96 protein-coding genes, 2 tRNA genes and 1 pseudogene are annotated in these 107,735 nt (G+C 64.9%); 37 read left to right on the top strand and 62 right to left on the bottom strand.

Annotated features, from left to right (window positions below):
* Positions 1-438 precede the first annotated feature (438 nt).
* Complete coding sequence (locus R4P47_RS20350) at positions 439-732, bottom strand: hypothetical protein (RefSeq protein ID WP_317785572.1); 294 nt, start codon at positions 730-732, stop codon at positions 439-441.
* 237 nt (positions 733-969) lie between these two features.
* On the opposite strand from R4P47_RS20350, the gene R4P47_RS20345 reads away from it, so the two are divergent.
* Positions 970-1,539 carry a type II toxin-antitoxin system PemK/MazF family toxin gene (locus R4P47_RS20345; protein ID WP_269593796.1) on the top strand — a complete coding sequence of 190 codons (570 nt, stop codon included), beginning with the start codon at positions 970-972 and terminating at the stop codon, positions 1,537-1,539.
* A 48-nt stretch (positions 1,540-1,587) separates the two neighbouring features.
* Here R4P47_RS20345 and R4P47_RS20340 read toward each other — a convergent pair whose 3' ends face one another.
* The 3 genes from R4P47_RS20340 to R4P47_RS20330 are packed head-to-tail and all read right to left on the bottom strand — an operon-like array spanning position 1,588 to position 4,961.
* Positions 1,588-2,418, bottom strand: coding sequence for a transglutaminase domain-containing protein (locus tag R4P47_RS20340; protein ID WP_094671346.1), 831 nt, complete (start codon positions 2,416-2,418; stop codon positions 1,588-1,590).
* A gap of 8 nt (positions 2,419-2,426) precedes the next feature.
* The gene (locus R4P47_RS20335) at positions 2,427-3,401 is read right to left on the bottom strand and encodes an alpha-E domain-containing protein (RefSeq protein ID WP_068052387.1); all 975 of its coding nucleotides are present in this window, start codon (positions 3,399-3,401) and stop codon (positions 2,427-2,429) included.
* Positions 3,402-4,961 (bottom strand): circularly permuted type 2 ATP-grasp protein, encoded by a 1,560-nt coding sequence (locus R4P47_RS20330; RefSeq protein WP_255183248.1) that lies wholly within the window; start codon positions 4,959-4,961, stop codon positions 3,402-3,404.
* Positions 4,962-5,316: 355 nt separating this feature from the next.
* On the opposite strand from R4P47_RS20330, the gene rpsT reads away from it, so the two are divergent.
* Positions 5,317-5,577, top strand: a complete 261-nt coding sequence (gene rpsT / locus R4P47_RS20325; protein WP_027497522.1) for a 30S ribosomal protein S20 — start codon at positions 5,317-5,319, stop codon at positions 5,575-5,577.
* Positions 5,578-5,658: 81 nt separating this feature from the next.
* Here the strand turns inward: rpsT and holA are convergent, their stop codons facing one another.
* The 11 genes from holA to R4P47_RS20270 all read right to left on the bottom strand — a co-directional run bounded on the left by holA (position 5,659) and on the right by R4P47_RS20270 (position 16,328).
* On the bottom strand, positions 5,659-6,633 hold the full coding sequence (gene holA / locus R4P47_RS20320; protein ID WP_317785571.1) for a DNA polymerase III subunit delta: 975 nt from the start codon (positions 6,631-6,633) through the stop codon (positions 5,659-5,661).
* Positions 6,634-6,683: 50 nt separating this feature from the next.
* Positions 6,684-8,276 (bottom strand): ComEC/Rec2 family competence protein, encoded by a 1,593-nt coding sequence (locus R4P47_RS20315; protein ID WP_317785570.1) that lies wholly within the window; start codon positions 8,274-8,276, stop codon positions 6,684-6,686.
* Entirely contained in the window at positions 8,273-9,157 is an 885-nt protein-coding gene (locus R4P47_RS20310; RefSeq protein ID WP_317785569.1) for a ComEA family DNA-binding protein, read from the bottom strand. The genes R4P47_RS20315 and R4P47_RS20310 overlap by 4 nt, the downstream gene beginning before the upstream one ends.
* 108 nt (positions 9,158-9,265) lie before the next feature.
* Positions 9,266-10,114, bottom strand: coding sequence for a DegV family protein (locus R4P47_RS20305; protein WP_317785568.1), 849 nt, complete (start codon positions 10,112-10,114; stop codon positions 9,266-9,268).
* Positions 10,111-10,863 carry a diglucosylglycerate octanoyltransferase gene (gene octT / locus R4P47_RS20300; RefSeq protein ID WP_317785567.1) on the bottom strand — a complete coding sequence of 251 codons (753 nt, stop codon included), beginning with the start codon at positions 10,861-10,863 and terminating at the stop codon, positions 10,111-10,113. The genes R4P47_RS20305 and octT overlap by 4 nt, the downstream gene beginning before the upstream one ends.
* Positions 10,850-11,503 (bottom strand): histidine phosphatase family protein, encoded by a 654-nt coding sequence (locus R4P47_RS20295; protein WP_149406220.1) that lies wholly within the window; start codon positions 11,501-11,503, stop codon positions 10,850-10,852. Before R4P47_RS20295 ends, octT begins: the two co-directional genes overlap by 14 nt.
* Positions 11,500-11,889: a ribosome silencing factor gene (gene rsfS, locus R4P47_RS20290; protein WP_032394567.1), complete on the bottom strand. Its 390-nt coding sequence runs from the start codon at positions 11,887-11,889 to the stop codon at positions 11,500-11,502. Before rsfS ends, R4P47_RS20295 begins: the two co-directional genes overlap by 4 nt.
* On the bottom strand, positions 11,886-12,599 hold the full coding sequence (gene nadD, locus R4P47_RS20285) for a nicotinate-nucleotide adenylyltransferase (protein WP_394855272.1): 714 nt from the start codon (positions 12,597-12,599) through the stop codon (positions 11,886-11,888). The genes rsfS and nadD overlap by 4 nt, the downstream gene beginning before the upstream one ends.
* A gap of 107 nt (positions 12,600-12,706) precedes the next feature.
* Complete coding sequence (locus R4P47_RS20280) at positions 12,707-14,122, bottom strand: vWA domain-containing protein (RefSeq protein WP_068052413.1); 1,416 nt, start codon at positions 14,120-14,122, stop codon at positions 12,707-12,709.
* A gap of 1 nt (position 14,123) precedes the next feature.
* Complete coding sequence (locus tag R4P47_RS20275) at positions 14,124-15,005, bottom strand: AAA family ATPase (RefSeq protein WP_269593789.1); 882 nt, start codon at positions 15,003-15,005, stop codon at positions 14,124-14,126.
* A gap of 45 nt (positions 15,006-15,050) precedes the next feature.
* The gene (locus tag R4P47_RS20270; RefSeq protein WP_317785566.1) at positions 15,051-16,328 is read right to left on the bottom strand and encodes a glutamate-5-semialdehyde dehydrogenase; all 1,278 of its coding nucleotides are present in this window, start codon (positions 16,326-16,328) and stop codon (positions 15,051-15,053) included.
* A gap of 113 nt (positions 16,329-16,441) precedes the next feature.
* Here R4P47_RS20270 and R4P47_RS20265 point away from each other — a divergent pair, with 113 nt between their 5' ends.
* Complete coding sequence (locus R4P47_RS20265) at positions 16,442-17,560, top strand: NADH:flavin oxidoreductase/NADH oxidase (RefSeq protein WP_317785565.1); 1,119 nt, start codon at positions 16,442-16,444, stop codon at positions 17,558-17,560.
* 4 nt (positions 17,561-17,564) lie between these two features.
* On the opposite strand, the gene R4P47_RS20260 is transcribed toward R4P47_RS20265, so the two are convergent.
* The 9 genes from R4P47_RS20260 to R4P47_RS20220 all read right to left on the bottom strand — a co-directional run bounded on the left by R4P47_RS20260 (position 17,565) and on the right by R4P47_RS20220 (position 30,361).
* Positions 17,565-18,521 (bottom strand): D-2-hydroxyacid dehydrogenase, encoded by a 957-nt coding sequence (locus R4P47_RS20260; protein ID WP_394855426.1) that lies wholly within the window; start codon positions 18,519-18,521, stop codon positions 17,565-17,567.
* Positions 18,521-19,951: an MFS transporter gene (locus R4P47_RS20255; protein WP_231911481.1), complete on the bottom strand. Its 1,431-nt coding sequence runs from the start codon at positions 19,949-19,951 to the stop codon at positions 18,521-18,523. The genes R4P47_RS20260 and R4P47_RS20255 overlap by 1 nt, the downstream gene beginning before the upstream one ends.
* Positions 19,952-20,065: 114 nt before the next feature.
* Positions 20,066-21,262: a M20 family metallopeptidase gene (locus R4P47_RS20250; RefSeq protein WP_317548659.1), complete on the bottom strand. Its 1,197-nt coding sequence runs from the start codon at positions 21,260-21,262 to the stop codon at positions 20,066-20,068.
* Entirely contained in the window at positions 21,259-22,584 is a 1,326-nt protein-coding gene (locus R4P47_RS20245; protein WP_317785564.1) for a PLP-dependent aminotransferase family protein, read from the bottom strand. Before R4P47_RS20245 ends, R4P47_RS20250 begins: the two co-directional genes overlap by 4 nt.
* 2 nt (positions 22,585-22,586) lie before the next feature.
* On the bottom strand, positions 22,587-23,765 hold the full coding sequence (locus tag R4P47_RS20240) for a Xaa-Pro peptidase family protein (RefSeq protein WP_317785574.1): 1,179 nt from the start codon (positions 23,763-23,765) through the stop codon (positions 22,587-22,589).
* A 223-nt stretch (positions 23,766-23,988) separates the two neighbouring features.
* Positions 23,989-24,702, bottom strand: coding sequence for a GntR family transcriptional regulator (locus tag R4P47_RS20235; protein ID WP_230596661.1), 714 nt, complete (start codon positions 24,700-24,702; stop codon positions 23,989-23,991).
* Between the two features lie 15 nt (positions 24,703-24,717).
* Entirely contained in the window at positions 24,718-26,190 is a 1,473-nt protein-coding gene (locus R4P47_RS20230; protein ID WP_317532780.1) for an NAD-dependent succinate-semialdehyde dehydrogenase, read from the bottom strand.
* Positions 26,187-29,042 (bottom strand): FAD-binding and (Fe-S)-binding domain-containing protein, encoded by a 2,856-nt coding sequence (locus tag R4P47_RS20225; protein WP_317785573.1) that lies wholly within the window; start codon positions 29,040-29,042, stop codon positions 26,187-26,189. The genes R4P47_RS20230 and R4P47_RS20225 overlap by 4 nt, the downstream gene beginning before the upstream one ends.
* A 53-nt stretch (positions 29,043-29,095) precedes the next feature.
* Positions 29,096-30,361: an aspartate aminotransferase family protein gene (locus tag R4P47_RS20220; protein ID WP_317785563.1), complete on the bottom strand. Its 1,266-nt coding sequence runs from the start codon at positions 30,359-30,361 to the stop codon at positions 29,096-29,098.
* Between the two features lie 94 nt (positions 30,362-30,455).
* Between R4P47_RS20220 and R4P47_RS20215 the strand changes: the two genes are divergently transcribed.
* Genes R4P47_RS20215 through R4P47_RS20205 form a run of 3 tightly spaced genes read left to right on the top strand, consistent with a single transcriptional unit; the run spans position 30,456 to position 32,197 of the window.
* Positions 30,456-31,328, top strand: a complete 873-nt coding sequence (locus R4P47_RS20215; RefSeq protein ID WP_317785562.1) for a ribokinase — start codon at positions 30,456-30,458, stop codon at positions 31,326-31,328.
* A complete protein-coding gene (locus R4P47_RS20210; RefSeq protein ID WP_317785561.1) occupies positions 31,325-31,783 on the top strand; it encodes a helix-turn-helix transcriptional regulator in 459 nt (152 codons plus the stop codon). Before R4P47_RS20215 ends, R4P47_RS20210 begins: the two co-directional genes overlap by 4 nt.
* A gap of 9 nt (positions 31,784-31,792) precedes the next feature.
* On the top strand, positions 31,793-32,197 hold the full coding sequence (locus R4P47_RS20205) for a VOC family protein (protein ID WP_068052456.1): 405 nt from the start codon (positions 31,793-31,795) through the stop codon (positions 32,195-32,197).
* 22 nt (positions 32,198-32,219) lie between these two features.
* Here the strand turns inward: R4P47_RS20205 and crcB (R4P47_RS20200) are convergent, their stop codons facing one another.
* Together crcB (R4P47_RS20200) and crcB (R4P47_RS20195) are read right to left on the bottom strand one after the other, a co-directional pair.
* Positions 32,220-32,594, bottom strand: coding sequence for a fluoride efflux transporter CrcB (gene crcB / locus R4P47_RS20200; protein WP_317785560.1), 375 nt, complete (start codon positions 32,592-32,594; stop codon positions 32,220-32,222).
* The gene (gene crcB / locus R4P47_RS20195; RefSeq protein ID WP_411567362.1) at positions 32,591-33,010 is read right to left on the bottom strand and encodes a fluoride efflux transporter CrcB; all 420 of its coding nucleotides are present in this window, start codon (positions 33,008-33,010) and stop codon (positions 32,591-32,593) included. The genes crcB (R4P47_RS20200) and crcB (R4P47_RS20195) overlap by 4 nt, the downstream gene beginning before the upstream one ends.
* A gap of 107 nt (positions 33,011-33,117) precedes the next feature.
* On the opposite strand from crcB (R4P47_RS20195), the gene R4P47_RS20190 reads away from it, so the two are divergent.
* The 5 genes and pseudogenes from R4P47_RS20190 to R4P47_RS20170 all read left to right on the top strand — a co-directional run bounded on the left by R4P47_RS20190 (position 33,118) and on the right by R4P47_RS20170 (position 38,648).
* Positions 33,118-35,235, top strand: coding sequence for a RecQ family ATP-dependent DNA helicase (locus tag R4P47_RS20190; RefSeq protein WP_317785558.1), 2,118 nt, complete (start codon positions 33,118-33,120; stop codon positions 35,233-35,235).
* A gap of 104 nt (positions 35,236-35,339) precedes the next feature.
* Positions 35,340-35,912: pseudogene (ectA, locus tag R4P47_RS20185) on the top strand (diaminobutyrate acetyltransferase); the annotation flags it as partial.
* Positions 35,913-35,960: 48 nt separating this feature from the next.
* On the top strand, positions 35,961-37,238 hold the full coding sequence (gene ectB, locus R4P47_RS20180) for a diaminobutyrate--2-oxoglutarate transaminase (protein ID WP_317532873.1): 1,278 nt from the start codon (positions 35,961-35,963) through the stop codon (positions 37,236-37,238).
* Positions 37,239-37,279: 41 nt separating this feature from the next.
* Positions 37,280-37,678 (top strand): ectoine synthase, encoded by a 399-nt coding sequence (locus tag R4P47_RS20175; protein ID WP_032379201.1) that lies wholly within the window; start codon positions 37,280-37,282, stop codon positions 37,676-37,678.
* Between the two features lie 118 nt (positions 37,679-37,796).
* Complete coding sequence (locus R4P47_RS20170) at positions 37,797-38,648, top strand: Sir2 family NAD-dependent protein deacetylase (RefSeq protein WP_094640217.1); 852 nt, start codon at positions 37,797-37,799, stop codon at positions 38,646-38,648.
* Here the strand turns inward: R4P47_RS20170 and proB are convergent.
* The 12 genes from proB to R4P47_RS20110 all read right to left on the bottom strand — a co-directional run bounded on the left by proB (position 38,621) and on the right by R4P47_RS20110 (position 54,508).
* Positions 38,621-39,760 carry a glutamate 5-kinase gene (gene proB / locus R4P47_RS20165; RefSeq protein ID WP_317785557.1) on the bottom strand — a complete coding sequence of 380 codons (1,140 nt, stop codon included), beginning with the start codon at positions 39,758-39,760 and terminating at the stop codon, positions 38,621-38,623. The two genes, R4P47_RS20170 and proB, sit on opposite strands and share 28 nt — an antisense overlap.
* A gap of 2 nt (positions 39,761-39,762) precedes the next feature.
* Positions 39,763-41,214 carry a GTPase ObgE gene (obgE, locus tag R4P47_RS20160; RefSeq protein ID WP_037193128.1) on the bottom strand — a complete coding sequence of 484 codons (1,452 nt, stop codon included), beginning with the start codon at positions 41,212-41,214 and terminating at the stop codon, positions 39,763-39,765.
* 175 nt (positions 41,215-41,389) lie between these two features.
* Entirely contained in the window at positions 41,390-41,653 is a 264-nt protein-coding gene (gene rpmA / locus R4P47_RS20155) for a 50S ribosomal protein L27 (RefSeq protein ID WP_032379202.1), read from the bottom strand.
* A gap of 60 nt (positions 41,654-41,713) precedes the next feature.
* Entirely contained in the window at positions 41,714-42,025 is a 312-nt protein-coding gene (gene rplU, locus R4P47_RS20150; protein WP_032394581.1) for a 50S ribosomal protein L21, read from the bottom strand.
* Between the two features lie 235 nt (positions 42,026-42,260).
* Positions 42,261-45,614, bottom strand: a complete 3,354-nt coding sequence (locus R4P47_RS20145; protein WP_317785556.1) for a translation initiation factor IF-2 N-terminal domain-containing protein — start codon at positions 45,612-45,614, stop codon at positions 42,261-42,263.
* Positions 45,615-46,187: 573 nt separating this feature from the next.
* Positions 46,188-46,601 carry a nucleoside-diphosphate kinase gene (gene ndk / locus R4P47_RS20140; protein ID WP_032394582.1) on the bottom strand — a complete coding sequence of 138 codons (414 nt, stop codon included), beginning with the start codon at positions 46,599-46,601 and terminating at the stop codon, positions 46,188-46,190.
* A gap of 69 nt (positions 46,602-46,670) precedes the next feature.
* Entirely contained in the window at positions 46,671-47,060 is a 390-nt protein-coding gene (locus tag R4P47_RS20135) for a DUF4233 domain-containing protein (protein WP_094670662.1), read from the bottom strand.
* The gene (folC, locus tag R4P47_RS20130; protein WP_149406234.1) at positions 47,057-48,487 is read right to left on the bottom strand and encodes a bifunctional tetrahydrofolate synthase/dihydrofolate synthase; all 1,431 of its coding nucleotides are present in this window, start codon (positions 48,485-48,487) and stop codon (positions 47,057-47,059) included. Before folC ends, R4P47_RS20135 begins: the two co-directional genes overlap by 4 nt.
* On the bottom strand, positions 48,488-51,163 hold the full coding sequence (locus R4P47_RS20125) for a valine--tRNA ligase (protein WP_317785555.1): 2,676 nt from the start codon (positions 51,161-51,163) through the stop codon (positions 48,488-48,490). It lies immediately after the preceding gene.
* A gap of 9 nt (positions 51,164-51,172) precedes the next feature.
* Positions 51,173-53,164 carry a prolyl oligopeptidase family serine peptidase gene (locus R4P47_RS20120; protein ID WP_317785554.1) on the bottom strand — a complete coding sequence of 664 codons (1,992 nt, stop codon included), beginning with the start codon at positions 53,162-53,164 and terminating at the stop codon, positions 51,173-51,175.
* A 127-nt stretch (positions 53,165-53,291) separates the two neighbouring features.
* On the bottom strand, positions 53,292-54,077 hold the full coding sequence (locus R4P47_RS20115) for a SigB/SigF/SigG family RNA polymerase sigma factor (protein ID WP_037193137.1): 786 nt from the start codon (positions 54,075-54,077) through the stop codon (positions 53,292-53,294).
* Positions 54,077-54,508, bottom strand: a complete 432-nt coding sequence (locus R4P47_RS20110; protein ID WP_149406237.1) for an ATP-binding protein — start codon at positions 54,506-54,508, stop codon at positions 54,077-54,079. The genes R4P47_RS20115 and R4P47_RS20110 overlap by 1 nt, the downstream gene beginning before the upstream one ends.
* 149 nt (positions 54,509-54,657) lie before the next feature.
* Between R4P47_RS20110 and malQ the strand changes: the two genes are divergently transcribed.
* A complete protein-coding gene (malQ, locus tag R4P47_RS20105) occupies positions 54,658-56,865 on the top strand; it encodes a 4-alpha-glucanotransferase (RefSeq protein WP_188078680.1) in 2,208 nt (735 codons plus the stop codon).
* A 34-nt stretch (positions 56,866-56,899) separates the two neighbouring features.
* On the top strand, positions 56,900-57,739 hold the full coding sequence (gene fdhD / locus R4P47_RS20100; RefSeq protein WP_149406238.1) for a formate dehydrogenase accessory sulfurtransferase FdhD: 840 nt from the start codon (positions 56,900-56,902) through the stop codon (positions 57,737-57,739).
* Here the strand turns inward: fdhD and R4P47_RS20095 are convergent.
* Both R4P47_RS20095 and R4P47_RS20090 read right to left on the bottom strand, forming a co-directional pair.
* Positions 57,722-58,405 carry a CoA transferase subunit B gene (locus R4P47_RS20095; RefSeq protein WP_317532792.1) on the bottom strand — a complete coding sequence of 228 codons (684 nt, stop codon included), beginning with the start codon at positions 58,403-58,405 and terminating at the stop codon, positions 57,722-57,724. The genes fdhD and R4P47_RS20095 overlap by 18 nt on opposite strands.
* Entirely contained in the window at positions 58,402-59,151 is a 750-nt protein-coding gene (locus R4P47_RS20090) for a CoA transferase subunit A (protein ID WP_179272194.1), read from the bottom strand. The genes R4P47_RS20095 and R4P47_RS20090 overlap by 4 nt, the downstream gene beginning before the upstream one ends.
* Before the next feature lie 109 nt (positions 59,152-59,260).
* Between R4P47_RS20090 and pcaH the strand changes: the two genes are divergently transcribed.
* From pcaH to R4P47_RS20060, 6 genes are read left to right on the top strand one after another with little or no spacing between them, the layout of a single operon-like run.
* The gene (gene pcaH / locus R4P47_RS20085) at positions 59,261-59,977 is read left to right on the top strand and encodes a protocatechuate 3,4-dioxygenase subunit beta (protein ID WP_317785553.1); all 717 of its coding nucleotides are present in this window, start codon (positions 59,261-59,263) and stop codon (positions 59,975-59,977) included.
* Positions 59,970-60,608: a protocatechuate 3,4-dioxygenase subunit alpha gene (pcaG, locus tag R4P47_RS20080; RefSeq protein ID WP_317532794.1), complete on the top strand. Its 639-nt coding sequence runs from the start codon at positions 59,970-59,972 to the stop codon at positions 60,606-60,608. Before pcaH ends, pcaG begins: the two co-directional genes overlap by 8 nt.
* Before the next feature lie 23 nt (positions 60,609-60,631).
* On the top strand, positions 60,632-61,981 hold the full coding sequence (gene pcaB, locus R4P47_RS20075; protein ID WP_317785552.1) for a 3-carboxy-cis,cis-muconate cycloisomerase: 1,350 nt from the start codon (positions 60,632-60,634) through the stop codon (positions 61,979-61,981).
* Positions 61,978-63,159, top strand: a complete 1,182-nt coding sequence (gene pcaD, locus R4P47_RS20070) for a 3-oxoadipate enol-lactonase (protein WP_317785551.1) — start codon at positions 61,978-61,980, stop codon at positions 63,157-63,159. The genes pcaB and pcaD overlap by 4 nt, the downstream gene beginning before the upstream one ends.
* Positions 63,156-63,977 (top strand): IclR family transcriptional regulator, encoded by an 822-nt coding sequence (locus R4P47_RS20065; RefSeq protein ID WP_317785550.1) that lies wholly within the window; start codon positions 63,156-63,158, stop codon positions 63,975-63,977. Before pcaD ends, R4P47_RS20065 begins: the two co-directional genes overlap by 4 nt.
* Positions 63,970-65,181: an acetyl-CoA C-acetyltransferase gene (locus tag R4P47_RS20060; protein WP_317785548.1), complete on the top strand. Its 1,212-nt coding sequence runs from the start codon at positions 63,970-63,972 to the stop codon at positions 65,179-65,181. Before R4P47_RS20065 ends, R4P47_RS20060 begins: the two co-directional genes overlap by 8 nt.
* A gap of 7 nt (positions 65,182-65,188) precedes the next feature.
* On the opposite strand, the gene R4P47_RS20055 is transcribed toward R4P47_RS20060, so the two are convergent.
* Positions 65,189-67,078 (bottom strand): sugar phosphate isomerase/epimerase and 4-hydroxyphenylpyruvate domain-containing protein, encoded by a 1,890-nt coding sequence (locus R4P47_RS20055; protein WP_317785547.1) that lies wholly within the window; start codon positions 67,076-67,078, stop codon positions 65,189-65,191.
* Complete coding sequence (locus tag R4P47_RS20050) at positions 67,075-67,962, bottom strand: shikimate dehydrogenase (protein WP_317785546.1); 888 nt, start codon at positions 67,960-67,962, stop codon at positions 67,075-67,077. Before R4P47_RS20050 ends, R4P47_RS20055 begins: the two co-directional genes overlap by 4 nt.
* A gap of 109 nt (positions 67,963-68,071) precedes the next feature.
* Between R4P47_RS20050 and R4P47_RS20045 the strand changes: the two genes are divergently transcribed.
* From R4P47_RS20045 to R4P47_RS20035, 3 genes are all read left to right on the top strand, one after another.
* Positions 68,072-68,749 carry a TetR/AcrR family transcriptional regulator gene (locus tag R4P47_RS20045; RefSeq protein WP_317785545.1) on the top strand — a complete coding sequence of 226 codons (678 nt, stop codon included), beginning with the start codon at positions 68,072-68,074 and terminating at the stop codon, positions 68,747-68,749.
* A 178-nt stretch (positions 68,750-68,927) separates the two neighbouring features.
* Positions 68,928-70,286, top strand: coding sequence for an MFS transporter (locus tag R4P47_RS20040; RefSeq protein ID WP_149406248.1), 1,359 nt, complete (start codon positions 68,928-68,930; stop codon positions 70,284-70,286).
* A gap of 8 nt (positions 70,287-70,294) precedes the next feature.
* Entirely contained in the window at positions 70,295-71,107 is an 813-nt protein-coding gene (locus R4P47_RS20035; protein WP_317532800.1) for an N-acyl homoserine lactonase family protein, read from the top strand.
* A 79-nt stretch (positions 71,108-71,186) separates the two neighbouring features.
* Here R4P47_RS20035 and clpX read toward each other — a convergent pair whose 3' ends face one another.
* From clpX to R4P47_RS20010, 5 genes are all read right to left on the bottom strand, one after another.
* On the bottom strand, positions 71,187-72,467 hold the full coding sequence (gene clpX / locus R4P47_RS20030) for an ATP-dependent Clp protease ATP-binding subunit ClpX (protein WP_032394600.1): 1,281 nt from the start codon (positions 72,465-72,467) through the stop codon (positions 71,187-71,189).
* A 297-nt stretch (positions 72,468-72,764) separates the two neighbouring features.
* Complete coding sequence (locus R4P47_RS20025) at positions 72,765-73,406, bottom strand: ATP-dependent Clp protease proteolytic subunit (RefSeq protein ID WP_008715342.1); 642 nt, start codon at positions 73,404-73,406, stop codon at positions 72,765-72,767.
* 47 nt (positions 73,407-73,453) lie between these two features.
* Complete coding sequence (locus R4P47_RS20020) at positions 73,454-74,104, bottom strand: ATP-dependent Clp protease proteolytic subunit (protein WP_082898933.1); 651 nt, start codon at positions 74,102-74,104, stop codon at positions 73,454-73,456.
* A gap of 83 nt (positions 74,105-74,187) precedes the next feature.
* Positions 74,188-75,567 (bottom strand): trigger factor, encoded by a 1,380-nt coding sequence (gene tig / locus R4P47_RS20015; protein ID WP_094640229.1) that lies wholly within the window; start codon positions 75,565-75,567, stop codon positions 74,188-74,190.
* A gap of 112 nt (positions 75,568-75,679) precedes the next feature.
* Positions 75,680-75,753 (bottom strand) — tRNA-Pro (locus R4P47_RS20010).
* Positions 75,754-75,923: 170 nt separating this feature from the next.
* On the opposite strand from R4P47_RS20010, the gene R4P47_RS20005 reads away from it, so the two are divergent.
* Together R4P47_RS20005 and R4P47_RS20000 are read left to right on the top strand one after the other, a co-directional pair.
* Positions 75,924-75,997, top strand: a tRNA-Gly gene (locus R4P47_RS20005).
* Between the two features lie 108 nt (positions 75,998-76,105).
* Positions 76,106-76,852, top strand: coding sequence for a hypothetical protein (locus R4P47_RS20000; RefSeq protein WP_094648545.1), 747 nt, complete (start codon positions 76,106-76,108; stop codon positions 76,850-76,852).
* A gap of 5 nt (positions 76,853-76,857) precedes the next feature.
* On the opposite strand, the gene R4P47_RS19995 is transcribed toward R4P47_RS20000, so the two are convergent.
* Together R4P47_RS19995 and R4P47_RS19990 are read right to left on the bottom strand one after the other, a co-directional pair.
* Positions 76,858-77,652, bottom strand: a complete 795-nt coding sequence (locus R4P47_RS19995) for an Fpg/Nei family DNA glycosylase (protein ID WP_094640231.1) — start codon at positions 77,650-77,652, stop codon at positions 76,858-76,860.
* Positions 77,653-78,132: a ribose-5-phosphate isomerase gene (locus tag R4P47_RS19990; protein ID WP_283347289.1), complete on the bottom strand. Its 480-nt coding sequence runs from the start codon at positions 78,130-78,132 to the stop codon at positions 77,653-77,655.
* Between the two features lie 16 nt (positions 78,133-78,148).
* Here R4P47_RS19990 and R4P47_RS19985 point away from each other — a divergent pair, with 16 nt between their 5' ends.
* Entirely contained in the window at positions 78,149-78,811 is a 663-nt protein-coding gene (locus tag R4P47_RS19985; RefSeq protein ID WP_317785544.1) for a DUF429 domain-containing protein, read from the top strand.
* 63 nt (positions 78,812-78,874) lie between these two features.
* On the opposite strand, the gene R4P47_RS19980 is transcribed toward R4P47_RS19985, so the two are convergent.
* Positions 78,875-79,492 carry a DsbA family protein gene (locus tag R4P47_RS19980; RefSeq protein WP_068052542.1) on the bottom strand — a complete coding sequence of 206 codons (618 nt, stop codon included), beginning with the start codon at positions 79,490-79,492 and terminating at the stop codon, positions 78,875-78,877.
* Between the two features lie 158 nt (positions 79,493-79,650).
* Here R4P47_RS19980 and pepN point away from each other — a divergent pair, with 158 nt between their 5' ends.
* Positions 79,651-82,224 carry an aminopeptidase N gene (gene pepN / locus R4P47_RS19975; protein ID WP_317785543.1) on the top strand — a complete coding sequence of 858 codons (2,574 nt, stop codon included), beginning with the start codon at positions 79,651-79,653 and terminating at the stop codon, positions 82,222-82,224.
* Between the two features lie 89 nt (positions 82,225-82,313).
* On the opposite strand, the gene R4P47_RS19970 is transcribed toward pepN, so the two are convergent.
* The 3 genes from R4P47_RS19970 to R4P47_RS19960 all read right to left on the bottom strand — a co-directional run bounded on the left by R4P47_RS19970 (position 82,314) and on the right by R4P47_RS19960 (position 83,772).
* Complete coding sequence (locus R4P47_RS19970; RefSeq protein WP_317785542.1) at positions 82,314-82,790, bottom strand: DUF5130 family protein; 477 nt, start codon at positions 82,788-82,790, stop codon at positions 82,314-82,316.
* Complete coding sequence (locus R4P47_RS19965) at positions 82,777-83,028, bottom strand: hypothetical protein (protein ID WP_068052560.1); 252 nt, start codon at positions 83,026-83,028, stop codon at positions 82,777-82,779. The genes R4P47_RS19970 and R4P47_RS19965 overlap by 14 nt, the downstream gene beginning before the upstream one ends.
* Positions 83,029-83,109: 81 nt before the next feature.
* Positions 83,110-83,772 (bottom strand): HNH endonuclease, encoded by a 663-nt coding sequence (locus R4P47_RS19960; protein ID WP_176460278.1) that lies wholly within the window; start codon positions 83,770-83,772, stop codon positions 83,110-83,112.
* 231 nt (positions 83,773-84,003) lie between these two features.
* On the opposite strand from R4P47_RS19960, the gene R4P47_RS19955 reads away from it, so the two are divergent.
* Both R4P47_RS19955 and R4P47_RS19950 read left to right on the top strand, forming a co-directional pair.
* Positions 84,004-84,963 (top strand): mechanosensitive ion channel family protein, encoded by a 960-nt coding sequence (locus R4P47_RS19955; RefSeq protein ID WP_068052588.1) that lies wholly within the window; start codon positions 84,004-84,006, stop codon positions 84,961-84,963.
* Between the two features lie 50 nt (positions 84,964-85,013).
* The gene (locus R4P47_RS19950; RefSeq protein WP_094640235.1) at positions 85,014-85,409 is read left to right on the top strand and encodes a globin; all 396 of its coding nucleotides are present in this window, start codon (positions 85,014-85,016) and stop codon (positions 85,407-85,409) included.
* Between the two features lie 21 nt (positions 85,410-85,430).
* Here the strand turns inward: R4P47_RS19950 and R4P47_RS19945 are convergent, their stop codons facing one another.
* Entirely contained in the window at positions 85,431-85,898 is a 468-nt protein-coding gene (locus R4P47_RS19945) for a cupin domain-containing protein (RefSeq protein WP_149406255.1), read from the bottom strand.
* Positions 85,899-86,109: 211 nt separating this feature from the next.
* Here R4P47_RS19945 and R4P47_RS19940 point away from each other — a divergent pair, with 211 nt between their 5' ends.
* Entirely contained in the window at positions 86,110-87,693 is a 1,584-nt protein-coding gene (locus tag R4P47_RS19940) for a glycoside hydrolase family 13 protein (protein ID WP_317785541.1), read from the top strand.
* Here the strand turns inward: R4P47_RS19940 and R4P47_RS19935 are convergent.
* From R4P47_RS19935 to R4P47_RS19900, 8 genes are all read right to left on the bottom strand, one after another.
* Positions 87,690-88,379, bottom strand: coding sequence for a hypothetical protein (locus R4P47_RS19935; protein WP_068052569.1), 690 nt, complete (start codon positions 88,377-88,379; stop codon positions 87,690-87,692). The genes R4P47_RS19940 and R4P47_RS19935 overlap by 4 nt on opposite strands.
* Positions 88,372-88,836: an acyl-CoA thioesterase gene (locus R4P47_RS19930; RefSeq protein ID WP_068052572.1), complete on the bottom strand. Its 465-nt coding sequence runs from the start codon at positions 88,834-88,836 to the stop codon at positions 88,372-88,374. The genes R4P47_RS19935 and R4P47_RS19930 overlap by 8 nt, the downstream gene beginning before the upstream one ends.
* 64 nt (positions 88,837-88,900) lie before the next feature.
* Positions 88,901-93,739, bottom strand: coding sequence for an NAD-glutamate dehydrogenase (locus R4P47_RS19925; protein ID WP_317785540.1), 4,839 nt, complete (start codon positions 93,737-93,739; stop codon positions 88,901-88,903).
* Positions 93,740-93,866: 127 nt separating this feature from the next.
* Positions 93,867-94,277, bottom strand: a complete 411-nt coding sequence (locus tag R4P47_RS19920; RefSeq protein ID WP_317785539.1) for an acyl-CoA thioesterase — start codon at positions 94,275-94,277, stop codon at positions 93,867-93,869.
* A 1-nt stretch (position 94,278) separates the two neighbouring features.
* Positions 94,279-95,958 (bottom strand): energy-dependent translational throttle protein EttA, encoded by a 1,680-nt coding sequence (gene ettA / locus R4P47_RS19915; RefSeq protein WP_032402531.1) that lies wholly within the window; start codon positions 95,956-95,958, stop codon positions 94,279-94,281.
* 115 nt (positions 95,959-96,073) lie between these two features.
* Positions 96,074-96,547, bottom strand: a complete 474-nt coding sequence (locus R4P47_RS19910) for a single-stranded DNA-binding protein (protein ID WP_269593755.1) — start codon at positions 96,545-96,547, stop codon at positions 96,074-96,076.
* Positions 96,548-96,713: 166 nt separating this feature from the next.
* Complete coding sequence (locus R4P47_RS19905) at positions 96,714-97,346, bottom strand: IMPACT family protein (RefSeq protein ID WP_317548702.1); 633 nt, start codon at positions 97,344-97,346, stop codon at positions 96,714-96,716.
* A gap of 10 nt (positions 97,347-97,356) precedes the next feature.
* Positions 97,357-98,766, bottom strand: a complete 1,410-nt coding sequence (locus tag R4P47_RS19900) for an ABC transporter ATP-binding protein (RefSeq protein ID WP_317785538.1) — start codon at positions 98,764-98,766, stop codon at positions 97,357-97,359.
* Positions 98,767-98,827: 61 nt separating this feature from the next.
* On the opposite strand from R4P47_RS19900, the gene R4P47_RS19895 reads away from it, so the two are divergent.
* From R4P47_RS19895 to R4P47_RS19865, 8 genes are all read left to right on the top strand, one after another.
* Positions 98,828-100,324: a recombinase family protein gene (locus R4P47_RS19895; RefSeq protein ID WP_317785537.1), complete on the top strand. Its 1,497-nt coding sequence runs from the start codon at positions 98,828-98,830 to the stop codon at positions 100,322-100,324.
* 797 nt (positions 100,325-101,121) lie between these two features.
* Entirely contained in the window at positions 101,122-101,304 is a 183-nt protein-coding gene (locus tag R4P47_RS19890) for a helix-turn-helix domain-containing protein (RefSeq protein ID WP_317785536.1), read from the top strand.
* Between the two features lie 769 nt (positions 101,305-102,073).
* A complete protein-coding gene (locus R4P47_RS19885) occupies positions 102,074-102,727 on the top strand; it encodes a hypothetical protein (RefSeq protein ID WP_317785535.1) in 654 nt (217 codons plus the stop codon).
* 393 nt (positions 102,728-103,120) lie between these two features.
* Positions 103,121-103,342 (top strand): hypothetical protein, encoded by a 222-nt coding sequence (locus R4P47_RS19880; protein WP_317785534.1) that lies wholly within the window; start codon positions 103,121-103,123, stop codon positions 103,340-103,342.
* 526 nt (positions 103,343-103,868) lie between these two features.
* Complete coding sequence (locus R4P47_RS19875) at positions 103,869-104,126, top strand: hypothetical protein (RefSeq protein ID WP_317785533.1); 258 nt, start codon at positions 103,869-103,871, stop codon at positions 104,124-104,126.
* A 16-nt stretch (positions 104,127-104,142) separates the two neighbouring features.
* Entirely contained in the window at positions 104,143-104,895 is a 753-nt protein-coding gene (locus R4P47_RS25145) for an HNH endonuclease (protein ID WP_411567361.1), read from the top strand.
* Positions 104,896-105,071: 176 nt separating this feature from the next.
* The gene (locus R4P47_RS19870; protein ID WP_317785532.1) at positions 105,072-105,665 is read left to right on the top strand and encodes an HK97 family phage prohead protease; all 594 of its coding nucleotides are present in this window, start codon (positions 105,072-105,074) and stop codon (positions 105,663-105,665) included.
* A 23-nt stretch (positions 105,666-105,688) separates the two neighbouring features.
* Positions 105,689-107,122: a phage major capsid protein gene (locus R4P47_RS19865; protein WP_317785531.1), complete on the top strand. Its 1,434-nt coding sequence runs from the start codon at positions 105,689-105,691 to the stop codon at positions 107,120-107,122.
* Positions 107,123-107,735: the final 613 nt, after the last annotated feature.

The raw sequence follows: 107,735 nt of genomic DNA, 5'->3' as shown, positions 1-107,735 counted from the left end.
GAGTTACGACAGGACTCGCCGAGCACCTACATATGAGGTTGTACGGGGACCATCACGTGAGGGTGTACACCGATACCAGCGCTCAAGAATCGCGGCCCGATCGACGGGAGGGGCCACAACGACCTATTTCAGCGTTGTTCCTGGCCGAGCGTGGTTTGAGAGCCTGCGGCCGCACCTGGACACGAGCGTCGAAGATGTCGACTACCTGGCCAAACAAATCGAAGTGGCAATGATTCCAGAATTCGCGCGAACGCTGTTCGACGAGATCGCTCGAATCGAGCTCAACTGGGGTCTGCGCTGACCCGCTCGTGCCGCGCAGAACGGCCCCGCCTCAACCGGGAAGTCAAGGGCGGGGCCGTTCCTCAAACATCGCGTCGCTGCAGCCGCACTGTTGGCTACATCGTGCCCGACGTCGCGGGCTGACGCGAAAACATCGGACTAGCCGAACACCACAGCAGACAGACCACCCAACGCGAACGGATCGGTAGGTTCCGGATCCGCTGGGGGCAAAGCACTACCGAATTTCGCGTCGAGCTGTCGGTCGAGTTCGGCGGTCCGTTCGAGGTATTCGGCGTACCCGGTACGGGTCGCGAAGGTCAGTAGGTCGAACTCGTCGCGGCCCATATTGACCGCGAGCGTCGACGTGAACTCGATCGATACGTCGAAGTCGTCGAACGTGACGACCGGCTCGAAGTCAGTTGCGTTCTCGGTGGTGGTGGTGTGTGCGAACATGCCTGGCCCTCTCCTGTGTGGGGGATTACCTCAGAATCAGGAGTGTCTTATGGCCAACCTTGCATCGGCGAAGCTGGGCACTCGTATCCTTCGGCTGGCGTGTTCGAAATGAGCGAACGGGTTTCCCTATCGTCCCACGCCGAGAACGGTCCGCCGTCCCCGGCTGTCCGACTCGGGTGTTCTCGTCGCCGCGGTTCGGGCGATGAGCAGCAGAGTCTGCATCGCTACACTCGCCGCATGGCTGGCAACTGGAGCAGATTCGGCAAGGAACTGAGCAAGATCGCAATGCGCGAGGGTCCCCGACTGCTGCGTCAATTACAGAAGTCCGGAGCCCTGCAGAAGGGCAAGGACGCGATCAGCGGGACGGCCACACGCACGTCTGCTCCGACTCCTCGTCCTGGCCGACCGGTGGCGTCGCAGACCAGGCCCACGGCGCAACGCGCCCGCACCATCGAGTACTCCCCCGACCTGGACGGCAAGGCCGACCCCGGCGAAATCGTCTGGACCTGGGTCACCTACGAGGAGGACGCAAGCCAGGGCAAGGACCGCCCGGTCCTGGTCATCGGCCGCGAGGGCAACGATCTGCTCGGCCTGATGTTGTCGAGTCAGAGCAGCCGCGACGGAGACCGTGACTGGCAGTCGATCGGGTCCGGTCCGTGGGACGCCGAAGGCCGACCGAGCTGGATTCGTCTGGATCGAGTGCTCGACGTGCCCGAGGACGGCATCCGACGCGAGGGTGCGATTCTGAGCAAGCCCCAATTCGATTCCGTCGCACAGAGATTGCGCCGCGACTTCGGCTGGAACTGATGGGTGCGCGTTGTGCGCCCATGAACGGGCGCACAACGCGTACCAGGCTCACGCCAACCGGGTGATCTCCACGACCACGTCGAGAGCCGTCGAACCGCCGCCGGAGAAGATGCCCTTGAGCGGCGGCACGTCGGCGTAGTCGCGGCCGAGTCCGACCGACACGTGCTGCTCGTTGACGGCGATGGCGTTGGTCGGGTCGTAACCCCACCACGCACCGGTCCAGGCCTCGATCCACGCGTGGCTCTGACCCTCCACCGTCGCACCGATCGCGGCCTGTTTCTTGGGATGCAGGTAACCCGAGACGTACCGGCTGGGGATGCCGATGCTGCGCAGCATCAGCAGCGTCAGGTGGGCGTAGTCCTGGCAGACGCCCTTCTTTTCCGACCACGCTTCCACGGCCGAGGTGTGCACGCCGGTGGTTCCCGGCACGTAGGACATCTCCTGGTTGACCCAGTTGGAGATCTCCACCACCGATTCCTGTGGCGGTAGGCCCTTCGACAACTTCTTCGCCACCGACGCGAGTTGCCTGTTCTTCGGCACGTATTCGGTGTTGTCGAGGACCTCGTTGAAGCGGTCGATGACCGGCTCGCTCGCGAGTTCCTCCCAGGAGGCGTTCTCGTCCGGGTAGACGAAGGGATCGGTCTCGACCACCGACGATCCGGTGACCTCCAGCTCGGTGTGCGGTGCGTGCAGATCGAACGCCGTCACCGCTGTGCCCCAGTAGTCGGTGTAGCGGTAGGAACGCGTCACCGGGTTGGTCTCGACTCGGTTCAGAATCACGTTCTGCCGATTGTCACTTCGCGGCGTCAACCGAGCCTCGTTGTACGACGACGTGACCGGTGCGTCGTACTGATAGCCCGTGGTGTGCACGACACGCATACGCCAGCTCACAGTTCACCTTCCAATTGATCTTCGAATGTTCCGGAGCCGGCATCGGTCCACGCGACCCACGGAGCGGCGTGGAAATACTGCTTGGAGATCGCGTCACCGAGTTCACGGCAGGTTTCCTGCAGCGAGAGCAAGCGCTCCTGCAGATCGTCGAGAATTTCACCGGGACGGAGGAATTCGAGTTCGCTACGAGCGCGACCGAGTAGGCGCTGAGCCTCGGCGCGCGCACCGACTCGACTGTTGGGCTGATGGTCGAGCTGATCGAGCGAACGTTCTGCCTCGTTGAGTGCGTAGAACACCGATCGCGGAAAGAGCCTGTCCAACAACATGAATTCGAGAACTCGCTGCGCGTCGAGCGCGCCGCGGTAGGTGCGCAGGTAGGTGTCGTGTGCACCGGCGGAGCGAAGCACGGTGACCCACGCCGGCGACGACGGCCGGTCACCGGCTCGCGAGAGCAACAACCGAACGATCATGTCGATGCGCTCGACCGAGCGACCGAGCAGGAGGAAGCGGTAGCCGTCGTCGTGACTGAGGGTGGAGTCCGCGAGACCGGCGAACATCGCGGCGCGCTCCTCGATGTAGCTGAAGAACTCGGCCGGGCCGGTGCGCTTGGACGCCTTGATGCGCTCGTTCAGCCCGTTGTACGTGGTGTTCAAGCATTCCCACATCTCACTGGACGTCACTTCACGAGCACCACGGGCGTTCTCACGGGCACTCGACAGCGAGTCCACGATCGAACCCAGTCCGTCGCGGCTGAAGGCGACGACCTCGGTCAGAGACCACACGTCGAGCGAGACATCGGGCTCGTGCTTGAACCCGAGTACTCGCAACAGCACTCGCGAAGTGTGGTCGGGATCGACCGTGGCGTCTTCGAGTAGCTGGTGGACGGTGACATCGAGAATGCGGGCAGTGTCGTCCGCTCTCTCGACGTACCGTCCGATCCAGTAGAGCGACTCTGCGTTGCGCGCGAGCATTTACTGTCCACCGCCGTTCGAGTCCGAGTTCGTTGCCTGCTGTTGTTGCTGCTGTTGCTGTTGCTGCTGATTCATCTGCTGGTCCATCGTCAGCTCCGGGCCCTGTTCGGCCATCGGTGACTCCGGCGGAACGCTGACGATCTCCTCGCCGGCAAGTTCCTGCTCCTCCTGAGAGGTTCGGGTGGCGAGCACCCAGGTGTCCTTGCTGCCACCGCCCTGGCTGGAGTTGACCACCAGGGATCCCTCCGGCAGCGCCACGCGGGTCAGGCCGCCCGGCAACACCCAGACGTCGTCGCCGTCGTTGACGGCGAACGGACGCAGGTCGACGTGGCGGGGTACCAATCGGTCACCGATCTTGGTCGGCACCGTCGAGAGCTGCACGACGGGTTGGGCGATCCAACCGCGCGGATCTGCGCGGACCTTCTTGCTGATGGTGGCGAGTTCCTTCGGCGAGGCGTCGGGTCCGAAGACGATGCCGTAGCCGCCCGAACCTTCCACCGGCTTGATGACCAGTTCGTCGATGCGGTCGAGGACTTCCTCGCACTCGTCGTCGAGCCAGCACCGGAACGTGTCGACGTTGGCCAGCAGCGGCTTCTCGCCCATGTAGTAATCGATGATCGTCGGAACATAGGTGTAGACGAGCTTGTCGTCGCCGACGCCGTTTCCGACGGCACTCGAGATGACGACGTTGCCAGCGCGGGCGGCGTTGACCAGACCTGCCACTCCCAGCACCGAGTCGGGCCGGAACTGCATGGGGTCGAGGTAGTCGTCGTCGATACGCCGGTAGATGACGTCGACCTGACGCTCGCCCTCGGTGGTGCGCATGTAGACGATGTTGTCTCGGCAGAACAGGTCTCGTCCCTCGACGAGCTCGACGCCCATCAGTCGCGCGAGCAGCGAATGCTCGAAGTACGCCGAGTTGGCCACGCCGGGAGTGAGAACCACCACGGTCGGATCGGCCTCGTTGAGGGCGGCCGATGCGCGCAGTGCTCGCAGCAGGTGCGAGGCGTAATCGCCGACGGCGCGGACGCGATGGCTGGCGAACAGGTCGGGGAACACCCGGGCCATCGTGCGCCGGTTCTCCATGACGTAGGACACGCCAGACGGAGACCGCAAGTTGTCCTCGAGCACTCGGAAGGTGCCCTGGGCGTCACGAACCAGGTCGATGCCGGCGACGTGGATGCGCACACCGTTGGGCGGTGTGATGCCGACCGCTTCGCGGTGGAAGTGCTCGCAGGAGGTCACCAGCCGCTTCGGTACGACGCCGTCGCGCAGGATTTCCTGGTCGCCGTAGATGTCGGCCAGGAACATCTCGAGGGCTTTGACGCGCTGCTTGATGCCGCGCTCGAGTCGTGACCATTCACCTGCGGCGATGACGCGGGGAACCTGGTCGAGCGGGAACGGGCGTTCCTGGCCCGACAGGGAGAACGTGATGCCCTGGTCGATGAAGGCGCGTCCCAGCGCGTCGGATCTCGCGTCCAGGTCCACTGCGTTCGCCGGCGCGAGCGCGGTGTGGATGCCCTTGTACGGAGTTCGGGTGCGCCCGTCCGCGTCGAACATCTCGTCGAAGGCGAGACTGTACTTGCCGACGTCGGAGTATCCCCCGAACACCCCGTCGAGCTCGGGTTCGACGCGATCCGCTGTCTTGGTTCTGGTCGCTTTGGCCTTGGTGGCGGCATGCGTTGCCGATCGCGGACTCATTCTGGCCATGTTGCTACAGAGACAGGAGTTAGGCGCGGTGGAAGCGTTAATTTCTTGAAACGGTGTTCGAGGAGAGTCCGAATTGGGTTCTGCCCAGCGGTACTGGTATTCTCGATCTTCGGCGCAGGGCTCCAACGCTCAGCAGCAGACTTCGGGCATTCCAGCATGGATCGCCCTGACCGGAATACCGACGAAGACGACAAGGATTTTACGCGTGGCCAATATCAAGTCCCAGAAGAAGCGGATTCTCACCAACGAGCGTGCACGCCTGCGCAACCAGTCGGTGAAGTCCTCGCTTCGTACCGTCATCCGCTCGTTCCGCGAGGCACAGGCTGCGGGCGACAAGGACAAGGCTTCCGAGATTCTTCTCGATGCAGGCCGCAAGCTCGACAAGGCCGCCAGCAAGGGCGTCATCCACAAGAACCAGGCCGCCAACAAGAAGTCGGCACTGGCTCTCGCAGTCAACAAGCTCTGATCCATCACTGAGCTCGATCGAGCCCGCCGCATCCGATCAGGATGCAGCGGGCTTTTTCGTGCTCTCTGCACTCTGCCGACGCTACCTACCCAGTGATGCGACCTCGGCCACTGCTTTCTCCACCGCATAGTCCGCGTCCGCTGCTTGACCTTTGACGTCTGCATTGAGCTGCGCCACCACGCGCAGCGCCTGGGCTATGGATCGCCCGTTCCAGCCGCGCGCCTGGCCCTGCGCCTTCTTGATCTTCCACGGCGGCATCCCCAGCTCCCCTGCCATTCGGAACGGGTCGCCGCGGCCCGCCGAACCCACCAACGCAATGGTGCGGACGGCATCGGCCAACGCGTCGGCGAGCAGCACGTGCGCCACGCCCCGGTGCATCGCCCAGCGCAGAGCCTCCAGAGCGCCGGCTCGGTCTCCGATCACCGCTTTGTCCGCGACGTCGAATCCGGAGACCTCGGCCTTGCCGGAGTAGTACCGACGCACCGCGGCGAGGTCGACCTTGCCCCCGGTATCGGAGACCAACTGCGAACAGGCCGAAGCCAATTCGCGAAGTTCGTTGCCGACGGACTCGACGACCGCCTCGATCACGTCGCCGCTCACCCGGACATCTGCGGTACGGAACTCTCCGCGCACGAAGTCGATGCGTTCGGCGGGCTTGGTGAGCTTGGCGCACTCGTGCACCTGTGCGCCGCATTTCTGCAGCGCTCCGACCATCGCCTTGGCCCGGCCGCCGCCGGAGTGCATGACCACCACCACAGCACCCTCGGGCGGATCGGTAGCCGCGTCGAGCACCAGCGCTGCGGCGTCCTTACCTGCCTCGGCGGCGGCCTCGAGCACGAGAACACGGTCCTCGGCGAACAGCGAGGGACTGAGCAGTTCGGCGAGCTCCGGAGCGCTGACATCGCCGGTGCGCAACCGCGTGACCGGCAGGTCCTCCCCTGGAATCGCAGCATTCGCACGCACCTGAGCCACGATCGCGGCTACCGCGCGATCCATCAGAAGTTCCTCGTCGCCGAGAACCAGATGCAGAGGAGCCACACTCGAAGTCACGACCATGATCGTGCCATGCGCGGCCGACACACTCGGCATCCGCTTCGTCCGAGCGGTCACCACAGAACGTGTGCCGTCCACATCGCGAGTGCCGCTATCGCCACCGCCGCGGCCAGCCAACGAAACACGGTGAAACGTAACGCCGTCAGCAGCGCGACCGTCGAGAACGCCGCGAGTGCTGCGCCTCCGACGCCGTCGGGGACGACGATGCCCGCGCCCGGCACCGACGCGGCCCTCTCCGCCACCGTGATCAACCACCACAGCGGAGCGGACGCCAGCTGCGCGACCAGTTCCGCCAGCGAGCCGCTGACGGCAGCGATCACTGCCGTGACGATCCCCACCACCGTGATCGGAGCGACGACAGGTGCAACCAACACATTCGCCGCCACCCCCACCACGCTGAACGTTCCGGCCATGGCCGCAACCACCGGTGCCGTCACCGCGTGCGCCGCCGCGGCTACGGCCACCACCTCCGCTGCCGCTCTGGGCCAGCCGCGCGCTCTAAGCCAGTCGACCCAGATCGGCGCGACGAGCACGAGCCCTGCGGTGGCGAACACCGACAGCACGAATCCGACATCCACCGCCAACCTCGGCCACCACGCGAGCAAACCCAACACCGCTCCGCACAGCGCCGGTACCGCCTGCCGCCGTCTGCCGGTGACGAGGGCGAGCAGGCCGATCGACCCCATGATTGCGGCACGCAACACACTCGGCGACGGCCTGGCCACGATCACGAACGCAACGAGCACGACGAATGCCACCGCAACCGTCGCGCGGGGCCCGATTCCGATACCTCGCAACACCAACAGAACCGCGCCGATCACGATGGAAAAATTTGCTCCGGACACAGCCGTCAAATGCGTCAGGCCTGCCGCCCGGAAGTTCTCGGCCACCGTCTCGTCCAGCCGCGAGACGTCTCCGACCACGAGCCCGGGTAACAGACCTGCACGATCCGGTGGCATCGAATTCTGCGCTACCGCTGCCAGATTCGACCGGAACGTGCCGGCGGTAGCGGAGATCGCCCCGGGCTCGGTCACGGTGACGGGCGGACCCGAAGCGCGGATGACGGCCACACTCATGTCGGGTCTGATCGGCGCACCGAGCCTGCCCCGCACGGTGACCTCCTGGCCCGGCAGCAGTGCCGACCAACTCGACTCCGGAGCAACGATCGACACCCGACCACCGACGTGCAGTGCCTTGCCGCTCACATCGACGCGCGTCATCTCGGCCTTCACCATCACCGTCGACGGTCCGGCGGACGACAACCGGCGTGGGTCCTCCTCCAACAGCACCGACGCGGTGATCCACGCTCGGTTCTCCGCGGCCGCTGCGACGGGATGTTCGGCCAACGAACTCATCTGAAGCCAGATCGCTCCCCCGAAGCACAGCGCCAGCCCGATCACCGCGGCCGCACCGGACCGACTCGAACCAGGCAAGGCGCGCCGAGTCGACAACCGGTGCAGGGATACTGCGATGAGCAGCACCACCGCAACCGCAGACGCGGTAGCAGCGAGAGCAGCACCCGGGCCTCCGAGAATTCCGATCGCGGTGATCGACCAGCACACCGCAGCGGCCGGGACCAGTCGCACATCGAAGGGCTGACGATCCTCGGTCTGCGCTGCATCGGTCGACGCGGCCTCGGTGTTCATCCGACGTGCACCAGGTCTCGGATCTTCGCCAGTCGGCCGGGCCCGATCCCGTCCACCTCGGACAGCTGATCCACGGTTGCGAAGCGGCCGTTGGTCTCTCGCCAACCGACGATCGAGGTCGCGGTGACCGGCCCGACCCCGGGCAACGCGTCCAGTTCTGCGACGGTCGCGGCGTTGAGGTCCACAGTCCCATCGGGTGTGGACCCTCCGACACCGACCGGTGCGCCGCTACTACCGTCTGTCGGTGTGCCGATCCCGGATGTCGTACTGCTGACCGGTGGAGGGGCATCCGGCGGCACTGCTCCGACGACGATCTGATCACCGTCGGCGACTCGCGCGGCCATGTTCAGCGCCAGCAGGTCGGTGCCCTCCACTGCGCCGCCTGCCGCAGCCAGCGCGTCGGCGACTCGCGAACCCGGTTGCACCCGAACCAATCCGGGGCTCGTCACGAGCCCGACGACGCTCACCACGAGTTCGGCGTCGGCGCTGGGCACCGGATCGACCACGTCGTCGGCATCCACCGTGTCGTCGGCATCAGCCGTGCCGGTCGCGACCACGGCGAGCGGCGGCGCAGGTGCCGGAGTCGGTGCGTCTCGAAGCACCGCGAATCCCGCCACCAGCACGACGAACACCCCGGCCGCCGCCATCGCCACTGCCCCCGGTTTCCCGGGGTCGACGCGGGCGGATCGCCATCGCGACGGCAGCAAGGCCGACCACGGGGTGCCTGATCGTTCCGCTTGCGGCAGCAGCCAATCCGGGTCGGTGGATCCGGCGTCAGGTCCCGGCTCCTCGGGCACGACGCGATCGCGGTCGGAATCGTGTTGTCTGCGCACGGATTTCAATCGCGCCACCGTGTGTGCCCGATCGTCGTTGCCGCCCATGCTCGAGGACGCTAGTGCCCGCGATCGGTTCACTCCCCGGTGATTACAGGTCGCCGATTGCCCTGTGTACAACCCGGAGGCTGTGGATGAACCGAGGGCTGGGCCCGGTTATCGGCGTCCCGGAGCCACGACGACACCGACCGCGCCGGGGCCGACGTGAGCGCCGAGAACGGCACCGAAGGGGTAGACGTCGATGCTGGTCGAGTGCGGAATTCGGGAGGCCAGCATCGCGGCTACGTCCTCGGCTCGCTCCGGGCACTGCATGTGGTGCACCGCGAGCGCAACCCCCGATTCGTCACCGACCTCGGTCGCGGCAGCGACGGCTGCGTCGACCAGCTTGTTCAAAGCCTTCGACGAGGTCCGCGCCTTCTCCTTCAACACGAGTTTGCCGTCGCTGATGTGCAGTACTGGCTTCATGGCCAGCGCAGTGCCGAGCAACGCCGCGGCGGCGCCGATTCGGCCTCCACGTCGCAGGTGGTCGAGTCGATCGACGACGATGAAGCATCGCGAGGTCGTCGACGCGGCGACGGCGTCGCGGTACACCTCGTCCAGTTCTGCTCCCCCGGCGGCCGTCGCGGCCGCAGCGAGCACCGCGAAGCCCAGTCCCATGCCGGCCGAGGCGGAATCGACGACTCGGACGGCCGAGCCCACGTGATCTGCGGCCTGGCGTGCTGCCTCCCACGTGCTCGACAGTCCCCGGGAAATGTGCAGGGCCACCACACCGGCACCTCGACTGCGTTCGAGAGCCGCGGCATAGACCTCGGTCAGCTCGCCCGGGGAAGCCCCCGCTGTGGTCACGGGCTTGCCCGAGGTGGTCTGCTCGGGAATGTCGTCGACGCCTTCGCGATGGTCGATTCCGTCGACCAGCACGTGCAGTGGCACCAACGCGATGCCGCGTTCGGCGGCGAGTGTGGCCGGCAGACAGGACGAGGAGTCGGTGACGACGGCGACGGTCATGGCGATCGGGTCACCGATCCGGCGGCGACGGGTCGCAGCACCTCCAGCATCGCCTCGGCGACCGCGACATGAGCGTCCCATCCCCAGTGGATGCCGTCGGGGTTCGCGTTCTCGGACTCGATGTTCGGTCGGACGGCGTCGGCGAGGTCGACCATGGGGACGTTCTTGTCCGCACTCCACGCCCGCAAGGCACGAACGGCGGGCTCGCGACCCGAGTGCACCCGCCCGTAGGCATCGCAGCGGTGCACCGACGGATAGGTGCCGATGACCGGAAGCTCGGGACGTACGTAGGCCAATGCGGCGCGGGCCTGCTCCAGGTAGTCGACGCTGAGCCGCGGCGGCAGTGCAACGGGCCAACCCAGATGCGACAGAACTGGTTGCACCGCTTGATATCCCGCGCGAACGACGCGTCGTAGAGCCGGCGGTCTGATGTACCGGATCTGCTCCCGCAGCGCGGTAGGCAACGGCGACGGAAGCGAATCCATGCCGCCGATGGCGAACACGACGGCACCGGCACGGGGAATCGCGGCCCACACTCGCGGATCCTGAGTCAGAGCCCACCACGCGTCACGACTCGTCCACCCGATGCGCGCAACCAAGTCCACTGTCCAACCGAGCTCGGCTGCAACCAGATTGGGCCAGAGCCGCGGATCGTCCACCGGCAGCCCGCCCTCGGGTCCGTAGTAACTCAGCGAGTCCGCGAGCACGAGCAGCGTGGGGCGCACCGCCGTCTCGTCAGAGGACGTCACTGGCCACTCGCGCCGAGGCGTTCCACACGTCCAGTCGCCAGGACGGGTTCTCCCCGGGCCCGTGCGCACCGAGTTGCACCCAGCTGGTGTTCGCGAGGCCACCGAGCACCGGCCAGCGATCGGTCGGCAGATCGAGCAGCGCGGCGGTCAGGGCCGCGATCAGACCTCCGTGCGCGACGAGGACGAGCGGTCGCTCGTTGCCGTCGGCACCCCACTCGGGCACGCTTGCGGCGAGTTCACGAACCAGCGGCACGCTGCGTCGGGCGACGTCGATGCGGCTCTCCCCACCGGGCGGGGCGACGGTGGCGTCGGCGCGCCAGGCCGGTCGCGCACCGGGGGCGATGTCGTCGACCTCGGTGTGGGTGAGTCCCTGCCACTGACCGAGGTGGGTTTCGCGCAGACGCTCGTCCACCGAGACCGCCACCCCGGCTGCTTCTCCGAGCGCGTTCGCGGTGTCGAGAGCTCGCCGCAGGTCCGAGGAGACGATCTTGATCGGCTCACGCGTCGCGAGCTCGGCGGCGGCCGTCTTCGCCTGGCTGCGGCCGAGTTCGGACAGATCGGTGTCGAGCTGACCCTGCATGCGGTCGGTGGCGTTGTATTCCGTCTGACCGTGCCGAAGCAGGATGAGCCGTCTGATCATTGCTCCGATTCCGGAGCCGGATGCTGTCCGAGACCGGGAACCTCGATGGTCGGGCAGTCCTTCCACAACCGCTCGAGCGCGTAGAAGTTGCGCTCTTCGTTGTGCTGGACGTGCACGACGATGTCGGAGTAGTCCAGCAGTGCCCAACGGCCTTCCCTGGTGCCCTCGCGACGAACCGGCTTGTGTCCGGCCTCACGCAGCTGATCCTCGATGTTCTCCACAATCGCGTTGACCTGACGCTCGTTCGGTGCCGAGGCGATGACGAAGCAATCGGTGATGTAGAGCTGATCGGAGACGTCGAGAATCACCACGTCGCCGGCCAGTTTGTCGTCGGCTGCGAGCGCGGCGATACGCGCCATCTCGGCGGCTTCGGCTGTTGCAGTCACTTCGGTGTACTCCCACTCGTATGGCTCGGGTTCGCGGTCATTGCGCTGGTGACCGACCCTGCCGGTTGCTTCTTCTGGGGCGCTGGTTCCGACATGGTGACGGATCCGTCGAGACGCTGAGCGCCTCGTGGTCTGTAGAGATTCCTCTTCGAGATGTATTGCACGACGCCGTCCGGTACCAGGTACCAGACCGGCCGATTCTCACCGGCTCGGAGTCGACAGTCCGTCGACGATATCGCGAGTGCAGGGATTTCCATCAATGTGAGAGTGTCCGCGGGCAACGACCGAAGGTGGTTGGCGAGATGTTCGACGCCGAGCTCGAACCCGGGACGCGAGACACCGACGAACTTGGCGAGCTCGAACAACTCCTCCCAGTTCTGCCACGTGAGGATCGACTCGAGCGCATCCGCCCCGGTGATGAAGTACAGCTCGGCGTTGGGATGCTGGGTCCGCAGATCGCGCAGGGTGTCGACGGTGTAGGTCGACTTCTCCCGGTCGACGTCCACCCGACTGACCGAGAAACGCGGATTGGACGCGGTCGCGATGACCGTCATCAGGTAGCGATCCTCTGCCGGGCTGACCGTCTTGCCTTCCTTCTGCCACGGGTTTCCGGTGGGGACGAAGATGACCTCGTCCAGGCGGAACTTGTTCGCCACTTCGCTGGCCGCGACGAGGTGCCCGTGGTGAATCGGGTCGAAGGTGCCGCCCATCACGCCCAAACGGCGGACGGACTGCCTACCGGTGTCGTCGCCGGGGTCGGATTCGCGCTGCACAACCGCCGATTCTACGGCCGGCGTGCCGCCGGCCGTCACACGCCTCACACCGGCAGCAAACGCGAGACCACGGTGGCGAGCTGCTGAGCCGATCGGCACTCGTGCATCGCGATCACGTCGGAGTACACCTTGGCAGCCGAATCGCCGGAACCCCACTGCGATTTCGGTTCGGGATTGAGCCAGTACGCATGTTTGGCCACCGACACGATGTGCGCCAACGCCGGCAGCTTCGGCTCGCGGTAGTTGGTGCGGGCGTCCCCGAGAATCAGCACCGAGCTGCGACTGGTGACCGCGTGCGCGTACTTCTCGTCGAACGTCGTCAGTGCATGGCCGTAGTCCGAGTGGCCGTCGTACGTCACCAGATCGGACTCGCGAACGATGCGACTCATCGCCGCTCCGAGGTCGGCACCGGAATCGAAGAATCGCGTCACCTCGTCGGTGGAGTCGATGAACGCGAAGATGCGCACGCGCGAGAACTGCTCTCGCAGTGCATGCACCAACAGCAGAGTGAAATTACTGAATCCTGCCACCGAGCCCGAGACATCGCACAGTACAACCAATTCGGGGCGCGCTCGCCGCGGCTTGCGCTCGACCAGGTCGATCGGAATACCGCCGGTGGACATCGACTTGCGCAGCGTACGCCGCAGATCGATCGAGCCGTGTCTGCTTCGGCTGCGCCGCACCGCAAGTCGCGATGCCAACAACCGGGCGAGAGGGGTGACGTTGCGTCGCAGCGCCGCCATCTCCGTGTCCGAGGCCCGCAGGAAATCGACTTCCTCCGCGAGCTTGGGTACCCCGTAGCTCGCCACTCGCTCACGGCCAAGCTTTTCTGCCGACCGACGCCTCGTCTCGCTCTCGATCATCTTGCGCAGATCTGCGATGCGTTGCGCTGCAGTGCGTTTGGCAACCTCGGACTCGTAGTCGTCGGTGGGGCGATCGGGTGCGTCGTCGCTGCGCCCGAGCAATCCGTCGAGAATCTTGCGCAGCAACGTTTCGGGCGCTACGTCGCGCAGCGCCTGATATGCCGAGAACGAGGGCCCGTTCGAGGACTTGTATTGTCCGAGTTCCTCGACCATCTGCGCCGCCAGCATCTGGGTCAACTCGGCGGCCTCGGCCGAATCGTCCGAGAGCAGATCGACCAACAGCTCGCGGAGAGCATCGATGTCGACGTCGCCGGCATCGGTGCGGGGCAGGGCGGTATCGATCTGCCCCGAGTCCCTGGTACCCGATGCCACCGGGAACCACAGGTCGAACAGGGCGTCGAACACTCCGCGGTGCGTCGGACGGCGCAGCAGTGCACAGGCCAGACCCTCGCGCACGGCCTCCCGATCGAGCAGATCGAGAACCGACAGGACGCGTCCGGCATCGACCGTCTCCGACGGCCCGACCGAAATTCCACGCCGACGCAGTGCGTCGACGAAACCGACGAGGTGACCGGGAATTCCGTGTGGGGCCTGCATGTCAGTTGAGCCGGAGTTCGGCTGCCGCACGAACCTGGTCCGACTGATGCTTGAGCACCACACCGAGTGTGGAGCGAACCGCTTCGTCGTCGAGGGTGTCCATACCGAGCGCCAACAGAGTGCGTCCCCAGTCGATGGTCTCGGCCACCGAGGGCAACTTCTTGAGCTGCATCGCGCGCAGTACCCGCACGGTCTTGATCATCTGCTCGGCGATCGCCTCGGGTAGGTCGGGAACCCTGCTGGCCAGAATCCGACGCTCGAGGTCGGCGTCCGGAAAGTCGAGGTGCAGGAACAAGCACCGACGCTTGAGGGCCTCGGACAGTTCACGGGTGGCGTTCGAGGTGAGCACCACGAACGGCGTCCGCTCGGCCACGATCGTGCCGAGTTCGGGAATGGTGATCGCGAAGTCGCTCAGTACCTCGAGCAGCAGTCCTTCGATCTCGACGTCGGCCTTGTCGGTCTCGTCGATGAGCAGAACCGTGGGATCGGTCCGGCGAATGGCCTGCAGAAGCGGGCGCGCAAGCAGGAACTCCTCGGAGAACACGTCCAGCTTGGTCGAGTCCCAGTCGGCAGCGGTACCAGACTGGATGCGCAGAATCTGCTTGGCGTGGTTCCACTCGTACAGCGCGCGAGCCTCGTCGACACCCTCGTAGCACTGCAGCCGCACCAGTTCGGCCCCGGTCGTCTGCGCGACGGCACGGGCCAGCTCGGTCTTGCCGACTCCCGCCGGACCTTCGATCAGCAGCGGTTTGCCGAGGCGATCGGCGAGAAACACCGAGGTGGCAGTGGCCTTGTCGGCCAGATAGCCCGTCTCGGCCAGGCGCCTCTGGACGTCGTCCACGCTGGCGAACAGCGGGGGTGTCGTCGGTAGGGCACGATCCATGTCACAGCTCCTGATGATCGGGTCTGGCCGGTAGTTCGAGGGTTGTCAGTCTCGGACGTGTCCGTCGCCCCACACGGTCCACTTGGTCGAGGTCAATTCGGGCAATCCCATGGGTCCACGCGCGTGCAGCTTCTGCGTCGAGATGCCGATCTCGGCCCCGAACCCGAACTGCTCGCCGTCGGTGAACGCCGTGGAGGCGTTGACCATCACCGCCGCCGCGTCGACCCGCTGGGTGAACTCGCGCGCGGCACCGATGTCGGCGGCGACGATCGCCTCGGTGTGGCCGGTGCCGTATCGGTCGATGTGCTCGATCGCTTCGTCGATACCGCCCACCACCTTCAGCGCGATGTCGAGTGAGAGGTACTCCTGCGACCAGTCCTCGTCGTGCGCGGGCACAAGCCCGGGCAGATCCCCGTGCACCGTGACGCTGTGCATCTGGAAGGCCTGGAGCAAGCGCGGAACCATGGTCTCGGCGATCGCGGCATCGATCAATACTGTCTCGGCGGCGTTGCAGACACTGACTCGCCGGGTCTTGGCGTTGAGCACGATCTTCTCGGCCGTCTCCGGATCGGCAGAGGCATGGATGTACACGTGGCAGTTTCCGACGCCGGTCTCGATGGTCGGAACCGTGGCATCGCGCACGACCGCAGCGATCAGACCGGCTCCACCACGCGGAATCACCACGTCGACCAAACCGCGAGCCTGAATGAGGTGCGTGACCGTGGCACGATCGGCGCTTCCCAGAAGTTGCACCGCTGCCTCGGGCAGACCGTGATCGCGCAACGCTCCCTGCAGTGCCTCGACCAACGCCGCATTGGACTGCGCCGCCGACGACGAACCGCGGAGCAGCACCGCGTTGCCGGATCTGAACGCGAGGCCGAACGCGTCGACGGTGACGTTGGGCCGGGCCTCGTAGACCATCCCCACCACACCGAGGGGAACTCTCAGCTGACGAATCTCCAGCCCGTTGGGCAGCGTCGAACCGCGGATGATCTCACCGATCGGATCCGGCAACCCGGCCACCTGACGCAGTCCCGCCGCGATGCCGTCGATGCGCGACGCGGTCAGCCGCAGCCGGTCGAGCAGACCCTCGTCGGTACCGGCCGCTCGCGCGTTCTCGATGTCGACTGCGTTCGCGGCGAGTACCGACTCCGAGGCAGCTACGACGGCATCTGCCGCAGCGTGCAGCACCGCGTCCTTCTCTGCGGTCGTCAGCAGCGCGAGCGCCCGCGATGCGGAGCGCGCTCGGCGTGCTGCGGCGTGCACGTTCTCTCGCTCGTCGGCAGTGCTGGTCACCGGTTCGGCCGAGACGGAAGCTGTCATGAACTACACACTAATAGGGGCCGGGAATGAAGCTGCATCGCCGCGTCGTTGCAGCACAGCGTGAAGATCGTCGACCGAACGTCGGCGCAGCCCGAAGACCGGAGGAACCCCTCGTGAGTGTGCTGTTCGAGCCCCTGACCCTGCGCAACGTCACCTTCCCGAACCGGGTGTGGATGGCACCGATGTGCCAGTACTCGGCCGACGAGGCGGGTGACAACGTCGGCGTCGCGGGCGACTGGCACCGCACCCACCTGGTGAGCCGGGCGATCGGCGGTGCCGGTCTGATCATCACCGAAGCCGCCGCCGTGAGCCCCGAGGGGCGCATCAGCCCGTCGGACCTGGGCATCTGGAACGACACCCAGGCCGATGCATTGGCAAAAATCGTCACCGAGATCTCGTCCTTCGGAACCGTCCCGGGCATTCAGCTGGCACACGCGGGGCGCAAGGCGTCGACCGCTGCTCCCTGGGTGGGTGGCAAGTCCTTGCCGGCCGAGGACCCCCGAAGTTGGGAGACCGTCGGCCCCAGCGAGGTTGCGTTCGGTGACTACGCGAGCCCGCGGGAGGCGACGACCGAGGACATCACGAAGATCGTCGACGACTTCCGCACTGCCGCCCAGCGTGCGCTGAAGGCGGGTTTCCAGGTGGCCGAGGTGCACGGGGCGCACGGATACCTGCTGCACCAGTTCCTGTCTCCCGTCAGCAACACCCGTACCGACTCGTACGGCGGAGATTTCGCGGGCCGCACGCGCCTGCTGATCGAGGTCGTCGACGCCGTGCGTGAGGTGTGGCCCGAGGAGCTGCCGCTGTTCGTTCGCCTGTCGGCCACGGACTGGCTCGACGAGCCCGAGAACAGTGAGCATTCAGCCGAATTGGAGGCTGCGAGCTGGACGTCGGATCAGACCGTCGCGTTGTCGCAGATACTCACCGAGCACGGGGTGGATCTGGTCGACACCTCCACCGGAGGCAACGTGCACGCCAAGATTCCGGTCGGTCCCGGCTACCAGGTTCCGTTCGCCCGGCGAATCCAGAACGAGACCACGATGCCGGCCGCTGCGGTCGGCATGATCACCGAATCCAAGCAGGCCGAGGACATCGTCTCGCTGGGAGAGGCAACGGCTGTCCTGCTGGCGCGCGAACTGCTGCGTGATCCGTACTGGCCGCGGCGCGCCGCCCGCGAACTCGGCGTCGAGATGCTCCCGGCCGTGGCACCGCAGTACGAGCGGGCCTACTGAGCGCTCACACCACGAACCCGAGCTTCTTGTCCACGACGTTGCGCAGGGGTTCGCCCTTAAAATGCCGAAGTGCGTTGTCCACGAACAACTCCGCGAGCCGCTGCTTCCACCCCGAGGCATCACCGCTCATGTGCGGGGTGACGATGACGTTCTCGGCCGTCCACAACGGGTGGTCGGCCGAGAGCGGCTCGGTGTCGAACACATCGAGTGCGGCCCCCGCGATGTGCCCGGTGGCAAGGTGTGCCAGCAGTGCATCGGTATCGAGCAACTCCCCACGGCCGACGTTGATCACCCGGGATCCGGGCTTCATCGCGGCCAACACCGCGTCGTCGACAAGTCCCCTCGTCTGTTCGGTGAGTGGCGCGACGAGCACCAGATAGTCGGCTCGGGCTACCACGGCACCCAGGTCGCCGCTGGCGTACACGGTTCCGAAATCGCGATCACCCTCTCGCTGTGTTCGCCCCACGCCCGAGACCGACATCCCCACTGCAGTGAGCATGGTGGCGATGGCCCGACCGATCGCTCCTGTTCCCACGATCATCGCGTGGGCACCGTCGATTCGTTCGGTCTCGCGATGCTGCCAGACCTTCGATTGCTGCAGTGCGCGAGAACGTTCGGAGTCCTTGGCGAACGCGAGGATCTGCGCCAGCACGAACTCCGCGATCGGCCGATCGAATACGCCCCGCGAATTGGTCACGATCACATCGGAATCGACCAACTCGTCGAACATCAACGAGTCGACGCCTGCCGCGGCGATGTGTATCCATTTCAGCGAGCCGCAGCGGGGCCACGCGGATCGGACTGCGGGAGAGAAGAAGTCCCACAACAGCAGCGCGTCGGCCCCGTCGACCGCATCACCGAGGGTGTCGGCGGTGGCGTACCGGACGTCGGCGACCTCCTCGACGGAGTCGAGACCGTCGGGAAGGTCGCCGGCGTGCAGAACGACGAGAACAGGTGCCACTACTTCTTCTTGTATCCGACGAGTTCGACGCCGGACGCGGCCACCTCGTCGTCGTTGTCGCCGGGGCACTGGGTTCCGCGCAACGAGCGGCCGGCGGTTTCCGGCATCAGCAGAATCGGCACGAAGGCGATGGCAGCCGCGATCATCATGTACCAACCCGGGACCAGGTTCGATCCGGTTCGGTCGATCAGGAACGTCAGGATCAGCGGAGCCGTACCGCCGAAGAGCGCCGTCGAGACGTTGTACCCGATGGCGAACGCCCCGTAACGCACCTGAGTCGGGAACAGTGCTGGCAGGGTCGACGAAACACAGGAGCACATGATCACCAGCAACACTCCGAGACCGAGCAGGCCGACGCTCTGGCCGATCAGTCCGGTGTTGATGATCAGCAGGAACAGCGGAACGCTGAACACGAAGTACCCGATGCAGGCCGCCAGCAGCAACGGCTTTCGGCCCACTCGGTCGGACAGCGCACCGATGGGGTTGATGATCGCCATCATGATGATCATGATCGCCACGAGGGTGAAGTTGGACTGAGTCGTACTGTGCCCCAACGTGTCGCTGAGATACGAGGGCAAGAACGTCAGCACCGTGTAGTAGGCGATGTTGAGCAGCAGCACGAATCCCATCAGGATCAGGATCCGCTGCCAGTACGTCATCGTGGTCTTGAGCGAGGCCATGGCCCCACCTGCGCCTTCCTCGACCGTACCGCCGTCTTCCTTGGCCTCGGCGAACACGGGAGAATCCTCGAGCCGGGTCCGCAACCACAGTGCGACGATGCCGAGCGGCAGAGTCACCAGGAACGGGATTCGCCAGCCCCACGCCTCCATCGTCTCGTCGCCGAGCGCGACGTTGAGCAGGGTGCACAGGGTGGCACCGCCCACGGTTCCTGCGAGAGTGCCGAATTCGAGGAACGATCCGAAGAATCCGCGGCGCTTGTCCGGCGCGTATTCGGCCATGAACACAGCTGCGCCGCCGTATTCACCACCGGTGGAGAAGCCCTGCACCAAACGGCAGACGAGCAGCAGAAGCGGTGCGGCGATGCCGATGGTGTCGAACGTCGGCAGCACGCCGATGGTCGCCGTGGCCAACGTCATCATCGAGACGGTCAGAACCAAGACCTTCTGGCGGCCGATGCGGTCTCCGAGTGGGCCGAGCACGATGCCGCCGATGGGGCGAATGATGAACGACGCGGCCAGCACGGCGAACGTGGAGAGCAGGCTTGCTCCCCCGTCCTCGGACGGGAAGAAGTTGGCGGCGATGTACACGGCCAGGTAGCCGTACACCGCGTAGTCGAACCACTCGACGGCGTTACCGAGCGCGGATCCGCCGATGGCGCGATGGAGAACCTTGGTCTCGTCCGGGCTCAGAGTGTCGGTGCTCGGGGGATATCCGGTCGGCGATGCTGCCGACCCTGATTTTTCGGTCACGGTCGAAATACCTCTCGCTTTTGTGGTCAAAGTGGAGCGTCGGTGTGGTACTTCGCAGCGTTCGACATTACGACGATGCGGAACATACGGTTCGGCCCACCCCCTCATGCAACGCTAAAGCGCTGGTAGCGCAGCAATTCTGGTGGCGATCAACGCGTACGCCCTTGCGCTGTCGGTCAATTGCTGCACGGCGACGGACTCGTCCGGCCGATGTGCTTGGCTTTCGATCTCCCCCGGACCGAGCACGACGGTCTTGATACCCATCTGCTGTGCCACGAAACCACCATCGCACGATGCGGTCCAGATGTCAGTCGAACGTGCAGATCCGGTGTCGAGGACCGATTGCACTGCGGTGGTGACCAATCCATCGTTCACGCTGGTCAGAAAGCCCGGCATCTCCATCGCGATTCCGATGCGAACGTCGATGTCGCCGCCGGTCACCCCGGCCGATTCGATGCGCGATCGCAGGTCGCCGACGACACCGGCAGCGCTCTCTCCCGGTACCAGACGGCGGTCGACGGTGAGCACGCAGCGATCGGCGACCATCGATGTGCCGGTGCCTCCCGTTATCGTCCCCACGTTCCACGTGGCCGGACCCAGATCGGTGTCGGGGTTGGCATCCAGCTCGGCCTGGGAGCCCTCGATGATCCCGATGATGCGCGCTGCCGCGGAAATTGCGTTGGCCCCGTTGCGCGGCTGCCCCGCATGCGCGGAACGGCCACGCACCTCGATCTCCAGGTTCGCCGCCCCTCGACATCCGACGATGGTGACCAGGTCCGTCGGCTCTGCCACCACGCAGCAGCTGTAGTTCCGGTGCGGAAGCGCGGCGACGAATGCTCGGATACCGAGACCGGTGTCCTCCTCGTCGACCAGACACGCCAAGGTCATCGGATACTCGTCCGCGAGACCGGCGCGATGCACTGCGGTCATCGCCGCGACCACCGCTGCCAGGCCGCCTTTCATGTCGCAGGCCCCGCGGCCGACAATTCGGCCGTCTCGAACGACCGCGGAGAACGGATCGGTGGTCCAGCCCGTACCCGCCGGAACCACGTCCGAATGGCCGACGAACAGCACTCCCGGCCGCTCGTCGGATCCGATGGACACGATGACGTTGGGTCGCCCCGGAGCCACCTCGACGGTCCGAACGTCGAATCCCAGTGCGCGACAGTGCTCGGCGAGCACCTTCGCAGTCTTCTCCTCGGTATCGCCGGGGTTCTCGCCACCGGCATCGATCAATGCCGCAGTCAGAGAGACGATCTCGTGCTCGTCGATCGAACGGAGAAGAGCGCCTTCGGAAGTCGAAACGGTCATCGGGTGGGATCGGAGGCGAGCAGGTGCTTCGACTTGTCCACCGCTGCCGCCAGCCGTCTGATTCCCTCGTCGATGCGTTCGGGCGTCGACGAGGCGAAGCACAGCCGCAGCGAATCGTGGAATTTCCCACCCACCGACAACGCCGGCCCGGGTATGTAGGCCACACCCTCTGCCAGCGCCGTCTCGAACAGGTCCTGCGTCGAGAAGTCGACGTCGTTGCCGCGCAACGTCGCCCAGAGAAAGAACCCACCCTCGGGATCCGTCGTGGACATCGACTCGCCGAAGTACTTGTCGATGCTGTTCTGCATCGCGACCTTGCGGGGCAGGTACACCGAGGCCAACGATCGAAGATGCTCGTCGAGCAGGCCGCGCCGGATGTACTCGGCCACCATCCGCTGACCGGGCAGGTTGGTGCACGTGTCCATGGCCTGCTTGGCGTTGACGATCAACTGCCGTGCCTCCGGGGCCGCGTCCACCCACCCCACGCGCAGGCCTGGGGCGATCATCTTGGAGAAGGTCCGCACCGAGAAGATCAACGGGTCGTTGGGACTGAGCGTGCCGAAACTGGGAATCGGATCACCCGAGAAGCGGAGCAGGCCGTACGGATCGTCGTCGAGAATCACCGATCCCCACCGGTGCGCCAGCTCGATCAGCAGCTGTCGGCGCTCGAGCGACAGGGTGACGCCGGACGGGTTCTGGAAGTTGGGGATCACGTAGATCATCTTCGGCACTCGACCAGCACGCTCGACGAGCTCCGGCAATGCCTCGACGATGAGGCCGTCACTGTCCATCGGGGCCTCGAGGATGTCGCCTCCGTAGCTGAGCACGGTGGCGGTTCCGTTGGTGTACGTGGGACTTTCGACGATCACCAGGTCGCCCGGATCGACGAACAGTTTGCACGCGATGTCGAGCCCCTGCATTCCGCCCGAGGTGATCACTACTCGCTCCTCGGACGTGGGTTCGCCGACCGAATCGAGGTACGAGAGCAACGCGTCGAGCAAGCCGGGATCGCCCTCGGTGGCACCGTAGTCGAACGCGTCGGCAGTCAGTACGCTGCCGGCGATCTCGGTGAACGCAGCGGCCGGAACGGTCTCGGCTGCAGGAGATCCCATGGCAAATCTGACGATGTCGTGCTTCTGTGCAGCGAGGAGCGATGTCGAGGAATCGATCACCGATCCCACCAGTTTGTCGGTCCGCAGGGCCCAGGGAATGGCAGGAGTGGAGCCTGCGGAACGACCAGGTACGGCAGGAGTGGAGCCTGCGGAACGACCGGTTGGGGCAGGAGTGGAGACTGCGGAACGACCCTTCGTTGATGCGGTCATGCTCACTCCTTCGTCAGTAGTTCTCGGGGGTATGCGGTGAAGGTTTCGAGGCCGGTTTCGGTGACGCGAACGGCCTCGGATACCTCGTATCCGTAGTCGTCCATCCACATTCCGCCGATGATGTGGAAGGTCATGTTCTCTGCGAGCACCGTGTCGTCGTCGGTTCGCAGGCTCACGGTGCGCTCACCCCAGTCGGGTGCGTAGGCGATGCCGATCGAGTAGCCGATGCGCGACGGTTTGTGCAGTCCGTGCTTGGCCAGGCTCGTGTTCCATACCTGGGCCAGTTCGGTCGCGGTGACGCCTGCCTGCACGGTCGCGAGCACGTCGTTCAGTGCTTCTCCGGTGGACTTGGCGAGGTAATCCATACGCGGACTCGGCTTTCCGAGCACGATCGTGCGGGCCATCGGGATGTGGTAGCGCCGAAACACTCCGGCCAGTTCGACGACGGTGGTCTCGCCGCGCACGAAGGGTAGATGCGACCAGGTCAGATGTGGGGTGTCGGCTCCGGCACCGGTGGGCAGCATCGGGACGATGGCCGGATGGTCGCCGCCGAACTCCTCGGTGCCGCGTACCTGTGCGTTCATGATGGCCGCGGCCGCGTCGCACTGCCGTTCACCGACCGAGATCGATTGGTATGCAGCCGACATCGCCGATTCGCAGACTTTCGCGGCGCCGCGCATCAGGGCGATCTCCGCGGGCGATTTGACCACGCGCACCCAGTTGATGAGCTCGTAGGAGTCGGTGAAGCGATATTCGGGCAGCGACTTCACCAGTGCCTCGAAAGCCTTGGGACTGAAGTAGTACGAGTCCATCTCCAGCCCCACCTGGCCGTGCTCGAAGTTGTTCACCAACCCCAGTTCGCGCAGTTTCGCGGCGACCCAGACGAACGGGTGCGTGTCCTTGCGCTGCACGAACGTTTCGGGATAGCCGAACGTCCGATCCTGCGGCAGCCACGACGTGCGGAACGCGCCGTTGGCGTCCATCTCGCGGGCGAAGAAGTACATCTCTCCCTCGAGGGGCACGTACAGCATCTGCGGGGTGTAGAACGAGAGCGCGTTGTATCCGAGCAGGTAGTAGAGGTTCGCGGGATCGGTGACGATGAGCGCGGTGAGGTTCTGCGCTGCCATCCGCTCGCGGACGGCAGCGAGCCGGAAGGCGTACTCCTCGTCGGTGAACGTGATCGGCGTGCTGTTCGGAACATCGGGGTACCGAGCGAGGCCGGGAGCGGCCCGTCCTGTGGTCTCGTCGGGTCCGAGTGCGGTGACGTAGGCGGCGTCGGGTGAGTCGTTCACGGGCACCCCCTTCAATGAGATCGGTTTAGTAGATTGTTGACAATCAGGCTAGGCGCTGGCGTGAGAGGTTCGCAAGACTTCGGATGTAAATGCTGTGTTGCCGGACCGGCGACTATCCAGGAGTGGCCAGTGCCGAGTGTTCGGCCTGCTCTTCGACCATGGCACGGGTCAGGTCGTGGATGGCGGTGTCCATGTGCTCGTGCACGCCCTTTTCCAGTGCGTCCCAATCCGATCCGAGCAACAGGTCGACGATCAGCTGGTGTTCCTCCACCAACGCCTCGGGCCGGTAGTACGCAGTTTCCAGGTTGGCCATGCAGATACGTGCCTCAGCAGCGAGCGTGGCGTACATGCGCGACATTCGGCTGTTGCGCGTCGCCGCGACCAGTGCGGTGTGAAACGCCAGATCACGTTCGGCAAGACCTCGCCAATCCGCCCGATCGATGAACGGCTGCATCTGCATCACGATGGCCGAGAGCTCGTCGGCAGCCGACACCAGGCGCGCACGATCCCCGTGCACCAGAGTCCACGCGGCACCGACCTCGATGGCCGCCCGGGATTCGTAGATCTCGGTGACATCCTCACTGCTCAGCTCGACGACGAACACGCCGCGATTTCGGTAGCTGACGAGCAGCCCCTCCTGATTGAGGCGCTGCAGCGCCTCCCGCACCGGTCCCCGCGAGATCTCGAGTTCCGCGGCGACGTTGGCCTCGTTGATCTGCTCCCCGGGGGCGTAGGACCCGTCGATGATGCGGTCGCGAATCTGGTCGGCAATGACCATCGACGTGTTGCGTGCGTCGATGGGCGTCAATCGTCTCGAACTGGGCATGATCGAAAGCCTCTCTCAGCCTCGGGGAATGGCGAAGTATTTGTACTCCAGAAACTCGTCTATTCCGACTTTTCCGCCCTCGCGGCCGAGTCCGGACTGTTTGACGCCACCGAACGGCGCAGCCGGATTGGACACCAGACCCGTGTTGAGGCCGACCATTCCCACCTCGAGGCGCTCCCCCATTCGCAGAGCCCGGTCGATGTCCTGGGTGAAGACGTACCCGACGAGTCCCCATTCGGTGTCGTTCGCGAGGGCGATCACTTCGTCCTCGGTGTCGAACGGGACGATTGCAGCCACCGGTCCGAAGATTTCCTGGGACATCAGATCCGACGCCGCATCGACGTCGGTGAGGACCGTCGGCGGGTAGAAGTAGCCGGGTCCGTCCGGGGCCACTCCCCCGACGATCGCACGGGCGCCACGCCGAAGTGCGTCGTCGACGAGTGTCTGTACCTTGGCGCGGCCCGCCTCGTCGATCAGCGGGCCCACCTCGGTTCCGTGCGCACTACCGGCCCCCACCGACAGCGCACCCATGCGCTCGGCGAGCTTGTCCGCGAACTGCGCTGTGACACTGCGATGTACGAAGAACCGGTTGGCGGCGGTGCACGCCTCACCCATGTTGCGCATCTTGGCGACCATGGCACCGTCCACGGCGCGTGCGAGGTCAGCGTCGTCCATGACGATGAAGGGTGCGTTGCCGCCGAGCTCCATCGAGGTGCGCATCACCGTCGACGCAGCTTGCTCGAGCAGAATCTTGCCCACCGCAGTCGATCCGGTGAAGCTGATCTTGCGGGCCGCACCGCTGCTCATCCACGAGCCCACCACGCCCGACGCGTCGGTGGTGGTCACGACGTTGACCACTCCCGCCGGAACACCCGCGTCGTGCAGAATCTCCGCCAGAGCCAATGCGGTCAGCGGCGTCTGCTCGGCCGGCTTGAACACCACGGTGCATCCCGCAGCCAACGCCGGTCCGATCTTGCGAGTTCCCATTGCCAACGGGAAGTTCCACGGAGTGACGAGAATGCACGGACCCACCGGTGCCCGGGTGACCACGATGCGGTTCTTGCCGTCTCCGGTGAGGGTGTGATCGCCCGAGATGCGCACCGCTTCCTCGGAGAACCAGCGGAAGAACTCGGCACCGTAAGCCACCTCACCGCGAGCGTCGGCCAGTGGCTTTCCCATTTCCGCGGTGATGATCTCAGCGAGCTCCTCCTGCCGCGCCATGATCAATTCGTATGCTGTGCGCAGGATTTCGCTGCGTGCCCGCGGCGCAGTCGCGGCCCAGTCGGCGGCGGCGTCGACCGCTGCGGCCATGGCGTTCTCGGCATCGACTATGCCGCCGTCGGCGACCCTGGCGATGACCTCGCCGCTGGCGGGATCGACGACATCGAATCGGACATCGGATGCTGCGGCAGTCCACGCGCCCCCGACGAACAGTTCGGTCGGAGCAGTGATCGTGGGACGCGTGAGGCTGGTCGAACTGGCGGTCATGGCCGCGGTCCTTTCGTCGAACGTGGATCGAGTACTTGCGCCAGGTGTACGGACGCATCGCTGGTCAGGTCACCGGTGAGTTGTCGCACCTGCATGTGGCAGGAGAATCCGTCGGTCAGAATCGGGGTGTCGGGCTCGGCGGCGCGAACCGCCGGGGCGAGGGCCTGCTCGGCCACGGCCATGCTGAGCTCGTAGTGGCGAGACTCGAAGCCGAAGTTTCCTGCGACCCCGCAGCATCCGGTGGCCTCGCGCACCGCCTCGATACCGACGGCAGCCAACGCCGTGCGCTGGGTGGCGTTTCCGAACACCGCGTATTCGTGGCAATGGGTCTGCACCGTCACCGATTCGGGAACCTCGGCCGAGGGCACCCACCCGGCGGCGGCCTGGTCGATCACCGCGCCGGCGAAACTCTGCACCCGCGCCGCGACCCGTCTCGCGGCCGCGGTGGGAACCAGCTCCGGCATGTCCTTGCGGAACGCCGCAGCGCAGCTCGGTTCGGTGACGACGATGGGTCGGTCGGTGCCGTCGTCCAGTGCAGCAACGGCTTTCGTGAGGTGCTTGCGGGCGGCCTTCAGCTGGCCCGTCGAAATCCAGGTCAGGCCACAGCACACGTCGGTCCGGCATTCGGTGCTGCGGCCGGAATCCTCGAGCACGCGCTGCGCCGCGCCCGCGACCTCGGGCCGAAAACCCTGGGTGAACGTGTCGACGACCAACACCACGTCGGCGGCGCGGCCTCCGCCGATCCGTATCTCGTCAGCAAGTTCCTTCGCCGACGCGAAGCGCGGCAACGGCCGCTCGGTGGTCAGCCCACCGAGTCGAGCCGCCAGCGCGGCGATGCGCGGAGTGAGCAGACGGTTGAGCAGCGGTGCCGTTCGCTGTGTCACCTTCAGCCAGCGAGGCAACCAGCCCAGCGAATAGTGCGAGAGCGGCCGCAGTCGTCCCGCATAGTGATGATCGAGGAACTCGGACTTGTACGTCGCCATGTCCACGCCGACCGGACAATCCGACGAACAGGCCTTGCAGGACAGACACAGGTCGAGCGATTCGGCTACGTCCTTCGATGCCCATCCGTCGGCAACGGTCGGCGAACTGCGCACCATCTCCTGCAGCACTCGGGCCCGGCCGCGCGTCGAGTCCTTTTCGTCGCCGGTCGCCCGGAAACTGGGGCACATGACGCCTCCCGACGTCGTACGACACTTGCCGACGCCGACACACGACTGAGTGGCGTGCACGAACGGATCCAGATCTGCCCGCGTTCCGATCTGGTGCAGATCGAAGGTCGTCTTCCATTCCCGCTGCGGGATGCCCTGCAGCATGAGGTTGTCCATCATCGGTTCCGGATCGGTGATCGAACCCGGGTTCAGAATCCCGCGGGGATCCCAGATGCGCTTGAACCGCGCGAAGGCGTCGAGCATGCGCGGTGAGTACATCACCGGGAGCAGTTCCGACCGGGCCCTGCCGTCACCGTGCTCGCCCGAGAGGCTGCCCCCGTGCTTGACCACCACCCGCGCGGCGGCGCGCAGGAAGTCGTACATCACCCGTCGCCCGGCGTCGGTGCGCTGATCGAACGTGATGCGTACGTGCATGCAGCCGGCACCGAAGTGTCCGTACATCACGCCGGTCAGATCGTGTTCGGCCAGAAGCGAGTTCAGGTCGGCGAGGTAGGCGGACAGGTTCTCGGGTGCGACGGCGGCGTCCTCCCAGCCACCCCAGGACTCGACTCCGCTGGCGAGTCGAGTCGCCAGACCTGCGCCGTCCTCACGTACTCGCCACAGCGCTGTTCGATCGGCCGGGTCGGTGACGATGCGACCTTCCTTGACGCGGCCGAGACGACCGAGCGCCTCGAGCAGACGGGCCGCTTTGTCCTCGACCTCGGCCGCATCGGCCCCGTCGAGATCGACGTAGAGCCACGCGTTTCCCGCAGGCAGACCGCGGATGGAATCCGGTCCGCGCCGGTACTCCATCGTCTGGGCGATGTTGTCGTCGATACCCTCCACAGCGGCAGGCGAGAACTCGAGAATGGCCGTCACGTCGGCGGCAGCAGCCACCACGTTCTCGTATCCGAGGCAGAGCAACAACGCCGCCGGAGGCACGGGAACGACGGCGACGGTGACCGAAACGATCACCGCGCACGTGCCCTCGCTCCCGACGAGTGCACGAGCAACGTCGAATCCGTTCTCGGGCAGTAGATGCGAGAGGTGAAATCCGGACACCTGTCGCGGTATGCGGCCCAACTCGACTCTGAAGAGCGCGAGGTTGTCGGCCGCGAGCGACTGCAACTCGCGCGAGATACGTTCGGCTGCATCGGTCGCCGCCGCATCCTCCGAATGCACTGCCTCCACACCACTACGGGTCACCCGGAGTAGGTGCCCGTCGGCGGTGACCACATCCATGGCCACCGTGTGGTCGGCTGTTCGTCCGTAGCGCACCGAGTGATTGCCGCACGCGTCGTTGCCGACTGCCCCGCCCACCGTCGCGCGTGTCTTGCTGGACGGGTCGGGTGCGAAGGTGAACGTCCCCGAGGTGCGCGCCACCAGTTCACGCTGCAACTCCGAGATCACGATTCCCGGCTCCACCACCGCGGTCCGCGCGTCGGTGTCGACGGAGATCACGCGGTTCATGTGGCGGGAGAAGTCGATCACGATTCCGCGGCCGATCGCGTTGCCAGCCATGGACGTTCCGCCGCCGCGGCCGATCACTGAGACTCCCGCGGCCCCGCACAGCACCATCACGGAGGCAACCTCCTCGGCGCTCCGGGGGAAGACCACAGCCGCAGGCGGAATTCGGTAGTTCGAGGCGTCGTAGGAGTACTCGGCGAGCCGTCGAGACGAATCGTCGATCTCGATACCCATCTCCAGCACTCGCTGCACGAGTGCCGGCACCGGGGACCGCACCGGAGCAGACGTCACAGCACGTTCTTCAGCGTGCGCGACAACGCGTCCAGGCCCTGCCGCATCTCGTCGTCGCTCACGATCAGCGCCGGGATGATCCGGACCACGTTGCCGAGCGCGCCGCAGGTCAGCAGCAACAACCCCTCGTCGATCGCACCCTGTTGCACGCGCAGGGCGGCCGCAGCATCGGGATTGCCTGCGCTGTCGACGAATTCGAGTGCCTGCATCAGGCCGAGTCCACGTGCATCACCGATGGCGGAGTGCTCGGACTTCAGTGCCAGCAGGCCGTCGAGCAGAACTCGGCCCTGCGCGGCAGCGTTGTCGACCAGACCTTCCTCACGCACGACGTCGAGCGTGGCGACACCCGCGGCAGCGGCGACGGCATTGCCGCCGTACGTGCCGCCCTGCGATCCGGGCCACGCCTTGCCCATCAACTCCGTCGATGCCGCGATGGCCGAGATCGGGAATCCGCTGGCCAGACCTTTCGCGGTGATGACGATGTCGGGTGTGATGGTCGAATGCTGGTGGCCCCAGAACTTTCCGGTGCGCCCGACTCCTGCTTGGACCTCGTCGACGATGAGGACGATCCCGTGGGTGTCCGCCCGTTCGCGAAGTCCCTCGAGAAACTCGGGAGGCGTGGGCAGGTAACCGCCGTCACCGAGTACCGGTTCGATGATGAACGCAGCGGTGTCCGCGGGGCTGGACATCGTCATCAGCAGGTAGTCGAGTTCCTTGAGCGCGAAGGCGACCGCGGTGTCCATGTCCCAGCCGTACCGGAAGGCGTAGGGGAACGGTGCGATGTGCACTCCGCCCATGATCGGCGAGAATCCGGAACGGAACTTGGTGCCCGCGGTGGTCAACGACGCGGCCGCCACCGTGCGTCCGTGGAACCCCCCGTGAAAGGCGATGATGTTGGGCCGTCCGGTTGCCATGCGCGCCAACCGAATCGATGCCTCGACGGCCTCGGACCCGGAGTTCGCGTAGAACACGCTGTCCAGCCCTCCGGGCAACACCTCGCCGAGCTTGTCGGTCAGCGCCAGAAGCGGCTGATGCATGACGGTCGTGTACTGCGCGTGGATTATCTTGCCCACCTGCTCGCGCGCGGCCTCGACCACGCGGGGATGGCAGTGCCCGGTACTGGTGACGCCGATACCGGTGGTGAAGTCGAGGTACTTGCGCCCGTCCGTGCCGATGATCCAGCTGCCCTTTCCGTGATCGACGACGATCGGGGTCGCCTGCTTGAGTGCCGGGCTGAGGTGGGTGCGAGTCGACGCTGTCATGCGTGCCATCGTCACTCACCGAATTCAGATTGTCAACAATCTGCAATTGGCAGTTCGGAGTCAGGGCCGGCTGCCGGAGCGATACAGTTCGTCGGTGTCCGCTTCGAACCCCCGCATCGTCGTTCTCGGCAGCATCAACATGGATCTGATCACCCGGACCCCCTCCCTGCCCGACCCCGGCGAAACAGTGCTGGGCACATCGTTCACCACCTCACCGGGCGGCAAAGGCTCGAACCAGGCCATCGCCGCCGCCAAGGCCGGCGCTCCCGTGTCGTTCATCGGAGCGGTCGGAGACGACGAATTCGGTGAGACACTGCGCCGAACACTGTCCAGCGCGGGCGTGGACGACCGAGCGCTGCGTACGGCACCGGGTTCGAGCGGAATTGCCGCCATTTCCGTCGACGATCACGCCGAGAACAGCATCGTCGTCGTCCCCGGGGCGAACGAACACGTTCGGGACCTCACCGACGACGACCTCGCCATCATCTCCGATGCCGCTATCCTGTTGTGTCAGTTGGAAATTCCGCTCGATACCGTGGTGACCGCATTCGAGTACGCCCGATCTCGCGGCGTGGTGACGATGCTGAACCCGTCACCGGTTCAGGATTTGCCCGACGCACTGGTGGCGGCCACCGACGTGCTCGTGGTAAACGAAGCCGAGGAAGCCCGTCTCGGAAACCGAGTGAACGAAGTGGCGCACGTGATCACCACCCTCGGTGCCAGAGGCGCTCGATACCGCGGCTCGGAATCGTTCGAGGTCGCCGCTCCGCGCGTCGACGCCGTCGACACCACCGGTGCCGGCGATGCATTTGCCGGAGCACTGGCCGCGTCCTGGTTCGACGGACCGCGAACGGCAGTCGAATGGGCCTGCGCTGCCGGGTCTTTCGCCGCGACGAGGCCTGGTGCGAGTACGTCCTCGGGTACTCGCGCAGACATCGACGCACTGCGAGATGCGGCCGCAGGATGAATGGCCCCGACCTCGACGAGCTTCGACTTCTACGTCGCGCGCGAGACCGGATGGATCGCGAATTCGCCGAGCCACTCGACGTCCCCATGCTGGCCCGCACGGCACTGATGTCCACCGCGCACTTCGGTCGCCGCTTCCGCGAGGCCTACGGCGAGACGCCCTACGCGCATCTGATGACTCGACGGATCGAACGCGCCAAGGCCTTGCTGCGCCGCGGCGATGTGACCGTCACCGAGGCGTGCTTCGCGGTGGGCTGTACCAGTCTCGGATCGTTCAGTTCGCGGTTCACCGAGATCGTCGGCGAGACGCCGAGCGCATACCGCGCCCGCGACCATCGTGACAGCCGGGCGGTGCCGACGTGCACGGCCATGATTCTGGGTCGGCCGATGCACCGCACTGTGGCTGCCACCGAACCGAGCAGAATCGAAGAAGCATCGACGGCCGGAGCGTCCTAGCCTTTCCCCATGTCACTTTCACTGAGCCACGTACACGTCTACACCGACGACCCCGATGCCTCGTTGGCGTTCTATCGCGACGCTCTGGGACTCGAGGTCAAGAGCGAGGTTGCCAACGACGGCTACCGCTGGATCACTCTGTCCACCGACGACCAACCCGAGATCGAGATCGTCCTGTCGCAGCCCCACGCGGGCCGGTCGCAGGAACTCGGCGATCAGATCGCGGCCCTGCTCGCCAAGGGCGAGCTTCCGGGCCTGCTGTTTCGTGCCGACGACCTCGACGCGGCCTTCGAGCGAATTCGCGCGGCGGGCACCGCGGAGATTCTGCAGGAGCCGACGAGTCAGCCGTGGGGTGCGCGCGACGCGGCATTCCGTGACCCCGCCGGCAACATGGTGCGCGTCAGCCAGGCGTGAATTCGTCCTCGCGTCGACCGTCCTACATCGACGACGCGAGCGCCAGGCCGCCTGCGCACGCGACTACGGACGCGAGCACGGTGACTGTCACGTTGACGGCGGCATCGCGTCGACGCCCCTGCTGGAGCAACCGCACGGTTTCGACACTCGCCGTGCTGAACGTGGTGTACCCGCCGCAGAACCCGGTACCGATGACGGCTTGAACGTCGGTGGAGCCGGCTCGGAACATCACCCATCCGGCCAGCACACCCAGCAGAAACGATCCGGACACGTTGATGCCGACCGTCGCCCAGGGAAAGCTCGTCCGCGCCGCGAGACGTGATTTCACTTCAGCGTCGACGACGAAGCGAAAGACTGCCCCCAAACCGCCGGCCGCCGCGATCCACAGCGCGATCATCGAATAACCCTGCCTGCCAACGCGATTCCAGCCCAGGCTGCAAGTATTCCGAGAATCGCGCTGACCACTGCGTATGCCATTGCCAGTCCGGTGAACCCACCTCGAATCCCGTCCACCGTCTCGAGGGCGAAGGTGCTGTACGTGGTGAACGCGCCGCAGAAACCGGTACCGAGCAGCAGCCGTAACCTGCGCCGAACTCCTGCATCGGGCCCGCCGCGAACCAGCGACTCGAGCAGAAGTCCGAGCACGAACGCACCGGCGATGTTGATTCCGAAGGTGGCCGTCGGCCATTGCGACGCCGAGTGCGGAAGCTGCTCCTCGATCACGTAGCGGACAGCCGTGCCCGCCGCACCGCCGACGAACACCACGGCCAGTGCCCAGAGGTGACGGTGCACGGGGCCCTGGTCGGCCGGCATCGAATCGGAATCGGGATCGATCACCGCTGGTCCTCTCGGGCTGCACGGTCCGACCGTTTCCGACCGGCCCGCGTTGGATGTCGGATGCTTGCTGCACGATGGAGCCTATGACAACGACCACGGAGCCCACGACCGGGAACTTGCGCGCGAGCGCCGAAGAGTTGTTGCGCGAACTCGCCGGCCCGGCTGCGGTGCTGCGGGAAGACCAGTGGACGGCCATCGAGGCCCTCGTCGTGCACCGGCGGCGGGCGTTGGTGGTGCAGCGGACCGGTTGGGGCAAGTCGGCGGTCTACTTCATCGCGGCGAAACTGCTTCGCGCACAGGGACTCGGTCCGACGGTGATCGTCTCTCCACTGTTGGCGTTGATGCGCAACCAGGTTGCCTCCGCCGAGCGGGCGGGCGTCCGTGCTGCCACCATCAACTCGGGCAACATGACCGAGTGGGACGACATCCATCAGCAGGTCGCCTCGGGCGAGCTCGACGTGCTGCTGGTCAGTCCGGAGCGATTGAACAATCCGGATTTCCGCGATCAGGTGCTGCCGTCCCTGGCAGGCGATGCGGGCCTGGTCGTGGTCGACGAAGCACATTGCGTCTCCGACTGGGGCCACGATTTCCGGCCCGACTATCGACGTATCAGAACCCTGATCGCCGAGTTGCGCGACGGTATCCCCGTCCTCGCGACCACAGCGACGGCGAACGACCGCGTGGTGGACGACGTCGCCGCACAGCTGGGTGTCGGCGGCGGCGACACGCTGGTACTGCGCGGCGGGCTCGCACGCGACTCTCTGCGCATGGCGGTGGTGAAGATCGACAACGCCACCGAACGGGCCGCGTGGCTCGCCGATCACCTGAAAACCCTGCCGGGTTCGGGAATCATCTACACGCTGACGGTCTCGGCCGCGAAGGACCTCGCGGCGCTGCTCACCGATCAGGGCCACGTCGTAGCGTCGTACACCGGTCAGACGGATCCGACCGAGCGCGAATCGCTCGAAGGTGACCTGCTGGCCAACCGAGTCAAGGCCCTCGTCGCCACGTCCGCACTGGGCATGGGCTTCGACAAGCCCGATCTCGGCTTCGTCGTGCACATGGGGGCACCGTCGTCCCCGATCTCGTACTACCAGCAGGTCGGCCGAGCCGGTCGCGCCACCGAGCGCGCCGATGTGGTGCTGCTACCCGGTCACGAGGATCGCCAGATCTGGAGCTACTTCGCCTCCGTCGCGTTCCCCCGCGAGCATCTGGTGCGGCAGGTCATCGATGCCTTGAACACCGACAAGGCCCAGTCGACGCAGGCGCTGGAGCCCTTGGTCGAGCTCAATCGCAGCAGGCTGGAGATGGTGCTGAAGGTCCTCGACGTCGACGGCGCGGTCAGACGCGTTCGTGGCGGCTGGATGGCCACCGGGGAGCAGTGGACGTACGACGCGGGACGTTACGAGCGTCTCGAACAGGCCAGGGACCGCGAACAGCAGGCCATGATCGACTACCAGGGCACCGACGGCTGCCGGATGGAGTTCCTGCGGAGGCAGCTCGACGACCCGGATCTGGGCGCACCCGGTAGCGAGTCCGACAGGTGCGGACGGTGCGACAACTGCACCGGTGAGCACCTGTCGGCATCGGTGGATGCGGCCGCAGTCGACTCGGCACGGGCACGATTGGACCGGCCGGGCATCGACCTGCAGCCGAGAAAGCAGTGGCCCAGCGGCATGAAGAAGCTGGGGGTGTCGCTCTCGGGCAAGATCGCCGACCCACACGAACCCGGGCGCGTGCTGGGTCGACTCACCGACCTCGTCTGGGGCAGCCGGCTGCGTGCCTTGCTCGATGCACCCGATGCTCCGGCCACCGACGCATTGGAGAAGGCGTGCATCACCGTGCTCGCCAACTGGGACTGGAAGCAGCGACCGACTGCCGTTCTGGCTCTCGACTCCCCCACCCATCCGGTGCTGGTGCGATCGATCGCCGAGCGATTGGCTGCCGTCGGAAAATTGGACGATCTCGGTGTCATGCAGGTCAGGGCTGGTCATCCGCCGGTCTCGGCGGCCAATTCGGCGTTCAGGGTCGCCGGGCTGGTGGACTCTTGGGACGTTCCGGACGTATCGTCCGTGACAGGGCCGATTCTGTTGATCGATCTGCTGACCGACACTGGGTGGACGTTCACCTGCGCCACGTCGGCTCTGCGATCTGCGGGTGCCGAAGCGGTACTTCCGTTCGCTCTGGCGACACCCAAGTAGCGGTCCGTCGGAAGCGAGTGGTTTGAATTCCGTCGTTGCGGGTACAGCCAGCCGGGCGCCGATGAAGTGACCAGCATCACATTGACGGGTTAACCTGGGGAAGCATGTCCGATTCCGGGGTCGATTTCCCGGCGCACTCGATATGCCTCGGCGACCTTGTTACGTTTGTATTTCCTATGAAGCCCGCATTGCTGAGAGGTACCCCGCTCACTGCGCCGGACGCAGTGAAGTTTCGTAAGCCACAGATCTCCGACGGAGTCCGGCTCTGGGAGATCGCAAGAGATTCGCGAGTTCTGGATCTCAATTCCAGCTACTCGTACGTGTTGTGGTGCCGTGATTTTGCGGCCACCACCGTCGTATCCGACATCGACGGCCGCGCAGTCGGTTTCGTCACCGGATACATCCGCCAAGACGCCCCGCGCACACTGTTCGTGTGGCAGGTCGCCGTGGATGCGGACCAGCGTGGCAAGGGACTTGCCGGTCGCATGCTGATGGAGCTGCTCGACCGCCTCGAGCCACAGGGCATCACGCATCTGGAAACGACGATCAGCCCGGACAACGAAGCGTCGATCGCAACCTTCACGAGCCTCGCACGCAAGCGGGGCACCGATATCGTCAGGTCGGATTTGTTCGCGCCCAACGATTTCCCTGATAGCCACGAAGCCGAGGAGCTCTACACAGTAGGCCCCGACGCGTCGCGGAATTACGAAAGGAACAAGCAGAACATGACCGAAAAGAACACCGTGACAACAGAGAAGCCCGATGTATTCGAGACCGTCGAGTCCGGCGTGCGCAGCTACAGCCGCCAGTGGCCCGCCGTGTTCACCACCGCGAAGAACTCGGTCATCACCGACGAGAACGGCAACGACTACCTCGACTTCTTCGGTGGCGCAGGCGCTCTCAACTACGGCCACAACAACGACATGATCAAGAGCGCGCTGGTCGACTACATCACCAGCGATGGCATCACCCACGGACTCGACATGTCCACCGTCGCCAAGCGCGAGTTCCTCGAGTCGTTCAAGAAGAACATCCTCGATCCCCGCGGCCTGGACTACAAGGTTCAGTTCCCCGGGCCGACGGGCACCAACACCGTCGAGGCCGCACTCAAGCTTGCTCGCAAGGTCACCGGCCGCGAGGCGATCATCAACTTCACCAACGCATTCCACGGCATGACCCTCGGCGCGCTGTCGGTCACCGGCAACTCGATGAAGCGAGCGGGAGCCGGGATTCCGTTGGTGCACACCACTCCGATGCCGTACGACAACTACTTCGGCGGCGTCACCGAGGACTTCCAGTGGTTCGAGCGCGTGCTCGACGACTCCGGCAGCGGTTTCAACCGCCCGGCCGCAGTGATCGTGGAGACCATCCAGGGTGAGGGCGGCATCAACGTCGCGCGCCCCGAGTGGCTGCGCGCCCTGGCCGAGCTGTGCTCGCGCCGTGAGATCCTGCTGATCGTCGACGACGTGCAGATGGGCTGCGGACGCACCGGCCAGTTCTTCTCGTTCGAGGAAGCCGGCATCACCCCGGACATCGTCACGCTGTCCAAGTCCATCGGCGGCTACGGCATGCCGCTGGCACTGACTCTGTTCAAGCCCGAGCTGGACGTCTGGGCACCGGGCGAGCACAACGGCACCTTCCGCGGGTTCAACCCGTCGTTCGTCACGGCGAAGGCCGCAATCGATCACTACTGGTCCGACGACAAGTTCGAGAAGGAAACCCTCGTCAAGGGCGAGCACATCCAGGACCGGTTCATGAAGCTGTGCGCCAAGTTCGACGGCATCTCCACCCGCGGCCGTGGCATGGTTCAGGCCCTGGTGTTCGACGACGCAGAACTCGCCGGCAAGGTGTCTCAGCTGTGCTACGACGAGCGTCTGCTCGTCGAGACCGCCGGCCCCAAGGACGAGGTCGTCAAGCTGCTTCCCCCGCTGACCACGACGATCGACGAGCTCGATCGCGGCCTGGACATCATCGAAAGTGCCGTCGCGAAGGTCCTCTCCTAGAGACCCGTTCGCACGCACCGATATCGAAGGAGGACATCGACATGATCGTTCGCACCACGCAGGAGATCACCGGTACCGACCGCGACATCTCGAGCGAAGACGGCAACTGGCGCAGCAAGAGAATCATTCTCGGCGGCGACAAGGTCGGATTCTCGTTCCACGAGACGACGATCCAGGCCGGCACGGTGAACAACTTCCACTACGCCAATCACGTCGAGGCCGTCTGGCTCATCGAGGGCGAGGGAACGCTCACGGACCGCGAGACCGGCGAGACCTACGAGCTCGGTGCGGGATCGATGTACCTGCTCAACGGACACGAGCGCCATACGGTAGAGCCGCGCACCCAGATGCGCATGCTCTGCGTGTTCAACCCTCCCGTCGTCGGCAACGAGACGCACGACGAGAACGGTGTGTACCCCCTCGTCGAGGTACCCGCGTAACACTGGCACGTCCTCACGGCCCGCACCGACGCTATCCAGGTCGGTGCGGGCCGTTGGCGCATCTACGGTGCCCATCCGGCGATGGATCGCTATCCTGGACGAAGTGAATGCAACCCCTGTGTCCGCGGCACCGTACGAGCAGCTGACTTCCCTGCTCGACGGGAAGACTGTCACCGTCGTCAGCGGCGCGGGCATGTCCACCGACTCCGGGATTCCCGATTACCGCGGTCCGCAGTCACCGCCTCGAAACCCGATGACGTTCCAGCAGTTCATCGGTGACGCCGAATTCCGTCGGCATTACTGGGCACGCAACCATGTCGGGTGGCGACACATGGACGCCGCCGTGCCCAACGACGGCCACCGAGCTCTCGCCCGACTCGAACGGGCAGGCGTCGTCACCGGGATCATCACCCAGAACGTCGACATGTTGCACACCAAGGCGGGCAGCCGACGCGTCATCGACCTGCACGGCGTCTACGCCCGAGTTCGCTGCCTGAACTGCGAGCGGTTGATCTCGCGTTTCGAGTTGGCCCGCCGACTCGATCGCGCCAATCCCGGTTTTCTCGAGTCCGTTGCGCCCGCGGACGGCGTCGAGATCGCCCCCGATGCCGACGCGATCATTTCCTCGACCGCGCACTTCCGCATGGTCGACTGCGAATCATGTTCGGGCATACTCAAACCCGACATCGTCTACTTCGGTGAGAGCGTGCCCAAACCGCGCGTGGCCGAGGCATACGATCTCGTCGACCGAAGCGACGCGCTGCTGGTGCTCGGATCCTCACTGACCGTGATGTCGGGCCTGCGGTTCGTCAGACACGCGTCCAAGACGTCGAAGCCCATCGTCATCGTCAACCGCGGCACCACTCGGGGCGACGAATTCGCTTCTCTCACACTGCACGCCGGCTGTTCCGAGGTAGCGACCGCGTTGGCCGACGACGTCGATCAGGCAGGAACCAGATCGTCGGCATGAACCACCGGGCGCTGTAGCTCTGCGGCCAACTCCCCTGTCGACCGCCCGAGCATCCCGGCGAGTTCCCCCGAGTCGTATCCGACGACTCCGCGAGCCACCAGTACGCCCGCATGGTCGACCAACGAGACCACGTCGCCGCCGTGGAAAGCTCCCGTCACCGACGTGATACCAGCGGACAACAACGATCGTCGCCGCTCCACCACGGCACGCACGGCCCCGGCGTCGAGGTGCAGTTCTCCCGCAGCATCGGCAGCATGACGGACCCAGAACTTGCGCGCCGACAACCGCGTCGGCCGGGCAGCGAAAGCGGTACCCACCGCGGACGTCGTCAGCGCATGAGCGGCATCGGATGCCGCAGCCAGCAGCACCGGTACTCCGGCGTCGGCCGCGAGACGCGCAGCGGACAGCTTGGAGGCCATTCCGCCGGTGCCGAGCGCTCCCCCCGAACCGGCGACGACACCGTCGAGATCCTCGGGGCTGGTCACTTCCGGGATCAGTGTCGCTCTGCCCTTGCGGGGATCACCGTCGTACAACCCGTCCACGTCCGAGAGCAGGAACAGTGCGTCCGCACCGACGAGGTGGGCGACCAGAGCAGCCAGGCGATCGTTGTCACCGAACCGGATCTCTGCGGTGGCGACCGTGTCGTTCTCGTTGACGATCGCCACGGCACCGAGTGAGCGCAACCGATCCAGGGTGCGCTGAGCGTTGCGGTGGTTGGTTCGCCGCGCGATGTCCTCGGCGGTCAGCAGAACCTGTCCGACCGTGCGCCCGTACCGGTGGAACGACGAGCTCCACGCATGAACCAGAGCGAGTTGACCGACGCTCGCAGCAGCCTGCTTGGTGGCCAGGTCCCGTGGACGCTTGGTCAGGCCCAACGGTGCCATCCCTGCGCCGATCGCACCGGAGGACACGACCACCACATCGGTGCCGCTGCGCATCCGAGACTCGATGGCGTCGGCGAGCAGATCGAGTCGAGTCAGATCCAGACCGGTGTCGAGGCTGGTGAGCGCCGAGGAACCGATCTTGACCACGATGCGCTTGGCATCGGCGATCGTGCGACGGGTATCGGTGAGAGCCTCTGCGAGCGAATCGGATTCACGCACCGCCGCCACGTCTACTCCTGTTCGGTATCGAGCCCGCGACGTACCTGGCGGGCATGCTTGCGTTCGGATGCGCCGATGCGCTCGACCTGATCGAGACGGGCATCGGTGCCACGGCCTGTCATCGTGATCTCGACACCGGCCGGAGTCTGCGGCTCCCAGTCGAACGACACGTCGCCGATGGTGACCGAAGCACCGGGCTGAGCGCCGGCCTTGATGAGTGCGTCCTCGACTCCGAGCCGCGCGAGGCGGTCGGCGAGGTAGCCGACGGCCTCGTCGTTTGTGAACTGCGTCTGACGCACCCAACGCTCGGGTCGGGTACCGCGAACGATGAAGCCGTCCGGGATGTCCGGATCCTTGACGACCTTGAAGCTGTCGTCGTTCCGAGCGACCGGGCGTAGCACCTGACGCCGCGGCTCGGGAGCCGGATGCGCGGTGCGGTACTCCTCGACGAGCTTGGCCAATGCGAACGTCAGCGGCTTGAGACCGGCACGCGTCACCGCGGAGATGGTGTACACGGGCCAGCCACGGGACTCGAACTCAGCGGTGACCATCTCGGCCAGCTCGGCACCCTCGGGAATGTCGGCCTTGTTCAACACCACGATGCGGGGCCGATCGGCCAGATCGCCGAGGCTGGCGTCTCCGGACAGCGCCGGCTTGTACGCGGCCAACTCGGCTTCGAGGGCATCGACGTCGGAGATCGGATCGCGGCCGGGATCCAGTGTGGCGCAGTCGACGACGTGCGCGAGAACGGCACACCGTTCGAGGTGACGCAGGAAGTCGAGACCGAGACCTCGGCCCTGACTCGCGCCGGGGATCAGCCCGGGAACGTCTGCGACGGTGAAGGTGGTGTCTCCGCTGGAGACCACGCCGAGGTTGGGCACCAGTGTGGTGAAGGGGTAATCGGCGATCTTCGGCTTCGCTGCGGACAGCACCGAGACCAGCGACGACTTACCGGCCGACGGAAAACCGACGAGGCCCACGTCTGCGACGGACTTGAGTTCGAGGACGAGCTCGCGTTCGATGCCCTCTTCGCCAAGCAGCGCGAATCCGGGTGCCCGTCGAGCCTTCGAAGCCAGAGCTGCGTTGCCGAGGCCGCCGCGGCCGCCGGGAGCGGCGTCGAAACGTGTTCCCTCGCCGATCATGTCGGCGAGCACGTTGCCCTTCTTGTCGAGCACGACGGTGCCGTCGGGAACCTTGAGAATCAGGTCCTCGCCGTTGGCACCCTCACGGTTGCCACCCATGCCCTGAGTTCCGTTGCCTGCCTTGGCATGGCTGGAGAAGTGGAAGTCGAGCAGAGTATGGACGTTGCTGTCGACGACGAACACGACTCCGCCGCCCTGCCCTCCGTTACCGCCGTCCGGGCCGCCGAGAGGCTTGAACTTCTCGCGGTGAACCGAAGAGCAGCCGTTGCCACCTTTGCCGGCGCTGACGTGCAGCACCACGCGGTCGATGAATCGTGACATAGCTGTCTTCGATCCTTTCGTAAAAGAGAAAGCGGGAGAAAAAAGCGATAGGGGCGGACCGGTCTCATGACCCTGGTCCGCCCCTATCGGGAGCTGTGAACGTACGCCGTGGATGGTCGACACGAGCAGTTGCCCGGTCGCGTCGGCCATCGTGAGCGCCAGCGCTGCAGAAGGACTAGGCCTCTACAGCAACCGGAACGATGTTCACGGTCTTGCGACCGCGCTTGGCACCGAACTCGACTGCGCCGGGGGCGAGTGCGAACAGGGTGTCGTCGCCGCCACGGCCGACGTTGACGCCGGGGTGGAAGTGCGTGCCGCGCTGACGAACCAGGATCTCGCCTGCGCCTACGGTCTGGCCGCCGAAACGCTTGACGCCGAGGCGCTGAGCATTCGAGTCGCGACCGTTACGGGAGCTTGATGCGCCCTTCTTATGTGCCATGTTGCATACCCTCCTCGGGGTGAATCAGCTTGGAAGAACTCAAGTCCTGCGGGGACCTGGTTACTTGATGCCGGTGACCTTGAGGACAGTGAGCTTCTGCCTGTGTCCCTGACGCTTGTGGTATCCGGTCTTGTTCTTGAACTTGTGGATGCGGATCTTCGGGCCCTTGGTGTGCTCGACGATCTCACCGGCGACCGAGATCTTCGCCAGCTTGTCTGCATCTGTGGTCAGGTCGGATCCGTCTACGACGAGGACCGGAGCAAGCGAGACAGCAGTGCCGGGCGCTCCCTCGATCTTCTCGACCTTGACGAGATCACCAACAGCGACCTTGTACTGCTTTCCGCCGGTCTTGACGATCGCGTACGTTGCCATCGGAGGGCTACCCCTTGCTTCTTCGAACTTGCTCGCGTTGCGCATGGCAACACGACTGGTCTGGTAAAACGTGTTTGCTTGCTCCCTATCGGCCGGCCACGGCGATGTTCACCTAGGCCCGCTCGAGAACCGTTGTTTCCTGCAAGGCCACTACGGCACAGCAGAACGGTGTCACCGGGAGCGACTTATCAAGGTTACGGCAGAGAGACGGCCAGGGTCAAACTGCCCCGCGCTGCTAGGCATCGATGTCCACCGGAGGCCCCGCAGGCCGCGCTGCTGCGCGCCGTCTACGAGGACGTGCCGCCTGCACCTCCACCGGCTCCACGGACTGCTCGGCCGCCGCCGTGAGCGGAGCCGCCGCCTCGTCGGGTGCCGTCCCCGCCTGGTCGGAGGCCGTGGCGTCCGCGGAGTCGTCCGCGACAGGAACGACGATCACCATGCCCGCGTCGGGCGCTGTGCCGGTCGGCGCGGCTGCCTTGCGCGCCACCCGCCGTCCGCGTCGAGCCTTCGGTGCCGCCGGCTCGACGGAAGGCTGGTCGGCCTCGGTCTCGGTGGCCGCATCGGCTCCCGTGACGTTCGTCTCCGCGTCGGCGACCGCAGCGGCCGCAACCTCCACATCGTCGGCGGAGACCACGGTCACCTCGGCGTCGCCGCCTGGAGCTTCGGGGGCCGGTGTCTCGACATCGGCGGGGCTGACGTCGGCCACCACGTCGTCGTGGTGCGCCGCCATGGCCAGTGCCACCGGATGCGCCCGCTTGATCGACGGATCGACCACGGGGTGTTCCTGACCGTCTGCCGCACCGGCACGATCGTTCGAGGAGGCCCGCTCGTTGCCGTCGGCCTTGTTGTCCTTGCCACGACGACGCCTGCTGCTGGTTCCCGAGTTGCCCGATTCCGAACGCGACGAGTTCGACCGACCGCCGTCGTTGTCCGGCTTGGCGTCGATGGGGAACGGGTGCACGACGATGCCACGACCCTGGCAGTGCTCACACGTGGTGGAGAACGCCTCGACGAGCCCCGTGCCGAGCTTCTTGCGAGTCATCTGCACCAGACCGAGCGAGGTCACCTCGGAGACCTGGTGGCGAGTCCGGTCGCGTCCGAGGGACTCGGTGAGTCGTCGGAGTACGAGATCGCGGTTGGACTCGAGCACCATGTCGATGAAGTCGACGACGATCATGCCGCCGATGTCTCGCAGCCGCATCTGGCGCACGACTTCCTCGGCGGCCTCGATGTTGTTCCGAGTGACCGTCTCTTCGAGATTGCCTCCCGAGCCGGTGAACTTGCCGGTGTTGACGTCGACGACGGTCATCGCCTCGGTGCGATCGATCACCAGGGTGCCGCCGGACGGCAGCCAGACCTTGCGATCGAGGGCCTTGGCCAGCTGCTCGTCGATGCGGTGCGCGGCGAAGACGTCGACGGAACTGCCGTCGGCCTCGTATCGGTGCAGCCGCTCCATCATGTCGGGGGCCACGGTCTCGACGTAGTTCGACGTCGTCGTCCACGCCTTGTCGCCCTCGATGACGAGCTTGGAGAAGTCCTCGTTGAACAGGTCACGGATGACCTTGACGAGCATGTCGGGCTCTTCGTACAGCGTCTGTGGTTGCACGCCCTTGCCGGTTTCGGCGTTGGCCGAGCGTTCTTCGATGCTGGCCCACTGCGCCTGCAGGCGAGTCACGTCGCGTGCGAGCTCTTCTTCGCTGACGCCCTCCGCTGCGGTGCGGATGATGACGCCGGCCTCGGGAGGCACGATGTCGCGGAGGATCTCCTTGAGACGCTTGCGCTCGGTGTCGGGCAGCTTGCGGCTGATGCCGGTGGAACTTCCACCGGGCACGTAGACGAGGAATCGACCCGCGAGCGACAGCTGCGTGGTCAGGCGAGCACCCTTGTGCCCCACCGGGTCCTTGCTGACCTGGACGAGAACCTGATCGCCGGGCTTGAGCGCCTGCTCGATCTTCCGTGAGTTTCCGCCCAACCCCGCAGCGTCCCAGTTGACCTCGCCCGCGTACAGCACGCCGTTGCGGCCACGCCCGATGTCGATGAAGGCTGCTTCCATACTGGGCAGCACGTTCTGCACGCGGCCCAGGTAGACGTTGCCGACCATCGACGCGGTGGCACTGCTGGTGACGAAGTGCTCGACGAGCACACCGTCTTCGAGCACGGCAACCTGAGTGGTCAGCGGGTGATCCGGAGTTGCCTTCTCACGCACGACCATGACGCGGTCGACGGATTCGCGGCGAGCCAGGAACTCGGACTCGGTGAGGATCGGCGGCCGACGACGACCGGCATCGCGCCCGTCGCGGCGGCGCTGGCGCTTGGCCTCGAGACGCGTCGAGCCCGTGATTCCCTGGACCTCGTCCCGGGGTGCCCGGCTCTTGTTGCGCGGCTCGCGCTCGTGCACGACGGTGTTGGGCGGATCGTCCTCGGACGACGCGCCCTCGGCAGCGGCCTCTGCTCCGGTCTTGCGCCGGCGACGGCGTCGACGACGACGGCTCGAGCCGTCTCCGTCCGAACCGCCGTTGTCGGAGTCGTCGTAATTGTCCTGGGCACCCGAATCGGACTCGTCGTCGCCGTCCTCGGCCGAGGAGTCCGCGGTGCGCGTGTCGTCGGAGGAATCCGTCGAATCGGAGTTCTGCCGGTCCGAGGTACGGCTGCGAGTGCGCGATCGACGCGAGCGTCGTCCCGAGTTCGACTGCTGCTCGTCACTCGACGAGGACTCGTCCGAGTCGGAATCGGTCGATTCTGTGTCGGCCGAATCGGTGGTCTCCGAGTCGCCGTCGGAATCGTCTTCGGAATTGTCGTCGTTCGACTCGTCCGAGGACTGCTCGCCGCGGCCGCGGCCGCGACCACGGCGGCCACGGCGGCGGCGTCGAGGCTGAGATTGATCGTCGTCCCCGTCACCGTCGGTCGCCCCCTCGGCAGCGGTCGACTCGTCGGCCTCGGAAGAGGACCGGTCGGTCGAGACTGCAGAGGTCTCGGGTGCAGAGGTCTCGGGTGCAGCGGTCTCCGACGTCACCGCGGACTCACTGCCGTCGGTGTCCGCGCTGGTGTCGGTGCTGGCGACCTCGTCCTTGGGCGCTGCCTTGCGGCTGCGGCGACGGCGCGCCGGGGGCTCCGCCGGTGACTCCGCCGATTCCGTCGCTGGGGCGTCCACGGCTGCGGGCTGCAGAAACAGCGGGGTGGCGAACGTCGTCGCGGTGGGCTGGTCGGTCGTTGCCGCGGACCGATCGGCCTCCGGCTCCGGAGCGGGCGCGCTGGTGAACAGCTGCGGCTCGGACCACGGGGCCTCGACGGCGGGTGCGTCGACGGGTTCCTCCGCAACCGGCTCCGGCTGCGCGGCAGTCGACGACTCGACTGTCTGCCCGGTGGGCGCTGTGGGCGCGTTGACCGAGTCACGAACGGACTCAGCGACGTCACGGCTCAGGCTCGACTGTGCACTGCGCGCTTCGATACCGAGCTCACCGAGGGTGACCAGCAACTGCTTGCTGGTGACGCCCAGAATCTTTGCCAGAGCGTGCACGCGCAGCCTGGTCGGCAGCTCGATCGTGTCGGGTTGCGCCGACGACACCGCGTCGGTTTCCACAGACGACACCGTGCCGGGAGGCTCCGTACGACCTGCGTTTGCGTTCTGTACATCTTCGGGCGGGCTTTGATCGGCCACGTAGTCTCCTCGGGCCCCCGGGCGCGTCCATCCGACTTCGGGTGTGACGCGGCCACGCGAGGGCAATCCTTGTGTACTCACGTCGGGTTGGACGTCAGCTGTTCGGTCTCGCTCCGCACCCGAGCCGATGACCACTTCGTAGTTCTCGGTGGTCGACGACAGCGTGTGCGGTGCCTGGCTGGATGGTGGTGTACCGGCGATCCGAGCGCCTGATCATCAAGCAAGAACGCGAACGAGCCTGTCTCTCGTTCGAGCATCTGCGATGACGGGCAGCGGATAGACGACAGTCATCCGATCGATACACCACACCGGACTAGCGAACTTCGGTGAAGCCTTGGCTTCGGGTGGAGCGTGAAACCTGTACGTACTGGTGCAGTGAAGTCGATCTGTTGTCGAGTATCCCACACGCTGTGATGCGTACTCGCCACGCCGCACCGTTCGGGTTCCGAGCGGATGCGGCGTGGCCGGAAGGAAGTGCTGCTTTTCGTGTCGAAGGCGGAACGGTCAGGCGAGGCCGGGGAACCAGAGTGCGATCTCGCGCTCGGCCGATTCCACGGAATCCGATCCGTGCACCAGATTCTGCTGACCGTCGAGGGCGAGGTCACCACGGATGGTGCCGGGAACCGCCTTGGCGACGGGGTCGGTGCCGCCTGCGATCTGGCGGAACGCAGCGATGGCGCGGGGGCCTTCGAGAACTGCGGCCACCACCGGTCCGGACGTGATGAACTCGAGCAGCTCGGGGAAGAACGGCTTGCTCTCGTGCTCCGCATAGTGAGCCGAGGCCAGTTCGCGGGAGACGGTCTTGAGCTCGAGTGCGACGATGCTCAGACCCTTCTTCTCCACGCGGCCGAGGATCTCTCCTACGTAACGCCGGGCAACTCCGTCGGGCTTGATCAGTACAAGGGTGCGGTCGGTCACGTCGAGAACAGTAATGGAACACAGCGATGCGGCGCGCGCCGCATCGCCGAAACCGACAGGTTTCCCCTGTCAGTCGCGTTGCCCCGGCAGCATCCCACGTCGGATTCGCTCGGTGATGTCACGGCGCAGGTACAGCAGATACAGCCACACGGCGATGAAGATCAGGCCGACGATGCCGATGGACAGATGGAACACCGTTCCGAACAGAACGAACACTTGCAGAATCAGATTGAACTTCATCGCCCAGGGCTCACCCTGCTTGCCGGCGCCTGCGATCATCGCGACCGCGAGGAGAACGATGTACGTGGTCGAAAACCACGTTGCACCGCCGCCCACGACGGCCACCACAGGCAGCGAGAGCAGAACGACGATGGCTTCGAGTACCAACGTTCCTGCACAGACACCGCGGAACCCCTTCCACGGATCGTTCGTGGGTGGTCTGAACTCTGTCTCGCTCACGCGGGGTCCTTTCCGAACAGAGTGCGGGCTGCACCGACGGTCACCACGGATCCGGTCACCACGACTCCGGCACCGGACACGGCCTCACCCGGCTCGGCAACTTCCTCGGCCAACCCGATCGCCGTTTCCAGCGCATCGGGCAGGGTCGACGCCACCACGACGCGTTCGTCGCCGAATTTGGCCACCGCGATGTCGGCCAACGCGTCCACGTCCATCGCCCGCGCCGACCCGTTGTGGGTGACGACGATGTCGTCGAACACCGGCTCCAGCGCGTCGAGGATTGCACCGACATCCTTGTCCGCCATGACACTGACGACGCCGACGAGTTTGCGGAAATCGAATTCGTCGGTGAGGGCAGCGGCGAGCGCTGCTGCCCCGTGCGGGTTGTGCGCGGCATCGAGAAACACCGTCGGGGCGTTGCGCACCCGCTCGAGTCGACCCGGATTGACCATCGTTGCGAACGCGCCGCGCACGGTGTCCTGATCGAGTTGACGATCCGGACCCGCACCGAAGAAGGCCTCCACCGCCGCGAGTGCGAGTGAGGCATTGTGCGCCTGATGCTCGCCGTGCAGGGGAAGGAAGACGTCGGTGTACACCCCGCCGAGCCCCTGCAGTTCCAGTTGCTGGCCTCCCACGGCGATCTGCCTGCCGAGGACGGTGAATTCCGATCCGGCTCGGGCCACCGCAGCGTCCGCCTGTACCGCCGCCCTCAGCAGGACCTCGGACACCTCGGGCTGCTGCTTCGCCAGAATCGCGACGGTATCGCGCGGCACCAGCGATTCCGGTGCCTTCTTGATGATCCCCGCCTTCTCTCCCGCGATCGTCGCGAGATCGTCGCCGAGGAACTCGACGTGATCGAGGCCGATCGGGGTGATGACGGCAACCTCGCCGTCGACGACGTTGGTGGCGTCCCAACGCCCGCCGAGTCCGACCTCGATGACGGCAACCTCGACCGGGGCCTCGGCGAACGCCGCGAACGCCATGGCCGTGACCACCTCGAACTTGCTCATGCGGGGTCCGCCCGCAGCCTCGGACTGCGCGTCGATCATGTCCACGAACGGAGCGATCTCGTTGTAGGTGTCGACGTAGAGCCGCGGCGAGATGGGCCGGCCGTCGATGCTGATCCGCTCGGTCGCCATCTGCAGGTGCGGACTTGTGGTGCGGCCTGTGCGCCGATGGAACGCGGTGAGGAGCGCATCGATCATGCGGGTCACCGAGGTCTTGCCGTTCGTGCCCGCGACGTGAATCGACGGGTACGCCCTCTGCGGCGAGCCGAGCAGGTCCATCAGCGCCGAGATCCGAGCCGTCGACGGCTCGATCTTCGTTTCGGGCCAACGCTTGTCGAGCTCGGCCTCCACGAGTGCGAGCTCGGCCAGATCGACCGGGCTCGGCGGAGGCAGGGGCAGGGCCTCGTCGGATTCGGTCACTTAGGTTCCCATCGATTCGAGCCGCGCCGTGATGCGGGCGATCTCTTCGCCTGCGATCGTCTGGCGTGTTCTGATCTTGTCCACCACCGCATCCGGTGCCTTCGCGAGAAACGCTTCGTTGCCGAGCTTGCCGGTGGTCTGCGCAAGTTCCTTCTCCGCAGCCGCGAGATCCTTCACGAGTCGGGCCCGCTCAGCGACCAGGTCGACGGTGCCCGAGGTGTCGAGTTCGACGACCACGGTGGCCTTGCTCAGACGCACCTCGACCGACGCCGTCGCCGCGAAGTCCTCGGCCGGCTCGGTCAGTCGAGCCAGTGCGGTGACCGCCGAAATCTGCCCGTCCAGATCCGATTCGGAGACTCCGACGATGCGGGCCGCCACCTTCTGGGACGGCTTGAGTCCCTGATCACTGCGGAACCGGCGAATTTCGGTGATGAGTCGTTGCATGTCTTCGATGCGCTGTGCGGCAACAGAATCCAGCGAATCGGTGGAGGCAGTGGGCCACGCGGCGATCACCAGCGACTCGCCGCCGGTGAGCACCTTCCACAGCGTTTCGGTGACGAACGGAATCACCGGATGCAGCAATCGCAACAAGGCGTCGAGAACGTTGCCGAGTACCCCGCGCGTGGTGACGGCGATGGCGTCGTCGGCGAACTGCACCTTGGCGATCTCGAGGTACCAGTCGCAGACCTCGTCCCAGGCGAAGTGATAGAGCGCCTCGCAGGCCTTGCTGAACTCGTAACGGTCGAACGCCGAATCCACCTCTGCCCGAACCTGTTCGAGTCGGTCGAGGATCCAACGGTCGGCGTCGGTCAGCTCGGACCGCGACGGGAGATCTGCCGGTGCCGCGCCGTTCATCAACGCGAACTTCGTTGCGTTGAACAGCTTGTTGGCGAAGTTGCGCGAGGACTGCGCGTGATCCTCGCCGACCGACATGTCGGCACCGGGGTTCGCGCCGCGAGCGAGCGTGAAGCGCAGCGCGTCGGCACCGAAACGATCGACCCAGTCGAGAGGATCGATGCCGTTACCTCGCGACTTCGACATCTTCTTGCCGAACTGGTCCCGAATCAGGCCGTGCAGAAACACATCTCGGAACGGAACCTGCGGCCCCTGCTTGGCTGCGGTGATCGCGTCGTCCGCTCCGACGTAGGTGCCGAACATCATCATGCGGGCGACCCAGAAGAACAGGATGTCGTATCCGGTCACGAGAACACCGGTGGGATAGAACTTCTCGAGATCGGCCGTGGCGTCGGGCCACCCCATCGTCGAGAAGGGCCACAGCCCGGACGAGAACCAGGTGTCGAGGACGTCGGGATCCTGCTCCCAGCCCTCGGGTGGCGTCTCCCCCGGTCCGAGGCAGACGGTCTCGCCGTCGGGTCCGTACCAGATCGGAATCCGATGACCCCACCACAGCTGACGCGAGATGCACCAGTCGTGCATGTTGTCGACCCAGGCGAACCAGCGCGGTTCCTGACTCTTGGGATGAATGACGGTGTCGCCGTTACGCACTGCGTCACCGGCCGCCTTCGCCAGGGTGTCGACCTTGACCCACCACTGCAGCGACAGACGTGGCTCGATCGGCTCGCCGCTGCGCTCGGAGTGGCCGACGCTGTGCAGGTAGGGGCGCTTCTCGGCGACGACGCGGCCCTGCTCGGCGAGTGCTTCACGCACCTTCACGCGCGCCTCGAAGCGATCCATACCGTCGAATTGCGTTCCGGTATCGGTGATCCGGCCTGCCTTGTCCATGATCGAGGGCATCGGCAACGAGTGCCGCACGCCCATCTCGAAGTCGTTGGGATCGTGTGCCGGGGTGATCTTCACTGCGCCGGTGCCGAACTCGGGGTCCACGTAGTCGTCGGCGATGATCGGGATCTGCCGTCCGGTGAACGGGTGCTCGAGGGTGGTGCCGACGAGAGCCTTGTACCGTTCGTCGTCGGGGTGGACCGCGACTGCGGTGTCGCCGAGCATCGTTTCGACTCGGGTGGTCGCGACGATGACGTGTGGCTCGGCATCGTCGAGCGAGCCGTATCGCAGCGACACCAGTTCGCCGTCGACGTCCTCGAACTTGACCTCGATGTCGGAGATGGCGGTCTGCAGCACCGGCGACCAGTTGACCAGTCGCTCGGCGCGGTAGATCAAACCGTCGTCGAACATCCGCTTGAACATGGTCTGGACGGCCTCGGACAGGCCGTCGTCCATGGTGAAACGCTCTCGACTCCAGTCGACACCGTCGCCGATGCGTCGCATCTGCCCACCGATGGTTCCGCCGGATTCACGCTTCCAGTCCCAGACCTTGTCGATGAACGCCTCGCGTCCGAACTCTTCCTTGGTCTTTCCGTCGGCGGCGAGTTGTTTCTCCACGACGGTCTGCGTGGCGATACCCGCGTGGTCCATGCCCGGCAACCACAGCACCTCGTACCCGAGCATCCGCTTGCGACGACTGAGCGCGTCCATCAGCGTGTGGTCGAGAGCGTGGCCCATGTGCAGGCTGCCGGTGACGTTGGGCGGGGGCAGCACTATGGAATAGGGCGGCTTGCCGCTGGTCGCGTCGGCTTCGAAGTACCCGGCGTCGACCCAGGACCGGTACAGCTCCGCCTCGACCGCACTGGGATCCCAGCTCTTGGGCAGGTCGATCGAATCGGCGGGGTTCTCTGAGTGCTCTGGCGCTGAACTGGTCACCGGTCGATTCTAGTGGCCGAGGATTCGGGGCATCGACACCCTCTCGCCCAGCACGTGCTGGGCCAGGAATGCCAGCACCACCTCGTACCAGACCTTGGCGTGCTGAGGACTCAGAATCCAATGGTTCTCGGCCGGGAAGTAGAGAAAACGATGCTCGGTGTTGCCCTCGTCGTCGGCGGGCAGGCCGGATTCGCTGAGCAGTTCGTACCACAGCCGTAGGCCCTCGCCGATGGGCACGCGATAGTCCTTGTCGCCGTGGATCACCAGCATCGGCGTCGCGATGTCCGCGACGAACAGGTGTGGGGAGTTCTCGACCGCCATCTCCGGAGACATTTCCCGCGCCCAGTACCACGGCGCATCGGTCGTCGGGCCGAATTGATCGAGCGCCCAGAGGCTCGCATGGGTGACGATGGCGTCGAACCGATCGGTGTGTCCGGCGATCCAGTTGGCCATGTAGCCGCCGAAAGATCCGCCCATCGCCGCGGTGCGGTTCTCGTCGATCTCGGGTAGCGCGACCGCGACGTCGGTCAACGCCATCAGATCGGTGAACGGAGCTTTGCCCCACGCTCCCCAGCCGCGCTGTACGAACTCTTGGCCGTACCCGGTGGACAGCGCCGGGTCCGGCAGCAGCACGGCGTACCCGCGCGCGACCATCAGCCACGGATTCCACCGCCACGACCAGGTGTTCCACGAGCCGAGCGGGCCACCGTGAACCCACAGCAGCAGAGGTGCGGGTGCCGCGTCCGAGGCACCCTCGGGCAGTGCAAGCCAGCCGCGCACCCGAGCACCGTCGTCGACGACGGTGTCGATCTCGGTGAGAGTTCCGGGCACCGGACAGCGGTCGACGGAGGTGTCGAGGTCGTCGACGGTGCCGTCGGACAGGTCGATCGAGACCGGATGCGGGGCGGCCAGATACGACGCGGCGAGGGCCAGCACCCTGGTTCCGTCCGAGGACACGTGGACGTGGGTGTACGCGTCGTTCGTGTTCGTCAGCCGACGCGGCTCCGCGCCCACACGCACGACGAAGATCGGGGACCGGCCGTCGTCGTCCGCGGTGACCAGTACCCCCGACCCGTCCGGCAGCCACACCGGGTCGATCGGCCACCGATCCCAGCCGGGAGCGAGATCGACGACCGAAGCAGACTCGAAATCGTAGCGCTGCAGCGTCATTCGAGGCGCGTCCTCGGGAGTGGAGAGCGATTCACGCACGAACACCACGGACGCTCCGTCCGGCGAGATCGCAGGTGCGCCCAGGTCGGCATCGACGTCGTCGACGATCGTCGTACGCTCCCCCGTCGCGGTGTCGATACGCACCAGCACCGTCCGCACGGTCGCCAGAGCGCCGGGGACGGACCAGGTGGACACGACGAACGAACCGTCGGCACCGACATCGAAGGCCGCTTCGTGCAACGCTCCGGCCGCATCCGACGTCAGATCGCGCAGTCCGGTCGAACCGTCCGACGATCCCGCGAACAGGTGCGGCGTCGCAGGCCCCAGATCGTGATCCCAGAAACGCACCGGAACTCCGGTGTGCAGAATTGCATCCACCTTGTTCGCCTTGCGCTCGGTGCGCAGGGCGTCGTCGTCCTCATCGGTGCTCGACGATCCGAACACCGGCGAGAGCCCGACGAGCCCGAATCCGGAACGGGCGGTCACGACCTCGCTCAGACCGGCGGACCTGGTCTCGAGAACGCGCGCCTCACCGCCCGAGGCAGGCAGAATCCACAGCCGAGCCGGATCGTCCTTGCTCGATGTGCGAGAGAACAACAGATCGCCCGCCGAGGTGAACACCGGAGCACTTTCACCCCACTCGCCGTGGGTGATGCGCCGGGCGGGCGAACCGCCGTCGACATCGATCTCCCACAACGACGTTCGGTACTCGGTCCGCGAATCGTCCAGTGCGGCAACCACGACCACCGCCCGCGAGAAATCGTGCGATGCCGCCAGGCCCGTGACCCTACGGGCTCCGATGTACTCGTCGACGTCGTCGTACACACTCATCCAGCGAGCCTAGCCGCCCATCTCTGGGTCATTCCGCAGGCTCCACTCCCGCCCCCCAGGGTCATTCCGCAGGCTCCACTTCCGCCCCCCAGGGTCATTCCGCAGGCTCCACTCCCGCCGCCCGCCCTCAGTCCTCGCCGAGGTCCTCACGCAGCTGAGCGAGCGTGCGAGCCAGGATTCGCGAGACGTGCATCTGCGAAATCCCCACCTTCTCCGCGATCTGAGTCTGGGTCATCGACCCGAAGAATCGGAGCACGACGATTCGACGCTCACGCTCGGGCAACTTCTCGAGTGCAGGCCGCACCGCGAGGTAGCTCTCCATCTTCTCGAGTTCGGGATCATCGGCACCGAGGGTGTCCATCAGCGGCAACCGATCCTCGCTGACCACCGAGTCGACCGAAACGGTCTGATACGCGCTGCGCGCAAGCAAAGCCTGCGAGGCTTCCTTGACGTCGATCCCCAGCTCGGCCGCGATCTCGCTGGCGGTCGGAGCTCGGCCGAGCTTCTGCGACAGCGATCCCACAGCCTGGGAGATCATCGAGTTCAGTTCCTTCATGCGCCGCGGCACTCGAACCGACCATCCGGCGTCGCGGAAGTAGCGGCGAGCTTCGCCCATGATCGTGGGCACCGCGAACGACACGAAATCCGAACCGCGTTCTATGTCGAATCGGTCGACCGCGTTCACCAGACCGAGACGTGAGACCTGCAGCAGGTCCTCGTGTGCTTCGCCGCGGCCGCCGAAGCGGCGTGCGATGTGTTCTGCGAGAGGCAGGCAGCGGGTGATGATGCGATCGCGCAGCACTCGGCGCTGCGGTGAATTCTCGTCGAGCGCCTGCATCTGCTGGATCAGTGCGACAACGTCGCTGTAATCGTCGGACTCTCGCCGTGTGCTTCGTTCGTGCGGCACAGGCACTAGACCTTGCTCCTCCGCTTGACCACGTCGATCGCGACCGTGTGACCGGCCTCGCCCTCGACGGCGTCGTCGGCGCGCAACTCGATGGCGTCGGTCAGCGTCTGCAACACGTGCCAGCCGAAACTGTCCTTCTTCGGCACGGATGTGGAGGTCAACGTGGAGGTGACGACGATCCGGATTCCGGAGTCGCTCACCGCGAACGTGCACGAGAGCTCTGCATCGGTGACCGAGCCCTTGATCAACTGCGAACACACCTCGTCCACGACCAACTTGACGTCGGCGATGTCGTCGAGCGTGAAGTCGCTGAGCACTGCGAGTGTTTCGGCGACTGCACGGACCACCGGAAGCTGGTCGGCCTCGGCGCGCACCCTCAGCTCGACCGGTGCACCGGAACCTCGCTCCAGTTCTTCGATCTTGCTGACCCCAGCCATCCGCACTTCCTATCGTCGCCGAGCAGTCGTTTTACCGTTCGCCGACCCAGACTACCCAGCGCGGCGTGTTTCAATCCTGGCAGTCGAGCAACCGGACCCGCCCGTCGTTCGGATCGGAGCGGTGGCCGGTGAACGAAGGCCCGGCCGGCATGACGCGGGCGCGGCGAACTGGCACGATCATCGGTGTGGACTACTCGCAGGCACTTCGCTCTCTCGCCCGACGTCTCGGCACATCGACCTCGTACCGAGGCTGGGACGACACCGAACACGAAGTGAGCGACGACACCCTGCGTCAGGTGCTCGCCGCGCGCGGCTACGCGACCGAATCGACCGAGGACGTCGACCGAGCTCTGGCCGACATCGAGAACGCGCCGTGGCGGCGCCTGCTTCCGCCGGTGGTGGTGGCCACACAGGGCACCGACGCCGTGGTGTGGGTCCATGTGCCACACGGCAATCCGGTCGAGGTCTCGATGGTCTCCGAGGACGGCGAGACCATCGAGGTGACCCAGGCCGACATCTGGGTCGATCCCCGTGAGGTCGACGGCCGCCTCATCGGTCGTGCCACGTTCGTCGTTCCGAGCAGTGCACCGCTCGGTTGGCACAGCCTGACCGCGACGACGATCAGCGAGGACAACACGGTCCGGACGTCGGACACGGTCGTGGTCGTCACTCCGAAGTCGTTGTCACCCAACGCAGAACTGGCAGATCGGCAGCGGACGGGCTTGCTCACCCAGCTGTATTCGGTGCGATCGAGACGATCATGGGGAATCGGTGATCTCGGTGATCTCGAGGACATGGCCGACATCGTCGGCCGCGAGCACGGCTTCGACTATCTCCTCGTCAATCCGCTGCACGCCGACCGACCCACCACACCGGTCGAGGCGTCGCCCTATCTGCCGACCACCCGCCGGTTCTTCAACTCGCTCTACATCCGAGTGGAGAACATTCGTGAAACCGCGCTGCTGTCACCGGAACAGTTCGGCAAGGTCCGGAAAGCGGCGAAGCGGTTCGACAAGGCCAATAAGCGAACTGGAAAGCTGAACAGAGACTCGACCTTCACGGCGAAACTGCGTGCCCTGGAACGTGTTCACAAGGTGGAACGGAGCCCGGCGCGCGAATCCGCATTCCGCGCGTTCGTCGAACGCGAGGGTTCCGGACTGCGCGATTTCGCGGTGTGGAGCGCCCTGGCGGAGAAGTTCGGACCCGAGAATTCGGCCTGGACCGACAAGGCAGCACACCCGCGGACCGACTTCGTGCTCGAACAGCGCACCAAGCTCGCCGAGCGCATCGACTTCCACATGTGGCTGCAGTGGATCTGCGACGAGCAGTTGGCCGCCGCGCAACGCTCGGCACTCGATGCTGGGATGGACATCGGGATCATGCACGACCTCGCCGTGGGCGTGGCGCGCGGCGGAGCCGACGCCTGGGCGCTCGGTGACGTATTGGCGTCGGGAGTCACGGTGGGCGCGCCGCCGGACAACTTCAACCAGCAGGGCCAGAACTGGAACCAACCCCCGTGGGATCCGGACCGACTACGCGAACTGGCGTACGTCCCCTACCGCGACATGCTGCGCACGATCCTTCGTCATGCCGGCGGTATCCGCGTCGACCACATCCTGGGTCTGTTCCGCCTGTGGTGGATTCCGCAGGAGGCCGAGAATGCCGGCGGCGGAACGTATGTCGAGTACGACCACGAGGCGCTGATCGGTATCCTGGCCCTCGAGGCCGAGCGGGCAGGCGCGGTGGTGGTCGGCGAGGATCTCGGTGTCTTCGAGCCGATGGTGCAGGAGTACCTCACCGAGCGCGGCATCTTCGGCACCTCGATCCTGTGGTTCGAAGCGGACGAATCCGGGCCCATTGCACCCGAGGACTACCGCACCCTGTGCCTGACGTCGGTGACCACACACGATCTGCCCCCGACGGCCGGATACCTCGAGGGTGAACACATAGACCTGCGGTCCCGTCTCGGCCTGCTCGAACGAGACATCGAGGCCGAGAAGGACATCGACGCAGCCAAGCGCGAGGCAGTTCTCGACCTGGCGCGCGAGCGCGGATTGCTCGGTGCCGACGCCGACAACCACGAGACGGTGGAAGCTCTGCATCGCCTCGTCCAGCGCAGCCCGTCCCTGCTGATCGGTGTCGCTCTCGTCGACGCCGTCGGCGAACACCGAATTCAGAACCAGCCCGGTACCGACGAAACCCAGTACGAGAACTGGAAGATCCCGTTGGCCGACGCGAAAGGCAAGCGTGTGCTCGTCGACGACCTCGTCGATCACCCGCGCCTGGTCTCGTTGGTGAGCGCAATGGCCGACCGAGTCGACGGCCGAACAACACCGGGGTCCACAATCGAAGAATGAGTCACCCACGTCACCGCGAATCCGGCCGATACTGATGGGCCGCATCACCACCCGCAGGCCCGTTGTCCGACTCCGAGGTGAGCACCGCGTCGAACGTCCGGACACTCTCGTGGTGGAGGAGCCGCTCGAGTTGCGGGTGAACGGCGCAGCGCTGGCCGTCACCATGCGCACTCCCGGCCACGACGTCGAGCTCGTTCACGGCTTCCTGCTGACCGAGGGTGTGATCGCCTCGGGAGCCGACATCGCAGCGGCTCGCTACTGCGACGGAGTCGACGACGAGGGCGCGAACACCTACAACGTCCTCGATGTCACCCTGGCCGCGGGAGTCGCTCCGCCCGAGACCGGCGTCGAACGCAACTTCTACACGACGTCCTCGTGTGGGGTGTGCGGCAAGGGATCGTTGGACGCGATTCGCTTGCGCACCAAGCATTCCCCCGTGGCCGATTCCGTCGTCGTGACGTCGGACACTCTCACCGGGTTACCCGACACGTTGCGGGCTGCGCAGAAGGTCTTCGATGCGACCGGCGGCCTGCACGCCGCCGCCCTGTTCACTGCGGACGGCGAGATGCTCGTCCTGCGTGAGGATGTCGGACGCCACAATGCCGTCGACAAGGTCGTCGGCTGGGCGGTGACCAACGATCGAATTCCCCTGCAGGGCACGGTGCTGATGGTCAGCGGCCGCGCCTCGTTCGAGTTGGCCCAGAAGGCGGTGATGTCCGGAATACCGATTCTCGCGGCGGTCTCGGCCCCGTCCTCGCTGGCCGTCGACCTCGCGACCGAATCCGGTCTGACGGTCATCGGCTTCCTCCGCGGCCGGTCGATGAACATCTACTCCCACGCCGACCGCGTTCTCGTCTCAGACGGTAGTGCCTGAGTCGTTCCGCAGGCTCCACTCCTGACCGACGTCGACCAGTAGTTCGGCCGCGGTCGCGTTCCTGACCTCGTCCACGGACACACCCGGTGCGGTCTCGACGAGACGGAGACCGTTCTCGGTGACGTCGAGAACGGCCATGTCCGAGATGATCCTGTGTACGCAGCCCTTACCGGTCAGCGGCAGGGTGCACTGCTCCAGAATCTTCGGCTCGCCCTTGCGGGAGACGTGCTCCATCATCACGATGACGCGTCGCGCTCCGTGCACCAGATCCATCGCGCCACCCATGCCCTTGACCATGTGCCCGGGAATCATCCAGTTCGCCAGATCGCCGGTGGCACTGACCTGCATCGCCCCCAGAACGGCGACGTCGACCTGGCCGCCGCGGATCATTCCGAACGACTGCGCGGAATCGAAGTAGGACGCACCGGGAAGGACCGTGATCGTCTCCTTGCCCGCGTTGATGATCTCGGCGTCGAGTTCGTCCTCGGTGGGATACGGTCCGACGCCGAGCACTCCGTTCTCCGAATGCAGGATCACCGAGACGTCGTTGGGGATGTAGTTGGGCACGAGGGTCGGCATACCGATGCCGAGATTGACGTACTGACCGTCGCCGAGTTCCTGTGCCACCCGTGCCGCCATCTGTTCGCGGGTCATCTTCTCGCTCATGCTCGTACCGTCCTCTGCTCGATGCCGACCTCGACCGGTCCGACGTGGACCACCCGCTGTACGTGAATACCCGAGGTGTGCACCTCGTCGGGTCCGATCTCACCCGGCTCGACGAGATGCTCGACCTGCGCGATGGTGATGCGCCCCGACTCCGCCGCGGGCGGATTGAAGTTTCGCGCACTGGCGTGGAACACCAGGTTCCCGTGACGGTCCCCCTTCCACGCGTGCACGAGCGCATAATCTGCGACGATCCCGCGCTCCATCACGTAGGTGACGCCGTCGAACTCGCGTGTCTCCTTCGGCGGACTTGCCAGTGCGATTCCGCCGCTACCGTCGTAGCGCAGCGGCAATCCCCCGTCGGCGACCTGGGTGCCGACGCCTGCGGGGGTGAAGAACGCGGGGATCCCGGCGCCGCCTGCGCGCAGCCGCTCGGCGAGCGTGCCCTGCGGAGTGAGCTCGACTTCGAGTTCTCCGGACAGGTACTGCCGTGCGAATTCCTTGTTCGAGCCCACGTAGGAGCTGATGGTTCTCCGAATTCGGTGCTGCATCAACAGAACGCCGAGACCGAAGCCATCGGTTCCGCAGTTGTTGCTGATGGTCTCCAGATCTGTCGCACCCTGCGCGAGCACAGCGTCGATCAGTATTTCCGGCACTCCGACCAATCCGAATCCCCCGACGGCGATCGAGGACCCATCAGGGATGTCCGCTACGGCTTCGGTGGCGCTGGCCACGACTTTGTCCAACATGAGATGCACGCTACAGCACTCTGTGCGGAATATGAACAGTTTGCCACAATGCGAACACTTCGCTATTCTGGCTGTTGCGTAGATCACCCACAATCGTGAGGAACCGTCGATGCTTCATCTCCCGCCCGAGTACCGGGACCAATCGGGTGTCCATGCCCCACGCGACTTCCCCGAGTACCGGACCACCGCCCTTCGGCATCCGACACAGCCACTGACCCTGCTCCCCCAGCGACTCACCGAGATCACCGGACCGGTACTGGGCGAGGGCCGAGTCACCGCCGCCGACGCAGACCTCACCCTGGCGAATGACGGTGAGGCACAGGGGCAGCGGATCATCGTGCACGGCCGGGTACTCGACAGCGACGGCAAGGCGATTCCGAACACCCTCGTCGAGGTATGGCAGGCCAATGCAGGCGGTCGGTACCGGCACACCGGTGACCGGTGGCCCGCACCACTGGATCCACACTTCAACGGCACCGGTCGCGTTCTCACCGATGCCCAGGGCAGGTATCGCTTCACCACGATCAAGCCGGGCGCGTATCCGTGGGGCAATCACCACAACGCATGGCGGCCCGCTCACATTCATTTCTCCCTGTTCGGCCAGGCGTTCACCCAGCGCCTCGTGACACAGATGTACTTCCCGGACGACCCCATGTTCTTCCAGGATCCGATCTTCAACGCCGCCCCCGAGGACTCGCGGGCCCGAATGATCGGCGCGTTCGATTACGAGGCGACACAGGACAACTGGGCCCTCGGATTTCGATTCGACATCGTGCTCCGCGGCCGAAACGCCACCCCCTTCGAGGAAGACGACCACGATGACTGATCCCGAGTTCGCCCCGCGCTACCCCGTGGTCGCCGGAGCCGATTTCACCACCGCCTCCTTCGGGCAGACCCCCTCGCAGACCGTGGGCCCGTACGTGCACATCGGATTGTTGTGGCCCGACGGCGAAAACGTGGTGCCGCCGGGCACCGAAGGCGAGATCACCGTGTCGTTCACACTGATCGACGGAGCCCGAAACCCCATGTCCGACGCCATGATCGAGACCTGGCAGGCCGATGGCGACGGCCGGTTCGATCACCCCGACGATCCGCGTGGCGCGGTGCCGTCTCGCATCACGGGCTTTCGTGGCTTCGGGCGAGCGTTCGCCGACGAGACCGGAACGATGACGATCACGACGATCAAGCCGGGACCGCTTCCCGCCGAGAACGGTGCTGTGGAGGCACCGCACATCGACGTCGGGATCTTCGCCCGCGGGATGCTCGAGCGGGTCGTGACGCGGGTGTACTTTCCCGACGAGGCCGAGGCCAACGAGCTCGATCCGGTGTTGTCCGCCGTGCCGGAGCACAAGCGTGCCAGACTCGTCGCAGCACCGGTGCACGGTGGGTACCACCTCGACATCGTGCTGCAGAACACCGATCCGGACGGCGACGAGACTCCGTTCTTCGCGCTGTGACACACCGATGGCGAGAGGGGACGATGGAATCCGAGCGAGGGGCACTGTTCGATCCGACGTTCGGTAGCGACGCGCTCGCACCGCTCGTGGGCGACCGGGCTTGGGTGACAGCGATGTTCGCCGTCGAGGCGGCGCTCTCGAGGGCCGCAGCAACGGTCGGTCTCGTGGAGACCGGTCACGCCGAGATCGTCACCACCACTGCGACCGAACTCGGGGCGAACCTGGACATCGCGCGGCTCGGAGCAGATGCCGCGGCCGGGGGTAATCCGGTGATCCCGATGGTGAAGATTCTTCGGAACGAGGTGGCCGAGGCCGAGGTCCCTGCCACGGCAGTGCATCCCGGGGCCACCAGCCAGGACATCATGGACACCGCGCTGATGCTCCTCTCCCGCGACGCGCTCGGTGTGATCGAGGCCTCGCTCGACGCTGCAAGTGCGGCCGCGAGAAGTCTCGCCCTGACCCATCGCACCACCCCGATGGCGGCCCGCACTCTCGGCCAGCAGGCCTTGCCCACCACCTTCGGCCTGGTGGCTGCGAACTGGTTCTCGGGGCTGCGCCGCGCGCGGACAGGACTCGCAGCCGTTCGAAGCGCATGCACCGTCCAGTACGGCGGCGCTGCAGGCACTCTCGCCGCCGTGCATCCACACGGACCGGCCATCGCCGCCGCGCTCGCCGTCGAACTGGGGTTGGCTCGACAGACCGCGCCCTGGCACACCGACCGCACCGCGATTGCCGATATTGCGTGCTCGTTGGGTGTCGCAGCAGGAACGATCGGCAAGATCGCCGGGGACATCGTGTCGATGTCCGCCACCGAGCTGGGCGAGGTCTCGGAGGACGCGCCGGGCGGATCGTCTGCGATGCCGCACAAGCGCAATCCCGTTGCCGCCGTCACGGCTCGCGCTGCGGCCCGGCGGGTCCCGGGTGCAGTGGCCACCGTGCTCTCCAACATGGACCACGAACACCAGCGCGCCGCTGGAGCGTGGCATGCCGAGTGGGAGACGATCGCCGATCTGCTCCGCCTCACCGGTGGTGCCGCCCACCGAATCACGCAGAGCCTGAGCGGGTTGCACGTTCATCCCGAGGAAATGGCCCGCAATCTCGACGCGACGGGCGGAGCGCTGCTCGCCGAACGTGTCACCGCGGCATTGGCAGCGCACACCGAGCAGGCCCGCGAAATCGTCACTGCGCGATGCGCGACGGGAGCGCCGCTGGACAGCGACCCTGCCATCACAGCATTCCTTCCACCGTCGACGGTGCGCGAACTACTCGACCCGGCCGCGTATCTCGGCCACGCACCCGAGCTGGTCGACGCGATCCTCGCCGAGCACGACCTCGACACCGAACACACCACAGATTCGAAGGATTCCCGATGACTGTCGCACTTGCTCACGAACGCATCGAAGGACCGAGCGCCGACGCGGAGACCGTCGTGCTGATCGGTTCGCTCGGCTCCGACCGATCGATGTGGAACCCGCAGATCGGAACTCTGTCCGCCGCCGTTCACGTTCTCGCCGTCGACCTTCGCGGGCACGGACGATCACCGGTGCCACCCGGTCCCTATTCGGTGGCCGAACTCGCCGAGGACGTGGTGGCGCTGCTGGATTCACTCGAGGTCAACCGTGTGCACCTCGTCGGTCTGTCCCTCGGCGGTGCGGTCTCGCAGTGGCTCGCCATCCACCGTCCGGAGCGAGTGCGGACTCTGACACTGCTGTGCACCTCGGCGAAGTTCGGTGAGCCGGCGCAATGGCTCGACCGTGCCGCGGCGGTCCGAACTGCGGGTACCGCGTCGCTGGCCGATGCCGTACTCGAGCGTTGGTTCACCCCCGAACTGGCCGCGCGCGACGCCGATCTCGTCGAGCGGCATCGCCGCATGATCGCCGACACGTCCGACGAGGGCTACGCAGCATGCTGTGAGGCGTTGTCCGAGTGGGATTCTCGATCGGATCTGAACCGGATCACCGCTCCGACCCTGGTGATCGCGGGCCGGCAGGATCCCTCGACCACCCCCGAGGACCTGAAGATCATCGCCGACGGCGTCGCCGGATCGACGTTCCGGGTTCTCGACCCGGCCGCTCATCTGGCCAACGTGGAGCAAGCCGGTCCCGTCACCGCGGCGGTTGCCGCACACATCGGGTCGGACGCGTATACCGTCGGACGCGCAGCGGCCCACGATGCCGGTATGACGGTGCGGCGCAGCGTCCTCGGCGATGCGCATGTCGACCGCAGCATCGCCGGCCGCACCGAGTTCACCGCACCGTTCCAGGATTTCATCACCCGCACCGCATGGGGTGACATCTGGAACCGACCGGGTCTCGATCACCACACCCGCAGACTGCTGACCCTGGCGATCCTGACGGCGGTGGGCAACCAGCACGAACTCGACATGCACATCCGCGCAGCGCTGCGCGCCGGACTGGCACCGGACGAACTGGCCGAAGTCTTCTTGCACACCGCGGTGTACGCGGGAGTTCCGAACAGCAACAGCGCATTCGCTCTGGCGAACGCGGCCATCGCCGAGTCCTCCGCCGAGACCGAATCGGGTACCTCGTGAACCCCGCGGAATCACCGCCGCCGTCCTCGGACTACGTCCAGTCGCTCGGCCGGGGCCTCGCGGTGATCCGAGCCTTCGACGCCGAGCATCCGCGTCGGACCCTCTCCGATGTCGCCCGAGCAACCGACCTCACCCGCGCCACTGCCCGACGGTTCCTGCTCACACTCGTCGAACTCGGCTACGTCCGTACCGACGGCTCCATGTTCTGGCTCACCCCGCGGGTGCTCGAACTGGGCTACAGCTACCTGTCGAGCCTGTCCCTCCCGGAAGTGTCGGGGCCGCATCTGGAAGCTCTCGCCGAACGGGTCCGAGAATCGTCCTCGGTCTCGATTCTCGACGGCGACGACGTCGTGTACGTCGCCCGAGTTCCGGTCAGCCGCATCATGACCGTCGGCATCAACATCGGCACCCGATTCCCTGCATTCGCCACATCGATGGGACGAGTGCTGCTCGCCGGCCTACCGGTCGACGAACTCGTTGCCTACCTCGATCGAGTCCGGCTGACTCCGCTCACCGGGAAGACGATCACCACTGCCGACGCACTCGGACGCGAACTCGAACGCGTGCGGACCGACGGTTTCTGTCTGGTGGATCAGGAACTCGAAGAGGGCCTGCGATCGATCGCGGCTCCCATCCACGACAGCAACGGGACGGTCGTCGCTGCGGCGAACGTCTCCACCCAGGCTGCGCGTCACACCGCCGACGCAGTCCGCACCGAACTACTCCCGGCCTTGCTCGACGCCACCCGCGCCATCGAGACCGACCTGCTCCGGGTGAGTACCGGACCCAACGACAGACGAGGAACCACCCATGCCTGACGCCGTCATCTGCGAACCCCTTCGGACCCCGGTCGGCCGCTTCGGCGGTCAGTTCCGCGATATCTCCGCCCAGACCCTGGCCGCCACCGTCATCGCCGAACTCGTTGCCCGAACCGGCATCTCCGGTGCCGACATCGACGACGTCATCCTGGGCCAGGCATCCCCCAACGGCGACGCACCCGCGATCGGACGCATCGCCGCGCTCGATGCAGATCTGGGTATCGACGTCCCCGGAATGCAGGTCGACCGACGCTGCGGCTCCGGTCTGCAGGCAGTACTGCAGGCGTGCATGCAGGTCCAGTCCGGCGGTAACGATCTGGTTCTGGCGGGCGGCGTCGAGAGCATGAGTCAGACGGAGTTCTACGCCACCGGCATGCGCTGGGGCGTCAAGGCCGAGGCCGTGGCCCTGTCCGACCGACTCGCCCGAGCGCGAGTGACCGCGGGCGGCAAGAACTTTCCGGTTCCCGGCGGCATGATCGAAACCGCGGAGAAACTGCGCGCGGAATTCTCGATCGCCCGCGCCGATCAGGACGCACTCGCAGTGCAGTCCCACCAGCGCGCAGTCGCTGCACAGAACAGCGGCGTGTTCGCCGAGGAGATCGTGGGAGTGTCGGTCCCCCAACGCAAATCGGATCCGATACTCGTCACCACCGACGAGCATCCGCGTGCCGACACCACCGTCGAGTCGTTGGCGAAGTTGAAGGCGATTCGTGCGTCGATCGACCCCGAGTCGACGGTCACGGCCGGAAATGCCAGCGGACAGAACGACGGTGCCGCCATCGCGATCGTCACCACCCCGGAAAAGGCTGCAGCACTGGGTCTTCGGCCGCTGGCCAGACTGGCCGGCTGGGGTGTCGCCGGCGTCGCTCCGCGCACCATGGGTATCGGACCGGTACCGGCCAGCGAGAAAGCGCTCGGACGCCTCGGATTGAGCCTGGACGACATGGGCATCATCGAACTCAACGAAGCGTTCGCCGCTCAGGCTCTCGCCGTCACCCGGTCATGGGGCATCGAGTCCGACGATCCGAGGCTGAACCCACACGGTTCCGGCATCTCGCTCGGCCATCCCGTCGGCGCCACCGGAGCCCGCATCCTGGCGACGCTGTTGCGCGAGATGGACCGACGGGAGGTCCGCTACGGACTCGAGACCATGTGCATCGGCGGCGGACAGGGACTTGCGGCGGTGTTCGAGCGAATCGGCTGATAACCGATCAGTACTGCAGCTGCGCCGCCAGTCGCACAGCCGAATTGGTCTCCCCGTAGCCCTCGTAACCACCCACTCGCTGGACCACCTCGAAGAACAGGTCGTCACCCACGGTTTCGGTGAAGAAGTGGAAGAACTCACCGCCGGTCCCGTCCGCGTCGTACAGGATCCCGAGGCGCTGCATCGCGTCCAATGTCTCGGAGCCGAGTCCGAATCGCGCGTCGAGATCGCGATAGTAGTTGGGCGAGATCCGCAGCGGGGTGAGGCCACGTTCGGTCATCGCACTCGCAGCGGAGTAGATGTCCTCGCACCCGAACGCCACATGTCCGACGCCTCCGCGCCGGGCCGCGGGCAGAGGGTCCGAGTCCGACGGGCGGCCGGGAACCATGTTGAGCGAGAGTCGAATCGTGCCGTTGGCCGTGGCGAGGGTGAGTGCTCGGCTACGAACCAGGCCGATCGCGTCGACGACGTCCTGGCCCTCGTGCGGCACCATTCCGAACACCGAGCGCAGCAGCAACATCACGCCGTCCCAGCTCTCGGCAGGCACGGCGAGTGCGATGTGATCCACGTGCGAGACGCACGCCCGGTTCTCCTGCACCACCTTGGGTGCCAGGTCGAATGCCGATTGCCAGGCACCCGCACTGTGGCGGGTACGGAGGTCCAGCGACGTCGCACCGGTCACGGCCAGACGCGCCACTGCGTCGGTGGCGTCGGCCACGCCGGGCATGGAGACGGTGGACGCGGTGACTCCCAGCGCACGAGCCCGAGTCAGCCACAGATCCGGCCGCTCGCTGCGAATCCCGATCTGGGCCAACGCCGGTAGGTGAGCCGGAACGCCGGGCGCGGTCCACAGCGTGTCCACGGTGGTGTCGACGGCAACCGCCAGCGGCCCCTGGGTGAACAGGCTGAGTCCGTGTTCGCTGTGTGCTGCGGTCAGATCGAAGCCAAGGTGTCGCAGTGTCGTACCCAGTTGCGCTGCCTTCGCAGGCCCTGCCGCGATGCGCAGGGAGACGACGTTCTCGATCGGACCGGGCGGTGGCGGCGCGAAGAGATCGTTACCGGCAGAGGGTGTTTCGACGTCGCGCACCTGCTCCTGGAGGTACAGCAGCGACCGATGCGCGTCGGATGCCGTGCGGCCGGTGTCGGAGTGCCGGAAGACGTCGTTGAAGATTTCGAGCGACCACGGGCCGGAGTACCCGGAGGCAGCGACATCGGCACCGAACCGCGCCAGATCGAAGCTGCCCTGCCCGGGAAAGCACCGGTGGTGCCTGCTCCACTGCAGTACGTCCATCACCAGGTGCGGCGCGTCGGCCAGCTGGAGGAAGAAGATCTTCTCGCCGGGGATCTCTCGAATGCCTGCGGAATCGTCTCCGCGGGACAGGATGTGGAAGCTGTCGAGGCACGTTCCCAGAGCGGGATGATCGACCTGCCGGACGATGTCCCAGGCATGGCGGTAGGTGCTCACGTGGGCACCCCACGCCAACGCCTCGTACGCCAGTCGCATTCCGCGCCGATGCGCACGCTCGGCGAGGGTTGCCATCTGTTCGACCAGCAAGGCGTCGTCACGGACGGCGCCGGCCAGCGGCGAGGAACAGACCAACAGCAGATCGCACCCCAACTGTTCCATGACGTCGAATTTGTGCTCGGCGCGAACGAGGTTGCGGGCGAACTGTTCCGGATCGGCCGAGTCGGCGTCGCGAAAGGGCTGATACAGATCGAGGGTCAGACCGAGGTCGGCTGCCTTCTTCGCGATGTCCGCGGGAAGATCCGGAGAGCTGATCAAGTCCGGCTCGAACACCTCGAAGCCGTCGAATCCCGCATCGGCGATGGCACGCATCTTCTCGTCCAGCGAACCACTGAGCGATACCGTTGCCACCGATGTGGCGATGTGCGTCATGCGAGAACACCTGCGGCGGCGCGATCCTCCAGCGCGATCAACGCGCTCATGTGCGCGATCATTCGATCGGCGTCGGCGATGCGTCCGGTGAATATCTCGAATGCGTCGGCGGCCTGGAACACTGCCATTCCGGTTCCGCTGAGCGTTCGGCACCCGACTCGGGATGCGGCAGCGAGCAACTCGGTCTCGGCCGGTCGATACACGACCTCGGCCACCCACATCCGCGGATGCAGGAGTGCCTCGGGCACAGCAGATCCGGGGTGTTCGACCATTCCGATCGGGGTGGCGTGCACCAGGCCGGTTGCGGTGTCGAGGACGGCGGCGAGCCGGTCGAGGCCTGCCGAGACAATGTCGACGTCCGGGAACATCACCGACAGGGAATCTCGGAGTTGTCGAGCCCTAAGCGGATCGGCATCGACGAGAGTGAGCCTGCCTGCGCCGCGTCGGGCCATCGCGTAGGCAACGGCCGCCCCTGCTCCCCCGGCACCGAGTTGCACCACCTCACCGATGTCGGCACCGGGCAATCCGCGGCCGAAGTTGCGGTCGAATCCGGACCAGTCGGTGTTGTGGCCGACGGCACGGCCGTCGGCGAACAAGACGGTATTGACTGCTCCGAGTCGGGCGGCGTCCTCGGAGAGCCCGTCGAGAGTGGAGATGACGCGCTGCTTGCACGGGTGCGTGATGTTGAGTCCTCGAAATCCGAGGTCCGCGGCGGTCGAGACGAGACGGGGCAGATCTTCGACGGTCAGTCCACGGCTGTCCAGATCGATGATCCGGTACTGGTAGGTCAGCCCGTGCTCGGCACCCTCCCGTTCGTGCATCGCGGGAGTGAGCGACTTGCCGATGCCCGTCCCGATCAGTCCGCAGAGCAGGGATTCCGGCATGTCGATCTCCTCGGGCCTAATGTACGAATTGGTGAATTAGCTCGACGGTACTACGCCTCCGCCTCGCGCCCAACCCTTTTGCCGCAATCGGTGCCGATAGAGTTGATCCATGGCTCCGCGCGCAACCGACACGTCCGACGACAGCAGTGGACCCACCGTCAAGCGTCGACGCAACAGCGACCTGACCCGGCACAACATCCTCGAGGTGGCCACCGAGGAGTTCGCGGACAAGGGCTTCGCCGGGGCGCGCATCGACGAGATCGCCGAGCGCACGCATACGACGAAGCGGATGCTGTACTACTACTTCACCGACAAGGAAGGCCTGTACAAGGCCGTGCTCGAACGGTCGTACCTGCGCATTCGCGAGCGTGAACGAGACGTCGACGTCGAGGGCCTGGGACCGGTCGAAGCCATTCGCGCCATCGCCTCCCTGACGTTCGACCATCACGAGGAGAATCCCGACTTCATCCGCCTGGTCTCCACCGAGAACATCCTCCGCGGCGAACACATCTCCAGATCCGAGGCCTTGAGCAACCTCGGCAATCCCGCCGCGGAACTGCTGTCGAGCATCCTCGAGCGTGGACAGGCCGACGGGGTCTTCCGCACGGACGTCGATGCCCTCGACGTGCACATGACGATCAGCAGCTTCTGCGTGTTCCGTCTGTCGAACCGGTACACCTTCGAAGCCCTCTTCGGCCGCGACCTCACCGATCCCCAGCATCGAGAGCGCCTGCGCGCAATGCTCGGCGACATGATCATCGCGTTCCTGACCACGCCTTCTCGCTGATTTTCGCGTTTGCGCGGTAGGTCTCGTCACTTCGGGGGTTGACACGTGGCATGGATCACGTTCAGTATTCAGGGGCACCCGGTGTTAACCATTTAGTACATTAGCGGTCCGATCGCCGAGAAAGCGTCGTCGACCAGCGCCCGAGCTCCCCCGCCCCACGAAGAGAGACACGAGAACGATGGATTCGCACACCCCTGGCTCCCACCCGACGCCGCTTCGCCCCGGGGCGAACCCGCGCAAAGCGGCGACCGCCGCATGGGTCGGCAGCGCCCTCGAGTACTACGACTTCTTCATCTACGGCACCGCAGCCGCACTGGTCTTCGGCCGCGTGTTCTTCCCGGGCTCCAACCCGGCGACCGGAACCCTGCTGGCCCTGGCCACCTTCGGCGTCGGATACCTCGCACGGCCGCTCGGCGCACTGGTCCTCGGCCACATCGGTGATCGCTACGGACGCAAGAAAGTCATGGTCGCCACCGTCCTGCTGATGGGTATCGCCACCCTCGGCGTCGGCGTCCTGCCCTCGTACGAATCCATCGGCATCGCCGCGCCCATCATCCTGGTGCTGCTTCGCCTGTGCCAGGGATTCTCGGCCGGCGGTGAGCAAGCCGGAGCCAACTCGATGACGCTCGAACACGCCCCGGACGACAGGCGCGCGTTCTTCACCAGCTTCACCCTCAGCGGCACCCAGGGCGGGCAGATTCTCGCCACCGCAGTGTTCCTGCCCGTCGCCATGCTCCCCGAGGAAGCACTGCTGAGCTGGGGTTGGCGAATCCCGTTCTTCCTCAGCGCTTTCGTCGTCGTCGCCGCCTTCGTCATCCGCCGCTCGCTCGACGAGACCCCGGTCTTCGAGGAAGAAGTGGCGTCCACCGAACCGCAGCGCCTGCCCGTGACCGAACTTCTCAGCGAGCATCGACCGGCCGTGGTTCGCGTCATGCTGGCCGCCATGATCGCCTCGGTCAGCACCATCTTCACCGTCTACGCGCTGTCCTACGCCGTCAACACCGTCGGCCTCGAGCGCACCCCGATGCTGTGGGTCGGTGTTCTCGCCAACGTCGTCGCCCTCTTCGCATTGCCCTTCTTCGGTGCCCTGTCGGATCGCATCGGCCGCAAGCCGGTGTTCTTGTTCGGCTCCATCGGTTGCGCGATCCTGATGTTCGGTTACCTGTGGTCGATCTCGAGCGGCAACTACGTCCTGATCTTCGTCTTCGGCATCGTGATGTTCGGCTTCGTGCACAGCGCCACCGGCGGCGTCTGGCCCTCGTTCTACGGTGAGATGTTCCCGGCCCGGGTTCGCCTGACCGGAACCGCACTGGGAACCCAGATCGGCTTCGCCATCGCAGGATTCGCGCCGACCATCGCAGGAGCGATCGCCGGAGCCGAGGTCGGCGCGTGGCTGCCCGTCGCGATCGTCACCGCGGTCTTCTGCACCATCAACGTCGTCATCGTCGCCACGTCGAAGGAGACCTTCCGTACCCCCACCGACGAGCTCGGTCTTCGGACTCGCACCACCGACAGCGCACGCGCCGCGTCGGTCTGACCGAGATCGTGATCGACGCACTTCGACCTGCAGCGGCGGGCACCTGGACGGTGCTCGCCCTGCAGTATGCCAGTCGAACGGCATTGCGCAGCAATCTCTTTCACCAACGCGACGAGCGCAGCACCGAAAGCCAGACGGTCGCCTACTACGTGTGGCTCGCTGTCTCGAAGACCAGCACGGTGCTGATCGACGCCGGAATGTCCCGGTCCACAGCCGAATCGATGGACGGGCTCGACTATCACGGGTCACCCATCGAACTGCTCGGCGAACTGGGACTGACACCGGATCACGTCGACACGTGCATCCTGACCCACCTGCACTACGACCACACCGGGGTCGTCGCGGATCTCCCGTCTGCGCGATACGTGGTGCAGCGCCGAGAACTCGAATACTGGACCGGGCCGTGGGCCGCCCGCATCACCCGAGAACAGTGGTTGCACTCGCAGGCCGACACCGAGCACATCCGAACCGCCGATCTCGGCACTCGGCTCGATCTCGTCGACGGCGATCTCGACCTGTTCCCAGGGCTGTCGGTCCACGCCGTCGGCGGACACACCGCAGGCATGCAGGTGGTCAGAGTGCACACCGACCGTGGCCCGGTGGTGTTGGCCTCGGACGCCAGTCATTTCTACGAGAACATCGAGGACGACAGCCCCTTCGCGATCCTGCACGCGCTGCCGGACATGTACGGAGCCTTCGATCGAATCCGTGAGCTCGCCGCCGACCCCGGCATCTTCGTACCCGGCCACGACCCGCTGGTATCGAGCCGATTTCCCGCCATGACCGACGCCCCCGGTGCGCATGCCGTGATCATCGGCTGACTACGACGAGAACGAAAAATCCCCGACCTCGCGGATGAGGTCGGGGATTCGTCGTTGTCCAGCAGGTCGATCGGCCGTATCAGGCAGACTTGTCGCGGCGCTCCGGACGCTCGGGCTTGCGCGGCACGATGGTCGGCAGCACGTTGTCGTTCACCGTCTCGGCAGTCACGACGACCTTCTCGACGTCGTCGCGGCTCGGGATGTCGTACATCACCGGCAGCAGAACTTCCTCCATGATGGCGCGCAGTCCACGGGCACCGGTTCCGCGGAGAATCGCCTGGTCGGCGATTGCTTCGAGAGCCTCGGTGGTGAACTCGAGCTCGACGCCGTCCATGTCGAACAAGCGGCGGTACTGCTTGACCAGCGCGTTCTTCGGCTCCGACAGAATCGTCACGAGCGATTCCTTGTCGAGATTCGTCACCGACGCGATCATCGGCAGTCGACCGATGAACTCGGGAATCAGACCGAACTTGATCAGATCCTCGGGCATGACCTCGGCGAAGTGATCCTGGGTGTCGATCTCGGCCTTGGAGCGAACCTCGGCTCCGAATCCGAGTCCGCGCTTGCCGACCCGATCGGACACGATCTTCTCCAGTCCGGCGAACGCACCGGCCACGATGAAGAGCACGTTGGTGGTATCGATCTGGATGAACTCCTGGTGCGGATGCTTACGACCGCCCTGCGGCGGCACGCTGGCCTGCGTTCCTTCCAGGATCTTGAGCAGCGCCTGCTGCACGCCTTCGCCGGACACGTCGCGCGTGATCGACGGGTTCTCGCTCTTGCGAGCGATCTTGTCGACCTCGTCGATGTAGATGATGCCGGTCTCGGCGCGCTTGACGTCGTAGTCCGCGGCCTGGATCAGTTTGAGCAGGATGTTCTCGACATCCTCGCCCACGTATCCGGCCTCGGTGAGGGCGGTGGCGTCGGCGATGGCGAAGGGCACGTTGAGCATCTTCGCCAGGGTCTGCGCGAGGTACGTCTTTCCGCACCCCGTCGGTCCGAGCATCAGGATGTTCGACTTCGCCAGTTCGACGGATTCGCCTCGTACGTCGCGCGCCTTGTCACCGGCCTGGATGCGCTTGTAGTGGTTGTAGACCGCGACGGCCAACGTGCGCTTGGCAGCGTCCTGACCGATCACGTAGTTCTCGAGAAAGTCCTTGATCTCGGAGGGCTTGGGGAGGTCGTCGAGCTTGACTTCGCTCGATTCGGCCAATTCCTCTTCGATGATCTCGTTGCACAGGTCGATGCACTCGTCGCAGATGTACACCCCTGGTCCAGCGATGAGCTTCTTGACCTGCTTCTGGCTCTTGCCGCAGAAGGAGCACTTCAGCAGATCGCCACCGTCACCGATGCGTGCCATTCGGAGGTTCCTACTTCCTTGTCCGCGTACGACCCACGCCGACCGGGTGTGGCCGAAACCTTCGTGGGCTACTTCTCGGTCTGTCGTCATGCCGACTTCGGTCGACCGAGTTCTTGGATGCGACGGTACCCGTGTTCGCCGAACATGGGCGGGTTGTTTCCGGTGATTCGCCACCCGATTTCACCGATTGCGCCATTCGGGTCGCCGATCGCGACCGCCGGGTGGAGTTCTGCACTCACACCCGGCGTCGGATAGTTCTGCCGGACCTACACGGTCCGACCGGTGGTAGTCGCTCTGCTACTTCTGGGCAGAGAGCTTGCGGTACTCGAACACGGTGTCGATGATCCCGTAGTCCTTGGCCTGTTCCGCGGTGAGGATCTTGTCGCGATCGGTGTCCTTGCGGATGACGTCGGGATCCTTGCCGGTGTGGCGGCCGAGGGTGGTCTCCATGAGTCGACGCATGCGCTCGATCTCGGCGGCCTGGATCTCCAGGTCGGACACCTGGCCCTGAATTCCACCGCTCGAAGGCTGATGAATCAGCACGCGTGCGTTGGGCAGTGCTGCACGCTTACCGGGAGTGCCGGCGGCGAGCAGGACGGCCGCGGCAGACGCAGCCTGGCCGAGGCAGACGGTCGCGACATCGGCACGGACGTACTGCATCGTGTCGTAGATCGCCATCAACGAGGTGAACGATCCACCGGGCGAGTTGATGTACATCGTGATGTCTCGATCGGGATCGAGGCCCTCGAGCACCAGCAGCTGCGCCATGACGTCGTTGGCGGACGCGTCGTCGACCTGGACGCCGAGGAAGATGATGCGCTCCTCGAACAGCTTGTTGTACGGGTTCGATTCCTTCACGCCGTAGCTGGAGTGCTCGACGAAGGAGGGCAGGATGTATCGGGAGGACGGCAGCTGATTGGGGTCGAACAGGTTTGTCATCGTTTCTCCAAGATGTAAGTGATCGAGGGTCGCCGGGAGCGGCCGAATTACTCGCCGATTCCGCCGGCCTGCCGCGCACGGCTGACGACGTGATCCACGAACCCGTATTCCTTGGCGGCCTGCGCCGTGAACCAGCGGTCACGATCGGAGTCTTCGGTGATCTGCTCGACGGTCTGACCCGTGTGCAGGGCGATCAGCTCTGCCATCTCGCGCTTGGTGTGCGCGAACTGCTCGGCCATGATGGCGATGTCGGAGGCGCTGCCGCCGATACCGGCCGAGGGCTGGTGCATCATGATGCGCGCGTGCGGCAGGGCGTAACGCTTGCCCTTGGCACCGGCCGAGAGCAGGAACTGACCCATCGAGGCCGCCAGACCCATTCCGTAGGTCGCGATGTCGCACTCGGCGAATTCCATCGTGTCGAAAATTGCCATACCCGCGGTGACCGAGCCACCGGGCGAGTTGATGTACAGCGCGATGTCGCGAGTGGGGTCCTCGGCCGAAAGCAGCAGGATCTGAGCGCACAACTTGTTGGCGATGTCGTCGTCGACCTGGGTACCGAGGAAAATGATGCGGTTTTGAAGCAGACGCTCGTACACGGAGTCGCTGAGATTCAGCCCTGCTGCAGCCGAAGTCATGACGGGACTCTGCTGGTGCGAAGCCGCCGGATTCTGAACAGTCACGGTACCTGCCTTTTCCATAACAAATCGTTGGTTCCTGACACAGACACTAACGAAAGACGGCGGCTCCGGAGTCCCGGAACCGCCGTCGTTCGCTGTGAGCGTTACTTCTCTTGTTCGCCCTCGGAAGAATCTGCTGCTTCGACCTCGTCGGGAGCATCCGCGGGGCTGCCGAACAGCTCTGCGGTGTCGACGGTCGCGCCGGTGGTGTCGGTCACGTTGACGCGCTCGACGACCGAAGCCAACGCCTTACCGCGCTTGACATCGGCGAACACGGCACCGAGCTGGTTGGCCTGCTGCACCTGCTGAATGAACTGCTCGGGCGGCATGCCGTAGCGCTGCGCCTGGAAGATGATCCGCTCGGTGAGCTCTTCCTGCCCGACCTGCGTGTTCTCGGCCTCGGCGATCGCATCGAGCAGGAGCTGGGTACGCACCGACTTCTCGGCACCTTCCTTGACGTCCTTGTCGAATTCCTCGCGGCTCGAACCCTGCGACTCGAGCAGCTCGGCCAGTGCTTCCTCGTTGTGGTCGAGGCCGTGAATGGCCTCGTGCACCTGGGAATCGACCTCGGCCTTGACGACGGCCTCGGGAGCCGGAATCTCGAGCGTGTCGAGCAGGGTCTCGAGCACCTTGTCGCGGATCTGACCGGCCTGCTCGACCTTCGCGACTCGCTCCACGCGCGTCTTGAGGTCGGCGAGCAGTTCGTCGAACGTGTCGAACTCGCTGGCCAGCTGGGCGAACTCGTCGTCGGCCTCGGGCAGCTCGCGCTCCTTGACGGACACGACCTTGACCGTGACAACGGCTTCCTTGCCTGCGTACTCACCGGCGACCAGGGTCGAGGTGAACTCCTTCGACTCGTCCGCGGAGACGCCGATGATCGCGTCGTCGAGTCCGTCGATGAGCTGGCCGGAGCCGACCTCGTGGGACAGTCCGCTCGCGGTTGCCTCTTCGACGTTCTCGCCGTCGACGGTGGCCGAGAGATCGATCGAGACGAAGTCGCCCGACTGGACGGGACGATCGACACCGGTCAGGGTGCCGAAACGCTGGCGCAGCGACTGCAGCTGCTCGTCGACGGCCTCGTCCTTGATCTCGAGCGGATCGACGACGACGCTGATGGTCGAGTAGTCGGGCAGATCGATCTCGGGACGAACGTCGACCTCGGCGGTGAACGTGAGCTCGGTGCCGTCCTCGATCTTGGTGATCTCGATCTCGGGCTGGCCGATGACCTTGACCTTCTCGTTGGTCACGGCCTCGGAGTAACGGGCGGGAAGAGCGTCGTTGACGACCTGCTCGAGAACTGCCCCGCGGCCGACGCGCGCTTCGAGCAACTTGGCCGGAGCCTTGCCGGGACGGAAGCCGGGGAGGCGGATCTGCTGAGCCAAAGCCTTGTACGCGCGGTCGAAATCAGGCTTGAGCTCCTCGAAGGGCACCTCAACGTTGATACGGACTCGCGTCGGGCTCAGCTGCTCGACGGTGCTCTTCACGGAACATGCTCCTTTGGGTAATTCTTGCTTGCTGGTGGTGCTTACGGTGCTGGCTTGCGGTCTTACCTCGCTCGCCGCGAACACGGCGAACCGTGCCTGCGGCCCTCATTTGTCGGGGTGACAGGAATTGAACCTGCGACCCTCCGCTCCCAAAGCGGATGCGCTACCAAGCTGCGCCACACCCCGTCGTACCCACACCATTGAACAGCAACCGATAGTAGCCCCCCATGGGCGCCCCACCGATGACGTTCGGCGGAACCGGTCGCGGCGGGCCGGTTTGGAATCCTGCGTCGGCGTTGGGTACAGTCTTGAAACGCAGGCGACGGAACTGGCGATCCCACGACTGTTGTTTGCACGCCGATGTAGCTCAATGGTAGAGCCCCTGTCTTCCAAACAGGCTACGCGAGTTCGATTCTCGTCATCGGCTCCATCGAGAGGCCCCGCACTGTCAGTGCGGGGCTTTTTCGTGTCCGCGTACTCTGGACGGTGTCCGAATTGTCCGTACAACCGGGCATGCACCGTCGGCGGAAGGCCCGCAGTGGAAATAATCCTGATCGTCATCGTCGTCGCCGCAGTGGCCCTGTTGGTCCTGCGCAGCAAGAAGAACTCGGCTGCGGCGGCCGAAACCGCGCTGGCCGACGCCAAGGCCGATGCCCGCCAGTCGATCGAACGCCTGGGCGGTCAGGTCTACAACCTGATCGGCACCGACACACCGTCCAAGCAGGCCCTGGCCGATGCATCCGAACGCAACATCGCTGCCGGTTCGCAGATCGACCAGGCCACCACCCCCGAACAAGCCAGACTGGCCAAACAGACCGCGCTCGAGGGCCTCTATTACATCCGCGCCGCACGACTGGCCATGGGCATGGATCCCGGCCCGGAGGTGCAGGGCATCGACGGCCAGCAACAGGCAGGGCGCGTCACCGAGGAACGCAAGGTCGACTTCGAGGGCCGTGAGATCGCGGCATCACCGGATCCGTCCGATCGCACCCCCAACTACTACCCGGGTGGCCGTGTCGCGGGCCGTCCGGTGCCCGCGGGCTGGTACTCCGAGCCGTGGTGGCGTCCCGCCCTCGTCGCCGGTGCATGGGGAATGGGATCGATGTTCCTGTTCTCGGCGATGTTCTCCGGCATGGCCGGCGTTCCGGCCGAGACCGCGGCCGGCGGCGAGACGGGGGCCGACGGTTCGGACGGCGGTAGCGGCGACGATTACAGCGGGGGCGGGGACGACTACAGCGGGGGCGGGGACGACATCGGCGGCGGCTTGGGCGATTTCGGCTTCTGAATCGCTCAGGTCGCCTGACAGACCGGGCACCAGAACAGATTTCGCGCCTGCATCACCGAGTGCAGGATGTCGGCACCGCACACCCGGCAGGGATATCCCTGCCTGCGGTAGACGTACGAGCGCGGTCGCCGCGCACCGTAGGTGTCGCCGTGATCGTCCTCGGGCCGGATGGTGATGATGCGACCGCGTCGAACACCGATCTTCATCAGTTCCACGAGGTCGAGCCAGATCGCGTCCCACTCCGCTCGATCGAGGTCCTTGCCCGGTCGCATCGGGTTGATCTCGTGGCGGAACAGGATTTCGGCGCGGTAGACGTTTCCGACTCCGGCGAGCACCTTCTGATCCATCAGCAAGGTTCCGATTGCCGTGCGCGACTTGGAGATTCGCGCCCACGCTCCATCCGGGTCGGCGTCCTTGCGCAGGGGGTCCGGTCCCAGGCGCGCCACCAGGGCGTCGACCTGCTCCTCGGTGTAGATCTCGCAGGCAGTGGGTCCGCGCAGGTCGGTTCCGTACTTCTCCCCCACCATTCGCAACCGCACTGCACCCACCGGATCGTTCAGCGGCACAGATTGTTCGGTGAACTTCCCGTACAGGCCGAGGTGGATGTGCACGATCAGATCCGACTCGTATCGGTGCAGCAGATGCTTGCCCCAGGCCTCGGCCTTCTCCAGTACGAGACCGTCGATCAACGCGGCACCGGAGGTGAAGCGCCCCTGCGGACTGCTCGCCTCGACCGGTGCCCCGCCGAACCGACGTTGATGCAACCGAGCCAGTCGGTGCAGAGTGTGCCCCTCGGGCACCTACTCGGGCTTTCCCGGCACGACGGGTGCCTCGCCGCTGCGCTCGTACTCGGACAGAATGTCGACGCGGCGCTGGTGGCGCTCCTCGCCCGAGAACGGAGTGCCGAGGAAGGCGTCGACGATGGAGAGGGCCTCGGGAAGGGTGTGCATGCGGCCACCGATGCCGATGAGCTGAGCGTCGTTGTGCTCGCGGGCCAGCTTGGCGGTCTCGACGCTCCACGCCAGCGCGCAGCGAGCGCCCGGCACCTTGTTGGCAGCGATCTGCTCACCGTTGCCGGAACCGCCGAGCACCAGGCCGCGGCTACCCGGGTCGGCGACGACGCGACGTGCTGCGTCGATGCAGAATGCCGGGTAGTCGTCGACGGGGTCGTAGTCGAAGGCACCGCAGTCGACGGGCTCGTGCCCGGTCGCCGTCAGGTGTTCGATGATCTGATTCTTGAACTCGAGGCCGGCGTGGTCGGCACCCAGGTATACGCGCATGCCTAGAGTCTGACAGGTGAACTCCGAAGCCGAGAAATTCGCCGGTGTGGACGGCGCGAAAGGCGCGTGGGTGGTCGCGGTTCTGGCCGAGACGACCTTGACGTGGACCGCGTGCGCGTCGGTGACGGAGGTGCTCGAGGTGACACGGGACTGCGCTCGGGTGGGCGTCGACATGCCGCTGTCGTTGCCCGAGCAGCGCTATCGCGTCAGCGAACTGGAGGCGAAGACGTTTCTCGGTACGGCGCGCAATTCCATCTTCCACACGCCGGTCGCAGGCGTGCTCGACGCCGAGTCGTATCCCGAAGCCTGTGCCGTCTCTCGGCAGCTCACCGGCAAGGCGATCAGCAAGCAGACGTGGTACATCCTGCCGTCGGTGAAGGCGTGGCGGAATGCGGACGTCGATCGGAACAGGTACATCGAGGTACATCCCGAATGCTCGTTCCGGGCCATGTCCCCGGCGACGGTCTTCTCGTCGAAGAAGACCGGCCGCGGTGTCGGACAACGACTGGCCTCGATGATGCGATGGAGCGAACACGTCGATCTGGCGGATCTGCCGCCAGGACCCGCCGTCGACGACTTCCTCGACGCGGCCGCAGCGGCGTGGTCGGCGCGACGCTTCCACCTCGGCGAGCATCTGACGTTCGGTACCGCGGACGGCAAGGATCGAATCGTGGCCTAGCGCCCCCTCGTGAGTGAAAGCTCTACTCCTGCTACGAGTTTCCACGCACGAGGGGCGGCGCGATCAGTCGAACTGCGGGTCCTCGTTGCGGCTGCGCTTGAGCTCGAAGAAGTGCGGGTACGACGCGAAGATCACCGATGCGTCCCACAGTTTGCCTGCCTCTTCGCCCCGTGGGATTCGGGAGAGCACAGGGCCGAAAAAGGCCACGCCGTTGACGTGGATGGTCGGGGTGCCGACATCGGGTCCGACCTTGTCCATACCTGCGTGATGGCTGGTCCGCAGGTCCTCGTCGTGGTCGGTGCTCTCGGCGGCCTTCGCCAGGTCACCGGGCAGGTCCAGTTCCGCCAACGACTCCGCGATCACGACGTCGAAATCCTTGTTGCCCTCGTTGTGAATTCGCGTTCCCATGGCCGCGTACAACGGGTCGAGGATCTCGTCACCCTTCAGCTTGGCTGCGGCGATCGCAACGCGGACCGGCCCCCAGGCCTTCTTCATCATCGCGGCGTACTCCTCGGGCAGATCGCGGCCCTCGTTGAGCACTGCCAGGCTCATGACGTGGAAGTTCACATCGATGTCTCGCACCTGCTGCACTTCGAGAATCCACCGCGAGGTGATCCAACACCACGGGCACAGTGGGTCGAACCAAAAATCCGCAGTGTCTTTCTGTCCTGAACCGGCCACTGTCCTACTCCTTGGAAGTCGAGGTCATCGTGTCTTCATTGCGTAACAACCGCACACCGCGCAGACATTCCGCACGGCCCGTCGGCCAGCGCGGGGTACGCGTGACGTGATGGGATGGACGGCACTATCCATAACTACACGAAGAGGTGTCGACTGAAGTGGTTGCTCCCAACCTGACGCGTGACCAAGCCTCCGAACGTTCGGCGATCATCGGGGAAACGAAGTACGCGATCGTTCTCGATCTCACCGACGGCGAGGGCAATCCGGGCGAGAAGACGTTCCGCTCGCTCACCACCATCACGTTCGCGGCCACCGCCGGGGCGTCGACTTTCGTGGACATCATCGCGAGCACGATCCGCTCCGCGACGCTCAACGGCACCGGTCTCGATACCGCGAACTACGACGAGTCGACGGGCCTCGCACTCGAGAATCTGGCCGAGCACAACGAGCTCGTCATCGACGCCGACTGCCTCTACTCGCACACCGGAGAAGGTCTGCACCGCTTCGTCGACCCGTCCGACGATTCGGTCTACCTGTACTCGCAGTTCGAGACCGCCGATGCCAAGCGCATGTTCGCCTGCTTCGATCAGCCCGATCTCAAGGCCACCTTCGATGTGAAGGTCACCGCGCCGGAGAGCTGGGCCGTCATCTCCAATGCCGCGCACGCCGCCGAGCCTGCAGCGGGCGAGCACGTGTTCGACACGACCCCGTCGATGAGCACCTACCTCGTCGCGCTGATCGCCGGGCCGTACGCGGAGTGGACCGACTCGTACACCGACGACCACGGCACCATTCCCCTCGGAATCTATTGCCGCGCATCGCTTGCCGAGCACATGGACGCGGAGCGCCTGTTCACCGAGACCAAGCAGGGCTTCGGTTTCTACCACGAGAACTTCGGCACTCCCTATGCCTTCGGAAAGTACGACCAGCTGTTCGTGCCCGAGTTCAATGCCGGCGCGATGGAGAATGCCGGTGCCGTCACGTACCTCGAGGACTACGTCTTCCGGTCCAAGGTGACACGCGCCTCGTACGAGCGGCGCGCCGAGACCGTGCTGCACGAGATGGCACACATGTGGTTCGGCGACCTGGTGACCATGACGTGGTGGGACGACCTGTGGCTCAACGAGTCGTTCGCGACGTTCGCTTCGGTGCTGTGCCAATCCGAGGCAACCGAGTACACCAACGCGTGGACCACCTTCGCCAACGTCGAGAAGGCCTGGGCGTACCGCCAGGACCAGCTGCCGTCGACGCATCCCATCGCCGCCGACATTCCCGATCTCGCGGCCGTGGAGGTCAACTTCGACGGCATCACCTACGCCAAGGGTGCCAGTGTGCTCAAGCAACTGGTGGCGTACGTCGGTAAGGAGGACTTCCTCGCCGGCTTGCGGGCATACTTCGTCGATCACGCCTTCGGCAACGCCACGTTCTCGGATCTCCTTGCAGCACTGGAGAAGTCGTCGGGACGCGATCTGTCCGATTGGGGCGCCCAGTGGCTGCGCACCACCGGCCTGAACACCCTGAGCCCGGATTTCGACGTCGACGCCGACGGCAAGTTCACCCGCTTCTCGGTGCTGCAGACCGGTGCGGCCCCGGGTGCGGGCGAGCATCGCATACACCGCATCGCGGTCGGCATCTACGACGACGTCGACGGCAAGCTGGTGCGCACCGACCGCGTCGAACTCGACCTCGATGCTGCCGAGTCGACGAATGTCGACGCGCTGGTGGGTGTCTCGCGCGGCAAGCTCGTTCTGGTCAACGACGACGACCTGACGTACTGCGCGGTGCGTCTGGACCCGGATTCACTCGAGGTCCTGCTTTCCCGAATCGGCGACATCGCCGAACCACTCCCCCGCACCCTTGCGTGGTCGGCGGCCTGGGAAATGACTCGATCCGCCGAGATGAAGGCGCGAGACTTCGTTGCCCTCGTCCAGCGCGGAATCGGCGGTGAGACGGAAGTGGGTGTGGTGCAACGTCTTCTGCTTCAAGCGCAGACCGCCATCACCAGCTACGCCGATCCGGCGTGGGCAGCCGAACACGGTACCCCCGAGTTCGCCGACGCTCTGCTCGAGCTGGCCCGCGGGGCCGAGGCAGGCTCGGATCACCAGTTGGCCTTCGTCAACGCCCTCACCGGCATCGAACTCGGCGATCGCCACGTCGAGGTGCTGCGCGCATTGCTCGACGGTGACGTCGACGGTCAGTCCCTGTCCGGTCTGGGAGTCGACACCGATCTGCGGTGGCGCATCGTCACTGCCCTGGCCGGTGCCGGGGCCATCGACGCGGATGGACTCGAATCGCCGGTCATCGACGCCGAGGCGGGCAAGGACAACACCGCTGCCGGGGCTCGATCGGCTGCGGCGGCACGTGCTGCACGCCCGAGCGCGGAGGTCAAGGAACAGGCGTGGACCACAGTGGTCGACGACGACGCGGTGCCGAACATCACCGCTCGCTCGATCATCGGCGGCTTCGCCGGCCCAGGTCAGGGCGAGCTGCTCGAACCGTATGTCGCTCGCTACTTCGACGCCATCGAAGGTGTGTGGTCTCGTCGATCCAGCGAGGTCGCGCAGACCGTGGTGATCGGGCTGTATCCGTCCTGGTCGATCAGTGAGCAGTCACTGGCGGCCGCGGACGAGTTCCTCGACGGCGATCTGCCACCCGCACTTCGACGGTTGGTGATCGAGGGCAGGGCCGGCGTCGTCCGCGCTCTCGCTGCGCGGGAGTTCGACGCGAGCTGATCTCGACGGCACAGACGACGAGGGCCGGTTGCCCACCGCGAGGTGGACAACCGGCCCTCGTCGTGGAAGCGCGGTCTGGAGGTGAAGAGTTACGGGCTGAGGATGGACGCGGTCATCACCCGGACGGCCGTGACCAGACCGTCGATGAGATTGCCGTCGCGGAACGGACCGAGCGCGGCGGTGACACCCAACTGTGCAACCCGGTCGGTCGCACGGTTGGACACTCGCCTGCCGGTGCGGATCTCGAGAGCATGCCGATTGGGGTCGACGGCGATCAGGACCGAACGGATGGCGTCGGGTGTGCCGGGGAACACCGAATCCGCACCCGCAGCGGGATCGACGCCGAGATCACCGATGTAGACGTTGAACCGGATCTTGGTCTGTCGAATTGCCTGCGTGAGTGCATCGTCGAGTGCAACCAGGTCCTGCGTCGCGAACGGCAGGTGCTCGGGATTGGTCGTCCCGAATTCGTGAGCAGCCGAGACGCGGCCGCTCGCGGTGAGGGCAGCACCCACGGGCAGGTCTTCTTCTCTGACGTCACTGCGGACGAGTTCACCACTTGCCACTTGCGGAACCTCCGATCGAGTCGGCTGTGTCGGCACCGTGCGAACCGTGACCTCCGAAAGGGGTCACCTCGTCCGTAGCAGTCCACAGCAATGGCTCGCGCGTCCACTCGTCCGTCAGTCGGTAGGGCGGAACGTCCATACCGGGCTGCTTGTCGGTCAAGTAGGACAACGCGCCGAGGAGTCCGATCACCGCAACCGGAATCACCCCGAATATCAGCGTGGTCTCAAAAATGCTCACAGGGTGTGACGTTAGTCGACAATTGCGCGTCGGACCACGTCGGGGCCGGTGTTGTGACCGAAAAGTGCAGGCGCGCCCGCGTCAGGCAGCGCCCTCACCGAGGTACGCGAGCCAACTGGGATCCAGCTCCTTCGTCGTCGCCAACAGTCGCCAGTGCGGTCCCTTCGGCGGCACCAACTGGGCGCGCAACGTCCAGCCGATCTCGCTGAGCAGTTTGTCCGCTTTGCGATGGTTGCACGAGGCGCAGCAGGCGACACAGTTCTCCCACGAGTGGCCACCTCCGCGGCTACGCGGAACCACGTGGTCGACGGTCTCGGCCTTGCTTCCGCAGTATGCGCACCGGAACCGATCGCGGTGCATCAGCGCCTGTCGTGTCATGGGTACCCGGGCTCGATACGGAACACGGACGAACGTCCGCAGTCTGATCACCGACGGCACCTGCACCGAGCGGTCGGCCGACCGGATGAACGGCCCCTCCGGATCGTCGTGCACCACGTCGGCCTTCCCACAAACGAGAAGAACCACCGCCCGGCGCATCGGAAGCGCGGTCAGTGGTTCGAAGGTGGCGTTGAGGAGCAGCACACGGCGCTTGACCCACGCCGGTACGGCGTCGTCGCCCGTGGCACTGTGGGCCGTCGGCACCACACGCAGCGGAGAAGCCCCCGAGGCCGTCTCACGCTGGTCGTGCGTGGTGCGGCCCTCAGTGGGCGGGAGTTGTCGATGGCGGTGTTGCGAGTTCTTCATGCGTTGCTCCAGAAACAGTCGGCGCCCGCGCATGGCTTGCGTGGAACACGAGTCACAGTGGAACACGAATGCACCCTCCTCGCACAGCCTTTTTCCCGGCATTTTCTGTTGCCGATCGGTGAACATCTCGCATCCTCGCGTTCACGAACGACGAACGACGGCTCCATGCGCTGCGTGACTGGCAAGATTTCTGCGTCTCCGTAGACTTTTCGGGTGTCTGTATCAACCTTCCTGTCCGCATCGTCCCTCTCCGAACCGTCGCTGTTGCGAGATCTCGACACCCGAGCGTTCGAGCTGACGGAGACCGGACGCGACTGGTTGGTCGATCGTCCGCTGCAGGCTCTGGGCTATCTGGCCCTCGCGATCGTGCTGCGCCTCGTCCTGCACAAACTGATCGATCGATTCACCCGCAACAACGTCGGGAAGTCTCCGACGCTGCTGCGTCCGCTGCGCGAGCGTTCGTCGAGCACCGTCAAGGGCGCGATTCTCAACGAGCGACGCAAACAGCGTGCCAACACGATCGGCTCGGTGCTCAAGTCCGCCGTCTCGGTCATGATTCTCACGTGGTTCGTGCTGTCGGTGCTCGACGTCGTGGGGGTCAATGTCGCTCCGTTCATCGCCTCGGCCGGGATCGTCGGCGTCGCCCTCGGCTTCGGTGCGCAGAATCTGGTCCGGGATTTTCTGTCGGGCATCTTCATGCTCCTCGAGGACCAGTACGGGGTGGGCGACGTCGTCGACCTCGGTGAAGCGACCGGCACGGTCGAGAGCGTCGGGCTACGCGTCACGACGATCAGGGATGTCAACGGCACCGTGTGGTACTGCCGCAACGGCGAGGTGCTGCGCGTGGGCAACATGAGCCAGGGCTTCGCGGTCGCCGTGCTGGATCTGCCCGTCTCCCACACGGCCAACATCGACGAGGCCCGCGCAGTCGCCGAACGCACCACGCTGGCGGTGGTGGAATCGAAGGACTTCGCCGATGACATCCTCGAACCGCCCGAGATGCTCGGTGTCAACGCGGTCAGCGCCGACACCGTCACCATCCGCATCACGATCAAGACCCGCCCCGGACGCCAGTGGGCCGTACAGCGCAGACTGCACCAGGAGATCCTCCAGGCGTTCGACGATGCCGACATCAAGGCACCGTACGCACTGGGTCGCCCGGGTGGGGTCGTGGCCGAGCGAGGCAGCTGAGGGACAATGGACGTGACCGACGCCGACCAGGAACGAACAGAGAGAGTGTGATGACCGAACCGCAGCAGACGTTCTACGACGCGGTAGGCGGTGCCGAGACGTTCCGGTCACTCACGGCGAAGTTCTACGAGGAAGTCGCCAAGGACGAGATAGTGCGGCCGTTGTACCCCGAGGAGGATCTGGCACCGGCCGAACGGCGGATGCGGATGTTTCTCGAGCAGTACTGGGGCGGTCCGCGAACCTACTCCGACGAGCGCGGCCATCCTCGACTTCGCATGCGCCACAACCCGTTTCGGATCGGACCGATGGAGCGAGACGCGTGGCTGCGCTGCATGCACATCGCGATCGCGTCGATCGCCCCCGAGGTCATGGACTCCGCGCACCGAGCCCAGTTGATCGACTACATGGAGATGGCCGCCAATTCGATGATGAACTCGGCGATCTGACGGCCCCGAAAGCGCAGCGGGCTACAGCGATCCGACGCGCTGCGGGCTCTTGCCACCGACGGCGACCTTGAGCTTGCCCACCCGCGCGCGAACGGAGCCGGCCACCTTGAGCGCGAAGCTCATGGGAGCGGGTAGGTGCTGGCGCAGGATGGCGTGCTTGCGTACGTAGTTCTCCACGTGCCACTCCGACCAGGTGCCCGCACGGAACAGTGCGGCATCGCCGGGAAGCAGGGTGCGCGGTGCGTGATCCTCACTCGACACGGTCACCGAACCGTCCATGATGTGCACGATCTCGTCGACGGCGAAGTACCACCGGAAACGTCCTGCCGTGCAGTCCCACACGTTGGTGGTGGTGGTGCCGTCGATGCTCTTCGACCACTCGGCGAGGCGAGCCTGCGGGTTTCCTTCGAGAATCCAGGTCGGCTCGATGGGGCTGTCGTTCAGCGCGATATCGCCGAGTCGTACGGCTTCGATGGTCGAAGTGATCATGGTTTCCGTCGCGTCCTCACCGTCGGGCGCGGCTTCCGCCGCTACTGGTTCCAGGAGCAGAACATACAACACTTTCCCAACGAACCGGCAGGAGTCGGTCATGTGAATGAGCACAAAGCTTTACTGTTCGTTGACCTACGAGGCTGCCTCCTGTCGTGCCCGAACGCCCCTGAATCGTTCTGCGGCCGATCGTTTGGCACTATTGCCCCTTGTGACCGATCCGATCGAAAGCTCCGAGCTGTTGTGGTGGCAGGACGCCGTCTTCTACCAGATCTATCCCCGCTCGTTCGCGGACTCCAACGGTGACGGCATCGGTGACCTCGACGGAATTCGCGACAAGCTCGGCTACCTGGAGCTGCTGGGAATCGACGCAGTCTGGATCGGACCCATCACCCGGTCGCCCATGGCCGATCACGGGTACGACGTGTCGGATCCGCGTGACATCGACCCCCTGTTCGGCAACCTGGAGATCTTCGACGCGTTGGTCGACGAAGCTCATGCGCGCGACATCAAGGTCACGATGGACCTGGTGCCCAATCACACCAGCAGCGAGCACCCGTGGTTCCGATCGGCCCTGGCGGCGGCCCGCGGTAGCGCCGAGCGAGCCCGCTACATCTTTCGAGACGGACGAGGTGACGACGGCGCGCAGCCGCCGAACAACTGGCCGAGCATCTTCGGTGGCCCGGCCTGGACCCGGATCACCGAGCCCGACGGATCCCCCGGCCAGTGGTACCTGCACATCTTCGCGCCCGAGCAACCGGATCTGAACTGGAACAACCCGGAGGTGTTCGACGACTTCGCGCGCACCCTGAGATTCTGGCTTTCCCGCGGCGTCGACGGCTTCCGGCTCGATGTGGCACACGGTATGGCCAAACCCGTCGACCTGGCCGACATGAGTCTCGAACTCAACGCGTTGATGAAGAACGACGACGACGATCCCCGGTTCAACAATCCTCGGGTCCACGACCTGCATCGACGCATCAGAGCCGTCATGGACGAATACCCCGAAGCGGTGACCGTGGGCGAAATCTGGGTGCAGGACAACGTGCGCTTCTCCGAGTACATCAGGCCCGACGAGTTGCACCTGGGTTTCAACTTCCGGCTGGCCAGTGTCGATTTCGACGCCGCAACCATCCGCGACGCCATCTCCAATTCCCTTGCCGCAGTAGAACTGGTCGACGGAACTCCGACGTGGACGCTGTCGAATCACGACGTCGAGCGTGAGGTCACCCGGTACGGCGGTGGGGACCTCGGTCGGGCACGCTCGCGCGCCATGATCCTAGTCGAATTGGCGCTTCCCGGAACGATTTTCGTGTACAACGGTGCCGAACTGGGGCTGCCGAACGTACAACTGCCCGACAGTGCGTTGCAGGACCCGGTGTGGGAGCGATCCGGGCACGCAGAGCGCGGCCGCGACGGCTGCCGAGTGCCGATGCCGTGGGAGGGGCACACACCACCGTTCGGGTTCTCCTCCACCGATCGAACCTGGTTGCCGATGCCACCGGAATGGGACGGGTACACCGCCGAGGCGCAACTCGAAGACGTCGATTCGATGCTGAGCCTCTATCGGACGGCGTTCGAGCTGCGGGCTCTACGTCCGGAATTCACAGGTAGCGGAGTCGATTGGTACGGATCTCCTCCCGGCTGCCTGGCATTTCGTCGACGCGGTGGCCTGATCTGCGCCTTGAACGCGTCGGAGGAGTCGATCCCGCTGCCTCCCGGCGAGCTGCTGCTGGCCAGTGCGCCGTTGGTGGACGGCAGGCTTCCGGCGAACGCCGCTGCGTGGCTCGTCTAACGCTCGACGGTGAGCGACAACTGTTGTCCCGCGCGACGAGCGAAGACGGAGCCGTAGCGGGCATCGAGACGTAGCCAGACCTTCGACACCCGCACACGAACCACCTCATCGGGCGCGATCCGATCCGGGTCGACGTCGACGGTCAACGGGTCGCTGCCACTGTGCGGCACGAAACCCATTGCGGTCAAAGCGAATACCGTCCGCATCGAGATCGAGACGTCGTCGTTCTCGCCCGCGACGTGCAGAACCTCCTGTTCGAGCAACGAACTCGGCGGGCCGTGACTGCTGCCGTGCTCCTTGGCCAGTGCCACGCCGCGTTGCGCGAGCCCCACGAGCACCCTGGCCGGCACATCGTCGAGATGGCCGAAGCCGCCGTCCGGCGGCAGGGCTCCGCGCCAGGCGGAATCCATCGAAAATCCCGGGTCGATCACACCGTCGGTCGCCTGCTGCACAGCCGCGACCAACACGTCGGCACCGGCACTGGTGTCGTCCGGCACCACGGTGCCGGTGATGACCCGAGCCGCGAGAGCATCGAAACCCGTTGCAGCCCAGCAGGACACACCGCCGCCCGCTCGGGTCCGCATACGGATCACCGCAGCTTCGTCCAAACGCAACGCCCTGGTGCAGAACGTCGCCAGGTTCTCCCGCTCGACCGCATCGGGAACGGTCAGTACGCGCTCATACACGCTGCCAGCTCACGAGAAACTCACGCTCTTCGGGAGTGAGCCGGCGCAGCCGCTGCGCATCGATGTCGAACGCCGCAATCTGCGTCGAGGCCACCACGGCCGCGGGAGTGTCCAACGACGCTCCCCGGGCTCGTACCTCGTATCCGACGACGAAGTCCACCGCCCGCACCGCGTCGATCCACATGAACACATCGAGGGGGCCGTCCTCGTGCCGGAGCTGGCCTCGATACTTCACGTGCAGATCCGCGATCACCGCGCCGTGGCGCAGGTTCGCCGTCGGCCTCCCGTCCACCAACAGCCAGGGAATGCGTGCCTCTTCGAGAAGAGTGACCATCCGGGCATGGTTGATGTGTTGATACACATCCATGTCCGACCACCGCACGTCCACGGTGGCATGAAAGCCCACTCGCTCGGTTTCAGGTCGCTTGTCGGACAGATGGGCGTCGGGCACACTCACGTGGTCGTTTCCTCTTCTCGGTCGAGTATCGGCGGTATCGCCCGTGGCGATGTGGTGCTGAAGGTCAGGGCACCATGTTGCGGACCTGTCGGGCAGCGACCGACAGGGTGGCCAGGTCGAGGGTTCCCGACTCGGCGATTTCGGTCAACGCCGCACGAGACCTCGCCAGACGAGACGAGTTGGTCGACTCCCATTCGGCGATCTTCTCCGCGACCGACTCGTCCGGCTCGCCGCCCGCAAGCACCGCCTGGGTGATTCCCCGCAACGAGGAGTACAGATCGTCGCGAAGAGCCAAGCGCGCCAAGGAATGCCAGCGGTCTCCGCGGGCCAGCTTGGACACCGCGGTGAGCAACCAGTCGATACCGATGTGCGCATCGAGGGCGAAGTAGAGCTCGGCGACCTCGGCTCCGTCCCGGTCGACGATGTCCGCGATATCGATGATGTCGAGTAGGCAGTACACATCGAGCAAGCCGTAGATCCGGCGCGCCAGCTCGGCCGGCGCGCCGCGTTCGATCGCCGCAGCCGATCGGGAGTCCAGGTCGCTGGCTTGATGCCCGGAGATCCACCTGGACACCGACGGTTGCAGTGCCCGCACCTGACCGGCGTACCGACTGATCTCGGCACCGACGGCCAGCGGCTGCGGACGGTTGGCGAGCAGCCAGCGCGAGACACGGTCGAGCATGCGGCGAGACTCGAGCAACAGTTCGGCCGAGACCGCAGTCGGCACTTCCGCGGCCCTGATCGAGTTCCACACCTCGTCGAGTCCGAATATCTCGGTGGCGGCGGCGAAGGCACGGATGGCATCGGTGCCTGCCGCACCCGAATCCTCGGTCAATCGGTAGGGGAACGTGATGCCGCCGCAGTCGATGGCCTCGTTGGCCAGCGTCGTGGCCACCAGCTGCCGCCGGAGAGGATGCGTGGTGATCGCGGCGGCATACGGCTCTCGCAGCGGCTCGGGGAAATACTTGGGCAGCCGCGGAGCGAAGACGTCACTGTCGGGCAGTTCGCTGTCGAGCAGTTCCGCCTCCAACGCCAGCTTCACGTGAGCCATCAACGTCGCGAGTTCCGGCGAGGTCAGCCCGCGGCCGTCCTGCTTGCGACGCCGTAGATCCGCCTCGGTCGGTAGCGCCTCCAGCTCGCGGTCGAGACCTCGGCGCACTTCCAGATCCTCGATCACCCGACTGTGCACGGTGACCAGGCTCGGTGCGTCGAACCTGGAGGTGCCGAGCAGTTCGTTCTGCATGATGTTGTCCCACAACACCAGCCGGCCCACCTCGTCGGTCATGGACGCGAGCAGCTCGTCCCGATCCTCGCGCGCGAGGTTGCCGTTGGTGATGGCCGTCTCCAACAGGATCTTGATGTTGACCTCGTGATCGGAGCAGTCGACACCCGCGGAGTTGTCGACGGCATCGGTGTTGATCTTGCCTCCGGCAGCGGCGTATTCGATGCGGCCCAGTGCGGTGGCTCCGAGGTTGCCACCCTCCCCCACCACGGCGGCGCGCACGTCGATTCCGTCGACCCTCACCGTGTCGTTGGCCTTGTCACCGACCTCGGCATTGGTTTCGGTGGACGCCTTGATGTACGTACCGATTCCGCCGTTCCACAGCAGATCGGCCGGGGCCCGAAGGATCGCGTTCACCAGCTCCGGTGGTGACAGCGCGACCACGGAATCCCCCAGCCCGAGGGCAGCGCGCGCCGCCGCACTGATCGGGACCGACTTGCGCGTCCGCTCCCACACGCCGCCGCCCGCACTGATGAGCGAGGTGTCGTAGTCCGCCCACGACGACCGCGGCAGTGCGAACAACCGCTCCCGTTCGGCGAACGAGGACTCAAGCTCGGGGTCGGGATCGAGAAAGATGTGCCGGTGATCGAACGCGGCGAGCAGGCGAATGTGCCGGCTGAGCAACATGCCGTTGCCGAACACGTCCCCGCTCATGTCGCCGACGCCGACGACTGTGAAATCCTGGCTCTGCGTGTCGATTCCGAGCTCACGGAAGTGGCGTTTGACGCTCTCCCACGCACCCTTGGCGGTGATGCCCATGGCTTTGTGGTCGTAGCCCGCCGAACCACCGGACGCGAAGGCGTCGCCGAGCCAGAAACCGTATTTCGCGGCAACGTCGTTGGCCATGTCCGAGAAGGTCGCGGTGCCCTTGTCCGCGGCAACGACGAGATAGGTGTCGTCTCCGTCGCGGCGCACGACTCCGGTGGGAACCGTCACCGTTCCGGTAGCGCGGTCGAGATTGTCGGTGATGTCGAGCAGCCCGGCGATGAACAGGCGGTAGCAGGCCTTGCCTTCCTCGGCGTGGGCCTGGCGATCTCGATCGGCGTCACCGGTCACGGCAGGGGGCCTCTTGACGACGAATCCGCCCTTGGCTCCGACCGGCACGATGACGGCGTTCTTGACCATCTGGGCTTTGGCGAGTCCGAGGATTTCGGTCCGGAAGTCCTCACGTCGATCCGACCAGCGCAGTCCGCCGCGGGCAACGGCTCCGAATCGCAGGTGCACACCTTCGACGCGGGGCGAGTACACGAAGATCTCGAACTTCGGCTTCGGCTTGGGCAATTCGGCGATCGATTGCGGATCGAACTTGAGCGAGAGGTACTCGCGATGTTCGCCGTCGACCCCCACCACGAAGTAGTTGGTGCGCAGGGTCGCGCGGATCAACTCGAACATGCTGCGCAGAATTCGGTCGGCGTCGAGACTGACGACCTGGTCGATCAGTTCACCCAGCTGGGTGCCGATCGACTGCGCGTTCTCCTCCGAACTCGCCTCGGGATCGAACTGCGCCTCGAACAACCCGACGAGCAGCCGCGCAGTGCGCGGGTGTGTCAGCAGCACACCCTCGATGTTGAACTGGCTGTAGGGAAAACCGGCCTGGCGCAAGTACTTCGCGTACGCGCGTAACACCACTGCCTGCCGCCAGTGCAGGCCGGCGCGCATGACCAGCTCGTTGAACCGGTCGGCCTCGGCCTCGCCGCTCCACACCGCCGCGAACGCATCGGTGAATCGGTGCTGCACTCGACTCTCGCGATCGGCGGTGCCCGCCTCGGACAACTCCGCGTCGATGTCACCGTCGATTGCCGAACGCAGCATCTCGCGCGAGGCAGAGAGCCCGAAATCGTAGATCCAGCACGACATTCCGTCCGGCCGCACCACAGGGTACGGCCGTTCGTCGTCGACCTCGACGCCGAGACTCTGCAGGATGGGCAACACCTGCGACAGCGAGACACCCGCGCCGCCGATGTACAGCGAGAACCGCCAGCTACCCACGGCCGACTGCTCGTGGCGGTAGAGCTGCATGTCGATCGACTCGTCGCCGAGCCCTTCGAGGCGAGCGATGTCGGTCACGGCCCGAGCCGGACTGAAGTCCTGCTTGTAGGCCTCGGGGAAAGCCTCTGTGTAGCGCTGAATCCGCAGCGGGTCCACGGTGCGGTCCAGCGAGACCGCGTCGCCGAGGGCGTCCTCCCAGGTTCTGGTGGTGTCGGTGAGAGCCGCCTCGATCCGGGTGATGTCCTCGGCGGCCAGCTCCGTCGATGCCGTTCCCGGCGTGCGGCGGACGGTCACGTGCAGCAGCGCCAGGTCCGATTCCGTCACGCGCGCCGTGTAGTCGAGAGAAGTGCCGCCGAGCTCACGGAGCAGCCGATCCTGAATGGCCAGCCGAACACGGGTGGTGTAGCGATCTCGCGGCAGGTACACCAGGGCGGAGACGAAGGATCCGCCGGCATCGGGCCGCACGAACAGCTTGACCTTGCGCCGACGGCCCAGTGCCAGAACAGCACTCGCGGTCTCGAACAGCCAGGACGCCGAGGTGGCGAACAGTTCCGAGCGCGGCATCGACTGCAGCACTTCGAGCATCGCCTGACCCGAGAACGACCCGAGATCATGGCCGGCCCGGGCGATCACCGAGCGCACCCGACGCTCGATCACCGGAATGTCGAGCACGTTCTCGTGCAGCGCCGTCACGGTGAAGACGCCGACGAAACGGTGTTCGGCGGAGTTCTCGGCGTCGAGAACACTGACGAAGTAGGGGTAGACGGCGCGGTGCACCGTCGCCGGACTCGCTCCCTGCGTCAGGGCGACCAGGTCGCGCTGACCGAGCGGCTCCGAACCGTGCACGTCGTGGGCCGCGTCGCGCAACACCCCGAGGCTGCTCGACTCCTCGCCGGTGGCCGTCCGTGCACCGTCGACGCCGCCGAGCCGGTACCGGCGGTAGCCGAGGAGCGTGTAGTGACCGTCGCCGAGCCAGCGCAGCAACGCGGCTGCGTCGCGATGTTCGACGGCGGTGTCGGACTCCGCATCACCGGCCCGCTCGGCCGCGCCGTCGAGGAGATCGGCGACCTCGGCCTGTACCCGACGCATGCGCTCGGTGTCGCCGACGACCTGACGCACGTCGGCCAACACCCGGCTCGCCTCCGACTCCACGCGGTCGAGGGCCTCCGCGGACGTGGACGGATGCAGCTGGACGTGAATCCAGGATTCGCGTCGACCGTCGGCGATCGGACCCGTCAGCTCGCCGTCCGCGTCGCGGGCGACCGACAGAATGGGATGGACCACGTCGGTGTACTCGATGCCGAGTCGGGACAGCAGCGAGATGACCGACTCGACGAGGAGCGGCATGTCGTCGGTGACGATCTGCAGATAGCTGCCCGCGGCCTGATGGGCGGCCGAACTCGACTCGCTGGGTCTGTGCACCGCTACGTTCGCGGTCTCGGGCAGCCGCTGAGCGGCCAACCGGACGTGCCGGTGAAAGGACGTGGTGTCGGGAGTGTGCGCGGACGCTCCGACGGCCGTCGTGTCCACGTGCTCGAAATACTCGGCTTGCAGTGTCGCCAGCTCGGCCAGGAGTCGGTCGTCGAGGCCGTCGGCCCAGTCGTTGTCGGGCAGGTCCAGCGAGCGTGGCATGGTGTTCGAGTACTCCCTCGTGAGGATTTTCCCGACGCCCGCCGATCGCCGGTCGTCGATGACTCCTCGACCTTAGTGTCGAACACCCTTTTACCGCAGTGACCTCGCTGAGCCGGCGCGTGGCGAACTACTTCGCGACGAGATACTCCCCGAGAAGGTTCCTCTCGTCCTCCGACAAAGGACGAGAGGAAGACGTCGCGAGATCGAAGGCAACCATCAGTGCTTCGGCATCCGCGCAGACTTTTCCGTCCCGGTCGGTCACCACGTGCCGGACGCCGTACGAGGTGGTCCCGATGCGGGTGATCCACAGCTCGATCGTCAGCGGACCCGAGTCGTCGAGAATCGGGTGCAGAAAATCGGTGGTGAGTTTCCGCACCACCGCTGCGCCGCGCACACCCGGCCCTCCGAAGACCGCGTTCAGGAACTGAACGCGGCCCTCCTGGAGGTATTCGACGAACCGGGTGTTGTTGACGTGGCCGAGACGGTCGGAATCACCCCACCGCACCTGAAGTGTGCAGGTGAAGGTGTTCGCCGGCATGTCAGTCTCTGGTCAGCTTTCGGTGCGTGACGCGATGCGGGCGAGCCGCGTCGGGTCCGAGGCGTTCGACCTTGTTGGCCTCGTAGCCCTCGAAGTTGCCCTCGTACCAGTACCAGGCGGCTTCGTTGTCGCCGAAGCCACCTTCCCACGCCAGGATGTGCGTGCAGGTGCGGTCCAGGAACCACCGGTCGTGGGAGATGACCACGGCGCAGCCCGGGAATTCCTCGAGAGCGTTCTCGAGAGATCCGAGCGTTTCGACGTCGAGGTCGTTGGTCGGTTCGTCGAGCAGGATCAGGTTGCCGCCCTGCTTGAGCGTCATCGCCAGGTTCAGACGGTTCCGCTCACCACCGGAGAGCACTCCGGCAGGCTTCTGCTGATCGTGGCCCTTGAACCCGAACGAGCTGATGTACGCACGCGACGGGAACTCCGAGCTGCCGACGGTGATGAAGTCCAGACCGTCGGAGACCGTCTCCCACACCGTCTTCTTCGAGTCGATGCCCGAGCGGTTCTGGTCGACGTAGCTCAGCTTGACGGTCTGACCGATCTTGACCTCGCCGCCGTCCGGCTCCTCGAGCCCGACGATGGTCTTGAACAGCGTCGTCTTACCGACGCCGTTGGGGCCGATGACGCCGACGATGCCGTTGCGGGGCAACGTGAACGAGAGATCCTTGATCAGCACGCGGCCGTCGAAGCCCTTGTCCAGGCTCTTGACCTCGACCACGACGTCGCCGAGGCGCGGCGGGTTGGGAATCTGGATCTCGTCGAAGTCGAGCTTCCTGGTCTTCTCGGCCTCGGCCACCATCTCGTCGTAGCGAGCCAGACGAGACTTGCTCTTGGCCTGACGTGCCTTGGCACCGGAACGAACCCAGGCGAGCTCGTCCTTGAGGCGCTTCTGCAGCTTCTGGTCCTTCTTGCCCGAGACCTCGAGACGTTCGGCCTTCTTCTCCAGGTACGTGGAGTAGTTGCCCTCGTACGGGTACAGGTGTCCGCGGTCGACCTCGGCGATCCACTGCGCAACGTGGTCGAGGAAGTACCGGTCGTGAGTGACGGCGAGAATAGCGCCTGCGTATGCGGCCAGGTGCTGCTCGAGCCACAGCACACTCTCGGCGTCGAGGTGGTTGGTGGGCTCGTCGAGCAGCAGCAGGTCGGGCTTGCTCAGCAGCAGCTTGCACAGCGCCACGCGGCGCTTCTCACCACCGGAGAGGTTGGTGACGGGCGACTCGGGCGGCGGGCAGCGCAGCGCGTCCATGGCCTGTTCGAGCTGGGAGTCGATCTCCCAGGCATCGGCGTGGTCGAGCTTTTCCTGCAGCTCGCCCATCTCTTCCATCAGCTCGTCGGAGTAGTCGGTGGCCATCAACTCGGCGATCTCGTTGTACCGCTTGAGCTGGACCATCGTCTCGCCGAGACCGTCCTCGACGTTCTCGCGAACGGTCTTGGTGTCGTCGAGGACCGGTTCCTGCATGAGGATGCCGACCGAGGCACCGGGAGCGAGGAACGCCTCACCGTTTCCGGGCTGATCGATTCCCGCCATGATCTTGAGGATGCTGGACTTACCGGCGCCGTTGGGGCCGACGACGCCGATCTTCGCTCCTGGATAGAAGCTCATCGTCACGTCGTCGAGGATGACTTTGTCGCCGTGCGCCTTGCGCACCTTCTTCATGGTGTAAATGAATTCAGCCATGACGCCCAGCTTATCGGTGCGAGTGGGTCTCCGGCACCACCGCCCGAGCGCGCAGCCGCCGCCCGCACTCGATCGAGGTTCCGATGCAGCGCGGACGGCGGATGCCGGGAGACCGTCAAGCCGGAACGGACTCGCGCACGTCGTCCTCGATGCGATCGTGGTCCCGATCCTCGTCCACAGGTTCGGTAGCTCCAGGATCCCCGTCCGTCGCAGCCTCGGGTGCCACCGCTTTCGTCCGATGGATCGAGACGTTGCAGCGCGCGAGATCCGGTCCGACGGCGCTGGCCCGCATCTCCAGATCGGCGCGTTCGACCCCGTCACGGTTGGTGTACTCGTTTGTCCGCAGCTGCCCGTAGGCAATGATCGGGTCGCCTTTCATCAGCGATGCTCCGACGCCGCGCACGAGGCGACGCCAGCACGTGACCGTCAGGTAGAGGGTTCCGCCGTCGGTCCACTCGCCGGTGTTGCGATCCTGACGTCGGGCGTTGCTGGCCATCCGGAAGCTGAGGACCTCGTCGCCGGTGGGTGTGGAGCGCTTGACGGGATTGGTGATGACCGTTCCGACAACTGCGCACTGTGCTTCGTACATGGTGTGTTCCCCCTCGATCGATGTCGCGTGGTTGCGATCGATATCGACACTGCTACGCGGAAGACGTCCGTGGTGAACGAGTCGGCGAAATGTGGACAACCGGCCGGCCTGTGGATGAAGCACCCGAATCGGGGCCCGTGCGACCCGAGAATGTCGGGACCGTGTGCTAGTCGGGAATCTCGGCGTACATGTGGCCGTCGAGCTCGGGGATCACTCGCCCCGCAGTGAGCGAAGCAACCAGCGCCGCAGTCGAATCGGCGTCCGGAACCGCCACGGTCAGTACCGCGGACGCGCCGTAGGAGGTGCCGACGACGACAACCCCGTGCCCGCGTAATTCCGATTCCACGCGACCGACCTCGGCGTGGTCGAGTTCGAGAGTCATGATCTCGCGTCGCTCCCGGGTCAGGAACATCGCACCGGCCAACGCCTCGGCCACCGCTCCGCCGTAGGCACGGGCCAGTCCTCCGGTGCCCAGCTTTGTTCCACCGAAATATCTGCTGACGACCGCGACGACGTTGGTCAGGTGATGCCCGCGCAGCACGTCGAGCATCGGTGTACCTGCCGTCCCGCTCGGTTCACCGTCGTCGTTGGACCGCTCGATGCGCGGATCCGGCGGCGACAAATCGACGATGAACGCCGAACAGTGATGTCCGGCAGCAGGATCGGCCTTGCGGGCCGCCTCGATCACAGCTCGCGCCTCGGCTTCCGTGGCCGCGCGATCGACGACCGCGAGAAACCTCGACTTCTTGACCTCGGTCTCGCACTCGACACGACCGGCGATGGTACGCAGTGGGATCACCCGGTCTCACTCATGCGGCAACACTGTCCACCACATCGTCTGCGGCTCGGACCAATTGGGCGTACATGCCGTCGTTCTCCAACAGGGATTCGTGGCTTCCGACCTCGCGAACGACGCCGTGATCGAGTACTGCGATGCTGTCCGCGGAGCGCACCGTGGACAGTCGATGCGCGATGAGGATGGTCGTTCGCCCGTTCATCAGGCCGTCGAGCGCGGTTTGCACTGCGCGTTCGGTGCGGTTGTCGAGGGCGCTGGTCGCTTCGTCGAGCACCAGGATCGGTGGATTGCGCAACACCGTTCGGGCAATGGCGATGCGTTGCTTCTCACCGCCCGAGAAGCGGTATCCGCGTTCGCCGACCATGGTGTCGTACCCGTCGTCGAGGCCGTCGATGAAGTCGTGGATCTGTGCCGTTCGGGCCGCCGCGAACATCTCCTCGTCGGTGGCGTCGGGTTTGGCGAATCGCAAGTTCTCTCGAATGGTGGCGTGGAACAGGTACGTCTCCTGAGAGACGACGCCGACCAGGTCGGCGATGTTCTCCGACGCCATCTCCCGCAGGTCGATGCCGTCGATCGTCACCGATCCGGCCGTCGGATCATGCAGCCGCGCAACGAGATAGCCCAGAGTCGTCTTGCCGGACCCGGTTGCGCCGACGAGAGCGAGCGTGCTGCCTGCCGGGACCTGGAGGTCGATGCCGCTCAAAGTCGGAACCGTTGCCGAGGTGTAGGTGAAGTCCACCGCGCGGAAGGTGACGTCTCCGCGGACGGACTCGCGAGGCAGCGCCACCGGATGGGCGGGCTCGGCCACGTCGATCGGCAGATCGAGGTACTCGAACACTCGCCCGAACAGGGCGAGCGAGGCCTGCACCTCGACGCCGGTGTTGAGCAATTGCATGGTGGGCCGGAACAATTGGGTCTGCAGAGCGGTGAACGCGACCAGAGTTCCGATCGTCAGTGCGCTCCCCTGCCCGATGGTGATGCCGGCGAACCAGTACACCAGAGCAGGCATGACGGCGAAGCTGATCTGGATCGTGGCCATGCGCCACTTCCCTGCCATCATCGCCGCGAGTTCGACGCCGGCCACTTCGTGGGACCGGTCGGCGAACTTCTCGGTCAACACCTGTGCGGAACCGGTGGTCTTGCCCAGCAGAATGCCGCTGACCGAGAGTGATTCCTCGATCTGCACCGACAGGTCGCTGAGCAGCTTCTGTCGCTTGGTGGAGATCTTGCGCCGCTCGTCGCCGATGCGGCGAGCGACACGGACGAAGACCGGCAGGATAATCAACGAGAACGTGGCGAGCTTCCAGTCGAGCAGGAAGAGTGCGACCACCGTCGCGGCAACGGTCGTCGCGTTCTGCGCGATGGACGTTGCGGTATTGGTGACCACCGATTGCATGCCGCCGATGTCGTTGGCGATGCACAACTGTGATTAGTGACGGCATATACTGGTGGCTCGGAGGAAGAGCGCGACCAGGAGGCCCGACATGCACAGAGTCATCGTTTACGCGAGGATCAGCAACGCTAAAGGCGGTAAGTCGCGGTCTGTAGAGCAGCAAGAAGACGTTTTGCGCGAAGAAATAGAGTCGCGCCCTGATTGGGAGATAGTCGGAGTCGTCAAAGACAGCATGAGCGCGTCCCGATTCGAGAAGAGACAGCGACCGGGCTTTATCGAGCTACAGGCTCAGATCAGCGACGGTAAAGCCGATATTGTGGCCGTCTACGAGTTCTCCCGCATCACCAGAAAAGGCCCAGGCACCGAATGGGAAGCGCTGGCCGATCTACTCCGAACGAACAACGTCCTGGTCTATGACTACGGCATCAATCGCACTCTCGATATGCGCAACGACGACGATCAGTACGTCGCTGAAACCGCCGCCTCGTTGGCGAAGCTCGAATCAGCGCGAATCTCGAAAAGAGTCCGACGAGACAGCATCAGCCGCGCAGCTAAAGGCGAAGTGCACTCCACACTCGGTTTCGGGTGGACGAAGGACGATCACGGAGAATGGGTTGTCGATACGGTCGCGGCCGAGGCGATTCGAGTAGCGGTCAACGACGTTGTGAACGGCACGGCGAACCTCACTCAGATTGCGAAGCGCTGGAACGCCGACGGACTGACGACCAGCCGAGGTAACGCCTGGAACAACGGGAAGGTTCGGCTGGCGCTGACACGGCCGACGCTGGCCGGTATCCGCGTTGCGCAGGGTGAGCGCTTGTCTGTCGCCGGTAAGTGGCCGACGATCCTGTCCGTTCCCGAGCACGCGCAGATCGTCGGCGTCCTGACAGACCCGTCACGGCTCAAGCACCGAGGAGTGGCACCGACTCACCTGCTCACCGGGATAGCTCGCTGTGGCGCGACTCAGGCCGATGGAACGACGTGTAACCGCCGTCTGTCGTGGGCTGGCGCTGGCCGGTACAACTCCGCGTATCGCTGCCCGCTCGGACACGTGAATCGGAGTGAGCCGGATCTGGACAACCACGTCGAAGAGAAGCTGTTCGAGGCCATCGAGGGGTACCGCGCCGATCTGTTCGTGATGAACGACAAGATCGAACCTGACGACAGCGAGAGCACTGCGGTACACCTTGCCGAGGTTGCGAAGCTCGAAGCGCGACTGACCGAGGTCGGAAAGCTCTATGCGACAGGCGTCGTCCCGCTCGAAGAGTACGTCTCGATGCAGCAACTAATCAGACCCCAGATTGCCGCAGCCCGAGCGCAAGCCGAGCAAGCCGCGCCGAATCGAGACCTCTACAACTTCGCGATGAACGCCGAAGAGCTGTGGGCCGGTGCCGATCTCGATTGGAAACGTCGGTTTGTCCGCGCTGCCGTAGAAGTCGTGGTGCACCCGATACCCGACAAGGTTGGCCGGAATGCTCGTGTGTTCGATCCCGCGTTCGTGTCAGTGCGCTTCCTCGGATACGGAACACCGGTCGAAATCACGGATGACTACGTGCGCGGAATGACCGACCGGCTCACGCAGTCGTAACCGTCTCATTTGAGACAGCCCCTGTCGTGTTCTGTGGCAGGGGCTTTTTCGTGCCTGGACGGATCACACCACCACGGTCGGTTTCGTGCTTCTCCGTGGATCTGAGCCCGGCGCAAATGACGTTGCGTTACCGCGCACCTGAATTCGGACGACAGGAAGCGGTGGGTCGCGTTCGCCGTCGGAGAAGGGTTGTCGCAGCAGGAGATTGCGGACACGCTCGCGGTGGCAGTCAAGACGGTCGAGAGAGATAAACCGACAAATGTCGTTTTACCGTCCGACGCCCCACCGGCCGAGCTACACGTACTCGGGTGCGCGGCCTACCCCGAATTCAGCCGAGTACCGGTCTGATTCGCGCCTACTGACCTGTCGGTGGGGCTCTTGTGAGCGCTCGACGGTGAGTTGCAGCGCGTGGTCATGGCAGAAGCCGCCGAACGCGAACCGCAGGGAGTAGGGACCAGCTCTATTGCACGTGAGCCCTTCGGCCGAGCGGTAAGAGCAAGGGCCGCAACCGTAACCACTGTTCTTGGCCTTGGCGGCAGTGCGACCATCATTCGGTATCCCCTTGGGCATGAACGATTCCTCTCGTAGACATAGAGAAAGCCACTGCAACAGGCCAGGAGTGCGCAGTAACGATGGCGCGAATTCACCTGTTGCAGTGGCTTTCCAGTGTGTCGACCACGACGACGACAACTCGAATATTACCTGGTCAAACAGGACGGCGCTTGCCAGCGAGCAGATGACAAAACAACTAGCTACCGTCATATGAGTTCCACAAACCCGACCGAGAAGGAATCGAAATGACCATCGACCCAAAGCAACTCGTGAGCACCAAAGACTTCGGCGCACTGATGGGAGTCACGGAGCAGACCGTCCGAAACTGGATCGCAGAAGGGAAGATCGAGCACTACCGCGTAGCAGGACGAATCAGGATTCACCCCGATCAGGTCGACGCGCTCGTTCAGAAGCAACCGCGCAACTAGAGACGAGACCACGATGACTACGAAGAATCGAGGACCGGGTGTCTGACTATTGGTGGAAGGCAACCGATCTGCGCGCCGTACAAGAGCGCCACGGGCTGACTTTCGAGGACATCGGACTCTGGCACAACCTTATGTCCAGAGCCATGAACGACTTCCGAAGGACGTTGGCAGACGACAGAAAAGGTGGTGAGTTCGGAGTGTCGAATCGAGTAAAAGCGTTGTTTCCAAACGACTTCGGTCAATGTTCCGAGCAACTTCCCGGCAACTTCGACGCGTTTATGCCGCTGTCAATCGTGAAATCCGTTGCTGCTTCGGGAGGACTTCGACGCTGGAACGGATCACTCGATCGACTCGAAGTGGCTGGACTACTGCGCGGTGTCGACGGCGGCATCTTCTTGTCATGGACGGACCAAACACCAGCTCAGAAGGTGATTGACGACCTCGAATCGGAACGGTCGAAGCCGAGTAAGCAAGCGCGATCTGCTAATTCAGGACGTAAGTCGTCCCGAGGGACAAGTAAGGGGACAACTACCGGGACAGGAAAATCTGGTCCCGGAGGACTACCCCCGGACACCCCTCGCGCGACAGAAGTAAGACTTCCCCCTACAGGGGAAGGAGATACTTCGTATCTCTCCGTCGCTGCGCGAGAGTCCGCGCCTGGGGGCGCTTCCTCGCTCGCTCCGAGCAAAGACGACGACAGCGCACCGAAGAAGTCCAAGCATCCGAGAAGCGCTGAACTCGAAAGGGTCATGCGAGGGGGGAAATTCTGATGACCGTCGAAGACGCGATTACTTTTTCGTTCGAGCCGATCGAGCCGCCGCGCATCGAAGAACTCCCCCTGCGTTGGGAATACGTCACCGATGAGAAGACCGGCGAGTCTGTCCGGCACATCACCGAATCGAAGCCTGTCCGTGAGTGGTGTGTGTGGATCGAGTTCGACCCCACGATCGGAGAATTGGAGTTCTGGACGCCGTGGGCGAAGTGGCACAAGCGCTTTACCGTCACCGGAATTATGAGCGCTGCTGTAACGGATCTGGCCAACGCAATCAGCGCCAACATTCCGCATCCACGGTGGAGTCGAACGATCGTGGACGAACCGAGACGATGCGCCATGACTTTCTGGGCTGATGCCGATGATCCCGAGGACGTGTTGATCGAACTGATGGACCTCGCACACGAAATTCGTTGGGAGCTATCGGCAGAAGTCGAAGAACGTCTCGCACGGCAAGCCGAGAATTTCGAGGAGCAGGTGATCGAGGAGCGCGGCAATTACGAGCAACAGATGTTCCTGAAACGCAATCCCGTTGACCCAGAACACGAGAAGGCCATTTCCGACGCCCTAGCTGCCCTGCTGAGAGATTGGAACCTCAAGGGTGGTGTGACTGGCTACGCAGACACACAAAAGCCGCCAGCGTTGAACTGACGGCTTTTTCGTTAGAACGAGCAGATGATCGAATGACGTTGCCCGTCTGCGGTTTCGATGAACTTCTCACCGGGTTTGAACCACTTCACGTCTGGGCGACGACGGGTAGGCCGAGCGACAGGACGGTCGATTACAGGAGCGCTCATAGCAATCCTCCAATAGCTGAGCGGGATAACAACTCTCGCCAGAGTACACCTAGAACTAAGGACACACGGTGATGACCGATCACGAGCTAACGCAGATCAGGACGACCCTCGACGCGCTCCGAGAACACGGGCCGATGACACCCGAGCAGATCCACCAGCGCACCGGCAAGACGAATGTCCACGAACATCTCCGAATCCTGTTGCGGTGTCGACTAGTCGAGCGTTCGGGCAACCTGTACACATCGCGATGATCGAGCACCCGCGCTTGCAGGAGACCATCCTGAGAATCGTCAATCGAGGCGAAATCGACCTAACAGACCTGCTATTCGAGCTTCGACGTGAACACCCCGAGCTGCCTACTACCGCTGTCGTCAGGGCACTTGCCGCACTGATAGCCGAGCTGGCGCTGATTCCGACGCACATCGTTCACATCACCGTTGTTCAGCCCGACCAGGAGATTGCCGAATGAAACTGTTTCTAGGACTTGTCGCAACGGCAGTCGCAGTCGTGATCGGCGTGTTCGTGCTGACGTTCACCGCGCCGCCAGACAGCGAACCGAGACCGAGGCCGACTACGACTCAACCGACCACGACGACTACGGCCGAACCGACTACGACAGCGCCCACGACGACGACAGACGCGCTATCCGGTGTGTTCGTACCGCCAGCGCCCGTTGAGCCGCCTACGGCCGAGCCAGCGCCCTTTTCGCCGCCGTCCAGTCGTGCTGTCGTCCCGATCGAGCAGACAGACCGCTTTCGGCCACCGGTAGAGCCGCCGCCAGTCATTCCCTCGACAACGACGACCACGGACCAGACGACTTCCGAGCAGACAGCGACGACACAACCGCCGACGACGACTTTTCAGCCGCCCGATGTCGAGTGCACGTTCGATGAAGTGATGACCAACCCGTTGTGCCAGACAGTCACCGACCGATGACCGAAAGCCGACGAGAACGTAGACAGCGCAAACAGATCGAGCAATTGAGGGAGAAGCACGTGGACATTCTGACGATGAAGCTAGGCGCGGTATTGGCCGACGCATACGACCGACTGGACCCCGAGATTCAGGCCAGGTTCGCAACGAATCCCGGTGTGTCCGTTCGGCGCGAGGGCCGCTACGTCATCGCGAGTTGCAACGGCGAAGACTTCGCATGGATCGAACACGCATGGTTGGTAGACGACTCGAAAACCGAAGTCGATTCGATGCTGTTCGATACGACGGTTCCCGATGCCGTGCCAGAGGAGTGGCAGTGACTGAGGCCCAGATCCGATGATGAAGTGTGGCCTACCGGGTTGCCGACAGAACGCAAAGATTCGTGGGTGGTGTGACAAGCACCGAGAGCAGATCGACTCGGGCGAACCCGTCTACTACGCAGTGAGTAAACCGGCTTCCGAGACGTGCCGCATTCCCGGTTGCGACAGGCCTACAGCGTCGAAAGAGCTGTGTCGGCCTCACTACAAGCGTTCTCGCAAAGGGCGACTGCAAATCGACATGCCGATCGGCGTGAAGACGGTGACAGTCGGTTGCAAGGTAGACGGCTGTGAGAGAGCGCATCTCGCAAAGGGCTACTGCGGAACTCACTACAACTATCTGATGAAGTACGGGAAGCCGACTACCCCGAATCCCCCCAGACGGAAAGTGTTCGTTTGCACTATTCCTGATTGTGCTGAACCGCATTCGGCGCTGGGGTTCTGCGTAAAGCACTACCGGAAAGCGACACGTCCAGCCATACGCAGCAGCAACTCAAACCGTAGAGCGCGCGTCAAATTGTCAGACCCATTCGAGCGCAAGTGTTCCGTCTGGGCACGAGAGGACATGAAGGACGAACCCTGTTGGTATTGCGGCGCTTTCATCCCAGGAGGTATGCACGTCGATCACGCTATTCCTCTCGCCAAAGGCGGCACCGAAAACTGGACAAATCTCGTGCATGCCTGCGCGCCTTGCAACCTCAGGAAAAACGCGAAGACCGAGCGAGAGTTCTTCGCTCTACTCGAATCCGAAAGGTTAGCGAGCAATACCTAATCTGTTGCCGTACACTCTATCCCGTAGGCCGAGCTGAACTGCTCACCTGCCATTCACGCCGGGAACGAGCCGGAACATGCACCCGCGCATGGTATCCACTCGAATCGCCACGGGATTGTTAAGGGCCGCATTGTGCGCTCTTCTCCCTGATGCACCCCTCAAGAAAGTGAATGACTATGCCACGCAACACGAAACCGATGATCGAGCGTGAACTCGAATTCCGAACCACTGACACCGCCGACGATGGATTGACCCTCGAAGGACTGGCCGCAGTATTCGACTCACCGACCGAGATTCGCGACTACCTAGGCAGCTATACCGAGCGAATTGCGTACGGAGCGTTCAAGAAGAGTTTGGCCGAACGCCGTCCTGTCATGCAGTTCGATCACGGCCGAGACAGTCGTACCGGGTCGGTTCCTATCGGAGTGTTCGAGGAGTTGCGCGAGACACGCGAAGGTCTGTACGTGCGGGCTCGATTGCACGACAACGATCTTGTGTTGCCGATCCGGCAAGCTATTGCGAGCCAGGCGATTTCAGGCATGTCAGTGAAGTTTCGAGTCATCCAAGAAGAGTGGCGGGACGCCAAGGGCAATCGTGTTTCGCCCGAACGCATTTCGACGTTGCTCGACTCGGGTACTCAACTTTCGAGGACCATCAAAGAGATAGCGCTAGCCGAGGCTGGCCCAGTTGTGTTTCCGGCTTACGCAAGTACCAAAGTCGGAGTGCGCAGCGAAACACAAACCATGACACTACATCTCGCCGAAAAGTGATTGAGAATGGCAGGACTACTGTAATGAAGAAATCACTAGAAGAGCTGCGGGCCGAAAAGGCTTCGCTCGAAGGCACCATGCGTTCGGTATTCGAGGGCGCGAAAGAACAGTCACGCGATTTCAACGAGGCCGAGACAGAGCGCTTCGATGAAGCCGCAGAACGACTCGATGTCGTCAAGGCCGAGATTGCTCAGTCCGAGCGTCGTATCGAAGCAATGCGCGGTCTGGTGGAGGGTGGTTCGACCGAGGCAGGTCACCCCGGCGCAGATCCGAACGCCTACGAGGGTCGGAACCTTTCGGGTACCCGTGGCAACACCGTGCGCGATCAGGCTATGCGTCAGGTTGAGCGCGGCCTCAAGGCCAACGAGCTTCCCGACTACGCCGCAGAGCGCATCGAAACTCTCATGCGTACCGGCGACGACGCCGACCTGACCGCCCGCTGGGCACTGACCGCAGGTTCACCGGAGTACCGAACTGCGTTCGCGAAGGTAGCCGCAGACCCCGCGCGTGGACACCTTCTGTGGACAGCATCCGAGCAGCGCGCTTATCAGGACGTACACCAGGTGTCACGAGCGCTACAGATCGACACGGGTACCGGCCACTTCGCCCTCCCGATCAGTCTCGATCCTGTGGTGCACCTCACCAACGCCGGTAGCTCGAATCCGCTCCGTCAGGTGGCACGGGTTGTCCAGATCACCGGTAGCGAGTACCGAGGCATTACGTCGGCGGGCGTCACGGCTGAATGGCTCCCAGAGTCGCAGGAAGCGGCCGACGCATCACCGACACTGGGACAGCCGGTCATCAAGGCAGAGAAGGGCGCTGCGTTCGTACCTTTCTCGTACGAGTTCCAGCAGGACTCGTTGGGCTTCCTCGAAGAGCTTCGCGGGTTGCTCGTGGACGGTGCAGATCAGTTGCAGGCACAAGCGTTCATGCTCGGATCGGGAACGAACGAACCGAAGGGTCTGATCACCGCATTGGTCGCAGCGGGTGGCTCTGTGATCGTGTCAGGTACCGGGGAAGCGTTGAACGCGAACGACTTCTACGCGGTGCAGAACGCTCTGGGACCGAGGTATTTGGGTAACGCTCAGTGGGTGATGAACTTGTCTACCATCAACGGCGCACGCCAGATGGAGACCACGAACGGGTCCGTGAAGTTCCCGTCGCTCGACTTGAATCCTCCAACGCTGTTGGGGCGCAGGGTGAACGAGGCTTCGTTCGTGGACGGCGTGATCAATCCGGCAGCGACCGAATCGAATTACGTTGCTGCGTATGGTGATTTCCATGCCGGGTTCACGATCGTGGATCGGATCGGTACGACGATTCATCTGATCAGCGATCTGTTCGGAGCAGCGCGACGGCCGACGGGTGAACGGGGTGCCTTTATGACATTCCGCACCGGCAGTGATGTTGTGAACACTTCAGCCCTGAAGCTGTTGCGCTACAACACCACTGCGTAATCCGCATACCAGTTACCCGCGCTGGTAGTCTTTGAACGGATTCGGTTGAACAGTAGCCAACCGAGTTCCGGTGCAGGACTTCATTCACCCTGTGCCACAAGATGCCCGATCACCACGGTTTAGTTAGGTGCCTCGTCAGCGCCTCCCTTTGCACCGTGAGTGGTCGGGCATTTTTTGTGCCCAAAACACCCTCTGATTACCACGCTGAGACACGAACGCACCTCTGCCTAGCCATCCATGCCAGACGACAGCACGAGTACGCCAGAAGCGCTGTGAGACAGCAGCAATCTCGATGTGCTGTGTGTTCGCTGTTGTTCGTCAATGCTGTTGCACTGCAATGGAATAGAGCAACTCACTCGATGGATAGCACAACCTCGATAGCCATGCATGTGCACCACCACCAGTGCACCACCACCTCGATACCGATGTGCTCACATCATGATTGCTCACTGCTCTTCACCAATGAATCTGTTCACTTGCTTTGTGTCTCAACAGATTGCATTGTCACTAATGCCATTGGTCTAGCCTCGATATTTCTCCACGGTGATGTGCCGGCCTGAGCCGGTCGAGATTGCGCTTCGAACCCCGTTGGCGCACGATGGCGCGGCCGATG

This window comes from Rhodococcus sp. IEGM 1370 (assembly GCF_033142325.1).
Classification (GTDB): Bacteria; Actinomycetota; Actinomycetes; order Mycobacteriales; family Mycobacteriaceae; genus Rhodococcoides.
This window is presented reverse-complemented; position numbering and strand designations above follow the sequence as displayed.

Excerpts from the sequence above, each read along its gene's own strand:
- R4P47_RS20350 (WP_317785572.1), bottom strand. The coding sequence starts at position 732 with ATGTTCGCACACACCACCACCACCGAGAACGCAACTGACTTCGAGCCG.
- R4P47_RS20345 (WP_269593796.1), top strand. The coding sequence starts at position 970 with ATGGCTGGCAACTGGAGCAGATTCGGCAAGGAACTGAGCAAGATCGCA.
- R4P47_RS20340 (WP_094671346.1), bottom strand. The coding sequence starts at position 2,418 with ATGCGTGTCGTGCACACCACGGGCTATCAGTACGACGCACCGGTCACG.
- R4P47_RS20335 (WP_068052387.1), bottom strand. The coding sequence starts at position 3,401 with ATGCTCGCGCGCAACGCAGAGTCGCTCTACTGGATCGGACGGTACGTC.
- R4P47_RS20330 (WP_255183248.1), bottom strand. The coding sequence starts at position 4,961 with ATGTTCGACGCGGACGGGCGCACCCGAACTCCGTACAAGGGCATCCAC.
- holA (WP_317785571.1), bottom strand. The coding sequence starts at position 6,633 with ATGGTCGTGACTTCGAGTGTGGCTCCTCTGCATCTGGTTCTCGGCGAC.
- R4P47_RS20315 (WP_317785570.1), bottom strand. The coding sequence starts at position 8,276 with ATGAACACCGAGGCCGCGTCGACCGATGCAGCGCAGACCGAGGATCGT.
- R4P47_RS20310 (WP_317785569.1), bottom strand. The coding sequence starts at position 9,157 with ATGGGCGGCAACGACGATCGGGCACACACGGTGGCGCGATTGAAATCC.
- R4P47_RS20305 (WP_317785568.1), bottom strand. The coding sequence starts at position 10,114 with ATGACCGTCGCCGTCGTCACCGACTCCTCGTCCTGTCTGCCGGCCACA.
- R4P47_RS20295 (WP_149406220.1), bottom strand. The coding sequence starts at position 11,503 with ATGATCAGACGGCTCATCCTGCTTCGGCACGGTCAGACGGAATACAAC.
- nadD (WP_394855272.1), bottom strand. The coding sequence starts at position 12,599 with ATGGGCGGCACCTTCGACCCGATTCACCACGGGCACCTCGTCGCGGCC.
- R4P47_RS20280 (WP_068052413.1), bottom strand. The coding sequence starts at position 14,122 with ATGCAGGCCCCACACGGAATTCCCGGTCACCTCGTCGGTTTCGTCGAC.
- R4P47_RS20275 (WP_269593789.1), bottom strand. The coding sequence starts at position 15,005 with ATGGATCGTGCCCTACCGACGACACCCCCGCTGTTCGCCAGCGTGGAC.
- R4P47_RS20270 (WP_317785566.1), bottom strand. The coding sequence starts at position 16,328 with ATGACAGCTTCCGTCTCGGCCGAACCGGTGACCAGCACTGCCGACGAG.
- R4P47_RS20250 (WP_317548659.1), bottom strand. The coding sequence starts at position 21,262 with ATGACCGTTTCGACTTCCGAAGGCGCTCTTCTCCGTTCGATCGACGAG.
- R4P47_RS20245 (WP_317785564.1), bottom strand. The coding sequence starts at position 22,584 with ATGACCGCATCAACGAAGGGTCGTTCCGCAGTCTCCACTCCTGCCCCA.
- R4P47_RS20235 (WP_230596661.1), bottom strand. The coding sequence starts at position 24,702 with ATGCCCAGTTCGAGACGATTGACGCCCATCGACGCACGCAACACGTCG.
- R4P47_RS20230 (WP_317532780.1), bottom strand. The coding sequence starts at position 26,190 with ATGACCGCCAGTTCGACCAGCCTCACGCGTCCCACGATCACTGCTCCG.
- R4P47_RS20225 (WP_317785573.1), bottom strand. The coding sequence starts at position 29,042 with ATGGGTATCGAGATCGACGATTCGTCTCGACGGCTCGCCGAGTACTCC.
- R4P47_RS20220 (WP_317785563.1), bottom strand. The coding sequence starts at position 30,361 with ATGACAGCGTCGACTCGCACCCACCTCAGCCCGGCACTCAAGCAGGCG.
- R4P47_RS20210 (WP_317785561.1), top strand. The coding sequence starts at position 31,325 with ATGAATGGCCCCGACCTCGACGAGCTTCGACTTCTACGTCGCGCGCGA.
- R4P47_RS20205 (WP_068052456.1), top strand. The coding sequence starts at position 31,793 with ATGTCACTTTCACTGAGCCACGTACACGTCTACACCGACGACCCCGAT.
- crcB (WP_317785560.1), bottom strand. The coding sequence starts at position 32,594 with ATGATCGCGCTGTGGATCGCGGCGGCCGGCGGTTTGGGGGCAGTCTTT.
- crcB (WP_411567362.1), bottom strand. The coding sequence starts at position 33,010 with ATGCCGGCCGACCAGGGCCCCGTGCACCGTCACCTCTGGGCACTGGCC.
- R4P47_RS20190 (WP_317785558.1), top strand. The coding sequence starts at position 33,118 with ATGACAACGACCACGGAGCCCACGACCGGGAACTTGCGCGCGAGCGCC.
- ectB (WP_317532873.1), top strand. The coding sequence starts at position 35,961 with ATGACCGAAAAGAACACCGTGACAACAGAGAAGCCCGATGTATTCGAG.
- R4P47_RS20175 (WP_032379201.1), top strand. The coding sequence starts at position 37,280 with ATGATCGTTCGCACCACGCAGGAGATCACCGGTACCGACCGCGACATC.
- obgE (WP_037193128.1), bottom strand. The coding sequence starts at position 41,214 with ATGTCACGATTCATCGACCGCGTGGTGCTGCACGTCAGCGCCGGCAAA.
- rpmA (WP_032379202.1), bottom strand. The coding sequence starts at position 41,653 with ATGGCACATAAGAAGGGCGCATCAAGCTCCCGTAACGGTCGCGACTCG.
- rplU (WP_032394581.1), bottom strand. The coding sequence starts at position 42,025 with ATGGCAACGTACGCGATCGTCAAGACCGGCGGAAAGCAGTACAAGGTC.
- R4P47_RS20120 (WP_317785554.1), bottom strand. The coding sequence starts at position 53,164 with ATGAGTGTGTACGACGACGTCGACGAGTACATCGGAGCCCGTAGGGTC.
- R4P47_RS20110 (WP_149406237.1), bottom strand. The coding sequence starts at position 54,508 with ATGGCTGGGGTCAGCAAGATCGAAGAACTGGAGCGAGGTTCCGGTGCA.
- malQ (WP_188078680.1), top strand. The coding sequence starts at position 54,658 with ATGACGCGGGCGCGGCGAACTGGCACGATCATCGGTGTGGACTACTCG.
- fdhD (WP_149406238.1), top strand. The coding sequence starts at position 56,900 with ATGGGCCGCATCACCACCCGCAGGCCCGTTGTCCGACTCCGAGGTGAG.
- R4P47_RS20095 (WP_317532792.1), bottom strand. The coding sequence starts at position 58,405 with ATGAGCGAGAAGATGACCCGCGAACAGATGGCGGCACGGGTGGCACAG.
- R4P47_RS20090 (WP_179272194.1), bottom strand. The coding sequence starts at position 59,151 with ATGTTGGACAAAGTCGTGGCCAGCGCCACCGAAGCCGTAGCGGACATC.
- pcaH (WP_317785553.1), top strand. The coding sequence starts at position 59,261 with ATGCTTCATCTCCCGCCCGAGTACCGGGACCAATCGGGTGTCCATGCC.
- pcaG (WP_317532794.1), top strand. The coding sequence starts at position 59,970 with ATGACTGATCCCGAGTTCGCCCCGCGCTACCCCGTGGTCGCCGGAGCC.
- pcaB (WP_317785552.1), top strand. The coding sequence starts at position 60,632 with ATGGAATCCGAGCGAGGGGCACTGTTCGATCCGACGTTCGGTAGCGAC.
- pcaD (WP_317785551.1), top strand. The coding sequence starts at position 61,978 with ATGACTGTCGCACTTGCTCACGAACGCATCGAAGGACCGAGCGCCGAC.
- R4P47_RS20060 (WP_317785548.1), top strand. The coding sequence starts at position 63,970 with ATGCCTGACGCCGTCATCTGCGAACCCCTTCGGACCCCGGTCGGCCGC.
- R4P47_RS20055 (WP_317785547.1), bottom strand. The coding sequence starts at position 67,078 with ATGACGCACATCGCCACATCGGTGGCAACGGTATCGCTCAGTGGTTCG.
- R4P47_RS20050 (WP_317785546.1), bottom strand. The coding sequence starts at position 67,962 with ATGCCGGAATCCCTGCTCTGCGGACTGATCGGGACGGGCATCGGCAAG.
- R4P47_RS20045 (WP_317785545.1), top strand. The coding sequence starts at position 68,072 with ATGGCTCCGCGCGCAACCGACACGTCCGACGACAGCAGTGGACCCACC.
- R4P47_RS20040 (WP_149406248.1), top strand. The coding sequence starts at position 68,928 with ATGGATTCGCACACCCCTGGCTCCCACCCGACGCCGCTTCGCCCCGGG.
- clpX (WP_032394600.1), bottom strand. The coding sequence starts at position 72,467 with ATGGCACGCATCGGTGACGGTGGCGATCTGCTGAAGTGCTCCTTCTGC.
- R4P47_RS20025 (WP_008715342.1), bottom strand. The coding sequence starts at position 73,406 with ATGACAAACCTGTTCGACCCCAATCAGCTGCCGTCCTCCCGATACATC.
- R4P47_RS20020 (WP_082898933.1), bottom strand. The coding sequence starts at position 74,104 with ATGGAAAAGGCAGGTACCGTGACTGTTCAGAATCCGGCGGCTTCGCAC.
- R4P47_RS19990 (WP_283347289.1), bottom strand. The coding sequence starts at position 78,132 with ATGCGCGTATACCTGGGTGCCGACCACGCCGGCCTCGAGTTCAAGAAT.
- R4P47_RS19960 (WP_176460278.1), bottom strand. The coding sequence starts at position 83,772 with ATGAAGAACTCGCAACACCGCCATCGACAACTCCCGCCCACTGAGGGC.
- R4P47_RS19950 (WP_094640235.1), top strand. The coding sequence starts at position 85,014 with ATGACCGAACCGCAGCAGACGTTCTACGACGCGGTAGGCGGTGCCGAG.
- R4P47_RS19945 (WP_149406255.1), bottom strand. The coding sequence starts at position 85,898 with ATGATCACTTCGACCATCGAAGCCGTACGACTCGGCGATATCGCGCTG.
- R4P47_RS19925 (WP_317785540.1), bottom strand. The coding sequence starts at position 93,739 with ATGCCACGCTCGCTGGACCTGCCCGACAACGACTGGGCCGACGGCCTC.
- R4P47_RS19920 (WP_317785539.1), bottom strand. The coding sequence starts at position 94,277 with ATGCCGGCGAACACCTTCACCTGCACACTTCAGGTGCGGTGGGGTGAT.
- ettA (WP_032402531.1), bottom strand. The coding sequence starts at position 95,958 with ATGGCTGAATTCATTTACACCATGAAGAAGGTGCGCAAGGCGCACGGC.
- R4P47_RS19910 (WP_269593755.1), bottom strand. The coding sequence starts at position 96,547 with ATGTACGAAGCACAGTGCGCAGTTGTCGGAACGGTCATCACCAATCCC.
- R4P47_RS19895 (WP_317785537.1), top strand. The coding sequence starts at position 98,828 with ATGCACAGAGTCATCGTTTACGCGAGGATCAGCAACGCTAAAGGCGGT.
- R4P47_RS19890 (WP_317785536.1), top strand. The coding sequence starts at position 101,122 with ATGACCATCGACCCAAAGCAACTCGTGAGCACCAAAGACTTCGGCGCA.
- R4P47_RS19885 (WP_317785535.1), top strand. The coding sequence starts at position 102,074 with ATGACCGTCGAAGACGCGATTACTTTTTCGTTCGAGCCGATCGAGCCG.
- R4P47_RS19880 (WP_317785534.1), top strand. The coding sequence starts at position 103,121 with ATGATCGAGCACCCGCGCTTGCAGGAGACCATCCTGAGAATCGTCAAT.
- R4P47_RS25145 (WP_411567361.1), top strand. The coding sequence starts at position 104,143 with ATGATGAAGTGTGGCCTACCGGGTTGCCGACAGAACGCAAAGATTCGT.
- R4P47_RS19870 (WP_317785532.1), top strand. The coding sequence starts at position 105,072 with ATGCCACGCAACACGAAACCGATGATCGAGCGTGAACTCGAATTCCGA.
- R4P47_RS19865 (WP_317785531.1), top strand. The coding sequence starts at position 105,689 with ATGAAGAAATCACTAGAAGAGCTGCGGGCCGAAAAGGCTTCGCTCGAA.